General features: G+C 58.6%; 109 protein-coding genes and 8 pseudogenes (2 of these 117 running past the window's edge). 33 read left to right on the forward strand and 84 right to left on the reverse strand.

Annotated elements, in window-relative coordinates; all coding sequences use genetic code 11:
• The 3 genes from JW799_RS25335 to JW799_RS25345 form a co-directional block, all read right to left on the reverse strand.
• On the reverse strand, positions 1-1,656 hold the 5' portion of the coding sequence (locus JW799_RS25335; protein WP_176220840.1) for a copper amine oxidase N-terminal domain-containing protein. 279 nt of this gene lie to the left of the window's left edge; only the first 1,656 of its 1,935 coding nucleotides appear in the window; its start codon is at positions 1,654-1,656; the stop codon falls past the left edge of the window.
• Between the two features lie 282 nt (positions 1,657-1,938).
• Positions 1,939-2,139 carry a hypothetical protein gene (locus JW799_RS25340; protein WP_080838297.1) on the reverse strand — a complete coding sequence of 67 codons (201 nt, stop codon included), beginning with the start codon at positions 2,137-2,139 and terminating at the stop codon, positions 1,939-1,941.
• An 82-nt stretch (positions 2,140-2,221) separates the two neighbouring features.
• Complete coding sequence (locus tag JW799_RS25345; protein ID WP_080838294.1) at positions 2,222-2,710, reverse strand: hypothetical protein; 489 nt, start codon at positions 2,708-2,710, stop codon at positions 2,222-2,224.
• Between the two features lie 210 nt (positions 2,711-2,920).
• On the opposite strand from JW799_RS25345, the gene JW799_RS25350 reads away from it, so the two are divergent.
• From JW799_RS25350 to JW799_RS25375, 6 genes are all read left to right on the forward strand, one after another.
• The gene (locus tag JW799_RS25350; protein WP_338026370.1) at positions 2,921-3,091 is read left to right on the forward strand and encodes a spore germination protein; all 171 of its coding nucleotides are present in this window, start codon (positions 2,921-2,923) and stop codon (positions 3,089-3,091) included.
• On the forward strand, positions 3,088-3,306 hold the full coding sequence (locus JW799_RS25355) for a spore germination protein GerPB (protein WP_240353404.1): 219 nt from the start codon (positions 3,088-3,090) through the stop codon (positions 3,304-3,306). Before JW799_RS25350 ends, JW799_RS25355 begins: the two co-directional genes overlap by 4 nt.
• A 62-nt stretch (positions 3,307-3,368) precedes the next feature.
• Positions 3,369-4,004, forward strand: coding sequence for a spore germination protein GerPC (gerPC, locus tag JW799_RS25360; RefSeq protein ID WP_080838287.1), 636 nt, complete (start codon positions 3,369-3,371; stop codon positions 4,002-4,004).
• Positions 4,001-4,207, forward strand: a complete 207-nt coding sequence (locus JW799_RS25365; RefSeq protein ID WP_275901487.1) for a spore gernimation protein GerPD — start codon at positions 4,001-4,003, stop codon at positions 4,205-4,207. The genes gerPC and JW799_RS25365 overlap by 4 nt, the downstream gene beginning before the upstream one ends.
• The gene (locus JW799_RS25370; protein WP_205432265.1) at positions 4,204-4,587 is read left to right on the forward strand and encodes a spore germination protein GerPE; all 384 of its coding nucleotides are present in this window, start codon (positions 4,204-4,206) and stop codon (positions 4,585-4,587) included. Before JW799_RS25365 ends, JW799_RS25370 begins: the two co-directional genes overlap by 4 nt.
• Before the next feature lie 113 nt (positions 4,588-4,700).
• Positions 4,701-4,817 carry a sporulation protein YjcZ gene (locus tag JW799_RS25375; RefSeq protein ID WP_080838281.1) on the forward strand — a complete coding sequence of 39 codons (117 nt, stop codon included), beginning with the start codon at positions 4,701-4,703 and terminating at the stop codon, positions 4,815-4,817.
• Positions 4,818-4,897: 80 nt separating this feature from the next.
• Here the strand turns inward: JW799_RS25375 and JW799_RS25380 are convergent, their stop codons facing one another.
• The 3 genes from JW799_RS25380 to JW799_RS25390 form a co-directional block, all read right to left on the reverse strand.
• Positions 4,898-6,589 (reverse strand): PucR family transcriptional regulator, encoded by a 1,692-nt coding sequence (locus JW799_RS25380; protein WP_205432267.1) that lies wholly within the window; start codon positions 6,587-6,589, stop codon positions 4,898-4,900.
• A gap of 264 nt (positions 6,590-6,853) precedes the next feature.
• Positions 6,854-7,441: a zinc ribbon domain-containing protein gene (locus tag JW799_RS25385; RefSeq protein ID WP_080838275.1), complete on the reverse strand. Its 588-nt coding sequence runs from the start codon at positions 7,439-7,441 to the stop codon at positions 6,854-6,856.
• A gap of 73 nt (positions 7,442-7,514) precedes the next feature.
• Positions 7,515-8,360, reverse strand: a complete 846-nt coding sequence (locus JW799_RS25390) for an AraC family transcriptional regulator (RefSeq protein WP_205432269.1) — start codon at positions 8,358-8,360, stop codon at positions 7,515-7,517.
• 139 nt (positions 8,361-8,499) lie between these two features.
• Between JW799_RS25390 and melA the strand changes: the two genes are divergently transcribed.
• A complete protein-coding gene (gene melA, locus JW799_RS25395; RefSeq protein ID WP_205432271.1) occupies positions 8,500-9,798 on the forward strand; it encodes an alpha-glucosidase/alpha-galactosidase in 1,299 nt (432 codons plus the stop codon).
• 99 nt (positions 9,799-9,897) lie between these two features.
• Here the strand turns inward: melA and JW799_RS25400 are convergent, their stop codons facing one another.
• The gene (locus tag JW799_RS25400) at positions 9,898-10,659 is read right to left on the reverse strand and encodes a DUF1361 domain-containing protein (protein WP_205432272.1); all 762 of its coding nucleotides are present in this window, start codon (positions 10,657-10,659) and stop codon (positions 9,898-9,900) included.
• Positions 10,660-10,925: 266 nt separating this feature from the next.
• Here JW799_RS25400 and JW799_RS25405 point away from each other — a divergent pair, with 266 nt between their 5' ends.
• Positions 10,926-11,849, forward strand: coding sequence for a sugar phosphate isomerase/epimerase family protein (locus JW799_RS25405; RefSeq protein ID WP_205432273.1), 924 nt, complete (start codon positions 10,926-10,928; stop codon positions 11,847-11,849).
• Positions 11,850-11,974: 125 nt separating this feature from the next.
• Here JW799_RS25405 and JW799_RS25410 read toward each other — a convergent pair whose 3' ends face one another.
• The 8 genes from JW799_RS25410 to JW799_RS25445 form a co-directional block, all read right to left on the reverse strand.
• Positions 11,975-13,132: a glycosyltransferase family 4 protein gene (locus tag JW799_RS25410; protein ID WP_205432274.1), complete on the reverse strand. Its 1,158-nt coding sequence runs from the start codon at positions 13,130-13,132 to the stop codon at positions 11,975-11,977.
• Between the two features lie 18 nt (positions 13,133-13,150).
• Positions 13,151-14,299 (reverse strand): NAD-dependent epimerase/dehydratase family protein, encoded by a 1,149-nt coding sequence (locus JW799_RS25415; RefSeq protein WP_205432275.1) that lies wholly within the window; start codon positions 14,297-14,299, stop codon positions 13,151-13,153.
• Positions 14,300-14,422: 123 nt separating this feature from the next.
• Positions 14,423-14,908 carry an NUDIX domain-containing protein gene (locus JW799_RS25420; protein WP_080838258.1) on the reverse strand — a complete coding sequence of 162 codons (486 nt, stop codon included), beginning with the start codon at positions 14,906-14,908 and terminating at the stop codon, positions 14,423-14,425.
• A 43-nt stretch (positions 14,909-14,951) separates the two neighbouring features.
• Entirely contained in the window at positions 14,952-15,593 is a 642-nt protein-coding gene (locus tag JW799_RS25425) for a hypothetical protein (protein ID WP_205432276.1), read from the reverse strand.
• Positions 15,594-15,786: 193 nt separating this feature from the next.
• On the reverse strand, positions 15,787-16,140 hold the full coding sequence (locus JW799_RS25430) for a hypothetical protein (protein WP_080838253.1): 354 nt from the start codon (positions 16,138-16,140) through the stop codon (positions 15,787-15,789).
• A 47-nt stretch (positions 16,141-16,187) separates the two neighbouring features.
• A complete protein-coding gene (locus JW799_RS25435; RefSeq protein WP_205432277.1) occupies positions 16,188-16,811 on the reverse strand; it encodes a hypothetical protein in 624 nt (207 codons plus the stop codon).
• A 262-nt stretch (positions 16,812-17,073) separates the two neighbouring features.
• Positions 17,074-17,727, reverse strand: coding sequence for an HAD family hydrolase (locus JW799_RS25440; protein ID WP_205432278.1), 654 nt, complete (start codon positions 17,725-17,727; stop codon positions 17,074-17,076).
• A 160-nt stretch (positions 17,728-17,887) separates the two neighbouring features.
• On the reverse strand, positions 17,888-18,733 hold the full coding sequence (locus JW799_RS25445; protein WP_080838243.1) for an MBL fold metallo-hydrolase: 846 nt from the start codon (positions 18,731-18,733) through the stop codon (positions 17,888-17,890).
• Positions 18,734-18,944: 211 nt separating this feature from the next.
• On the opposite strand from JW799_RS25445, the gene JW799_RS25450 reads away from it, so the two are divergent.
• The gene (locus tag JW799_RS25450; RefSeq protein WP_080838241.1) at positions 18,945-19,334 is read left to right on the forward strand and encodes a WGxxGxxG family protein; all 390 of its coding nucleotides are present in this window, start codon (positions 18,945-18,947) and stop codon (positions 19,332-19,334) included.
• An 81-nt stretch (positions 19,335-19,415) separates the two neighbouring features.
• Positions 19,416-20,540: a hypothetical protein gene (locus tag JW799_RS25455; protein WP_205432280.1), complete on the forward strand. Its 1,125-nt coding sequence runs from the start codon at positions 19,416-19,418 to the stop codon at positions 20,538-20,540.
• Here JW799_RS25455 and JW799_RS25460 read toward each other — a convergent pair.
• From JW799_RS25460 to JW799_RS25550, 19 genes and pseudogenes are all read right to left on the reverse strand, one after another.
• Positions 20,537-21,472 (reverse strand): annotated as a pseudogene (locus tag JW799_RS25460) (VanW family protein). The gene JW799_RS25455 and the pseudogene JW799_RS25460 sit on opposite strands and share 4 nt — an antisense overlap.
• A 28-nt stretch (positions 21,473-21,500) precedes the next feature.
• Entirely contained in the window at positions 21,501-22,265 is a 765-nt protein-coding gene (locus JW799_RS25465) for a histidine kinase (RefSeq protein ID WP_205432282.1), read from the reverse strand.
• A gap of 125 nt (positions 22,266-22,390) precedes the next feature.
• Entirely contained in the window at positions 22,391-22,951 is a 561-nt protein-coding gene (locus tag JW799_RS25470; protein ID WP_080838216.1) for a nitroreductase family protein, read from the reverse strand.
• Positions 22,948-23,457, reverse strand: coding sequence for a MarR family transcriptional regulator (locus JW799_RS25475; protein WP_205432284.1), 510 nt, complete (start codon positions 23,455-23,457; stop codon positions 22,948-22,950). Before JW799_RS25475 ends, JW799_RS25470 begins: the two co-directional genes overlap by 4 nt.
• Positions 23,458-23,623: 166 nt before the next feature.
• Entirely contained in the window at positions 23,624-23,899 is a 276-nt protein-coding gene (locus JW799_RS25480; RefSeq protein WP_205432287.1) for a hypothetical protein, read from the reverse strand.
• 18 nt (positions 23,900-23,917) lie between these two features.
• Positions 23,918-24,381 (reverse strand): annotated as a pseudogene (locus tag JW799_RS25485) (GNAT family N-acetyltransferase).
• Between the two features lie 130 nt (positions 24,382-24,511).
• On the reverse strand, positions 24,512-26,479 hold the full coding sequence (locus JW799_RS25490; protein ID WP_080838209.1) for a glycoside hydrolase family 15 protein: 1,968 nt from the start codon (positions 26,477-26,479) through the stop codon (positions 24,512-24,514).
• 16 nt (positions 26,480-26,495) lie between these two features.
• Entirely contained in the window at positions 26,496-27,926 is a 1,431-nt protein-coding gene (glgA, locus tag JW799_RS25495) for a glycogen synthase GlgA (RefSeq protein WP_205432289.1), read from the reverse strand.
• Positions 27,927-27,941: 15 nt separating this feature from the next.
• The gene (gene glgD, locus JW799_RS25500) at positions 27,942-29,054 is read right to left on the reverse strand and encodes a glucose-1-phosphate adenylyltransferase subunit GlgD (RefSeq protein WP_176220837.1); all 1,113 of its coding nucleotides are present in this window, start codon (positions 29,052-29,054) and stop codon (positions 27,942-27,944) included.
• Positions 29,051-30,217 (reverse strand): glucose-1-phosphate adenylyltransferase, encoded by a 1,167-nt coding sequence (locus tag JW799_RS25505; RefSeq protein WP_205432291.1) that lies wholly within the window; start codon positions 30,215-30,217, stop codon positions 29,051-29,053. The genes glgD and JW799_RS25505 overlap by 4 nt, the downstream gene beginning before the upstream one ends.
• Before the next feature lie 51 nt (positions 30,218-30,268).
• The gene (glgB, locus tag JW799_RS25510) at positions 30,269-32,173 is read right to left on the reverse strand and encodes a 1,4-alpha-glucan branching protein GlgB (protein WP_205433097.1); all 1,905 of its coding nucleotides are present in this window, start codon (positions 32,171-32,173) and stop codon (positions 30,269-30,271) included.
• A gap of 224 nt (positions 32,174-32,397) precedes the next feature.
• Positions 32,398-33,669, reverse strand: coding sequence for a methyl-accepting chemotaxis protein (locus tag JW799_RS25515; protein WP_205432293.1), 1,272 nt, complete (start codon positions 33,667-33,669; stop codon positions 32,398-32,400).
• 241 nt (positions 33,670-33,910) lie between these two features.
• A complete protein-coding gene (locus JW799_RS25520) occupies positions 33,911-34,453 on the reverse strand; it encodes a hypothetical protein (RefSeq protein WP_338026327.1) in 543 nt (180 codons plus the stop codon).
• 191 nt (positions 34,454-34,644) lie between these two features.
• Positions 34,645-35,922, reverse strand: a complete 1,278-nt coding sequence (locus JW799_RS25525) for a helix-turn-helix transcriptional regulator (protein WP_205432295.1) — start codon at positions 35,920-35,922, stop codon at positions 34,645-34,647.
• A gap of 269 nt (positions 35,923-36,191) precedes the next feature.
• Entirely contained in the window at positions 36,192-37,493 is a 1,302-nt protein-coding gene (locus tag JW799_RS25530; RefSeq protein ID WP_080832311.1) for an IS1380 family transposase, read from the reverse strand.
• A gap of 72 nt (positions 37,494-37,565) precedes the next feature.
• Positions 37,566-38,360 carry a cache domain-containing protein gene (locus JW799_RS25535; protein WP_205432297.1) on the reverse strand — a complete coding sequence of 265 codons (795 nt, stop codon included), beginning with the start codon at positions 38,358-38,360 and terminating at the stop codon, positions 37,566-37,568.
• Between the two features lie 396 nt (positions 38,361-38,756).
• A complete protein-coding gene (gene tnpA, locus JW799_RS25540) occupies positions 38,757-39,227 on the reverse strand; it encodes an IS200/IS605 family transposase (RefSeq protein WP_080840357.1) in 471 nt (156 codons plus the stop codon).
• Between the two features lie 179 nt (positions 39,228-39,406).
• Positions 39,407-40,681: a BNR-4 repeat-containing protein gene (locus JW799_RS25545; protein ID WP_080838194.1), complete on the reverse strand. Its 1,275-nt coding sequence runs from the start codon at positions 40,679-40,681 to the stop codon at positions 39,407-39,409.
• Between the two features lie 387 nt (positions 40,682-41,068).
• Positions 41,069-41,588: pseudogene (locus JW799_RS25550) on the reverse strand (IS256 family transposase); the annotation flags it as partial.
• Positions 41,589-41,592: 4 nt separating this feature from the next.
• Here JW799_RS25550 and JW799_RS29015 point away from each other — a divergent pair.
• Positions 41,593-41,694 (forward strand): annotated as a pseudogene (locus tag JW799_RS29015) (nitroreductase family protein); the annotation flags it as partial.
• Positions 41,695-41,845: 151 nt separating this feature from the next.
• Here JW799_RS29015 and JW799_RS25555 read toward each other — a convergent pair.
• The 8 genes from JW799_RS25555 to JW799_RS25590 all read right to left on the reverse strand — a co-directional run bounded on the left by JW799_RS25555 (position 41,846) and on the right by JW799_RS25590 (position 53,740).
• Positions 41,846-42,274 (reverse strand): SRPBCC family protein, encoded by a 429-nt coding sequence (locus tag JW799_RS25555; protein ID WP_080838191.1) that lies wholly within the window; start codon positions 42,272-42,274, stop codon positions 41,846-41,848.
• A gap of 69 nt (positions 42,275-42,343) precedes the next feature.
• Positions 42,344-43,300: a sigma-70 family RNA polymerase sigma factor gene (locus JW799_RS25560; RefSeq protein ID WP_205432299.1), complete on the reverse strand. Its 957-nt coding sequence runs from the start codon at positions 43,298-43,300 to the stop codon at positions 42,344-42,346.
• A gap of 124 nt (positions 43,301-43,424) precedes the next feature.
• Positions 43,425-43,778, reverse strand: coding sequence for a VOC family protein (locus JW799_RS25565; protein ID WP_080840915.1), 354 nt, complete (start codon positions 43,776-43,778; stop codon positions 43,425-43,427).
• A 236-nt stretch (positions 43,779-44,014) separates the two neighbouring features.
• Positions 44,015-45,508, reverse strand: a complete 1,494-nt coding sequence (gene araA, locus JW799_RS25570) for an L-arabinose isomerase (protein WP_080838186.1) — start codon at positions 45,506-45,508, stop codon at positions 44,015-44,017.
• Positions 45,509-45,775: 267 nt separating this feature from the next.
• Complete coding sequence (locus JW799_RS25575; protein WP_080838183.1) at positions 45,776-46,009, reverse strand: DUF3892 domain-containing protein; 234 nt, start codon at positions 46,007-46,009, stop codon at positions 45,776-45,778.
• Between the two features lie 71 nt (positions 46,010-46,080).
• Entirely contained in the window at positions 46,081-49,251 is a 3,171-nt protein-coding gene (gene lacZ, locus JW799_RS25580) for a beta-galactosidase, LacZ type (protein ID WP_205432300.1), read from the reverse strand.
• 35 nt (positions 49,252-49,286) lie between these two features.
• Positions 49,287-51,695 (reverse strand): glycoside hydrolase family 95 protein, encoded by a 2,409-nt coding sequence (locus tag JW799_RS25585; RefSeq protein ID WP_205432301.1) that lies wholly within the window; start codon positions 51,693-51,695, stop codon positions 49,287-49,289.
• Between the two features lie 17 nt (positions 51,696-51,712).
• A complete protein-coding gene (locus JW799_RS25590) occupies positions 51,713-53,740 on the reverse strand; it encodes a beta-galactosidase (RefSeq protein WP_205432302.1) in 2,028 nt (675 codons plus the stop codon).
• Between the two features lie 119 nt (positions 53,741-53,859).
• On the opposite strand from JW799_RS25590, the gene JW799_RS25595 reads away from it, so the two are divergent.
• Positions 53,860-54,678, forward strand: coding sequence for a helix-turn-helix domain-containing protein (locus JW799_RS25595; protein ID WP_205432303.1), 819 nt, complete (start codon positions 53,860-53,862; stop codon positions 54,676-54,678).
• Between the two features lie 59 nt (positions 54,679-54,737).
• Here JW799_RS25595 and JW799_RS25600 read toward each other — a convergent pair whose 3' ends face one another.
• The 6 genes from JW799_RS25600 to JW799_RS29830 are packed head-to-tail and all read right to left on the reverse strand — an operon-like array spanning position 54,738 to position 59,160.
• Positions 54,738-55,244 (reverse strand): MFS transporter, encoded by a 507-nt coding sequence (locus JW799_RS25600; RefSeq protein WP_205432306.1) that lies wholly within the window; start codon positions 55,242-55,244, stop codon positions 54,738-54,740.
• Positions 55,245-55,249: 5 nt separating this feature from the next.
• On the reverse strand, positions 55,250-56,020 hold the full coding sequence (locus JW799_RS25605; RefSeq protein ID WP_205432307.1) for an MFS transporter: 771 nt from the start codon (positions 56,018-56,020) through the stop codon (positions 55,250-55,252).
• Entirely contained in the window at positions 56,017-57,084 is a 1,068-nt protein-coding gene (locus JW799_RS25610) for a FecCD family ABC transporter permease (protein ID WP_205432308.1), read from the reverse strand. The genes JW799_RS25605 and JW799_RS25610 overlap by 4 nt, the downstream gene beginning before the upstream one ends.
• Complete coding sequence (locus JW799_RS25615; RefSeq protein ID WP_205432310.1) at positions 57,077-58,111, reverse strand: FecCD family ABC transporter permease; 1,035 nt, start codon at positions 58,109-58,111, stop codon at positions 57,077-57,079. Before JW799_RS25615 ends, JW799_RS25610 begins: the two co-directional genes overlap by 8 nt.
• Positions 58,112-58,123: 12 nt before the next feature.
• On the reverse strand, positions 58,124-58,504 hold the full coding sequence (locus JW799_RS29825) for an ABC transporter substrate-binding protein (protein ID WP_205432312.1): 381 nt from the start codon (positions 58,502-58,504) through the stop codon (positions 58,124-58,126).
• Between the two features lie 2 nt (positions 58,505-58,506).
• Positions 58,507-59,160: an ABC transporter substrate-binding protein gene (locus JW799_RS29830; RefSeq protein WP_205432314.1), complete on the reverse strand. Its 654-nt coding sequence runs from the start codon at positions 59,158-59,160 to the stop codon at positions 58,507-58,509.
• Between the two features lie 253 nt (positions 59,161-59,413).
• Between JW799_RS29830 and JW799_RS25630 the strand changes: the two genes are divergently transcribed.
• Positions 59,414-60,706: an ISNCY family transposase gene (locus JW799_RS25630; RefSeq protein ID WP_205428370.1), complete on the forward strand. Its 1,293-nt coding sequence runs from the start codon at positions 59,414-59,416 to the stop codon at positions 60,704-60,706.
• 178 nt (positions 60,707-60,884) lie between these two features.
• Here the strand turns inward: JW799_RS25630 and JW799_RS25635 are convergent, their stop codons facing one another.
• The 5 genes from JW799_RS25635 to JW799_RS25655 are packed head-to-tail and all read right to left on the reverse strand — an operon-like array spanning position 60,885 to position 65,358.
• Entirely contained in the window at positions 60,885-61,868 is a 984-nt protein-coding gene (locus JW799_RS25635) for a sugar kinase (RefSeq protein WP_080838164.1), read from the reverse strand.
• Between the two features lie 2 nt (positions 61,869-61,870).
• Positions 61,871-62,509: a bifunctional 4-hydroxy-2-oxoglutarate aldolase/2-dehydro-3-deoxy-phosphogluconate aldolase gene (locus tag JW799_RS25640; protein ID WP_080838162.1), complete on the reverse strand. Its 639-nt coding sequence runs from the start codon at positions 62,507-62,509 to the stop codon at positions 61,871-61,873.
• 28 nt (positions 62,510-62,537) lie between these two features.
• On the reverse strand, positions 62,538-63,551 hold the full coding sequence (locus JW799_RS25645) for a zinc-binding alcohol dehydrogenase family protein (RefSeq protein ID WP_080838159.1): 1,014 nt from the start codon (positions 63,549-63,551) through the stop codon (positions 62,538-62,540).
• Between the two features lie 14 nt (positions 63,552-63,565).
• A complete protein-coding gene (locus tag JW799_RS25650; RefSeq protein ID WP_080838156.1) occupies positions 63,566-64,510 on the reverse strand; it encodes an aldo/keto reductase in 945 nt (314 codons plus the stop codon).
• A 5-nt stretch (positions 64,511-64,515) separates the two neighbouring features.
• Positions 64,516-65,358, reverse strand: a complete 843-nt coding sequence (locus tag JW799_RS25655) for an amidohydrolase family protein (protein ID WP_205432323.1) — start codon at positions 65,356-65,358, stop codon at positions 64,516-64,518.
• A 193-nt stretch (positions 65,359-65,551) separates the two neighbouring features.
• Between JW799_RS25655 and JW799_RS25660 the strand changes: the two genes are divergently transcribed.
• On the forward strand, positions 65,552-66,418 hold the full coding sequence (locus tag JW799_RS25660; protein ID WP_205432325.1) for an AraC family transcriptional regulator: 867 nt from the start codon (positions 65,552-65,554) through the stop codon (positions 66,416-66,418).
• 441 nt (positions 66,419-66,859) lie between these two features.
• Here JW799_RS25660 and JW799_RS25665 read toward each other — a convergent pair whose 3' ends face one another.
• Both JW799_RS25665 and JW799_RS25670 read right to left on the reverse strand, forming a co-directional pair.
• Positions 66,860-67,558, reverse strand: coding sequence for a hypothetical protein (locus tag JW799_RS25665; protein ID WP_205432327.1), 699 nt, complete (start codon positions 67,556-67,558; stop codon positions 66,860-66,862).
• Between the two features lie 180 nt (positions 67,559-67,738).
• Positions 67,739-68,341, reverse strand: a pseudogene (locus tag JW799_RS25670) (ABC transporter ATP-binding protein); the annotation flags it as partial.
• Between the two features lie 111 nt (positions 68,342-68,452).
• On the opposite strand from JW799_RS25670, the gene JW799_RS25675 reads away from it, so the two are divergent.
• On the forward strand, positions 68,453-69,799 hold the full coding sequence (locus JW799_RS25675; protein WP_080836672.1) for an ISLre2-like element ISTco1 family transposase: 1,347 nt from the start codon (positions 68,453-68,455) through the stop codon (positions 69,797-69,799).
• Positions 69,800-69,929: 130 nt separating this feature from the next.
• Here JW799_RS25675 and JW799_RS25680 read toward each other — a convergent pair.
• The 6 genes and pseudogenes from JW799_RS25680 to JW799_RS25705 all read right to left on the reverse strand — a co-directional run.
• Positions 69,930-71,180 (reverse strand): annotated as a pseudogene (locus JW799_RS25680) (ABC transporter permease); the annotation flags it as partial.
• Between the two features lie 29 nt (positions 71,181-71,209).
• Entirely contained in the window at positions 71,210-72,937 is a 1,728-nt protein-coding gene (locus JW799_RS25685; RefSeq protein WP_205432329.1) for an ABC transporter ATP-binding protein, read from the reverse strand.
• A 105-nt stretch (positions 72,938-73,042) separates the two neighbouring features.
• Complete coding sequence (locus tag JW799_RS25690; RefSeq protein WP_176220836.1) at positions 73,043-73,600, reverse strand: TetR/AcrR family transcriptional regulator; 558 nt, start codon at positions 73,598-73,600, stop codon at positions 73,043-73,045.
• A 193-nt stretch (positions 73,601-73,793) separates the two neighbouring features.
• The gene (gene clpP, locus JW799_RS25695) at positions 73,794-74,378 is read right to left on the reverse strand and encodes an ATP-dependent Clp endopeptidase proteolytic subunit ClpP (RefSeq protein ID WP_205432331.1); all 585 of its coding nucleotides are present in this window, start codon (positions 74,376-74,378) and stop codon (positions 73,794-73,796) included.
• A gap of 77 nt (positions 74,379-74,455) precedes the next feature.
• A complete protein-coding gene (locus JW799_RS25700) occupies positions 74,456-74,755 on the reverse strand; it encodes a hypothetical protein (RefSeq protein ID WP_080838132.1) in 300 nt (99 codons plus the stop codon).
• Positions 74,748-75,359 carry an ArsR/SmtB family transcription factor gene (locus JW799_RS25705; RefSeq protein WP_080838130.1) on the reverse strand — a complete coding sequence of 204 codons (612 nt, stop codon included), beginning with the start codon at positions 75,357-75,359 and terminating at the stop codon, positions 74,748-74,750. Before JW799_RS25705 ends, JW799_RS25700 begins: the two co-directional genes overlap by 8 nt.
• A gap of 159 nt (positions 75,360-75,518) precedes the next feature.
• Here JW799_RS25705 and JW799_RS25710 point away from each other — a divergent pair, with 159 nt between their 5' ends.
• Together JW799_RS25710 and JW799_RS25715 are read left to right on the forward strand one after the other, a co-directional pair.
• Positions 75,519-76,505, forward strand: coding sequence for a lipoate--protein ligase (locus tag JW799_RS25710; RefSeq protein ID WP_080838127.1), 987 nt, complete (start codon positions 75,519-75,521; stop codon positions 76,503-76,505).
• A gap of 32 nt (positions 76,506-76,537) precedes the next feature.
• Positions 76,538-77,365 carry an aldo/keto reductase gene (locus JW799_RS25715; protein WP_080838124.1) on the forward strand — a complete coding sequence of 276 codons (828 nt, stop codon included), beginning with the start codon at positions 76,538-76,540 and terminating at the stop codon, positions 77,363-77,365.
• 768 nt (positions 77,366-78,133) lie between these two features.
• Here JW799_RS25715 and JW799_RS25720 read toward each other — a convergent pair.
• The gene (locus JW799_RS25720; RefSeq protein ID WP_205432333.1) at positions 78,134-79,201 is read right to left on the reverse strand and encodes an RluA family pseudouridine synthase; all 1,068 of its coding nucleotides are present in this window, start codon (positions 79,199-79,201) and stop codon (positions 78,134-78,136) included.
• 235 nt (positions 79,202-79,436) lie between these two features.
• On the opposite strand from JW799_RS25720, the gene JW799_RS25725 reads away from it, so the two are divergent.
• The 8 genes and pseudogenes from JW799_RS25725 (at position 79,437) to JW799_RS25755 (ending at position 84,285) form a co-directional block, all read left to right on the forward strand.
• Entirely contained in the window at positions 79,437-79,883 is a 447-nt protein-coding gene (locus JW799_RS25725; protein ID WP_176220834.1) for a MarR family winged helix-turn-helix transcriptional regulator, read from the forward strand.
• A gap of 13 nt (positions 79,884-79,896) precedes the next feature.
• Positions 79,897-80,547 (forward strand): MFS transporter, encoded by a 651-nt coding sequence (locus JW799_RS25730; RefSeq protein ID WP_205432335.1) that lies wholly within the window; start codon positions 79,897-79,899, stop codon positions 80,545-80,547.
• Positions 80,511-80,675: pseudogene (locus tag JW799_RS29835) on the forward strand (MFS transporter); the annotation flags it as partial. The gene JW799_RS25730 and the pseudogene JW799_RS29835, both read left to right, overlap by 37 nt.
• A complete protein-coding gene (locus JW799_RS25735) occupies positions 80,661-81,098 on the forward strand; it encodes an MFS transporter (protein WP_338026371.1) in 438 nt (145 codons plus the stop codon). The pseudogene JW799_RS29835 and the gene JW799_RS25735, both read left to right, overlap by 15 nt.
• A 106-nt stretch (positions 81,099-81,204) precedes the next feature.
• On the forward strand, positions 81,205-81,666 hold the full coding sequence (locus tag JW799_RS25740) for a DnaJ family domain-containing protein (protein ID WP_240353405.1): 462 nt from the start codon (positions 81,205-81,207) through the stop codon (positions 81,664-81,666).
• 95 nt (positions 81,667-81,761) lie between these two features.
• Positions 81,762-82,103: a LytTR family transcriptional regulator DNA-binding domain-containing protein gene (locus tag JW799_RS25745; RefSeq protein WP_205432337.1), complete on the forward strand. Its 342-nt coding sequence runs from the start codon at positions 81,762-81,764 to the stop codon at positions 82,101-82,103.
• 126 nt (positions 82,104-82,229) lie between these two features.
• Positions 82,230-83,210, forward strand: coding sequence for an aldo/keto reductase (locus JW799_RS25750; RefSeq protein WP_205432339.1), 981 nt, complete (start codon positions 82,230-82,232; stop codon positions 83,208-83,210).
• Positions 83,211-83,373: 163 nt separating this feature from the next.
• Positions 83,374-84,285: a helix-turn-helix domain-containing protein gene (locus JW799_RS25755; protein ID WP_205432341.1), complete on the forward strand. Its 912-nt coding sequence runs from the start codon at positions 83,374-83,376 to the stop codon at positions 84,283-84,285.
• A gap of 69 nt (positions 84,286-84,354) precedes the next feature.
• Here the strand turns inward: JW799_RS25755 and JW799_RS25760 are convergent.
• The 4 genes and pseudogenes from JW799_RS25760 to JW799_RS25775 form a co-directional block, all read right to left on the reverse strand.
• A pseudogene (locus JW799_RS25760) lies at positions 84,355-85,286 on the reverse strand (AEC family transporter).
• 9 nt (positions 85,287-85,295) lie between these two features.
• Complete coding sequence (gene cls / locus JW799_RS25765) at positions 85,296-86,747, reverse strand: cardiolipin synthase (protein ID WP_205432344.1); 1,452 nt, start codon at positions 86,745-86,747, stop codon at positions 85,296-85,298.
• Between the two features lie 44 nt (positions 86,748-86,791).
• Positions 86,792-87,277 (reverse strand): nitroreductase family protein, encoded by a 486-nt coding sequence (locus JW799_RS25770; RefSeq protein ID WP_205432347.1) that lies wholly within the window; start codon positions 87,275-87,277, stop codon positions 86,792-86,794.
• A gap of 49 nt (positions 87,278-87,326) precedes the next feature.
• On the reverse strand, positions 87,327-87,584 hold the full coding sequence (locus JW799_RS25775; protein WP_205432349.1) for a PDDEXK family nuclease: 258 nt from the start codon (positions 87,582-87,584) through the stop codon (positions 87,327-87,329).
• Between the two features lie 294 nt (positions 87,585-87,878).
• On the opposite strand from JW799_RS25775, the gene uraA reads away from it, so the two are divergent.
• From uraA to JW799_RS25795, 4 genes are all read left to right on the forward strand, one after another.
• Positions 87,879-89,174 carry a uracil permease gene (gene uraA, locus JW799_RS25780; RefSeq protein WP_205432351.1) on the forward strand — a complete coding sequence of 432 codons (1,296 nt, stop codon included), beginning with the start codon at positions 87,879-87,881 and terminating at the stop codon, positions 89,172-89,174.
• Positions 89,175-89,208: 34 nt separating this feature from the next.
• On the forward strand, positions 89,209-89,871 hold the full coding sequence (locus JW799_RS25785; RefSeq protein ID WP_205432353.1) for a TetR/AcrR family transcriptional regulator: 663 nt from the start codon (positions 89,209-89,211) through the stop codon (positions 89,869-89,871).
• 107 nt (positions 89,872-89,978) lie between these two features.
• Entirely contained in the window at positions 89,979-91,031 is a 1,053-nt protein-coding gene (locus tag JW799_RS25790; protein ID WP_205432356.1) for a glycoside hydrolase family 3 protein, read from the forward strand.
• The gene (locus JW799_RS25795; RefSeq protein WP_205432358.1) at positions 91,028-92,179 is read left to right on the forward strand and encodes a glycoside hydrolase family 3 C-terminal domain-containing protein; all 1,152 of its coding nucleotides are present in this window, start codon (positions 91,028-91,030) and stop codon (positions 92,177-92,179) included. The genes JW799_RS25790 and JW799_RS25795 overlap by 4 nt, the downstream gene beginning before the upstream one ends.
• Before the next feature lie 144 nt (positions 92,180-92,323).
• Here JW799_RS25795 and ltrA read toward each other — a convergent pair whose 3' ends face one another.
• The 3 genes from ltrA to fabI all read right to left on the reverse strand — a co-directional run bounded on the left by ltrA (position 92,324) and on the right by fabI (position 95,950).
• On the reverse strand, positions 92,324-93,715 hold the full coding sequence (gene ltrA, locus JW799_RS25800) for a group II intron reverse transcriptase/maturase (RefSeq protein ID WP_205432360.1): 1,392 nt from the start codon (positions 93,713-93,715) through the stop codon (positions 92,324-92,326).
• Between the two features lie 516 nt (positions 93,716-94,231).
• Positions 94,232-94,978 (reverse strand): GTP pyrophosphokinase, encoded by a 747-nt coding sequence (locus tag JW799_RS25805; RefSeq protein WP_080838077.1) that lies wholly within the window; start codon positions 94,976-94,978, stop codon positions 94,232-94,234.
• 195 nt (positions 94,979-95,173) lie between these two features.
• On the reverse strand, positions 95,174-95,950 hold the full coding sequence (gene fabI, locus JW799_RS25810) for an enoyl-ACP reductase FabI (protein ID WP_080838073.1): 777 nt from the start codon (positions 95,948-95,950) through the stop codon (positions 95,174-95,176).
• A gap of 202 nt (positions 95,951-96,152) precedes the next feature.
• On the opposite strand from fabI, the gene JW799_RS25815 reads away from it, so the two are divergent.
• The 3 genes from JW799_RS25815 to JW799_RS25825 all read left to right on the forward strand — a co-directional run bounded on the left by JW799_RS25815 (position 96,153) and on the right by JW799_RS25825 (position 98,767).
• A complete protein-coding gene (locus JW799_RS25815) occupies positions 96,153-96,713 on the forward strand; it encodes a pyridoxamine 5'-phosphate oxidase family protein (RefSeq protein ID WP_080838070.1) in 561 nt (186 codons plus the stop codon).
• Between the two features lie 158 nt (positions 96,714-96,871).
• Positions 96,872-97,723: an AraC family transcriptional regulator gene (locus tag JW799_RS25820; RefSeq protein ID WP_205432362.1), complete on the forward strand. Its 852-nt coding sequence runs from the start codon at positions 96,872-96,874 to the stop codon at positions 97,721-97,723.
• 39 nt (positions 97,724-97,762) lie between these two features.
• The gene (locus JW799_RS25825; RefSeq protein ID WP_080838061.1) at positions 97,763-98,767 is read left to right on the forward strand and encodes an LLM class flavin-dependent oxidoreductase; all 1,005 of its coding nucleotides are present in this window, start codon (positions 97,763-97,765) and stop codon (positions 98,765-98,767) included.
• Positions 98,768-100,054: 1,287 nt separating this feature from the next.
• On the opposite strand, the gene JW799_RS25830 is transcribed toward JW799_RS25825, so the two are convergent.
• Positions 100,055-100,798, reverse strand: coding sequence for a hypothetical protein (locus tag JW799_RS25830; RefSeq protein WP_205433144.1), 744 nt, complete (start codon positions 100,796-100,798; stop codon positions 100,055-100,057).
• Positions 100,758-102,026, reverse strand: coding sequence for a M48 family metallopeptidase (locus JW799_RS25835; RefSeq protein ID WP_205432364.1), 1,269 nt, complete (start codon positions 102,024-102,026; stop codon positions 100,758-100,760). The genes JW799_RS25830 and JW799_RS25835 overlap by 41 nt, the downstream gene beginning before the upstream one ends.
• Positions 102,027-102,088: 62 nt before the next feature.
• On the opposite strand from JW799_RS25835, the gene JW799_RS25840 reads away from it, so the two are divergent.
• Positions 102,089-103,093, forward strand: coding sequence for a CobW family GTP-binding protein (locus JW799_RS25840; RefSeq protein ID WP_205432365.1), 1,005 nt, complete (start codon positions 102,089-102,091; stop codon positions 103,091-103,093).
• Between the two features lie 147 nt (positions 103,094-103,240).
• On the opposite strand, the gene JW799_RS25845 is transcribed toward JW799_RS25840, so the two are convergent.
• The 13 genes from JW799_RS25845 to tenA form a co-directional block, all read right to left on the reverse strand.
• Positions 103,241-104,005 (reverse strand): ABC transporter permease, encoded by a 765-nt coding sequence (locus JW799_RS25845; RefSeq protein ID WP_205432367.1) that lies wholly within the window; start codon positions 104,003-104,005, stop codon positions 103,241-103,243.
• On the reverse strand, positions 104,002-104,757 hold the full coding sequence (locus JW799_RS25850) for an ABC transporter ATP-binding protein (protein ID WP_338026328.1): 756 nt from the start codon (positions 104,755-104,757) through the stop codon (positions 104,002-104,004). Before JW799_RS25850 ends, JW799_RS25845 begins: the two co-directional genes overlap by 4 nt.
• 48 nt (positions 104,758-104,805) lie before the next feature.
• On the reverse strand, positions 104,806-105,696 hold the full coding sequence (gene phaZ, locus JW799_RS25855) for an intracellular short-chain-length polyhydroxyalkanoate depolymerase (RefSeq protein ID WP_080838042.1): 891 nt from the start codon (positions 105,694-105,696) through the stop codon (positions 104,806-104,808).
• A gap of 149 nt (positions 105,697-105,845) precedes the next feature.
• Positions 105,846-106,730, reverse strand: coding sequence for a bifunctional hydroxymethylpyrimidine kinase/phosphomethylpyrimidine kinase (gene thiD, locus JW799_RS25860; protein ID WP_205432369.1), 885 nt, complete (start codon positions 106,728-106,730; stop codon positions 105,846-105,848).
• On the reverse strand, positions 106,697-107,893 hold the full coding sequence (thiO, locus tag JW799_RS25865; RefSeq protein ID WP_205432371.1) for a glycine oxidase ThiO: 1,197 nt from the start codon (positions 107,891-107,893) through the stop codon (positions 106,697-106,699). The genes thiD and thiO overlap by 34 nt, the downstream gene beginning before the upstream one ends.
• 22 nt (positions 107,894-107,915) lie before the next feature.
• Positions 107,916-108,695 carry a thiazole synthase gene (locus JW799_RS25870; RefSeq protein ID WP_080838037.1) on the reverse strand — a complete coding sequence of 260 codons (780 nt, stop codon included), beginning with the start codon at positions 108,693-108,695 and terminating at the stop codon, positions 107,916-107,918.
• A 5-nt stretch (positions 108,696-108,700) separates the two neighbouring features.
• On the reverse strand, positions 108,701-108,898 hold the full coding sequence (gene thiS / locus JW799_RS25875) for a sulfur carrier protein ThiS (protein ID WP_080838034.1): 198 nt from the start codon (positions 108,896-108,898) through the stop codon (positions 108,701-108,703).
• Positions 108,882-109,526, reverse strand: coding sequence for a thiamine phosphate synthase (gene thiE, locus JW799_RS25880; RefSeq protein ID WP_080838030.1), 645 nt, complete (start codon positions 109,524-109,526; stop codon positions 108,882-108,884). Before thiE ends, thiS begins: the two co-directional genes overlap by 17 nt.
• Before the next feature lie 13 nt (positions 109,527-109,539).
• Positions 109,540-110,556: a ThiF family adenylyltransferase gene (locus tag JW799_RS25885; protein ID WP_080838027.1), complete on the reverse strand. Its 1,017-nt coding sequence runs from the start codon at positions 110,554-110,556 to the stop codon at positions 109,540-109,542.
• A gap of 20 nt (positions 110,557-110,576) precedes the next feature.
• Positions 110,577-111,599: an ABC transporter substrate-binding protein gene (locus JW799_RS25890; RefSeq protein ID WP_139787265.1), complete on the reverse strand. Its 1,023-nt coding sequence runs from the start codon at positions 111,597-111,599 to the stop codon at positions 110,577-110,579.
• A 35-nt stretch (positions 111,600-111,634) separates the two neighbouring features.
• Positions 111,635-112,408: an ABC transporter permease gene (locus JW799_RS25895; RefSeq protein WP_240353406.1), complete on the reverse strand. Its 774-nt coding sequence runs from the start codon at positions 112,406-112,408 to the stop codon at positions 111,635-111,637.
• Entirely contained in the window at positions 112,408-113,322 is a 915-nt protein-coding gene (locus tag JW799_RS25900) for an ABC transporter ATP-binding protein (RefSeq protein ID WP_205432373.1), read from the reverse strand. The genes JW799_RS25895 and JW799_RS25900 overlap by 1 nt, the downstream gene beginning before the upstream one ends.
• Positions 113,319-113,861, reverse strand: partial view of a thiaminase II gene (gene tenA, locus JW799_RS25905; protein WP_080838018.1) — the 3' portion only. Its footprint extends 141 nt past the window's final position; 543 of the gene's 684 nt are visible here — the last part of the coding sequence; its start codon lies off the right edge, out of view; it ends in the stop codon at positions 113,319-113,321. Before tenA ends, JW799_RS25900 begins: the two co-directional genes overlap by 4 nt.

Here is a 113,861-nt window from a genome sequence, read left to right on the forward strand (position 1 = left end):
GTAGACGCCGTTCAGCATGTCGCGGCCGATGAGCGACGGGTCGTGATTGTTGTCTCCGAACAAAATGCGCTGCGGCTCGGTGCCGAGCACCGTCGAAATTTGGAAGTCGCGGTCCGCGCCGAAAAACGTCCCGCGAATATGCTTCGTATCGCGATTGAGGACGGGAAGCGTCGGCAGCGCCTCAAGCGGCTCGCGGTTTTCCTTGATGGCGACCAGCGTAAATTTCACCGAAGCCGAGGTGCTGAGATCCGCGTACGCGGAATAGGTTTGGCCGGGTTTGAGAACGGAGCTTCCGATCTCCGGGATCATCACTCTCGTTTCGCCCGGAGCGAGCGTCGTCGTCGAGGACTCCCCGATTTTCGCGGAATCCAAATACCGGATCGCCGCCTGCTTGCCCGTCCACGAGCCGTAAATGTCCGGCCCCGCCTTGCCGAACGCTCCCGTGTTGACGAGCACCGGGTAGTCGTTTTCATTGGTCGCGATCAAATAAATTTTCATGCGGTCCGCGGATTTGTTCATATGGTACAGGAACAGCCGGAAATCCCCGTTCATCGTGTCGCGGTACAGGACGCCTTCCCGGTCCATCTCCTCCGGGCTGTTGGAAGCGATCAGCGTACGGTCGGAAACGTTGTACGTGTACGGAACGGCGGCAAAGCTCAGCACGGATTGCCCGTCGATCGGATACTTGTCGCCGGCCGGCGTAAACCGTTGGTAGAACTGCTCCTCGGTATACATGACTTCATCGGTGACCGTAATGGTCTTCACATCCTGGGACATCAGCCCGTGCCGGTCCGTTACCCAAAGCGAGATCGTCTTTTCGCCGGGGGTGAAAAAGGCCGCTTTGTTGTTGTCCCAGGCGGTTTCCGCGATCGCGTTCTCATCGTCGGTGGACAAATCGGTATACTTGATCGGTTCGCCGATTTTGTAGACGGTTTTGTCCGTCGTGAAGGAGGCGACCGGGGGCTGGTTTTCCGGGAGGACGGTAATCGTCACCGAATACGGTTCGCTCCAGTTGCCTTCGTAGTCTTGGACGGATCTCGTTACGGTATAAATGCCCGGCTCGGCGAAGACCGGCTGATTGCCTTCCCAATGCTCTCCCGCGATATTTTCCGGGTTGTCGGATTCGCTCGTATAGTTGACCGTCGTCTGGTTCGCGTAAATGACGTCCGGGGTCACCTTGAAATTGGCGGTCGGCGCCGTGCTCCAGGCAAGCGTCAATTGACCTTGGGACGCCGAAAGCGTCGAGCCCGTCGCGTTCGCCCAGGCGCGGACCGGAATCATCGTCGAGCCGTTGCTTGCGTAGGGCTTGCCGGCGGCGCTTTTCGCTTCGCCGTTGATTTTGTAAGTGGTCGAGCCCGCTTTGAACCGGATTTCCGTGTCGTTCAGCTTCGCGACGGATTCCTTGGTGACGCTGTCGTAACTGACTTTGTACCCGTAGCGCGCCGCCATCATGCTGAACGCGGCGTACGTGACGCCGGCCTTGATGACGGTCGGTTGGGCGGCCGTGTATGTAGTTCCGTTGAACGATACGTCCGTTGTGTCCGTGTAAAGAATTAGCGTATTTCCTCCGGCAGCGGCGCCTTCGGCCCCGGCAAGCGGAACGGCCGACAGGGCCAGCGATGCCGAAACAAGCAGGGAAAGCATTTTCTTCTTCATAATCCGCAATAACTCCTTTGGTTCGATTCGATGGCGATAACGAATAGGCATTAAAAAAGAAACGTTGTTGATGTAGACGAACGAACCCGCAAAAAGTTGCGATGCCGGCCGGAAAGAAAAATCCGCCAGCAGACTCTGGCAATCTTCTTCTATCGAATGTCTTTCAGCCTTCCGCCCTTCCCCGCGCGCACATGAAAGAAGCCCTCCGGCTTGGCAATAGCCGGAAAGCTCCGGACAGCGCCGCCCGTCCATAGGCATTCGGACCCGGGCGGGAAATCCCCGTCAGGCGAACCAGCGGTCCACGACGAGGACCATGACGACAAACGACAACGCCGAGCCCGCAAGGTAAAGTCCGCCCCGACGGTTGCGTTTTTGAAAAAAGCTGACCACGCCCAGACTCAGCAACGAGCCGACAAGCAGGATAAACAAAACTCCCGTTACGAAAAGCCCGAACGAAACATAGGATACGTCCGTTATTTCCACTATTCCGATCCTCCCTGGCACGTCTTCGGTCCGTCCCGGCCCATGCTCCCGTCGCGGACGCCTTAAGCTCGATTATAACGGTTCATTCGCGGATGAACAATTCCACTTCGTCGCGTTGCGGCGGGCGCCGCCGGAACCGCACCTGCAGCTTTCCCTCATTCCAGTCGGCCTTTCCGGATCGCGGCAGAACGAGCGCGGGCAATTTTACCGCATGTTTCCGGCCGTTCGGCAGTCCGGTCAATTTGACCCGGTCCGGGGCGGCGAACAAACGAACGTCTTTGAGGGCGGCATTCGCGGGCAGCCAAATTCGAACCGTCACAAATTTGTCGTTTTTCGACACATCAGTCCGCAGCGTTTCTTTTTTTTCCATTCCGGTTCCCGCGTTCGTGCCCGTTCCCGCGTCCGCGCCCGTTCGCGCTTTCCGCAACACCGATTGGATATAGTCGTTCAGCCACGAGCCGTCATTGGCTTTGTCCCATTGTTCGGCCAGCTTCCAGGGCAAATCTTTTCCGAGCCACTTTTGGATTTCCTTAAAATCCGGGAGCGGGCCGCTATCAAAAAAGGAACTCATCGTCTTCCCTCCAAACGCGGAGCCTCCAGTCATCCTATGCCCGGCTCGACGTCTCCGTTCCAGACTGCTTGTCCATGAACCCATGGGCATTCGCCTTCATACAATGCAGCATGATCCCTGCAAAGGAGTCGTTGCGCCCATGCCATCCATCGTCGGAGCCGTTAAAATTTTGAGCGTCGGCTCGGGAGCGATCGTGCAGTTCGGGATAACCTGCAAAACAGCCCGTCCAGCAATTCCAAGTCGTACGCGGGGGCCGGATCGTTCGTCACCGGCGACCTGTCGCGGACGAACAACGCCATCAGCGCAACCAATACGAATGACGAGGACATTCAGGACTCCAGCGAAAATAAGGTCGGCGGAAACAGCGGTGTCGCAACATGATCCAGTGGAATGTTCATCAGCAAATCACGATTCAGCAGCTGCGCGTGGATGCCGTCACGAACTCCTCGGTTTTGCAAATCGGCAGCGCGGGCAGCATTCAATCGCTTTCGCAGCTGTACAATATGGGCGGATATACCGGCCCTGCCGCTCCGTTGGGCGAAGCGGGCGAGGGGGCGCAGGAGATTTCGTTCGTCCCGCTTCCGAATCCAAGCTAGCGACAGCGAGCTTTTGACAGCGTCGGGTCAGGAGATCAGTGGGGGGCAAAGGAGGAAGGAACATGACGAACTTTTGGTACGGCCCCTCCCCCGCCCAATGGCAAGCGTGCGTTCAGCATATCCGCAATCTGGAGCAGCGGCTGGAGGAGCTTCGCAATCAGCTTCAAGCCATGCAAAACGAAATGCAGGAGCTGAAAAAAACGCCGCCGGTCCATGTGGAGTATCATTTCGATCAATTGAAAGTTTCCCGGCTGGACGGGACGCTGAACATCGGGTTATCGCCCCAGGGCATGCAAGCCCCGGAATCGTTCGACGTATCGGCGCCCGGCATGTGGACGGCGCCCGCAAACGGAGGCGACGCGGAGGACGAACAAATCCGCGCCCTGCAGAGAGAAGCCGCTACTTACATGGACAGCGAGGCGCCGGCGATGCTCGACGAACTATCGGATCGCATGGGAGTTCCGCTTGACGGCGCGCACCGGAAATTGATCGTGAAAGACATCAAGTCGCAACTGAATCCGAGGGTCCATTATTACGCGAAAAACGTTCGGTATCCCGCAAACGGAACCGATGCGGAGAAGCAAGGCTGGAAGGATTCGGTCATGCAAAAAACGAAACGCGATATCGAAGCGGCGATATCCGCCTATTTGAACGGGATGAATGGAAAAAGCGAAAGCAAGGGGGATGAGACGGAATGACGCCAAGCATGGAAATGAACGTGCGAAACGGTCCGGTGACGGTCGGATCGATCCGCGTCGTCGGCATTTCCAGTTCCTCCTCGCTGCTAGTCGGGGATACCGAATCGCTGACGCTGTACTCCTATTTCGACACGCCGCCCGAATCCGTCATCGTCGGCCCTCTCGCGCCGCTGCCCGCGCTCCCCGAAGAGGAAACCGAATGATCGCGTGCCGCACCTCGGTCGTCAAGCGCGTCTTCGTCAACACCGTCTCGCAGGCGGGAATCGTCCAATTCGGAGATACGAAACGGCAGTCGGATCAGCGCAACCGGGTTATTGCCGTTCAGCGGGCCGTGCCGAATTTCGAAGGCGACGAAGTGAAGTTTGCTTCTTACCCGCTTTTTTTCCTGCCGCGGCCCAAGCCCGGCGAACCGCTTGACGTCGCCGTTACGACCGCATCGGATGACGGGGCGATTCGCGTCGGCCGCGTTTCCGTGCTTGGCGTCTCCACGTCCTCCATCTTTCGCGTAGGGTGCGGGGGACCTCATGACGCGTTGGCGCGCGTTTTGCACATCCGGCATTTCAACGACCGGGTCATCCGCTGATTTTCGAAGCAAGGACGTTCCGACCGGTGCAAACGCACAGGTCGCCGTCCGCCTGCCGCATATGCTGACATTGTGATACGCCATCACACACACTAATGCGGGAGGTTATCGCTATGGGTTACCCGGTTGCAGGAGCAGGTTACGGCCAAGGATATGGCGGCATGGGAGCGGCTGCATTCGCCCTCGTTCTGTTTATTTTGCTCGTCATCATCCTTCGCGCCTGCTGGTAAGCGGCTCATCATAATCCGTCCGTTCGACGGCCGAGAGCCTTGCCGAATGCATCCGGCAAGGCTCTCGGCCGTCGTCGTTTTCAACCCGTTCCCGCTCCTCCGGGCGTGATGTGGCACAGTTTGAGCGATAACTGCAGTTGAAGCCGGTCCTCCGGATCGTCCAACGAAATGCCGAGAATGTTCTGAATTTTCTCGAGCCGGTAGACGACCGTGTTGTAGTGCGCGTACAACTTCTCCGACGTCAGCTTAATGTTGCCGTTGCAGCGGAAAAACATCTCCAGCGTTTCCACGAGCCGTCCCCCGCCGCGCTTGTCGGCATGCTGAAGCGGAATCGAAAAGCGCTGCAAAAATTGATCCCGTTCCTCGCTCGAAGGAATCAAATAAAGCAGGGAATAGACGCCAAGCCGGTCGTAAGTCACGATATTCCCGTCCAGTCCGCAAACGTCCGCCGCCTGCCTCGCCCTCCTGGCCTGGGACAAGCTTGCCGACAGCTGTTCCGGACGTTCCGCCGGGCGGCCCGCGAACAATCGAAGGCTTTCTTCCCCGAGAAGCTGCCGCAATTCGTCATGCAGCCGCTGCATCACGCCCGATTCCGTTATATCGGCTCGCGCTTCGAGCCGGCCCGTATCGGGCACCGGCACGATCAGCACCAGGTCGGCGCCGACCGGCGCCGACAAGACGGAATCCGCCGCCTGCAGGCGTTCCGAGCGAATTTTCCGCGCCATTTCCCTAAGCTTCTCCTGGGACTGCTCCCCTTCGCCGAATCCCGCGAGCACGGCGCACAACGGCGTCTCCTCCGGCAGCGAGCAGCCGCACACCTCCGCCCGAAGCTTCCAGTCTTGCTCGGAAACGAGCTTGCCCGACAGCCAATCCTGGAGAAACTGGTCGACGTACTTCCCCTCCACCTCGCGAACCGCCTCCACGTTCGCCAGTTCGAGACCCGTCAGCGACGCGAGCCGGTCGACCGTCACGACGTCAAGCGGCTGAATTTCCCGGTTGCGTTCCAAAAGCACGAGGCATGCCGGCTTGAAGCGGCTGGCCGGCACCGGACTCGCGTATACCCGGCAGACATTCTGCATCAGCGTAAAGCCGCCGCTTGACAGCTTCCCGGCATGACGGCCCGCCAGCATTTGCACGAAGGGCCATACTTCGACCGCATCGGCGCTTCGCAAGCTTTCGGAAAGCCATGGCTTATCCTGATCCCTGACGATTGCAACGGGATTGCCGAGCATATTTTCCATCGCGTCCAAAAAGGCATACAGCCCGTTTCCGTCCAGAAGCAGGCGTGTCATATGGTGAATTCGGCCCTGCAATTCGGTCAACTGAACCGATTCCTGCGCGAGCAGCCGTTCCATGACCGATCGAACCAAATCCGAAAAGGACAAGGCGTACGGCAATTCGACGATCGGCAATCCATGTATGGCCGCTTCCTCGGCGACTTCCTTCGGCAGCTCGCCGGAAGGGCGATCCGGTTTGAACCCGATGGCGGCGCAACCGCGTTGAACGAGGTCCGGGATCATCTGCCGGAAACGGTCCGACTGTTCGCGCAGCATCGCTCCGCCGGCAAGAAGCAGCTCGCCCATGCGAACCCGAGGCGAGACGTCCGCCGTTTCCAGCAAGCTGATCCGGGTAATCGCGGCGGATACGCCCCTTTCCCCGGCGATTAGCTTCGCCTGCTTAAGCAGCGGCAGCATGAGCAATTCTTTGACGGTCAACGAGGCATGTTCCGGTTTGCTGCCGGATGCGGTTTCCTTTCGAGGCATTGCGGCCATCCCTGTCCCTCCTGTGCGTGCATAGACCCAGTTTTAAATAAACCGACACACTAGCTCCCCCCAGCGCTTCGATTTCTCTGTGTCATTAATCGTAACACAAAACGGGATATTCTTTTTTTCTCTATCTTAATGTAATATTTTATAACATATTTGTTGAAATGTCTTCAAAATATTGCGCATAAGCCGGTATAAATTTCGGAATCGCAACAAAAAAAACCGGCCACCCCAAAGGGTGACCGGAAATGACGTTACGATATCTATCGTTTACGCCGGCTCTGCGGCGTTTCCGCAGCTCGGACAGAACCTGGCCTCCGCCGCCAACGGTTCGCCGCACCGGGCGCAACGTTTCTCCGTCTCGACGGAAAGGACTTCCTGCGCCGGCCCGGCATCGGCCGGCTCGATCTCGTCTTCGCGCGCTTCTTCCAAGGGGAGCGCGGCCTGCTCCCGCTCCGGCGACGCGTCGACCACTTCGGCGGCCGCATGAACCGGCTCTTCGAATTTCCGCCCGCACGCCGGGCAAAACTTCGTGTCGAACTCGACTTTCTGTCCGCATTCGCACTCCTTTTCGTTGCGGAGCTCGCGAATGCGGTCTTCGAGCGCGCTTATTTCCCTGCGGATGCCTACGATCGCCTCGCAGATCGGGATGATCGACTGCTCCGCCTTGGACAGATCCTTCTCGAGGTAGGCGCCGAACACCGCCTCGCCGATCGCGGCCTGTTTCTTGTCGATTTCTTTTCGTTTGTTGGCGATTTGCGTATGCAGCTTTGTAATTTCAACCGTTTGCTGAGCCTTTTCCGTCGCGGTGGATACCCCTTTGCTCACGGTTTCGGTAATTTTTTTGAATATGCTCATCGTGAACGCCTCCTAGCTTTTTCTTATTATCTCATACGAAAGCCCGCTCGTCATGGTTCCGCAAGCCGGATTTTCAAGCCTTTCCCTTCCGGTAGTCGGTAGGCGTGACGCCGTACTGCCGCTTGAACGATTTGGAAAAATAAAGCGGATCCGCATAGCCGACGGCGGCCGCGACTTCCTCGACCGTGAGCGGCTCGCGCAGCAGCGCCCGCGAGCGCTCCAGTCGCAGTTTCTGCAAATAGCGGACGGGCGGCATCCCGAACTGTTGGCGGAACAGCTTGGACAAATGGGTCCGGTGGTAGCCCAATTCCTTCGCCATCCGTTCGATCGTGATGGGCTGCCCCAACTGCGCCTGAAGCCAGAGAGCCGCCCGCTCGGCCTCCCGCGCCTGGACGCCCGATTTCCCGACTCCATCGGCAGACGGCCGATTCTCCCCGTTCGCTTCCGCCCACGAGGCAAAGGCCAGCCGCAGCCAGCCTTCCGCCTCGAGATCGGCGGCGGCCCCGCCCCGCCGGAAGGCGCTCTCGGCCGAGGCCAGCGGCGCCAGCGGCGCCTCGTCCTTCTGCCGAATGACCGGGCGGGCCGGGGAGATGCCGGCGCGCCGCAGCCAGCCGGGAAGCGCGGGTCCCCGGAAGGCGATCCAGCGGTACTTCCATGGGGTTTCCGAATCGGAACGGTACGAGTGAATAACGCCGGGAAGGATGAAAAAAGAATCGCCGGGCCCCAGCTCGTATTCGGTCTCTCCGCAACGGAAATAGCCCTTGCCTTCCTCGACGACATGCACAAGCGCATAATCCAGCACCTGGGGACCCAGGCGGTGATCCGGTTTCGTTTGCGACACGCCGGAAAACAGGACGGTCATCTCCCCGTTTTCGCCCGGATTAGGATTGACGGCTATTCGCTCCGAAAAGGGTTTCATCAGCCCATCGCCTCCGCTCACCTGACTACAAAATTCCATATAGACATCGCTTCCATCCATATCCGAAACGAGGCTTATTCCTCTATTCTAGAACGCAGAAGGCCTTCTCACAAGCGAAAAATCCGAAAGGGTGTCGATCATGTCCAAAATCGCTTTTCTCGGTGCGGGGAGCACCGTTTTCGCCAAAAATGTACTGGGAGACTGTTTGCAGACTCCGTCGCTTCAAGGCTTTGAAATCGCGCTATTCGACATCGACGCCGAGCGGCTGTCCGACTCGGAGCAAATGTTGAACAACCTGAAAGCTTCCGTCGGCAGCACCTGCGTCATCAAGGCGTACGGCGACCGGCGCGAGGCGCTGCGCGGAGCCAAATACGTCGTCAACGCGATTCAGGTCGGCGGATACGACCCGTGCACGATTACCGACTTCGAAGTTCCGAAGAAATACGGCCTGCGTCAAACGATCGCCGATACGGTCGGCATCGGCGGCATTTTCCGCAACCTTCGCACGATCCCGGTCATGCTCGATTTCGCGCGGGATATTCAGGACGTCTGCCCGGACGCGTTGTTTTTGAACTATACGAATCCGATGGCCGTGCTGACGAACGCGATGATTACCCTCGGCGGCGTCCGAACGGTCGGCCTGTGCCACAGCGTGCAGGTGTGCGTCCCGCATCTGTTCGAGGCGCTCGGACTTTCGACGGAAGGCGTCAAAACGAAGATCGCCGGCATCAACCATATGGCGTGGCTGCTCGAAGCGACCAAGGACGGCGTAGACTTATATCCGGAGATCAAGCGCAGGGCGGCCGAAAAGCAAAAGGAAAAGCATCACGATATGGTCCGTTTCGAACTGATGCTGCGTTTCGGCTACTACGTCACGGAATCGTCGGAGCACAACGCCGAGTACCATCCTTATTTTATTAAGCGCAATTACCCCGAATTGATCGAACGCTTCAACATTCCGCTTGACGAATATCCGCGCCGCTGCGTCGAGCAGATCGCCAAATGGAAGGACATGCGCGAATCGCTCGTCAACGACCGCAATCTGACGCATGAAAGGTCGCACGAATACGCTTCCTATATTTTCGAAGCGATGGAAACGAACGTCCCGTTCAAAATCGGCGGCAACGTCATGAACACGGGGCTCATTACAAACCTGCCGAAGGAAGCTTGCGTCGAAGTGCCGTGCCTGGTCGACACGAGCGGAATCAACCCGACCTATATCGGCGATCTTCCGCCGCAATTGGCCGCCCTTAACCGGACGAACATCAACACGCAGCTGTTGACGCTGGAAGCCGCCCGTACCGGCAAGAAGGAGCATATTTACCACGCGGCCATGCTGGATCCGCATACGTCGGCCGAGCTGTCGATCGACGATATCTTTTCGCTTTGCGACGATTTGATCGAAGCGCACGGCAACTGGCTTCCCGCCTTCCGTTGAGCCCGCCCGAAAAAAGCGCCGCCCCGTTGCCTCTCGGGCATCGCGGACGGCGCTTCTCTTTTATGGCTTAAGACGACGCTTCGATTCTCGAAACGCGGCTTACGGTTCGTTCCCGCCGGCCGGCTCCGGATCGGGCCTCGCGCTTTTGGGCGTTTGCATCGTCAACGAGCCTAGACCGTACAGCGACAAGTAAACGATCAGAATGAGCATGCCGAACAAGAGGGTGAAAATCGCTCCGCGATGATCGAGGCCTCCCAGCACGCCTTCGATCAGGCGAAACGGGCTAAAAAGAACGTCCCAGCTGTTCAGGCGGACGACCCTGCCGAGATAAACCCCGAATCCGCCCAGAAACGACGTCGCGAATATAAACGCCCAGCCCGCGACGGGACCGCCGTAATGGCGAATGATGTGGTGAAACTGACGCATGGACAAATAACCGAGCAGCAACCCAGCCCAGGAAAATATAAAAAAGATGACGAGATCGTACCAGACGAGCAGCGACTCGTTGATTTTCGACCAAATGTAATTCGGGTCGGCGATCAGATGGATAAGATCTGTCGTCAAATAGGGCGCATTCGGATAAAACAGCAGCCAGACGATCGCCAACAGGAAAAACGCGAAGCCGGGCTTGCCGCTTCTCCTCCGTCTTTCCAGGCTCATGGTCGCCATCGAAACGAACAGCGGAATCCACGCCAAAAACAAGTTCCACAGCAGAAAACGATGTTTGATGAAATCCAGTTCCAATTGATTGGCCCGTACGATCAGCAGCAGCAGGCAAAGAAACGAAGTGCCCGTCAACACGAGCAAAATGGGGGTGCCCAATGCCCCTCCGATCGACGCATGGCGCGTTTGGCGGCTCATCGGCGCGCACCTCCTTTTTCAGCTTCATCCCGGTATCATATCATACTTGATATCCTGGAAAAAAGTTGCGGCAAAACGGAACGCCGTCCGAATTGACCGGGAAAAAGATGATGCGGGGAGACGTTGACTCTCGTTACGCCCTTTCGTTCCGGCGCTTCCGCCGAACGGATCGTGTGCTAGAATGTAACCGAATTCACTAGAATTCATTAGTCGGTATATATTGCTTTTCCAATCGATAGCCAAAAAGCTGAAGGAGCGTGTTCGCCTTGTTCAAGCTGTCCGTATTTACCGTGGCAACTCCCGATCTGGAGCCGGCCGAGCTGTGCGCCGTTGCCCGAGCCGCCGGAATCCAGGGCGTCGAATGGAGATGCAAAGAAACGCCTCCGGAACGAATGGCCGAGCCGCCTTCGTTCTGGGGCAACAACCGCTGTACGATCCCGCCGGACGCTTCGGAGGAGCAGGCGGCGCGCATTCGCGACCTGGCATCGGCCAGCGGCCTGACGAATCTCGCCCTCGTACCGTATTTGACGTGCGGGGATGTCGAGGAGACCGAAGCGAGATTCCGTCTCGCCGCATCTCTCGGGTGCGGCATGGTCCGCATCGGGGTGCCCGCCTATAACGAGCGGGTCCGCTATCCGGAACAACTGGAGGCGGCGTATGCCTACATGGATCAGGTGGACGAGCTGGCCCGCGATTACGGCGTCAAAGCGCTCGTCGAGACGCATCACGGTACGATCGCGGCGAGCGCGTCGGCGGCTTGGCGCCTCGTATCCCGATACTCGCCGGAACGTTTCGGGGTGCTGTACGATCCCGGCAACATGATTCACGAAGGAATGGAAGAATGGCGGCTTGGCGTCGAGGTTCTCGGCCCCTATCTTGCTCATGTGCACGTCAAAAATGCCGCCTGGGCGCAAGTCGCGCTCTCGGAGAGCGGCGAAACTATGCCCTTTGCGGCCGCCGCCTCCGGCGGCGAAGCCGAACCCGATCCGCTCGCGCCGGCAGAATGGAAATGCGACTGGCGGCCGATCGCAAGCGGTATCGTCCCGTGGAAGCGCGTGCTGTCCGCGCTGAAATCCGTCGGCTACGACGGCTGGCTTGGCGTCGAGGATTTTAGCCGAACGTACGGCTCGCGCGAGCTGCTTCAAACCTTCGTTCGGCAAATCCGCGCCTGGGAAGAGGAACGATCGTAAGCGACCCGGGAGCTGCACATTCCGCATACACGGTTCAGAATCTTTGCAAATCGATCTTTGCCAAATAGGCGTCGAGAGCCGAAAGGATCTGATATGCCGTCTGTATTCCCGGTTTAGTCCTTGAGTCAGGGACTGCGCGTGTCAACCGATGGGCTGGGGGCTTTGCGCAAGTCCCCTTGAAGCACTTGCCGATAGTAGCCGAGAAGCTGCTCGGAGGGCTCGTCCCAGCCTACATGGCTCGCAAGTTCGGCAGCGCCGCGCGAAATTCGTTGCCGCAAATCGGCGTCGCCCGCGAGTCGATCGACCGCCTCCTTCATGCCTCTCGGCCGGTCCGCATCAAACAGCACGCCCGTTACTCCGTCTTCGATCTGCTCGCACGTCGGGCCGCTGCGGCCGGCTACGACCGGAAGCCCGGACGCCATCGCTTCCAGGATGACAAGACCGAGCGTTTCGGTCGTGGACGGAAAAACGAAAAGGTCGGCCGAAGCGTAAGCTTGCGCCAGCTCCTCTCCGTGCATGAACCCGGCAAACACCGCATTCGTCCCTTGAAAATAGCGCTCCAAATAAGGACGATGCGGTCCGTCGCCGACAAGGGCAAGGCATGTGCCCGGGGAGCTTGCCAGCACTTCCCGAATCCGTTCGATGCCTTTTTCGGCGGCGAGCCTGCCGACATAGAGCAGGATGGTCGAAGCCGGCTTTCCTCCGGACAGGCGCAGACGCATGCTGTCCTTCCGATGCTGCGGCCCGAACCGCGCCGTGTCGACGCCTCGTTTCCACAGTCGGACGCTGCGGAATTTTTGCGCGATCAGCTCCTCCTGCACGGATTTGGAGGTGCACAAATTGAGGTCGGCGCGGTTGTGAAGCAGGCGAAGCCACGTCCACAAGATCGGCTTCAGAAACGGAAGCCGGTAATAATCGGCGTATTTCGGGATTTGTGTATGGTAAGAGGCGACCAAGGGCAAGCGCAGCTTGCGGCCATAATAAATTCCCGCCACCCCCAACACGGCCGGGTTCACGACATGCAGCAGGTCTGGCTGAATTCGGCGCAGGATGGCGCCGACCCGGCGGCTGGGCATCGCCAGCTCCTTGTCGGGATACAAAAAGAAGGGACGGGCGGGAATGCCTTCGACTTTTATGCCGTCATATTCGCTTATCCCAAGGTCGGGCGCGATGACCGTAATCTGATTCCCCTGATCCCGAAGCCAGCGGACGGTCGCGAGGAGACGGGTCACGATGCCATCCGTCGAGGGGAGGAACGTTTCGGTCACGATGGCGATCTTCATCCGCGCTTCCTCCTTTCGCTATTTCCAGGTTACTTTGGGCAGAACGTTTTCCGTCAGCACGCGGTCCTTATGCTTGATAGCCGTTTGTAAAATGTCGAGCAGCGCTTCGTCCGTCAGCAGATGAGGCTCGAGACCCAAATCCTTCAACTTCGTGTTTTTCGCGAAATAGTAATGTTTCTCTTTCTCGACGCGCGGATTGTCCAAATGGACGATGCGGCTGTTCAAGCCTTCCCGCTCCGCAACCCTCCGTACCTTCTCCGCAAGGTCCAACACGGAAAATTCCTCCGTGAATTGGTTGAACACCCTGAATTCGCCGCTTTCCGCGGGATTTTCAGCCGTAATCTCGATACAGCGGATCGTATCGCGAATGTTCAGAAACCCACGCGTTTGGCCGCCTTCGCCGTAAACGGTCAAATCGTGGCCGATGGCGGCTTGAATAAGGAATCGGTTAAGCGCGGTGCCGAACACCCCATCATAGTCTAGACGATTGACCAGCAGAGGATCCATCTGCGTTTCGTCGGTATGCAGTCCGTAAACGACCCCCTGGTTCAAATCGGTTGCCCTCAGCCCCCAAACCCGGCAGGCGAACATCAAATTGTGGCTGTCGTGAACTTTGGAAAGGTGGTACATGGAACCCGGCTGTTTCGGGTAGGGCAGGACATCTTCCCTGCCGTTATGAACGATCCGAATGTAGCCCTCCTCGATATCGATGTTGGGCGTTCCGTATTCCCCCATCGTTCCGAGCTTGATCAGATGGCAGTTCGGCACGACCTCCTTGATCCCATAGATGACGTTAAGCGTGCCTACCACGTTGTTCACTTGGGTAAATACGGCGTGTTCCCGGTCGATCATCGAATAGGGGGCGGAACGCTGTTCCGCGAAATGCACGAACGCTTCGGGCCGGGTTTGCGCAAGTACCGTTCTTAAAAAGTCATAATGATTCAAATCCCCTATGTACAATTGAATTTCCCGCCCGGTAAGCTCTTTCCAGCGGGCGATCCGGTCCTCGAGCGAGGCGATCGGCGTCAGCGAATTCGAACGAAGCTCCTCGTCCCATTTGCGGCGAACGAGGCTGTCGACGATCGTGACTTCATGTCCCTTTCGGGATAAATAAAGGGCGGTAGGCCAACCGCAAAATCCGTCTCCGCCTGCGACGACGATTCTCATGTACGCAAAAACCTCCCAGGGAATCTGAATAATAGTGAACGTCCATCATTAGCGTAACATTCGATTATTAAATGCAGATGAAATCAGGCGGAACGGCGTTCTGAACGTTTGAGACTTCGGATATCAAGTTTCGATTCGAAGCCGCTCCAACCGATAGTCTTCGACGAACACGGCGTCTCGGTTGTCTCCCGTCAGATAGCTTATTAGTTGAGGCGCAATATTGGGGATAAGCAAAACGGAATCCAGCTCCGTGACGGGAACCCACTTTACCGCGGACTGAAGCGGGTCCGGCAGCGGCGGCAGCTTTGGCTCCGAGCCTTCTTTCAGAGCGCATTCGAAAATGAGATGGAGACCATGTTTTTCATCGCGCCCGTAATCGCCGGACTGCTTATGCGGAGCCATTTCGTACACGAGCGCAAGCCGCCCAACCTCCACTTCCGCGGTCGTTTCTTCCCGTATTTCCCGCGCGACGCCTTCGACGATCGTTTCCCCCGGCTCCAGTCCTCCTCCCGGCAAATTATAATGAACGCCGTTATCGTCGTATTCGACCAGCAAGACGGCATCCTTTTTGACGATCAATCCCGTACAGCGAATTCTGACATGCGGCAATTTAGCACCTCCTAACTTATCCACATCGGTTGAGAACGGGACGTCAAGACGATTTGAACGGAGAATCCGCCAAATATTCGTTCGCTTGGCGAATAGACGCTTTCACAACGGTCAGCGTTTCGGAATTACGGACGACTTCCTCGTATATGGCGTCCTGCTTACGCTCGATACGGTCAAGACGCATATCCATACTGTCCAGTCGCGTGTCCACGCTGTCTAAACGCATATCCATACTGTCCAGTCGCGTGTCCACGCTGTCTAAACGCATATCCATACTGTCCAGTCGCGTGTCCACACTGTCTAGACGCATATCCATGCTATCCAGTCGCGTGTCCACGCTGTCTAAACGCATATCCATGCTATCCAGTCGCGTGTCCACGCTGTCTAAACGCATATCCATACTGTCCAGTCGCGTGTCCACGCTGTCTAAACGCATATCCATCTCATCGAAACGTCGATAAACTTCTCCGCGAAAGGATGTTATGTCCTCTTCCATCGAAATCATGCGACTTTCCATCGAAATCATGCGACTTTCCATCGAAATCATGCGGCTATCCATCGAAATCATGCGGCTATCCATCGAAACGAATTGGCTATTCATCGTTTCCATGCTGCAGTCGAGCGAATCCATCCGGCCGCCCAGCTTTTTCACTTCGTCTAGCACCTGGATCAGCAAGTGTTCCAACCGGATCCCCCTATTCGGAATACAAGGACTTCTTCGCTCCGCGGCTTTTGACAACAAAAGCACCCCAGCAAAGCAACACGCCGCGTGTTTGGCTTTGTAAGGGTGCTTCCCGAACATCTTTTCCTATATTATGATGAACCTTCGTTTTTTTGTCAATGCGGATTTAGGCGGTTCGATTTAGCGTCCCAAAGCGCTATTTTCCGGTTCGCGCGGCCAGGACGCATTGCCGGACGATTTGCTCGTCGGTCATCGAGCTCATTTCCGCGTACCGAATCGTCGTTTCGTTGACCAATTTTTCGGTATCGTTTTGACCGATCAGCACTTTGGCAAGCTTGGATAAAAATTTCCGTTTAGCGTACACGCGTACTGCCAGCGTACGCTGCCTTCCGTCCCAAATGACCCGCACGAGTTTGTCCGTGCCGTCAAATACGGCGTAACGCGTATCGGAAAGTTGGGGCTGATGCTGCTGTTTCGTTTTTTGAAAACCTTGCGGAGCGAGCTCCGAACCGATTTCCTGCAAGATAAGCTCGAACAAGGGCTCTGTCATTACGAAATCACCTTTCGTCTTTATGCGTTACATATGCATTCATCTAATCAGTTAGCCGTACGTTCAAGCACGGCTTTGTTTCCGACCATGTTCGGCGTTAATCCCAATTTTCTCAGTCGTACGTACACTTGATCGTTCACGGAAAATAAGTCCGCGCCATTGTAATACGAGTAAGAGCAATGAAGCGTTTCAGGCCTCGCGTCCGGCAAAGAGAACGTATAAGCGCTTCCCTCCTGACTCAGGTAGCTGTAGAAAACTTTGGCTCGAATATAATATTCGCCATCCAGCAGCGGAAGCGGATACGGGATTTCATTGTTCGGGTAAACTTCAAAATGAGGCGAGTCGACGGAAAAGGCCGGGGATTTATGCAAGATCGCGAGCAGTTGGCTCGTTGTGAAAGGAATATGCAGCGCCTGATTGTGCAACGGTTCGACCAGCTTGATGATTCTGGATAATGCCAGCAGCGTTAGGCCGCAAAATAGTCCCCGAAGATCAAGACCAAATTTTTGCCCGCCAATCCCAATAACAGACCGAAGCCTAGCAAAACGAAGCCCATTACGTTTAAAGCGCTTCTCAACCATCCCGCCCCCAGCTTTTATCGTCTTTTCCGAAGTACTTTTATCCATAGCAATCGGATCGAATAATAGATAACGAAAAACAGGAAAAACCAAAGGGCAAATCTCCCCCAATCGAACGGCCGGTTCCACGCGATCACAACGCGGCCGGAAAGTTGGGTTATCTCTTCATAATCATAAAACAAGCCCGGCTTATAGGATTTTGTCAAAAGATATCCACGTATTGCCAAGCAAACCGCCAATAGGACGACAGCCAAAACCGAGACGATCGCCGATTCGAACATCAGCTTCACTTCTTTTCTCATGACCGCCAACCCCCTCCACTCTCGCACGTTTGCAGGCGAGCGGACCCGGGACGTTATCCGGACGCCAAAAAATCGAGCAACTGGCCGATATGATCGATTTTGCCGTCCGGTTCGACGCCGGATTCCCTCATTTTGGCGATATCGGTCCCATACGCGACAAACCGGATGCCCGCCTCCTGCGCCCCCTTGCCGTCGATCCAGGAGTCGCCGACGGAAATCCACTCCGAAGCCGGTATATCCGGATAACTTTCGAGAACGTAGACAAAACCGTCGGGCGACGGCTTCAGCATGGCCATTCGTTCCCGGCCCGCAACGAGATCGAAAAAAGAGAGAATGCCGTTTTCGGCCAATGCGGCACGCGCCGCTTCCTCCGAGTTGTTCGTGACGACCGTCAAACGATAGCAGCCGACGAGTCCGTTGAGCAGTTCCCTGACGCCCGGCTCCAATTCGGCGCCGGCCATCCCCTTCACCTCGTGCTTCCTGACGATCGCCCAGGTTTCCTCTTCCAGTTCTTTCGTCAACCGGCCCGTCTGACGAGCCTGCCGAATTAGCGTCGAAGACGTCTCCCGCTGGAACGCACAATCCTCGTCCAGAAGCCGGTGGCCGGCCAAAAAAGCGTAAATCTCCCGCTTCATCTCCGGAAAATCGATGGCCGAGCGAAGCAGCGTATTGTCCATATCGAACATAATGCCTTTTATCCGATGCATTGTGTCTCCTTGCGATCCGAGATCCGGTTTTTTTCCATCCTTGTCCTTTATCATAGCATAATCGGGACCTGGAAAAACGGGAGAGTTTCATCTTCAAAGTAAAAAGGCCAGCCGGATATCCGGATGACCCCGATTCAAGCGAATCATTTTCGCAAGTAGCCTAGTGCTTTACATATTTCCCATAGTCGGGTACGGCGACCGAATCGAATTCCTCGGCCAATTTTCGCAGACTCTCTGCCAGTCGCTCGCCTTCCATCGGCATGCCGTGACCGGCAATGGCCGATTGCGGTTGAAGATCCCGCAGCTTGCGCACGGATTGGCGGGCAGCCTCCCAATCGGTCGTCAAATATCTTGGGGGGCCGCTCATGTCCGGCTGCTGTGTAAATACGTTCAAGAGCGAATCCTGGCGAACCGTCACGAACGCGTCTCCCGCGACCAAAGCGCGGTCCCGCTCCCGGAACAGCGAGATATGCCCCGGCGTATGACCGGGAGTATGAATCCATCGCCACTCCGGAAGCACGGGAATCGATCCGTCCATCGGCAGGTTTTCGACCCGGGTTCCCAGATTTACGGGTTCTACGGGAAAAAGAGAGGACAGCTTGGCGACCAGCCCGCCTTCGACGGCCGGATCGGGCGGAGGGTACGATTGCCGTCCCGTCAAAAAAGGCATTTCCAGTTCATGCGCATAAACCGGAACATCCCACTCGTCGAGCAGTTCGACGATCGCGCCGACATGATCGAAATGGCCATGGGTCAAAACGATCCCTTGCGGCTTGGCGTTTTCCCCGAATCGCCGTTGGCAGGCCGCCCGAATTTGGGCCGCCGATTGCGGCATTCCCGCATCCGCCAGCACCCACTCGCCGCCCGGCTTCCCGATGAAAACGACGTTGACGATCTGGACCGTTTCGCAAAACAGATCCGGCCCGACCTCCAGGCCCGTTCCGTTTTTTATAGACGTAAAAGGCAAAAAGCGGTAGTCCTCGCCGTATGACATTTCCTTATCCATTTATGTTTCCCCCTTTTGCAGCCCTTCCCCGTTCGCTCGGGTCCGCAAACGATTTTCGCCCGTTTATCGTCCCCTTTCGCTCCGGTTGTTATCCTTTCCGGATCGACAATAAATTGGAAGGAGTTTCGAAAAGGCTGCGATACATAAGTGAGCGAAAAAGACGAAATCTTAATGCAAGGAACAAATAAAAACAAGTAGGTGGAGACGACAGATGAACAAAAAGGTGGCAAGCGGCCTGATGGTGGCCGGTATTTCCCTGATGCTGACGGTTCCTGCAGTCGCGGAAGGAACGACTCATTCGATGGGCACCAACGGCACGATGACTAGACCGGGAGTCCATGGTACCTACACGGGAACCGGAACCGGCGCGGGAACGGTCGTTCCGAATACCGGCTATACCGGCACGACCGTGCCGGGCAACGGCTATACGACCAGAGGGACGACGAACGGCACGGCGAACGACGGCTTTGCGAACGGCGGAAATTACCGGACGAGAGCTGCCGCAAACCGCGCCGGGAACAACTGGGGATGGCTTGGTTTGCTCGGATTGTTCGGCTTGCTCGGCATGCGCAGCCGCAATCCCGAGCGGGATCGCACGTAAACGTCAATCAATAACGGATGAAAGAACACCTCCCGATCCGTCGATTCGGGGGTGTTCTTGCGAAAAACAAGGAGGATCGTGATGACGAAACGGATTTTTCCGTTGCTTGTGTCGGCTGCGATTTTTTTCGGTTTTCCGCCGGCATCGTCGCTTCATGCGCAAAGTTCCGAAACGCGTGCGGCAAGCGTCGCGTTGAGCGTGCGCACAAGTCCCGAAGCCGCATTCGCGACCCGGCTCGAACTGAGCGATCGCGATTTAGCCGAAGCGCTGAAGCATGCGGCCGCCGCGGAAACGGAATTTGCTCCGCTTTTAACGGACGTTTATGTAGAGACGGAAGTTTCGCTTCCGATGGCGTTGCGTTTGGACATAACCGGAAATTTATGGAGCGATGCCGAAGGAAAGCGGTTCCTCCTTCCGGAGAAATGGTCGGACAAGCTGCGCAACGAAGCCCTGAAGCTTCGGCAACGCCACTACGGCGAGCTTCTTTCATGGGAAGAAGCCAAATCGTTCTTCCCGCTTAAGAGCACTTTTCAAGTTCGGGACGCGGAAACCGGTTTGACGTTTCGGGTTCAACGCCGCGCCGGACGAACGCATGCAGACGTACAGCCTTTGACCAGGGAAGACACGGCCGTCATGAAAAAAATATATCAAAACCGCTGGAGCTGGAAACGGAAAGCCGTCATCGTCTCCGCGAACGGCCGAAATGTCGCAGCTTCGATGAACGGCATGCCGCACGGCGGCGACGGCATTCCCGAAAACGGCTTTTCCGGCCATTTCTGCATCCATTTTTTGCACAGCACGACGCAGCGGTCCGACTCCCCTGACCCCGCCCACCAATTGATGATTCTCAAAGCCGCTGGGCGGTTGCGGCCGTATTTCGAATCGTCCGGGCCCGCCTTGCTTGCCCAAAGCATGATCGAGGCGGCGAACCATCGGGAAGCGGAAATCGTCCGGCTTCTGACCGAGGGAATGCCGAAGGAACGCTCTTCGTCCCTCATTCGGGAATTGAATGCCGTGACCGCCATTCGGACGGAGGACGCCGGGCCGAAGGAGACGGAAGACGGCGCGCTGAACGCCTGTGCCGAATGGAAAGCCGTCGTGTACCGCAATCGCGAAAAATCGGACCTCGTGTTCCGTTTCGCCTATTTCCGGCAGTCGCCGTTATCGCCTTGGCGCCTGCGGGAGATGACCGCGGATCCCGCCTAATGACTCGCAATCTTCCGGTTCCCGGCGGGCTTCTCTTGCTTGATCTCTTCAGGCAACCGCTCGGAAATTCCAGGCACTTCTCGCGGCGAATATTCGATTTCGTCGGAGGAGTATACCGTGACGAAAACCCGGCCCCCTCCCGTAAAGGTACGAATCAGAACCGGCTGATTGTACGGATTGAGGAAAACGAAGTCCGGTCCGCCCCAGCTAACCGTGGCATCCCGACCGGGCGGCACGTAGGGGACGTTCCGGCTATGCGAATAGCGTTTGACAATCGTAAGTCCCGCCCGGTCGATCGCATTAAACAGCGTGGAGGATACTTGACAAATGCCGCCGCCGATCCCTTACGACAATTCGCCCCGCACGATAATCGGCGCGGGCAAATATCCTCTCGAGATCGTGCGAATGCCGACGGCCCGATTGAAGGAAAACGTCTCCCCCGGGAACACGACGGTGTTGTTGATCGCTTTGGAGGCCAGGCCGATGTTGTGGGACCGGTTTTTGTTTCGCGAATTAAAATAGGTGACGTAGTGGCCGATCGGCTTCTCTCGAAGCGGCGCCAGCAGCTCGCTGTCGACCCGCGGATAAACCGCCGTCCGCGGCACTTCGATCGAGGGAGATCCGCTGCCGAAGAGCGAATCGTAAAATTTTTCGGCAAATCGGTTGCGATCCAGCCTGTAACCGACTTTTTCCGGCACAATTTGCCCGCTCTCGCCGATCGTGGCATTTTGCGGCCGTTCGTAGACGCGCTCGTGCAGACGTTCAAGCAGCCGCTCGAATTTTTCCGGGTCGACGATTGGCAGGGCGGGCAATAATTCGTAGTCGGCACGCTTGACGTTTTCCACGATTTGTTCCTTGTACCGGATCGAGAAACTGTCGGGAAGCGGCGCGGAAAGCAGGAGCAGCGCCCAGGATATCGTTAACCATTTCAATTTCGGATAGCACCTTTCGTTAGGATAATCACAACGATACGGTTTCCCAAACGGCTGCCTTCCATTCATTTCCCTTTATTTCGTTTCTCGTTTCCTCCAGGCTTTCTTTGGCCAGTCCTTTCAACTGCGTCAGCATCTCTCGGGTTTCCCCGCCGGACTTCAACCGGTAAACCTCAAGCTGCATAAGCAAGGCGCTCAGCTTGTGTCCGACGGAATCGTGGATTTCCCGTCCGACATAAGCCCGTTCCTCCTGCCTGGCCGCTTCTTCATCCGAAATCAGCCTGCGCTTCAACCGCCGGTATTCGCTTAGCAGCGCTTCGCCGCGCGCGGCCGTCTCCTCCCGCTCGGAAAGCAAAACGCGAAATTGGATCAGAGCGACAGCGGAAATCGCCGTAAATAAAACGAGAAAGAGGAGCGGCAGGCTCGGATAACCGGCCAAAACCGGCAAAAACGCTGCCAGGACGGCAAAAGCGCCCGCGACCGCCGCCCCGGCGGACTTCAGGCTGTATGCCGCATGGCCGACAAGCAGCGCGAACAAGATGAGCGGGTACGGATTCGGAGGACCGTCGGCTGCGGGCCAGAGCGCGACGGCGGCGAGCAAAGCCGCAAGGCTCGTTGCGAACGTCAACAGCGCCGGCCTTTCCCGAATTAACGGCAAAAGAAAGTAAACGGCAAAAAACATGGCGCTCAGCAGCAAGCGCCATGCGATCTCGCGTTCTAGCGGATAAATGTGCAGCATCGCCCCCAGCCACGCCGCGATCAAGAAAATCAGCCAAAGCCAATACGAACGCATTTTTCCTCCCGTGGGCTTGCGGCAAGCTTCTGCCCGCCTCGACGTATGGTTTCGACGCGGCCCGGGCGGGTTCCTGCTTCCTTGCCCCGATTATGAAAACGGGGAGCGTACCGGGTGACGGCCGGTTACCAAATCGTCAGCTTTTTCTCCGCGGGAGTGCGCGGTTTCGGATTCGGCGCCTTGTCGAAGTATCCGATATGCAAAATGCCGACGATTTGTTCTCCTTCCTTGACGCCAAGGCCTTCGCGGAAAACGGGAGAGCGGATGAACTCGAAGGTCGTCCAGGTCATGCCAAGCCTTCGCTCCCACCCGAGCAGCTGCATGTTCTGCATCAGGCAGCAGACGGCCGCGAAATTCTCCTCCCGCTTATGTTCGTTTTTCTCCTCCTTCATCACGACCACCAGGCTGGCGGGAATTTCGGCCATCTTCTTCTTCATCAATTCCTTTAATTTCGCCGGAAGCAGCTTCATCCGCATCATATTGCCGGAAGCGTTCACCGCCAAATCGGCCAGCCTTTCCCGCCCTTCCGGGCTTTCGATCAAAATAAACCGCCAAGGCTCCCGAAGCCCGTGATTCGGCGCCCATACCGCATCGTTCAGCAATTCCAGAATCAGCTCTCGGGATACCGGCAGCCGGTTGAACGAGCGGATGCTCCTTCTCTCCCTTACGGTTTGCGCGACGCTCATCGGTTTTTCGCCCCTTTCGGCAATGGATTGGCGTTCCAATGCGAAATCATCGTCTGGAAAAATTTCAAAATCGTATGCAGTTCCGTTTCCGAAAACGAATTCAAGGACCGCAAAAATTTGCTTTCTTGGATTCCGTGCAACGTCTCGTGCAATTCGAAGACTTCCTTGCCCTTCGGGGTTAGGCTGAAGTAAACCTCTTTCTTGTTGTCGTTAAGCCGGCTGCGTTTGATAAATCCTTCCTCAAGGAGCTTGGCGCTGATTTTCGTGATGCTCGCTTTCGACAAATTCAATTTTTCGGCAACGGACGTGTTGTTGATCGGCTCGTTGTTGCCGATGCAGTCGATGACATGGATGCTGGTCAAATTGTTCGGGAACGCGGTCAGATTCAATTCCCGCGCTTTGTCGGCGAACTCGCGAAATTCGACTTCCATGCGCTGTTCGTTCAGATGCATAAAATGAATAAACTGGCCGTATATCAGTTGCCTGAGCGTTAGATCCGCTTCCATTAGGGGTCACCTGCTTAAAAAAAATATTTTGTTTATTAGTTAACAAAATTTACGAACGAGCTTCAAATCATAAAAATTAAATCAAGCTTAATCAAATATTTTTTTGTTAACTTGTTAATAAACATAGCACGATCTTGCCGGAAAATCAATATTGGCGAGCACAGGTTCATTTCCGTTCAGGCTCGTTCCAGTTTTCCTTGATTTGTTCCGCGTTCTTTTTCAGCCAGTCCTTCTCCGAAGCGACTAAGTACGCGATGCCGACGATCAAGGACGCGATGCTCGCGATAAGGGGACCGTTTCCGATATAGCCTAACATTGCCCGGAACAGCTCGTAGCTCCAGCTTGACGCGTTCGAACCGAATATCGCAGCGCTAATATAGCGAATTCCGTACAGGAAAGCGGCGATACAGATGAAAACGACCCCGGCTGTTCTTCGTTGCATCGTTCTCCTCCTCTTCCTTCACCCCGACAATTCCATCCGCAACCTGATCATATCCCGGCAATGAATGCCGTTCTCGTAAATGTCTTGCGCATAATTCCGCACGAAAAAATCGACATCGACGCCGACGATTCGAAAGCCGCAGCTTTGATAGAGCTTCAGTTGCCAAATGCTTGAATTGCCCGTTCCGATTTCCAGCGCGGTCGCTTGACGGCTTTTTGCTTCCCTTATGGCCGCTTGAACCAGTTGCCTTCCAATTCCTTGGCCTTGCCGAGACCCCTTGACGGCCACGTTGACGATTTCCATCGTCCGGGGTGCGTATGAATCAAGACGAATTCGCCGACAAGTTCGCCGTCCAAATAAGCCCCGTAACAGTACCCTCGGCCGACGTATTCGTTCACGAGCTCCCGGGACGGATCGGCCAGCAGCAGAAGATCGTACGGAATTTCGTTCGGGTCCTCCAATAATTCAATGGTTAAGTTCATGTGTTGCCGCTCCCCCGCTTCGATCGCAGATCATCCCCTATTATAACCCATATCATGGAAAAAGGGACCCCTCCGATCGGCGGCATTGCCCGCCGATCGGAGGGGTCCCTTTTTAAAAATATTCGTTTTCCTACTTCGCCGCCGCGAGCTTCTCCCGCTTCTGCAAGTACTTGCATACGGTGCTCACGTAAGTCGCGTGCGACCAGGTGAGCGGCGCCACCGACAGCGGCGAGCCGTCGTGCGGGTGCAGCTGCTCCGGCAAGTTGCCGCCCGGCAGCGTATGCTTCGTGACCTTCTCGAGCGTCGCTTTCGGCGGTTCCAGATCCGCCAGCGTTTGGGCCGTCGCGATCTGGAAGTTGGCGACCCAAAGCGTGCAGATGATCCACGGGTTGCCAGGCACCTTCTCCACGTCGCCGCTCTGTTGGAAGTAGTAGTCGTTCGTATAGCGGGCGATGCCGCCCACTTCCGTCTGCACGGCGAGGCCTTGCGCGATCGCGCCCATCGTGCGGACGACCCGGTCGTCGTCGGCCGGCAGCACGCCGAATTCGAACAGGCCGAACAGGCTGCTTTCCAGCGTCATGTCCTTCACCCACTGGCCGTCCCGCTGCACGAGCCCCCGCGCGAACCGGCCGGCATCTTCGTCCCACAGGTGGGCGATCATCCCCGCCTTCATGCGCTCGGCCACGCTGCGGTAACGGTCGCTTCGCTCGTAATCGCCGAACAGGTCGGCGAAGTACGACGCCGCCATCAGACCGCCGTAGACGGACGCGGTCGTATACGTCCAAATGCCGTAGCGCTCCTCCCACAAATCATAGCTGGGCAGCGGAAGACCGAGCGTCGGCTCGATAAAATCGCACAGGAACGAGGCGGCCATGCGAACGAGCGTCGGATACAGCGCCTGGGGAAGCTCGATTTCCCCTTGGCGCTCGTAATCTTTCCACAGCGCATAAAGCACCAGCGCCGTCTCGTCCTCCTGAATCGGCAACCGGGGGCTGCCCTGCACGACGTAAGGATGCCAGCTGGAACCGACCGTTCCGTCCGGATTGTATTTGTGGTACAGATAGCCTTCCGGGGAAAGCGCCCGGTTGCAGAAATCGAAAAACGGGGCGATCGTCCCGTGATACCCGGCCAGCGACATCGCATCCGCGATCAGGGCGCCGTCGCGCGGCCACATGTAGCTGTAATGGTCGCGGTTGTACTGCAGAATGTCGGTATCGTTGGCCGCCAGAATCGCGCCCCGCTCGTCGATTTGCGTCCGTACGATCAGGAGGCTGTGCTTATACAGCTGAACGACGGAAGCGGGCAAATCCCCGAAATCCGCGTCGGCTTTGGCAAGCCAGTGATTCCAGTAAATGACGATGCGGCTGAGCAGCTTTTCCGGATGGCTTTCCTGAACGTATTGATCGAGCCGTTTCACCTCTTCCAAATCGCTGCCCACCGACATCCAGTAATAAAAGGTGCTTTCGCCGCCGGCCGCCAGTTCCGCCCGCAAGCTGATCGTGCTGTCGACCGACCCTTGCGCGATCGCATTGCCCATCAATTCGCCGTCCTCGGCGTCCCTCCACGTGCCCTCCGCCGAGTGAAATCGTTTGATGCCGGTCGTAAACTGATAAATGCCGCCGCCTTGCGACCGTCCGTTGAACATGAAATAGGACGATCTTTTGTAATGGAACACCGTCCGGTTCGCCGGGAAAAAAGCCGCCGTATCGCCGACTTCGCTGTCGTCGATCATCAGGTCCTGGTGGAAAAACACCCGGACGTCCTTCGGCTCTTCCGTCAAATTCCGCACGACGACCCGCTTCATGTAGATGCATTCGCGCTGGTGAATGCCGTCGTTGATATGTAGCTCGATCCCGAGTTCCTCGTTCCGGGCGGACACGTTCGTGACGAGGGAATTTTCGATGTAGCCCAGTTCGATCCGCCAGGACGGATCGTCGAGCCAGGAAAATTTGCCGCCGCACCAAATGCCGAACCGGCACGGATGGCCGCCGGTATGATTCAGCTGTCCGACGAACGGGAAATAAATATCCCGGATGAAGCAGCTTTTGTCCAGATTAACTAAAATTTTGCCGTTGCCGATGACAAGATGTCGAGCCATTAGGCATCCCCTTCCTTTATATCGCAAGCTCGCGGTACAGGCGCTCGTACGCTTTGGCGGACGTCTCCCAGCCGTAGTCCTGCTTCGTGCCGTTTTTGACGATTTTTTCCCAGACTGCATGATCCTCGTAAAAGGCAAGCGCCCGGCGGACGGTAAATAGCAAGTCGCGCGACGATGCCGGCCCGAAGCTGAATCCGTTGCCCGTATCGGCAAATTCGTTGTACGATTCCACGGTGTCGCGCAGTCCGCCCGTTTCCCGCACGATCGGCACGGTCAAATACCGGAGCGAAATAAGCTGGCTCAACCCGCACGGCTCGAATCGGGACGGCATGAGAAACATGTCGGCGGCCGCGTAAATCCGGCGGGCGAGCCCTTCGTTGAACCCGTACCAGACGAACAATTTGTCCCGATGCCGCTCCATCGCGCCGCGCAGCATGCTCTCGATCTGCGGATCCCCCGAGCCGAGCACGAACATCTGCACGTTCTCTTCCAGCAGTTCCGGCAGCGTTTCGCCGACCAGGTCGAAGCCTTTCTGGCTGACGAGGCGCGACACGATGCCGATCATCGGAACGTTCTCGTCCTCGGGAAGCCCGAATTCGCGCTGCAGGTCGATTTTGTTTTTGCGTTTTTTGGCGAGGGAATGACGGTACGGAACCGGAACGTTCGGATCGTTCATCGGATCGTAGCTCTCCGTGTCGATGCCGTTGACGATCCCCGTCAAATCGCCCGATCGCTGACGCAGGACGCCCTCCAGCTTTTCTCCGTATTCCTCCGTTTGAATTTCCTTCGCGTACGTCGGGCTGACCGTCGTCAGCTTGTCCGCGAAGCGGAGTCCCGCTTTCATGCAGCTGCCCGCTCCGTAAAATTCCAGGCCGTCCTCGCCGAACAGCTCGTCGCCGGCGGACAGCAAATCTTTGAGCCATTCGCGCGAGAACACGCCCTGATACTGCAGGTTATGAATCGTAAATACGGTCCTTATTTTGCGGATTGCGGGATCGTAGGCGTACCGGGTTCGCAGCAGCATCGGGAGCAGCCCCGTCTGCCAGTCGTGACAGTGCACGATCTCGGGCAGCGCGTCCGTCCGCAAAAGCGTTTCCGCCGCCGCCAGGCAAAAAAACGCGAACCGTTCCGCTTCCTGCTCGCCGTACCCGTACAAATAATGCCTTTTGAAATAATATTCGTTGTCGATCAGCAGGAACCGCACCCCGTCGGCGAACGTCTCCAGCACTCCGCAGTATTGCGAACGCCAACCGACTTGAACGCGGAACGTATCGAGCGTCCGGGCTTCCTTCGTATACTTCTCGGGAATGGCGCCGTACTTGGGCAGCACCACCGTCACGTTCACCCCCAGCTTCGCCAGCGCCTTCGGCAGCGCGCCGACGACGTCGGCGAGTCCCCCGGTTTTGACCATCGGCACCGCCTCCGAAGCCGCAAACCAGACGTTCATCGAACCCCTCCGTTTTTAAATGACGTTTCGCTTCACCGCCAGAAACGGCATGTCGGCCGAACCTTTAAGCTGCTGCTGCTTCCGAATTTCCACCTCTTTGTCCAAAATGCAATTTTCGATCGTGCCGTCCTCGCGGACGACGCCGTTTTGCATGACGATGCTGTTGCGGACGACCGCCCCCTTGCGCACCTTGACTCCCCGAAACAAAATGCTGTTGCGGACCTCGCCTTCGATCTCGCAGCCGTTCGCGACGAGAGACTGTACGACTGTGGACCCGTCCCGGTAGCGGGTCGGGGGTTCGTCCTTTACCTTCGTGAATACGGGCCCCGGTTCGAAGAACAGCTCCCTCCACACCTTCTGGTCGAGCAGCTCCATATTGTGCCGGTAGTAGGCCGGGATGCTGTTCACGACGCCGAGGTAACCTTCGTGCATGTACGCCTCGACCCGCAGCTCCCCGAGCCGGGACAAAACCGCATGGCGTACGAAATGGTCCTTGCCCTGGGCAAGCGACGTCTCGACCAGATCGACGAGAAGCTCCTTGCGAAGCACGTACATTTCCATCGATACGATATCGCTGGCGAGCCGGCCGAAATGATCCTGCATTTCCGCGATTCGGCCGTCCGGGTCGAGCCGCGCCTTGCGCGTCAGTCCGGTCGTCGCGTTCGGCCAGCGCTTGCAGACGACGGTGACGTCGGCGCCGCGTTCCCGATGCTGCTCGAGCACGAGCGAAAAATCGATGTTGCATACCATATGGCTGCGCGTGATGACGACGTAATCGTGCTCGCTGCGCCGGAAATAATCCCGGTGGCGCCAAAAATGGTACAGATCGCCTTTGCCGAAATCGGTCTGGTTTTCCATCGCCGGCGGAAGGACGAACAGCCCTTTTTGCTTGCGGTGCAAATCCCAGTTGCTGCCGGAGCCGAGATGGTCCATCAGCGAGCGGAATTTCGTATGGGCAAATACCGATACGTTGGAAATGCCCGAATTGACCATCGAGGAAAGCACGAAATCGATCAGCCGGTAGCGGCCGCCGAACGGCACGGTCGCCAGGCAGCGGCCTGCGGTCAGCGCCCCCATTTCCTCCGTTTCGTGAATCAGGTTGATGATGCCCATCAGCGGCAGCTTCACAGCGGATTCGCCTCCTCCAGCGGAATTTCCGGCACGATATGGTCATAGCTCGCGACGACGGCGATATGCTCGGAATCGACGCTTCCGACCTGGCAGCCGGAGCCTACGATCGCGTTCTCGCCGACGATGGCGCGAACGATTCGCGCGCCGGGCTCGATGACCGCGCCGGGCATAATGACCGAGTCTTCGATGAAGCTCCCCTTCCCCGCCTTCACTCCGTGAAACAAAACCGAGCGGTTGATCCTGCCTTCCACGACGCAGCCTTCGTTGATCAGCGAATTGGTTACCGACGCTTCGGGAGACAAATACTGCGCTGGCTGGTTGGGGCTTACCGAGTAAATCCGCCAGGAGCGATCGTTCAAATCCAGCGCGGGGGAATCCTCCAGCAAGTCCATATTCGCTTCCCACAAGCTCTCGATCGTGCCGACATCCTTCCAGTATCCGTCGAACCGGTACGAAAACAGCCTCGCCTCTTCCCCCAGCAGCTTGGGGATGATGTCTTTCCCGAAATCGTTGGAAGACATCTTGTCTTCGTCGTCCCGAAGCAGCGCATCGCGGAGAACCGGCCAGGAAAACATGTACACGCCCATGGATGCGAGATTGCTTTTCGGCTGTTTCGGTTTCTCTTCGAATTCAAGCACTTTGCCGTCCTCGTCGACGTTCAGAATGCCAAACCGGCTCGCGTCCGCCCACGGTACGGATATGACGGCGATCGTCGCGTCCGCGCGATTCGCCTTGTGGGCTTCGAGCAGGAGCTCGTAATTCATTTTGTAAATGTGGTCTCCGGAAATGATGAGCACGTATTCGGGATCGTACCGTTCGATAAAGCCGATGTTTTGAAAAATGGCGTTGGCCGTTCCTTTGTACCAGGAACCGCCTTTCTGGCGAACGTACGGCGGCAGCACGTGCATACCCCCGTCCCGCCGGTCGAGTCCCCACGGACTGCCGATGCCGAGGTGTCGATTCAGCACGAGCGGCTGGTATTGGGTGAGCACGCCGACCGTTTCGATGCCCGAATTGACGCAATTGCTGAGGGTAAAATCGATAATCCGGTACTTCCCTCCGAAGTGGACGGCCGGTTTGGCCAAATCCTTCGTCAGCACGCCCAGCCTTCGGCCTTCTCCTCCCGCGAGCAGCATGGCGATACATTCGTTGCGGCGCATATGAACGACTCCTCTCTCTAAACGAAGCTTCCGTGCTTCCGACGGGGTTTGTTACTCGACGGCGATCGGTTCCGGCTCCAGCAGCAAAAACGACAGCGGAGGAACGGGAAGCTCCAGGCTGAACGATTGTCCGTGCATGGGCTTGCGCTCCGCCTTGCTTTGCCGCGGCAGTTTGCGGCCGAAGCCGCCGTAATCGGGGACGTCGCTGTTCAAAATGATTCGGTACACCGTCCCGTAGGGTACGCCTATGCGAAAAGCGGGGTAATTCATGCGGGAAAAATTGCATACGCAGACGAGATGCCGCCTCGCGTCGGCGCCGCGGCGAACGTATGTCAACATCGACTGCGGCGCATTGTCCGGGTCAATCCAGCGGAACCCGTCCGGATGGTGATCCGATTCCCACAAAACGGATTCCGAGCCGTACAGCGCGTTCAAATCGCGAACGAAGCGCCTCAGCCCGTCGTGAAGCGGGTATTTCAGCAGCATCCAGTCCAGTTCCCCGGCGTCCTTCCATTCGTCGAACTGGCCGAACTCGCCGCCCATGAACAGCAGCTTTTTGCCGGGGTGGGTCATCCAATAACCGTAATACAGACGCAAATTCGCGAACTTCTCTTCGTAGGTGCCGGGCATCTTGTTCAGCAAGGAGCGTTTTCCGTGCACGACCTCGTCATGCGACAGAGGGAGCACGAAATTTTCGGAGTAGGCGTACAAAAGCGAAAAGGTCAAAAGCGAGTGAACGGCGGGCCGGCGGTCGGGATCGGTTTGCATGTATTTCAGCGAATCGTTCATCCAGCCCATATTCCATTTGTAATTGAATCCGAGGCCGCCCATGTAGGTAGGAGAAGTAACGCCGGGCCAGGCGGAGGAATCTTCGGCGATCATCAACGCGTTCGGAAAGTACCGGAACACGGTTTCGTTCAATTTGCGCAAAAAGTCGAGCGCGTCCAGATGCTCGGTGCCGCCCCTGCGGTTATAGGCGCGCATTTCCTCGGGCTTGTCGAAGTGAAGATCGATCATGCTGGCCACGGCATCGACCCTGAGGCCGTCGATATGAAACACTTCAAGCCAATACAGCGCATTGGAAATAAGAAAGCTTTGCACTTCGGGCTTGCCGAAATCGAAGGCGAGCGTGCCCCACAGCGGCTTTTCCGCCACCCGCCAGTCTTCCGGCTCGAACTGGGGCGATCCGTCGAAAAGCCGCAAGCCATGATCGTCCTTGCAGAAGTGGCCGGGCACCCAGTCGAGCAGCACGCCGATGCCGCGAAGGTGACAGCGGTCGACAAGCCGCTTCAATCCGTCCGGCGGGCCGTAGCGGCTCGTCGGGGCGAAATAGCCCGTCGCCTGGTAGCCCCAGGATTGATCCAGCGGATGCTCGGCAAGCGGCAGAATTTCGATATGGGTGTACCCCATCTCCAGCACGTAATCGACCAATTCGTCCGCAAGCTCGTCGTAGGTGCGAAACCGTTCGGGGGCGTCCGACCTCCAACTTCCGAGATGAACTTCGTAAATGAGCATCGGCTTGTCGTAGGGCGCCCGCGCGCGGCTTCCTTCCATCCAGGCCCGGTCCCTCCATTCGTACCCGTCAAGCCCGGCGACGACGGAAGCCGTCGAAGGGCGCGTCTCGCAGCGGAAGGCGAACGGGTCGGATTTAAGCCGCAATTGCCCGTCAGCGCCGACGATTTCGAACTTATACAGCATCCCTTCCTTCAGACCGGGGATGAAACCGTTCCACACTCCTGTCGTTCCCGCCGGCTGAAGCCGATGATTCGCCCCGTCCCATCCGTTGAACTCGCCCGCGACCCGGACTTCGCGCGCCCTTGGAGCCCAAACCGTAAAACGTACGCCGGAAGCTCCTTCGTATTCATCCATATGTGCGCCGAATGTCCGGTACGCATGAAATAATTGGCCGCGGTTGAACAAATACAAAATGTCGGAAGAAACCCGGGGAGAAAACATGGTCATGCCGGAGATCACCTCCTTCGTAGGGGAAAGGCATAGGCAAAAAGGAATGCGGAAGTTATTTTTCTGTCAATTTTCCTTACAATTCACACATATGTTACATTTATTATAAAGGAAATATCGCTAGTTTTCATCCGAATTTTCAAAAAAATTTTTCGTTTTTTCCATAAAAAAAGCTCCCGACGGGAGCTTCTCATTTCCGGCGGCAAAACCGGACGGATTTATTTGAAAAAGGCGACCTGCCCTTGCAGATCGGACGATTTGGCGCGCAGCGATTCGGACGACGCCGCGATTTCCTGCATGACCGCCGTCTGCTCCTGCGAAGCCGAGGACACTTCCCGGGCTCCGGAGCGAATGGCGTCCGCCACCTGCGCGACATTGCGCGCCTCTCCGAGCACGCCCTCGACCTGTTCGGTCTGGCTGGCCAGCCGGGCCGCGATCGCGTTGACGATTTCGCTTACCCGTTCCGCTTCCTTGGCGACCGATTCGAGCGAGTCGGCCGAAGCCTGACCGCGTTTGAACCCTTGCTCGGCTACGATCGTCTGCTGCTGAATGTGCATGACCGCGTTTCCGACTTCCGTCTGAATTTGCGCGATCAGCTGGCGGATATCCTTGACCGCGCTGCCGCTCTGCTCGGCCAGCTTTTTGACCGCTTGCGCGACGACGACGAAGCCTTTTCCTTCCTCGCCCGCCCGCGCCGCTTCGATGGACGCGTTCAGCGCGAGCAGGTTGGTTTGCTCGGCGAAATCCCCGACGACGTTCGAAATCGAGCCGATTTTGTCGGCGTGCTCGTCCAGCCTTCTGACGACTTCAAGCGCTTCCCGATTCAATTCCGACAACTGCTGCATGCCGACCACCATCGACTGAAACACCTTTTCGCTCTCCTCGACCGAACGGTTCATGACCAGGGCGCGATCGCGGGCGTCCGAAGCCTGATCGTTGATTTCGGCCGCCGTTTGCGAAAGCTCCTCGACGGAAGAACGCATCGTCTCGGCGGATTGATGCTGGCGCACCGTCCCGTCCGTGATCGTCTCCGCCTGTTGGGAAATCTGCTCGATTTGCATAGCGGCTTCGCCGATCGCCGATTGCAAGTCCGCCACGTGCCGGTCCGTCGATTGCGAATTTTCCCGAATGCCGTTAATAATCGAAACGAGCTGCTTGAGCATGTTATCGAACGCCTGGCTCAGCATCGACAGCTCGTCGCGGGTCCGTCCGACCGCAACGTGCACGCGCAAATTCCCCTCGGCCGCTTCCCGGGCCGCCGCCGTCAGCGACAGCAGAGGCTTCAGCAGCCACTTGGAGAAAAAGAATCCGAACAGCCCGGTCCAGAACACCCCGACGATCAAGGTCAGAAAGACAAACAGCCCTTCGGGAAGAAAATCGAACCATTCCCTGAGCACAAGCAGAAAAAAGGCGCTTGTCATATACGTAATGCCGGATACGGTCGTAATGCCGATGACCATTTTTTTCACGATTCCGAAGCGAACCTTCATGACGTCTTTCCCCCGTTGAATTTTGTAGAATAATCCTAAAGAACTAGTTCCCAATCTGTACCTATATTCTCTTACTGCCCTATTATTCCTGTTGTCGAAATTGTGACATTTTTAACAGGAGCGAGGCAATAAGGAGCGCTTCCTTCTCCATCATACTTCGTCTCCGAATTTTGTCTGTGATGCATATCACACCGGGGCCAGCCGTCTCTCCCCAGGTTTTAGATAATCGACAAATTTCGACCTAAATCAACTTGTCCCCTCCCCTGTGGTCGAGCCTACTTTGCGAGTCGGACTTCTGGCGCAATGCGGGCGAAGCTTCGTTGGATTTTGTCCACGTTGCTCGTTGGATAAAATCCACTGTCGACCGTGGCATTCCCGTTTTTCGCTTCTTCGATTGGATAAATTCCAATATAGGCACGCGTGACGGAGGCATGTAAGCGGCATTGTAAAGCACCGTATTGCGGGTGATCCTCCAGGCCCAGGCCGTATCCGTACTGAACAAATACTTGAAGTTATCCAGTCCGGCCCATTCGCTTCCGAAAATTCCGAGGTCGTACCGGTAATTTTTGAAGGCGATGACGAGACCGACCATCGGCAAATAAGCGAAGATCAGCTTGTACAAAACGCCGGGAAGCGATAACAGCAGCAACTCCCGGTTGCTCTTCAAATGCTTAAGCTCTCTTCCGATGAACGATTTCGCTTTCTTTTCGGAAAGCGGCGGATCCGCTTCCGTTCCGATGCTTCGGCCGCTGTTGCCGCGCCAAGCATAAGATGCCTTTTTCATTTCGAATGCCCTTCCTTTCCCGCCTCGCTCTTTCCGGCTTGCACGACTAACGATAGCGCAACGGGCGCCGCAAGAGGTACTGTACATATGCAGGATTCCTGTATCCGGCGGTTGTACGTATCCCAGAATCCTGCAAGAGGCGCCGTTCGGGGCAAAAAAAGAGGCCGGCCGGCAAACCCGGCGGGCCTTCGTTACGTGTTGCGGTCTATAGCGAATTTCAAGCGGTATTCTTTCGGCGTCACGCCGTACCTGCGCTTGAACAGCCGATAGAAATAGCTTTCGTTGTCGAATCCGACCCTCTCCATGATTTCCGCGACCATCAGATCCTGCTGCTCCAGCAGAAGCCTCGCCTGGGCAAGACGGGTCGCGTTGATCCGGTCGACGACCGACTCCCCTTCCTGGGATTTGTACACTTGACCCAGGTAGACCGAATTCATTTTGAGCATATCGGCGATTTTTTGCACGTTCAGATCCGGGTCCGAGTAATGCTTTTCGATAATTTCCCGAATCGTATCGGAAAGCAGCTTGTTTTTATCTTCCTTTCCGCTTTGCATTTGCTCGAACACTTCGCGGATGACGGCCAGCAGCACCTCGCGCACCTCGTCCAGCGTTTCGGTGCCGATCAGCCTGCGGTTGATCGCGCGAAGATCGACGGATATCGGATGCAGATGATAATGGTTCATCTCCCCGAGCGTGTTGCTGAGCGTCACGCCCATATGAAGCAAGGCGGAAAACATATTTTCGAAGCTGAACGTTCCGATCAGCCGCTTCCAGCGCTCGATCGCCTCCGACGTTCGCTCCCGGTCTCCGCTCTTCAAGCCGTCGACCAGCTGCTTCTCCAGCTCCTGCGGAATGCGGAATTGCTCGTTCCGCTCGTTGTCTTCGACCCTCTCCGGTTCGATAATCGATCCGTGACCCGCGATCATCCGGTAATCCGCCAGACGCAGCGCCTGTCCGTAGTGGGCGGTAATTTCGCGGTAATGACCGAACGGCCGGCTTAAAGCGACAGTGAACGAAATCCGGTAAAAGTTCCGGATCGTCCTCTGCAGTTCGCCGAACCGCTCCGCAAGGCCCGCGAGCCCGTTCTCCTCCCGGCTGCTGACGATAAACGCCAGATGGCCGTTTTTCATGTCCGCGTACACGCAGCCGTTTTCGCGGCGCAGCAGTTCTTCTCCGATATTGGCTATGGCGAAGTGGAACAGCGACTCGGCGCCGGCTCCCGAAGCCGCCGACAGCTCCTCCCTGCGATCGAGCCGGACGACCGCGAGCCGCAGCACCCCCGACGGAACGATGTCGATTCCGTACTGCTCCCTGTTTTGCGAAAATTCGGCTTCGGGCACGGCATCGCTCCCGCCGAGCAGGCTGCGCAAATGATAAACCTTGGCGATGTTCCGCCTGGACGCTTGATCTCGCTCCATGCCCTTTAGCTTGTCGAGCATGTCGACGTAGTTGGCCGCGATAAGCGTCAACTCGTCCTTCGCCTGCGGAACCTCCCGCTGATCCTCGCGAATAAGGTTGAGAAGCTGTCCGACCGGCCGGTATAACCGCAGAGAGAAATAAACCTAAATTACGAAAGCCTATAGAATCAGGCTTTTGAAGACGCAGAACTTGGATTTCACAACCAATTATGGAGGCAGAATATGCAGTTAAAATGGAATGCGAGCAAAAATGCCGTTACTTTCCCCCTCCCCACATGAAGGGGCAACGGGATTTCCAAGACACAAATTGGGATTATCGTTTATTCCAATAAAATACTTTTTCGCTCCATTCGTCGCCATGCCCACTGGTTTTGGAAAGACGTACTCAGTTTCAATGTCATTTGGCGGGCATGCTGGACAAACACACCTGCACAAACAAAAAACGTTCGCCGGAACCGCTGGATGGTGTAGGATCGGTGAATCGGCTCACAACAATGATGCTTGAATCGCTCAAAGAGATTATAGGCGAGCAGCTTTAAGAGCAGGTCGATTTCATTGGCGGCAAACGACTGCGTTGGAATGCGGTGGATGGCAAAGCCATTCTTGCCTTCCTTGATGTAGTTCTCCATGCAGCAGCGCTGGTTGTAGAACCGCCACACATCGATGGCTTCCCATTCCTCCGTTGTGACCATGGCTTCGTATTGCCAAAGCAAATCCAGTTCCAACTGAGACTGATCCCCGTCCCAACGCGGCATTTTGCGGATGACAGCAACACGACGCATCTTCTTCCAACCGATCGCTTGGTAGGCCAGCACGATGCCTTCAATGATCCAGTCCTCGTCCACAAAGCGTGTCCAATGCGCACAGGTTTTGACTTGGTCCTGGAGACGACTTGTCCATTTCAGCTTGCCGACGTAGCCGATCTGACGGGACTCCCAGAACGCGTAGAAGTCTTCTCCGCCAAAGCCTTTGTCAAACCGGGCATAGCGTACGTGGTGGGATTCCAACAACGCCAGCGTTTGCCGGGCAAACGAAAGGACGTCGGTCGAACTGCTCGTGTTGCCGGGACGCAGCGCGGCATTCACTAGCATTCGCGACTGCCCTTCGTACACGAGAAGGGGATGATAGCTCTTTCGGCCGCGCTTCTGACTGTTAAAACCGACTTCCGCTCCCTGCTGGTTGCCGTACACCGTCTCAACAGTCGAATCCAGATCGAGAATCAAGGAGTCGGGTAGCTGCGGTGCAATGATTTCGACATTCAGGTTTCGCAGGGCTGGCGCTAAATGGTCGTGGGCTTTGCCCAGACGAAGCAATTCCTTGTTTAACAATGTGTGATGCGGCACCCGGCCGCCCAGCGCCTGGGCGATCAAGGCATCACCTTGTAGGGATTTGAAATGAAAGAGACGTTCGCAGCCCAAAATCCAGCCGATGATGAGCATCTGCAGAATGCGATGCGTCGGAAAGATGGCATTCGCCGCTTTGGCTAGTCCAAGGCTCCGAAGGGCTTGATTCAAACCGATGTTTTCAAGAAATCCGAGGATCACCTTGCTTCCTGCAAAATTTGTTGCATTTCTCATAGAAAATGCCGTTTTCAATGACGCGATTTTTGTGGTAGACTTCACCTTAAGGGTGCTCCTCTCTTGGTTGGTGATGTTCTAGGCAAACACCATTCTACCAAAGATCTGGGCACTTTTTCATGTTTTTATGAGGTGGTACTTTCGTAATTCAGGATAAAAGGACAGCAAAACGGCGAACAGCACGACGGACACCGTCACCCCGATCTCCGTCCATTTCAACTGCCGGACATGGCCGAGCACCGCATCGTAATCCCGCAGGCTGATGATTTGCCAGTTGTTCATCCCATTGCTTAAGTACGCGACCTTATATTTCTTGCCCTCGAACCGATACATAAAATCGCCGAGCGTGCCGGAGGAATTCTCGATCCGCGGCAGCAGCTCGTCCTTGAGCTGCAACTGCGCGGGCGGCATTCGGCCGTTCGAAATGAGGACGTTGCCTTCCCCGTCGGTCACGAAGAGCACGTCGTCCTCCCGCTCCGCCAGTTTGTTAAGCGCTTCCACATTGTCCACCATCCATCCGGGCTTCACGGTCAGCACGAGAACGCTGCCGTTAACGGAGCCCAGCGAAGGACCGTCGTACAGAAAAAAAGCGAAAACGTCGATGCCTTCGTTCCCGCCGGCCAAATCGAGCGGAATGAGCTGCAGCTTCGGCACGTCCGGGTGAGAGGCCATATAGTCGCTTAACGCGGAATACAGCTGGTTGTTGTCCATTTCGTGATTGAGCGAGGAGAAAAACCGGCTCTGCGCCGGATTATAAAACGCGACGGCATGCAGATAAGGCGATTCCGCGACGGTTCGATCCAGGCGGTCGATTTTCAGCAGGCTTTGGCGATAGTCCGAGCCGGCCTTCAACGCGATGAGTTCGTCGTCGTTGTAAAGCGAAACCGCCAAGTCCTTGACGATCCCGTTCATGTTTTCGATGTTGTAATGGATCTGTGAGCAGCTTGCGGTCGGCTTCGTTCTGCATCTCCACGATTTTGCCGCGGGCGTTGACGTTGAGCAGGTAAGACGTCACCGCGAGCGTTGCGACGATCAACATGAAGCCGAGCAGAATCCGCTGCAAAAATTTGCGCGTGCGGAGCAATCGGAACGCGTTCATGAGGCTTTCTCTCCCGGACTCTCGTGTGCCCTTACTATAATCGTTCTTTCCTTTTACTGTCAATGTCAGGAGCCGAAGTCATAACCACCGGCTTAGCCGGTGGCTTCCATCAGCCCTATAAGGGCATGTTACAAGCAAGCGCCTCTAAGGCGCTCTGAAGATCTGCCAACCGCGTGTTACCTCAGGCTAGCCCCTGGAAAGGGGCCTCTTTATACGCCCTTTTTCACCGACTCACCCGTAAACGGGTCGATCAGTTCCTTCATCGTGAGTTGTTCGTAGTTCTTGTCCTCTGTTCGTTGATTCCGAATGTATTCGGCGATAACCTTTTTGTTTCGTCCCACCGTATCGACGTAGTACCCTCTACACCAAAACTGTCGATTGCCGTAGCGGTACTTCATATTCGCAAATTTATCGAAGATCGTCAGTGAACTTTTTCCCTTTAAGTATTCCATAAACTCGGACACGCTTAGCTTCGGCGGAATACTCACGAGCATGTGGATGTGATCCGGACATGCTTCAGCTTCGAGAATTTCTACCCCTTTTCGCTCACATAACTCCCGGATGATTTTTCCGATTTCCCTTTTTAATTTCCCATAGATCACTTGCCGCCGATACTTCGGGGCAAATACGATATGATATTTACAGTTCCATTTCGTGTGTGCTAGACTGCTCTTGTCCATCCCTTGTCCTCCATTGATGTTTGGTAGCGGTTGGCAGACCGGCTCCCATATTATCATTGAAGGTCAAGGGATGACTACTCATAGCTATAAGCTTTCCTGAACCCCCAGTCGAACTGGGGGTTTTCTTATACAAAGAAAGGGCCGGACGAGAACGTTCGTCCGGCCGCGCAACGTCCGCGTCAATTTCGTCCGTAATAAAGCTTGCGGTTCGCGATATCGACGAGATAAAGAATATCGACGCCGTTCGCGTTCCGCTCGACGGCAAGCCGCTCGATCGGCTTGCCGGGAGCGATCGAAACCGCGCTCCAGCCGGTGCCGCCCGACTGAACCGCCATAAACGCGCGGTCCGTTCCGCTAGTCTTCGCGTAATAAACCCTTGCCTGCGAGCCGGTCCACGTAACGTCCAGCGCCGCTCTCGTTTCGGATTCGTCATAGACGGTTTGCAAATTCCAAGCCCCTCCGGCGCGCGTCGCAAGCTTGACCGAGAACGTGCCGCTGCCTTCCTCCCGGTACCTGTACGCAATGACCGGTTGATTCGAAGAGTCGACGGTCAGCTTGGCGCTCTGCACGCCAGGGCCTCCCGGATCGCTCCCGCTTTGCACGTAAGCTTCGCTTGCCGCCAGCGGTTGAACGATATCCGCCGCGGAAAGCGGTACGGGCACCGATACGGGGGTGCCGTCGGCCTTGGAAAACGTTCCGGTCGCCGGGCTGTACTTGAGATAAGACAGCTCATGGCGAAGGGCGCTTGCCGCAAAATGCGACCATTCGAACAGGAGGTGCAGATCGCCGTTCGAATCGAAAGCCAGATCGTCCGGGTACACGGAGCGGTTCAGCGTCGACGCGACGACCGCGATCTGGCTCCATTCGGACGCCGCATTGTCCCAACGGAAAAGCACGCCGTTGCGTTTGCCGGCCGGGTCCTGAGAGGCCCGGACAAGCAAGTAAAGGTCTCCGTTGGGAGCGGTCTTCACGATCGGATACGTAATCTTCATGTTCGGGTCGGGCATGTCGGCCGAATGGTTTTGCGGCGGACCCCCGACCGTATCCGAACGGAAATAACGCCACTCGTTGTCGTGCATCGAGGCGAACACGTGGAACCGGCCGTTGCCGTCCCTCGCGATCGAAGGCTGGTTATGGCCGTTGTCGTCGACGTATTCGGCGACGGCGGTTCCATTCATCACCGGAATATTCGACCAAGCGCCCGTCCCGTCCCTTCTCGCGATATAAACTTTGTGCGTGCCGGCCGCGCTCCCCGGCGCGTTATAGGCCATATAGGCGTACTCGAGTCCGGTTCCGTACGTCGCGAGCGGCGACCACCAGCCCGCCTGATTGCTGGAGTCCATCGCGTAAGGAACCTCGGTCAGCGCCGCGGCGGCGCTTCCGGTGCCGGCCGGCGTCAGCGAGGCCAGCAGGATTGCCGCCGCCCAAACTCTTAAAGCTCTCTTCCACTTCATGCCCAGTCGCCTCCTGCGAACGAATGACTTTCCATCAGTGCTTGCGTCTGCGAGATTTGCGTCTGCGAGATTTCCGCAGCCAGATTCGATAAAGCGGTTACATAAAAGCGGATTTCAATCGGCGCCGCAATCATCGTACCATGGCGAATCGGGCCCGGGCATGAACGATTTCTTGTTGTTCATAGAACGAAATCGTGCATGTTCGTGCCGGTTGGAGCCGCGATAGAACGATTTCTCGGCCGCTCTCCGCTCGCAAGCGCATTGTTCCGGCTCGGCACCGGAGCGGATTAGATTAAAGGCCATCTTTTCAAATGGCCCTTTCGGGGTCTGTCAATAATTCTGTGTAAACTCCTATATAGGAATCTCCCCCGAGGGGAAATAGGCCCATCAAGGTAAGTGTTGCCCGATCCTGTCGGGAAAGAAGACGGAGAGTTGCAAAAGCATCTGCCCCCAGTTTTGGACACGGCCCGTCCATTTCCGTGTGACGTCCATGGTGACCAGGTAGAGCATTTTAATCAGCGGATACTTGGCACCCCACGTCTCTTCAAAGCGATCCAGCTCGACCAGCGCCATGTCCTCGGTAGCCTTTGTAGATCGGCTTTAGGTCTGCTGTGACCTTTTTCAGATCCTTGTAGGAAACGTACCGAGTAGAGTTGCGGATCTTGTGGATGATACATTTTTGAATCTCTGTCTGGGGATAGCAGGCGGAGATGGCTTGGGAGAAGCCGTTGAAGTTGTCGACACAGGTGATGAGAATATCCTGAACGCCGCGGTTCTTGAGGTCGTTTAGCACGCTCAGCCAGAACTTCGCCGACTCGTTCTCGCCGATCTACATGCCCAGCACATCCTTGTTGCCGTCCAGATCTTTGCCAATGACCATGTATATGACCATGTATGCAGCTTTGTTCGACGAACGGTATGTACCGGTCATGCTCCTCTCCATTGGGAAGGCTAAAGAAGAGGGGCATGAATCTGTGCGCTTGCCTAGTGAGCAAATTACCTTTTGGCGCTAATATGAGTTCGCATTTCCCATAAAACCTAGAGTCGGACCGAGTAACCGGTCCGATCTCCTCATCTATTATGCCAATCTTATGTCAAATCTTCTCAATACGCCTAGGACTTCCTCGACCTCCTTCACTTAGGATTCGGCCACTGCATCATAAATTATTTGGATTCTTCCGTATATCGCTTGAAATTGTTCATAATCGCTTGCCAGCCCGCCTGCTGAAAATCAACGGGGTGACTACTTTCGGCGTCGAAGGTTTCAATGACCTTCGTTGTCTCGCCTTGATCGACGAACGTAATCTCTACCTTACGGCCATCTCCCAGAGTGTAAGATATCGTCTTATGAAGCTCAACTTCATCATAAACTCCGCCAAAATCAAAGCCCATGCTGCCATCCTTCGCTTCCATTCTGGTTACGAACTTTCCGCCGACTCGCAAATCATTTTCCGCATGTGGCGCATGCCAGTCTTCAGAAGCCTGATTCCACTTCATAATGTGCTCCGGCTCGGTCCAAGAGCTCCATACTTTTGCTACAGGGGCTTGAACGACGGCCTCTACCGTTACTTTGATTGGGTTGCTTGTTTCCATTGTGAATGACACCTCTCTAAGGGTATTTTTTTGTCTCTCCCTTATATAGACGAAATCCAATTGCTAAATTCATCGGACTAATTGTTCCGGAAGCCCCAATCGAGAAAATAATTTTGTGTTTATGAAATTTTGAACATGTCGTATGCGACTATCCTTCACTTCAATCACGTGGATTCCCCAAGGCACCAGAACAGATCCATCCTTGCTCGGCATATACTGTGCCAAAGCCGGATAACCGCCATTCACTATGGTCGGCAAAAATTTAGACCCTTCGCAATGCCAGCGCGTAAGCGTAAAGAACTTGAACAAGTCGTCTTGGCCGCTTATCCACATAGGGAATGGAGGCATAGACATACAACCTTCTTCATGGAACAGCGACACAAGCGCGTTAATGTCAAATTGTTCGAAGGCCTCCACATACCGGGAGAGGAGATCCGGATCGGGGTCCGCATCCATCCTGCTGATCTCGTCGGAACGAAGCTGCGTCCGGTCCATCGTCTCTCTGGCACGCTGCAAAGCACTGTTCACCGCCGCCGGCGACATCCTTAAAGTTTCCGCGATTTGTTTGGAGGACCATTCAAAAACATCCTTCAAAATAAGAACCGCCCGTTGACGAGGCGGCAAGGCCTGTAAGAGGGCGATAAAACAGAGCTGAAGGGTATCCCTGCGAACGAGAATATCCTCAGGGTTTCCGCCAAAATCAGGTGAAGGCCAAATCCAGGCCGATTCCGGCAGCGTCTCGCTCGGCGTGACAATGGATACCGCCGGATCGGATAGGTCAACGGGAAGAACCCGGCGCTTGGCCTGCCTCAGCTTGTCCAGACATAAGTTCGACGCGATACGGTAGATCCATGTTTTAATGGATGCTTCCTGCCTGAACACGTCCCAGCTTTGCCAAGCTCGAATGTACGTTTCCTGAACAGCATCGTCCGCATCATCGATGGAACCAAGCATTCGGTAGCAAAACGATGTTAACCCCGGCTTATAGCTCTCAAATAGCTTCATATCAAAAGCTGCTCCGCTCATCTTGACCTCCTCTGACCGATACTCGGAATCGTTCTCCTCCCATCATAATCGAAGCGTCCGGATGCCTCAATCCATCATTCGCAAGAGGGCGGGGAATAATGGTCGGGCGCATAGTTAAAAATGGTCAATGTTTATGTGCCAGAATATTGACAAGCTTACCAAAAGGATCGCGCACATAAAATCTCCGAACACCCCAAGGCTCGTCCACAAGCCCATATTCTACCGAAAATCCCGCATTCCTCATTCGTTCAAACGCAGCGTCGACATCATCAACTTCAATCGATAGATCAGGTGTAGCCGTATCGGAGCCCCCCTGTGAAGCAAAACTAATTTGAATGCTCATCTCCTCATTTGAACCATAGGTTCGAATCCACCCATGATCCATTAACAATTCAAGACCGAGCACGTCATGGTAAAAGCGTTCGGCTTCCGCGATTTCTTTCGTATTTATATTGGCAACGATTCGTTTGACCTTCATTTCAATCCTCTTTTCTTTATGTAGCGTGAGTAGTATTGTCACATCCCACTCTTTACGAACCATCCATATTAGACACTCCAAGTGCGTTGAGTACCTCGCCATCCGAGAAATGTTGCCGGACCGAGCCACCCGCCGATGCCCCGCAGCCTACTCCAGCATCTTAGCGCGGTGATGGCTTTATTTTTGCCAAATAAAAAGCCGGACAGAGACGATCTCCATCCGGCCATGCTACCCGATTATCTCTGATGGTTCCAAACGACGTGGCCCCATTTCAGCTCGTTGCGGAACTGGCGCGTGTTCGTGTTTTTGTCGATGACGACGGCCTCGATTCCGAACAAATCGGCGAGATCCAGCATCTGCTCGGTCGACAGCGTTTGGGAGTACACCGTATGGTGGGCGCCCCCCGCCAAAATCCACGCTTCCACGCCGGTTTCCAGCGATGGCTCGACCTTCCATAGAACGCGGGCTACCGGAAGCTTCGGCATTTCCTTCTCGACCTCGACGCCGACGACCTCGTTGACGATCATCCGGAAACGGCTGCCCAAATCGATGACGGAGACGTTGATCGCGTCGCCGGCCTGACCGTCGAACACGAGGCGGGCCGGGTCGGCTTTGCCGCCGATGCCGAGCGGATGAACCTCGATGCGCGGCCTGGATTTGGCGAGCGTCGGGCAAACTTCGAGCATGTGGGAGCCGAGCACCATTTCATTGCCGGGCTCCAGATGATACGTATAATCCTCCATAAAGGCCGTGCGGACGTTGCCGGACGCGATTTTAAGCAAACGCGTCAGCGCGGCCGTCTTCCAGTCGCCCTCGCCCGCAAACCCGTAGCCCTGCTCCATCAACCGCTGCGCCGCCAGTCCCGGCAACTGCTCCAGCCCGTGCAAATCTTCGAACGTCGTCGTGAACGCCGTGAACCCGCCATCCTCCAAAAATCGCTTAATGGCGATTTCCAGCTTTGCCTGATAGGCGATCGCGTCGCGAACGGGACCGGCCGCGCGTCCTTCGGGCACGATTTCGTAGCGCTCCTCGTACTCGCTCATCAGCTTGCCGACTTCTTCGTCCGTCACAGCATCGACCAAGGCCACGAGATCGCCGACGCCATGCGTATTGACCGACCAGCCGAATTTGATTTCCGCCTCGACCTTGTCGCCTTCGGTAACGGCTACCTGCCGCATGTTGTCCCCGAAGCGAACCACTTTCAGCGTGCGGCTTTCATTGTAGGCGACCGCGATGCGCGTCCATGCGCCGATTCGGGAGCGTACCGTTTGATCCTGCCAAAAGCCGACGACGATTTTGCGGGAAATGCCGAGACGCGCTCCGATGAAGCCGTATTCCCTGTCGCCGTGGGCGGCCTGGTTCGTATTCATAAAATCCATGTCGATCGAATCCCACGGAATATCGCGATTGTACTGCGTATGCAGGTGAAGCAGCGGCTTGCGCAGCTCGGTCAAGCCTCCGATCCACATTTTGGCCGGGGAAAACGTGTGCATCCACGTGATGATGCCCGCGCAGGTTTCATCGGCGTTCGCCGCCATGCAAAGCTTGCGGATTTCCTCCGGCGTCGTGACGACAGGCCTGAATTCGATCGGATAAGGAATTCCGGCGTCCGCGTTCAAACTTTCCGCAATCTCCCTGGAATGCGCATTGACTTCGTCGAGCGTTTCGGGCCCGTAAAGATGCTGGCTTCCGGTCACGAACCAAAATACATACGGTTTCACTTGTACCATCATGCACCCTCCTGGAAAGAGAACGTTTTTAACTTGTACGTACATCCTTTCAACCTCAAGTTTACTCCCAATCTTTCGATTATTCAAGACATGTTTTCGTTTTCATTATGTGAAAAATTGCAGCTGCTTTCATTTCTTTCGTTCGACTTGTACTTACAACAAAAGCCTCGCGGCCGCTGTTTTTCGCCGGCTTAGCGTACGGGGGATGGAAAAAACAAAGGCCCCGCCTCCGCCGCGGGCGGAAACGGGGCCGAACTGAATCCAAACTTAAAACGGCGGCAAGTTGTCCAGGTTGTTGTCTTCGCGCCCGTCCGGATCCGAACGCAGATGCTCGTCGCCGTCGCGTCCTTTGAACACGTTGACGTTGGCGATCAAGCCTTCCTTGGCCATTTGCTGGGCTTGCTTGTAATCGACGACTTGTCCGGAGGACAGCTGAAGCTGAACGATATCTCCGTCGCCGTTTTTGCGGACGGCGACGACTTGCTGAGCGTTTCCTTCCATTTTGCAAACACCTCCCGATGGAGATAGCTTGCGTAAGCGATGGAAGGATTATGCATCCGCAAGCCGTTCGTTCACGGCTGCGGCCGGCCGCTCAGCCGGAAGGCGAACTCGTACGTACGATTGGCGAATAGCGTATATTCCGGCTGCGTGCGGGAGCCCCAGCTGTCGTCGCCGCCGACGCCCATTTGCTTGTACTGCACCCGAACGACGGTCTTCTCCGGCTCCGGCAGCAAATGGAAATGATCGTACGCTTCGAGCTCGATCGGCGCGTACGGGCTCGCGTTCCATTCGAACGTCGGCAAGCCCTCGATTCGCAGTCCGAATCCGGTTTCGTCCGTAACAGAAGCGTGCCGCACGTCCGTCTTGTTGCCGTGTTCCTGCGGCCGAAGGTAGGGAACGACCTGTCCGGACACCGTTCCCGAATACAGACCGAGCTTCGCGCCGGCGCGGCGGTCCCAATAGTTTTCGTGCGGTCCCCGGCCATACCAGCTCAAGCGGTCGAACGCCGTTTCCATCTCCCACATGATGCCGATTTCCGGAATTTCCGGCAGCCCTTCGCCGGGTTCGAGCTTCATCCGGATTTCCAGCGTTCCGGCGCCGTTCATCGCATACGCGATCGTACAGTACGAAACGGGGTTCGTAGGCAGTTCGTAGCGCACGGTTATGGTATAGCTGCCGCCTCCGGCCGGGCCGCCTTCGAATGCAAGCAATCGGCGTTCCGCGCCCGCTTCCCGCCAAACCGCGCTGCGCTCGTGCAGCTTGCTTCCCCTGTCGTTGTCCGTCATCGCGCGCCAAAAATTCGGAGCGAGCTCCGACCGCAGCAATTCTCGCCCGTCCACCCGGTACGAGACCAGATTGCCGCTTGCACGGTCAAACGTCGCCGCGATGCGGCCGTTCGACAGCGTCAGCTTGCCGTCCTTCTCGGCAGCTTGGGGAGGGTTTCCTTCCGCGGCGGCCGAGCTTCCGAACGCAGCTCCGTCGCGAGCCGGCAGAACGAATTGCCCGAACGCAACCTCGTGCCCCGCGTTTGCCCATGACGTGTCCCGGTTCAGGCAGGCGCTTATGGTCAACGCGTATTCGGCCGAAGCGCCGGTCGCCATTTCGCAGGCTGCCGCCAAATCGAGCTCCGCCGTTTCGCCGGGTTTGGCGGCGGCCGAAAACGAGCCGTCCGCGATCTTTTCTCCGTTTGCCGTTACGGTCCAGACGAATTCGAATTCCGCCAGATCGGTGAACAGGTACCCGTTCGCGGCTTCGAACCGGCCGGTCCGCAAATCCGCCGCCCGAAAACGAATCGATTGATAGCAGGCTTGTACTTCAAGCAGCTTGGGCGATACGGACCGGTCCGCGAAAACGAGCCCGTTCCCGCAAAAATTCCCGTCGTGCGGAGATTCCCCGAAATCGCCGCCATAAGCGAAATACGGCCGTCCCTCCGCATCCTTCGTCCGAATCGCCTGATCGACCCAATCCCAAATGAAGCCGCCCTGAAGGATCGGATATTTTTCGAACAGGTCGGTGTACAAATGAAGCCCGCCGCTGGAATTGCCCATCGCATGGCTGTATTCGCATAAAATGAACGGCTTTTTGTCCGGCCGCGGTTCCAGCGCATAGGCTTCGACCGCCTGCGGGCGGGTGTACATCTGGCTTTCGATGTCGGAAGCGGCTTCCGACTTCCGGCAGTGAAACACGCCTTCGTAATGGACGATTCGGGACGAATCCCTTTCGCGAAGAAAGTCGTGCATCCGGATAAAATTGTCCCCGCCCCACGATTCGTTGCCCAGCGACCAAATCACGACGGACGGGTGGTTTTTGTCCCGTTGAAACATCGAATTGCAGCGGTCGAGCACGTTGGCCGTCCATTCGGGCTTGCTCGCCGGGACGGTATCGCCTTCGTCCTCCGCTTTTTGCCCGTAGCGCCAGCTGCCGTGGGTCTCGAGATTCGTTTCGTCGATGACGTAAAGCCCATACTCGTCGCACAATTCGTACCAGCGCGTATCGTTCGGATAGTGGGAAGTCCGCACCGCGTTGATGTTATGCGACTTCATCAGCCGAATATCCGTCAGCATGTCTTCCGGCGAAGGAACACGGCCCGCGTCGCAGGAAAATTCGTGGCGGTTCACGCCTTTGAACAAAACCCGCTGCCCGTTGATCTTCATCAAACCGTCCTTGATTTCAAAGCGTCGGAATCCGATTTTGCAGCTCGCCAGCTGCAGCGTCGCTCCCGAGTCATCCTTCAATTCGAGCACGAGCGTGTACAAATTCGGCTTCTCCGCGCTCCATTGCAGCGGGCTTTTCACCTTTGCGGAGCCGAATGTTGTCGCGGTGCCGTTCCCGTTATCAAAAGCCTTCGTCTCGTCAAGCGAGGCTTCAAGCTTCAGCGGCTCGGCCCACACGGGCTCCCGGCCGGCGTACAGCTGCGCTTCGACGGTCGCCGTTCCGCTCCGGCCGAAATAATTCGCCAGCGCCACGTTCAGCTTCAGCAGCCCGTCCCGATAATCGTCGTCCAAAGCGCCTTCCGCGAAAAAGTCATAGATGTGAACAGGCGGCGCGGTATACAGATAAACGTCGCGGAAAATGCCGCTCAGCCGCCAAAAATCCTGATCCTCCAGCCAGCTCGCGTCGCACCACCGGTACACTTCCACCGCCAGCTTGTTTTCTCCGCGAACAAGGTAAGGCGTCAAGTCGAATTCTGCCGGAGTGAACGTGTCTTCGCTGTATCCGACCAGCTCCCCGTTTACCCAAACGTAAAATGCCGATTCGACGCCCTGAAAGCTGATGAAAACCGGCTGATGGTCCCACGCTTCCGGAACCGTGAACGTCCGCACGTACGAGCCGACCGGATTGTATTTCGTCGGCGCTTGCGGCGGAAGCAGCTCCTCCCGATGAACCCACGGGTACGTAATGTTCGTGTACTGCGGGTAATCGTAGCCATGAAGCTGCCAATGGGACGGCACGGGAATATCCGCCCAGTCCCCGTGATCGAAGTCCCGTTCGTAAAAATTCGCGATGCGGGCGTCCGGATTTTCCGCCCAGGCGAATTTCCACGTGCCGTTCAGGGACAAGCGGCCGGTCGTCTCGTCCCGTCTGCCCGACAGCGCCGCCTCCAGCGAATCGTATGATGCGAACGCGGCATGGGCGGCCAGCCGGTTCAGTTGAAAAATTTCCGGATTCCGGTTCCACTCGGGGTATCCGTTCGCCGGCGGCGAATAGACGAATTTCGACGGTGCGCCTTTAACACTGGGCATTTTATCGTTTCCTCTCCTTGTTCCCTTGGTTGTCGCTACCCGAGCGGACGGACGGCGTACGTCTGGCCGGGGGCCGCTTCGAACATGACCTTCGTGCCGTTCGAAGCTTTCGTTTCAACCGGCCGCCCGTTGACGGATTCGATGACGACCGGCATGGCGGCGTCGATCGTGTACGTGCCGCCGGCCGGCGATACCAGCTTCGCCTCCGAAAGCTTTCCCTGCTCCCACCGGATGGCGATTTCCGCCCCTCCTCTGGCGCGGAGTCCCCGGACGAAGCCTTCCGGCCATGCGTCCGGAAGCGACGGCAGCAAGCGGATGCAGCCGCCGTGGGACTGCAGCAGCATTTCGGCAATGCCCGCCGTAGCGGCGAAGTTGCCGTCGATTTGGAACGGCGGATGCGCGTCGAACAAATTCGGGTAGACGCCGCCGCCCTGGCTGCGCTCGTCGTTCTCGCGAACAAGGGTAAGCAAATTCGACAGCAGCCGGCGGGACCGGTTGCCGTCGCCGAACCGCGCCCAAAGGCCGATTTTCCAGCCGAGGCTCCAGCCCGTTCCGCCGTCGCCGCGGCGTTCGAGCGAGCGTCGGGCCGCGGCGAACAGCTCGGGCTCCGCTTCCCCGGTCAGCTGCCGGCCGGGATAGACGCCGAACAAATGGGAGACGTGACGGTGATGCACGTCCTCGTCCTCGAAGTCGCGCGACCACTCCTGAAGCTGCCCGTGCTTTCCGATCTGCAGCGGGAGCAGGCGCTCCCGGGCGGCAAGCAGCTCGCGGAGGAACGCTTCGTCTTCCCCGAGCGCCTCGGAAGCTTCGATGCAGTTGGTGAACAAGTCCCAAAGCAGCGACAAATCCATCGTTGCCGCGGGACTAAGGCTGGCCAGCTCGCCCGAAGGAGCGACGAATCGGTGCTCCGGCGAAGTCGACGGGGACGTGATCAAATGGCCGTTGCCGTCTTCGATCAGCCAATCGAGACCGAACAGCGCCGCTTCCTTCATGATCGGGTATGCCCGGTCGCGCAGCCACTCCTTGTCGCCACCGAAAGCGTAATGCTCCCAAAGATGCTGGCAAAGCCAGGCTCCCGCCATCGGCCAGAACGCCCACGAAGGGTCGCCGTGCCCGAAAGCGCCGACCGGCGCCGACTGGCACCAGATGTCGGTATTGTGGTGCGCCGCCCAGCCCCGCGCGCCGTAATTGACGCGGGCCGTTTCCGCCCCGTTCGCCGCGAGATTGCCGATCAGGTCGAGCAGCGGTTCGTGGCATTCGGCGAGATTGCACGTTTCGGCCGGCCAATAATTCATCTCGGCGTTGATGTTCAGCGTCCAGTTGCTGCTCCAGGGGGCGCGGGTGTGCTCGTTCCAGATTCCCTGCAGGTTGGCCGGAAGCGTGCCCGGCCGGGAGCTGGCGATCATCAGGTAGCGCCCGTACTGGAATATCAGCTCCGCAAGCCCCGGATCCGCCAGGCCGTCTCCGTACCGCTCGACGCGCTTGTCGGTCGCGAGGCTTTCCGGATCGGCAAGCGCGTCCGTCTCCTTCGGCGCTCCGAGCCGAAGCTCCACCCGGTCGAACAGCGACCGGTAGTCCTCGATATGCGCGCTGCGCAGCGCTTCGTAGGATTTGCCCAGGGCGGCGTCCAGCCAGGCCGATGCTTTCGCGTCCGGGTCGACGCCTTCCCGTCCGGGGGAGCGGTCGAACCCGTTGTAGCTGGTCGCCGCGCTGAAAATCAACGTGGCGCCCGACGCGTTCCGAACGCGCAAGCCGTCCGGATCGGCACTGAAGTCGCCGTCGTCGAGCGCGGCCGCCAAATAACCGGCAAAGCGCATGCCGTCGGTCGCGCCGGGCTCCCCGTATGCGAACGACCGGTCGCTGTGGTAATAGTTCGGGTCCGCGTTTTCCGGCGCCTGGCCGCGCAGGACAAGCCGCGTTCCTTCCGCCCGGACGTACGACCGCAGCGGGCTGTCCAGCTTGGCCGTAAAGTTCAGCGTTCCCGGGTGCTTTGCCGTCAGACGAACTACGAGCACCTGGTCCGGGCAGGAAGCGAACGCCTCCCGGACGTACTCCGCCTCTCCGACCCGGTATTCCGTCCGCGCGATCGCCTCGCCGATATCGAGGCTGCGCTTGTACGGATGCCCCACGTTCCCATGTTCGAAGTGAAGCGTCAAATTGCCGAGCGGCAAATAACTTTGCGCATACGGCCCCAGCATTTCCTTTCGGCACAGCGCGTCCGCTTCCTCGTATTTCTCCTCCGCGAGCAGACGCCGGATTTCCGGCAGCGCTTCGCGGGCGCGCGGGTTGTTGCCGGCCTTCGGGCTTCCCGACCAGAGCGTATCCTCGTTCAGTTGAAGACGCTCGCTTTCCACGCCTCCGAACACCATCGCGCCCAGCCGGCCGTTGCCGATCGGCAGCGCCTCGGTCCAAACCTTTGCCGGCGAAAAGTAGTGCAAGTTCAAGCGAAAACGCCCCTTTCTCAAACCGTCTCGATAATCATGACGCCTCTGCCGGGTACCGCAACGTTGCCTTGCGCGGCCTGGCCGGACAGCAGATCCGTCCCGCTTCGGCCGCCCAGATCGACCGCCGATGCCTCCGGGTTATGGTTCAAGAGGAACAAATACGATTTCTCGCCTTTGACGCGCAGCGTCGCCTCGACGCCGGCGGGCGCCTTCACCAGCGGCTCGATGCCTTTTTCCGCGCACAGGTTGGACAAAAAGTCTTTCATGAACCGCTCGTCCGGGCTCGTCGCCACGTACCAGGCCTGCCCATTGCCGAAGCGGTTGACGGTCAGCGCCGGCATGCCTTTGTAGAAATCGTCGCCGTATTCAGCCAGCACCTCGGCGCCTTCCGAATGGATCAGATCGCACAGCAGGCCGCATTCGTACGTTCCGTTCAGCGCGCCGCGCTCCCCTTTCATGACGACCTGATTGACGGTGCCCGGGAACAGGGCGTCGATTTCTTCCGCCCAGATGCCGAGCACTTTGCGCAGTTCGCCCGGGTAGCCGCCGAGCGTCACCAGATCGTTCTCGTTGACGATGCCGCTGAAGAACGTCGTCACGAACGTTCCGCCCGCCTCGACGAACGCTTCGATTTTCGCGGCATAGCCGGTTTTCACCATGTACAGCACCGGAGCGATGACGATATCGTAGCCGCTCAGGTCGGTTTCGACCCCGATCATGTCGGCCGGGATGCCGAGCTTGTACAGCGCGTCGTAATATTTGTGCGCTTCGTCCACGTACTTCAGGGCGACGGTCGGCCCGCTCGTCAGCTCGGTCGCCCACCGGTTTTCCCAATCGTACACGATCGCGACCTTCGCCGCGACGCGGGAATCGAGCAGCTTGTCTCCGAGCTGCTGCAGTTCGCGGCCCAGCTCCGCGCATTCGCGGAAGACGCGCGTATGCTCGTGGCCCACGTGCTCGATCACCGCTCCGTGGTATTTCTCGCACGCCCCGATCGAGCGGCGGAGCTGGAAGAACATGACCGTATCGGCGCCCCGGGCCACCGCCTGATAGCTCCACAGCCGCATGACGCCCGGGCGCTTGAGCGCGTTGTACGCCTGCCAGTTTTGCTGGCTCGGCGTTTGCTCCATCAGCATGAACGGCTGCCCGTGCTTCAGGCCGCGCATCAAATCGTGCGTCATCGCGGTAAAGCTGGGCGGCGTGTCGAGCGCGGGATAGTTGTCCCAGGACACGACATCCATGTATTTCGCCCACTCGAAATAGTTCAGTTCCGGATAAAAGCCCATCAGGTTCGTCGTTACCGGAACGTCGGGCGTGTATTTTTTGATCTCTTCGTATTCGATTCGATAGCATTCGAGCAGCGCGTCCGATTGGAAACGGCGATAGTCGAGCGAAATGCCCTGGAAATTGGTCCGGTTGCCGTTCCATTCCTCGCTGAGCGCGTTGGGGGCGACGATTTCGTCCCAATCGTAAAACGTATGGCCCCAGAACCGCGTATTCCACGCCTTGTTCAGCTTGTCGAGCGTGCCGTACCGCTTTTGCAGCCAGACGCGGAATTGGGCTTCGCACAGATCGCAATAGCAGTAGCCGCCGTACTCGTTCGACACGTGCCAGATCAGCAGCGCGGGATGATCCTTGTACCGGCGGGCCAGCTCGCCGGCGATCAGGCGCGAGTAGTGACGGTAAACCGGACTGCTCGGACACGAGTTGTGGCGGCCGCCGAATTTGCGTTTCCGGCCGTTATAGTCGACGCGCAGCACCTCGGGATATTTTTTGGCCATCCATGCCGGATGCGCGCCGGTACTCGTCGCCAGGCATACGCCCACTCCGTTGGCGTGCAGCCGCTCGATCGTTTCGTCCAGCCATTCGAAATGGTAAACGTCCTCGCTCGGCTGATTCAAGGCCCACGAAAAAACGTTGATCGTCGCGACGTCGATGCCCGCCAGTTTGAACATGCGATCGTCCTCGGCCCATGTATCCGCTTCCCACTGTTCCGGATTATAGTCTCCCCCGTACCAGATTTTCGGCAATTTATCGTTGATCATCGTCGGCACTCCTTTTGGCATATAAAGATATCCCTATTTTAAGGCATGGCCGAGTACGGTAAAATATAATCATCTGTTAAGGCGATATAAGAAAATTACAACATCGTGAGGTGCCGCGCATGCGCAGATTCGCGTTCACTCCCGGCGGGGAACAAACGCTGCCGTTATTCGTGGAAACGATCGGAATCGTCATCGAGAGGAAAATGGTGCGGACCGAGGGGTATCCGTTTTTTCATTGGCTGCAGACGACTCGCGGCGAGGGATCGTTCACCGTCAACGGGTCAACGTTCGCCTTGCCCGTAAACAGCGGAGTGCTGCTGTATGCCGGCACTCCGCATCAATACGAAGCCAGCACGGAATTGTGGGAGACCGCTTATTTGACGTTCGGCGGGCCAAGCGTTGCCGAAATGCTGCATACGCTGAAGCTGCAGGAGGGCGTTCCGGTCCGCTGGGACGCGGACGCGCCGTTGACCGGCCTGCTTCGGGACATGCTCGACCGCCTGGAGACGGAGCCGGACTTGTTCGGCCTGAACGCTTCCGCCGACGCCTACCGTTTCCTCATCGCTTTGCGCCACTACGGCCGTTTCGACAACCGGACCGACATCGCGCACGGCTCCGAACGGCTGCGTCCGCTGCTGGAATGGCTGGAGCTTCACTATGCCGACGCGGAGATCGGGCTCGCGGAAATGTCCGGAGCGCTGGACGTTCCCGTCAGCACGCTGAATTTGTGGTTTCATCATACGTTCGGCCTTTCGCCGTACGCCTATCTCGTTCAGCTCCGGCTGCGCAAGGCGAAGGAGCTGCTGATCGGCGCAAGCGGCGTTACCGTGAAGGAGATCGCCGAGCGCGTCGGGTTCCGGGACGCGAGCCATTTCGTGGCGACGTTTCGCCGCAAGACGGGACTGCCGCCCCGGCAGTTTCGGAGGTTGTACGAATAGCGGAGAAGGCCGTCCACGATCCCCGGCGTCCGTTGCACAGGCGGAGTCATCGGCTCCGGTTACGGTCTAGACGATTGGCTCTTATCGATCGCATAGTGGCGAAGCGGCGTCCCGAGCGCCGCGACGCCCAGAACGATCATCAGCCCGGCCATCGCCGCATACGAATATGGAACGCCTATGCCGGAAGCGGCTAGCCCTCCGAGCAGCGCGCCGAAAGGAGAGCCTCCGTATGCGATCATTCTGCCGCCCGCGTGCACCCTCCCTTGCAGCTCGTCGGGCGTCAGCTGCTGACGCAGCGTAATTCCATTGACGATAATCAACGTGCTGCTCATTTGCCACAGCAGATAGGACACGGAGACGGCAGCCAGATGGCCTCCCAACGCAACCCCGAATAAAGACAATCCGCTTGCCGCGAGTCCCGCGATCGTAATCGCGCCCGGCTTGAAGCGGCTGCGAAGCGCAGGCAGGCTCAAGCTGGCGAACAGCGCTCCGATCGCCCCGCAGGCAAACAAGAGGCTCATCTGCGGAGCGTCGTCCGCAAAGCCGAGAACCTCGGCGCCCAGCACCACGATCAGCCCGGAGGCGGCTCCCCCACGAAGCTGTTGCCGAATCCGACCAGCGTCAGACTGCGAATCAAGGGCTGGGACCAAATGTAGGACAAGCCGATCGCGATATCCTCCCGAAGCCGGCGCAAGGGGGGCGCCGGACGTTCGGCTCCTGCCGCGGGCTTGGCTCCCGCCGGCTGCCGGACGCTCTGAAACGGACCTTTGATCGAATGAACCAAACCCGCAGCCGTCAAATAACAACAGGCCGTTGCCGCGATCGCCCATTCGGCTCCGAAGGACGAGATGAGAATGCCGGCCGCGACCGGGCTTGCGATCCGGATGACAGCGTCCGCGGCAATCAGCGCGCTGTTGGCGGCGACCAGCCGCTCGCGGCCGACCAGCTGCAGCAGGGCGCCGTGGCTGGCCGAATCGAAACCGACGAATGCCGTCGAGGCCGCCAAAGCGACGGCGAGCAGGTGAAGCGCCGATACTTCGCCCAAAACCGCGGCGGCAAGCGGAACGCTTGCGAGCGCGGCGGCGCTGAACAAATCGCATCCGATCATGATTCGCTTCCGGTTGCCTCTGTCCGCCAGCGCTCCCGCCAACAGTCCGAAAAGCAAATAGGGCAGGCTCGTCATGACCGAGGCAAGCGAGGTGTAAATCGGAGATAACGTTTTTTCGTAAATGGCGTAAGGCATCGCCACGACCGAAATGCCCGAGCCGAAATAGCTCAGAATGCTAAGCAGATAATACTTTCGGAAACCGCGGATGTTCCATAACCCGACGACCTGGCTCACGATTTATCCGCTCCCCGCATTTTAACCGCCGTTTTGCGAAGCAAATACAGAAAGAAAGGCGCCCCTATCAACGTCGTGACGGCTCCGGCCGGCAGGCTCGTCACGTGATGTTCCAGGCCCGGAAGCGTAAGCTTCAACGACACGCTCTGGCTTGCCCAGTCGGCGGCAACCAGCAGCAAGGCGGAAAACAAGCCGCTCACCGGAAAATGAAAGAGAGGATTGCGGCCGACGAGCAGCGCCGCGATATGCGGTCCGATCAGTCCGATAAATCCGATGGCGCCGACGACGGAAACCGAAGCGGCAGTGAGGGAAGCCGCGATAAGCAGCAACAGCAGCCGAGTGCGGTTGACGCGAAGCCCGAGACCCGTCGCGATCGAATCCCCCAGCTGCAGCAGCGCCGACCTGCGGGCAAGCGACATGGCCAGCAGAACGAGCGCCAAGCCCCACGGCCAAATGAGATTCCAGTGCGGCCATGAGCGTCCGTTTAAAGACCCGAAATTCCATAACAAAATGGTCGCAAGCCCCTCTTGATTGCGAAGCAGCAGAAGAGAAGTAACCGATTGAAGCACAGACGTCGCAACGGCTCCGGTCAGCGCAAGCCGCGCGGCGTCGTTGCCACCCCGGCGGCTCAAGAAATAGATCGCTCCCGATGCCAGCGTCCCGCCGAACAGGGCGGCGAACGGAAGCGGAACATTCGCCGCAGGCGCATACAGCGTCCAAAGCACGGCGAACAGCACCGCCCCGGAGGTGGCGCCGATCAAGCCCGGCTCGGCCAAAGGGTTTCGCAAAATCGTCTGTAAAATCGCCCCCGCCATTCCGAGCATAAAACCGGCGGCTATCGCGACGAGCAGGCGGGGCAGGCGCAAATTCCAGACAATGTGCCGCTGCCCCGGGTCGTCGGACAGATCGGCCAGCGCCTTGACCACCTCTTCTATGGAAAAAGCCGTGCGCCCGAAAGCGATATGCAGCACCGAAATTCCCACGAGAAGAAGCAGCAGCGTTATCGTCGTCCATCGGACCCTGCCCGGGACGGAACCGGCGACCGCCTTAAGTCCCTTAACCATACGTCCCGCTCCTTCCCCGTCTCAGCAATAACAGCAAAAAAACGGTCCCGCCGACGAGCGTGGTCCATATGCCGACCGGAATTTCCAGCGGAGACAGCAGCAGGCGGGCGATCTGATCGGCAACAGTGAGCATCGCCGCGCCGCATAAAGCGGAAACGGGCAGCACGAAGCGCGCGTCTAGCGAACGAAGCGCCAGTCGCGTCAGATGCGGGGCCAGCAAGGAAACGTAGCCGATCGGCCCGCATTGCGCAACGGTAATGGCGACAAGCGCCGCGCAAACGGCCAGAATGAGAAGCCGGGTCCGTTCGACCTTCATGCCTAGTCCCGAAGCCGTCTCGTCGCCGAGCTGAAGAAGATTGACGGCTCGCGCGAACAGCATCGCCACGGGAAGCGCGACGAAGAACCAGGGCAGCATGCGGTCGACATGCTCCCATGTCCGGTGAGCCAGCGACCCGAGCAAGTACGAGTAGAGCAGATTGACGTCGTTGCTCGTCCCCATGGCGATCAGAACGATAAGCAACCCGTTCAAAATCGCCGTTACCGACATTCCGACGAGCAGCATCCCGACCGCTCCCTTGCTTCCTTTTGCCGAGAGCGCGACGACGGCGCCCCCGGCGAGGCCGCCAGCCAAAGCGACCAGCGGGTGCAAGTGAAAAGAAACGGGCAGATGCAGCACCGTCATCGCCGCCGTCGCCAACGAGGCTCCCGCCGAAATGCCCAGCAGCTCGGGCCCCGCGAGCCGATTGTTCATCGCGCCCTGCATCAGCGTCCCCGCCGCCGCGAGCATCGCCCCCACCAGCAAGCCGAGCAGAAATCGGGGAAGACGGATTTCCCATACAACCGTACGCTCAAGCTCGCTGCCGCCGTTTGCAAGCAAAACGCCGGCGAGTCCTTTCCAGGTCAGGTCTGGCGTTCCCTGCTTTACCCCGATCAAAAATACCGCGCCCAGCAAACCGAGCATAACGAAAACCGGAAGAAGAAATCTTCTTCCGGCACCGGCAGCCGCGGGCAATGGAGAATTCCGCATGAAAAGGTCCTCCTAGTAGAGGTCCGGATACAGAATCGCCAGGGATTCGTCGAGCATGACGCCCAATGAACGCGTTCCTCTTCCGTCTCCCCAAATCGGGGAACGCACCTCGTGCACCTGCCCGTTTTGAACCGCCTTCAGTTTGCTCCAGATCGGGGATGCCGCAAGCTGCTCCGACACCGGCTTCGTCCCCGGACTATAGGAATAGCTTTCGACGAAAATAACGTCCGGATTTTCCTCCAGCAGCCTTTCCAGCGAATACGGAACGCTCCCTTCGCCGTAAGGATCGTCGGCCGGGTTCTCGACCTTCCAGGGATAGTCCGAATCCTTCATGACGGTCCCGCCCAGCCCGCTTTCCGTTACGATCGAGAAATTGACGTCGGAACCGTACAAAATCAGCGCCTTCTTGTCCTTGGGGCCTTCGCTTTCGCGTCGGCCAGCTTGTCGAGAAACCGCTGTTTGGCCGTTTCGGCTTCCGCCGTTTTGCCCGTCACTCGACCGATGGTTTCCAGAAACGCAATGGAATCGTTATAATGCCGAGGGCTCGACAGGAAAAGGGGAGCCACGTCCTTCAGCCCTTCCCTTAACGGCTCGTGGACGCCTTTCAGACCGATGACCAAATCGGGTTCCATCGTTACCAGATCCTCAAGGCTGGGCTCGAAGAAACTGCCCCCGATCGAAGGGAACGTTTCCCCCTTGCTTCCGAAAAATTCGGGCGAAGCCGCGATCACGCGCACTCCGCTTTCCCCGATCGCGACCGGTTCCATTCCCAATTCGGCCAGAACGTCCACGCAAAGCGATACGACGCAAGCGACTTTCTCGACGGGCCGGTCGAAAACGAGCGTTTCCCCCGTGCCATCCTCCACGGTGACCGGTTCGAATTCCGAAGCCGGAGATTCCGCCGCGGACGATTCCGGCGAAGCCGCAGCAGACGATTCCGATGGCGCCGCCGCCTCTCCCTCCTTGATCCCGCTTCCGGCGCAAGCCGTCAAAAGCAACGGCAGCAGCAGCAGTGCCGGCAACAGCCATTTTTTTACGTTAATCCTCATGTTATGTAGCCCCTTTATTTAATGTAATTATTACGATTTGACGACAATCAAAAAAACGGCCTTGCATCCCCCGCAGGTCGGATTATTTGTCTGGCGTCGATCGGACAAAATCCGACATGGCAGACCAAGGGGAATTGTAATGTTTACGATTAGAAATGTCAATCCTATTTTTCGGAGATTGTTGTTCGTCTGTGATAATGTCACCCTGTAACTGTTCTGAGATAATGTCACTATGGGACAGGAGACATTAACATTGACCAGAGCAGAACTGAAAAAGGTACTTGTCGTGGAGAAGATTTTAGACGGACACATGACTAATGTGGAAGGAGCAGCGACACTCGGACTAACAGTGCGACAAATGATTCGGCTGAAGAAAAAGTATGTGGAAGAGGGAGGAGCGCAGGCACTGGTGCACCGCAATCGCGGAAAAAAGCCGAAGCACGCCTTGTCCGAGGAAGTTAAACAGCAGGTCGTTGAGTTGTACAACACAAAATACTATGGTAGCAACAACTGCCATTTTGCGGAGCTTTTGGAGGAACATGAAGCATTGAAATTGAGTCCTTCCAGTGTAAGACGTATTTTGCTTTCTGAAGGAATCAAACAAGCCAAGCAGCGCAGACGTAGCAAAGCTCATCAACCACGTCAGCGCAAGCCGCAAGCCGGAATGCTGTGGCAGATCGACGCGACGCCATTTGCTTGGCTGGAGGACCGGGGTCCTGCCTTTGCCCTCCATGCAGCCATCGACGATGCCACAGGCACGGTTGTCGGCGCCATATTCCGGCTCAACGAATGCCGCGAAGGATACTCGCTCGTCATGCAGCAAGGCATTCAGAAATACGGCGTACCGCTCGGCCTGTACAGCGACCGACACACCATCTTTCGCTCTCCTAATGAAAAGCTGACCGTAGAGCAGGAACTGGCTGGTGAAACGAAGCCGCTCTCTCACTTTGGCAAGGCGATGGCCGAACTTCACATTGAGCATATCAAGGCCATTACGCCGCAGGCTAAGGGCCGTGTAGAAAGGCTTTGGCAGACGTTCCAAGATCGCCTGGTCATCGAACTCAGGCTGCTCGGCGCAAAGACGATTGAGGAGGCCAATGCGGCGTTGCCCATGCTGTTGGAGAAGCACAATCGCAAATTTGCTGTTCAGCCCAAAAAAGTAGAATCGGCGTATATGAAGCTGGATCCATCCGTCAATTTGAATCATGTGTTCACGATTCGCGAGTACCGAAAGTTAGGACACGGAAACACACTCTCTTATTACGGGAAAGTGTATACCTTCGCCAAGCCCTGTGATTTCCGTTTCGAAGCCAGAACAACGGTAGAGGTGCGTAAAACGCTCTCTGGAGAAGTGCTCGTTTGGCACAATGGCCAGGCGATTCCGCTGAAAGAGACGGAAAAGCCGGTACGCAAACCGATGTCCAAAACAAAAAAGGCGGAGCCTGCGCAGTCACGCAAACCCGCCGCCAACCACCCTTGGAGGTTGGCATGGAACTGTAGACAACAACAGGATAACACAAAAACGACAGCCGTCCAAGTCACTTGAACGGGCGGCTGCCCAAATTAGCAAAGTGACATTTTTACAGACGAGTTATGGTGACATTTTTACAGCATATTGACATCCTATTTTTCGGAGATCCGGCCGCCTGATCGAAAAAAAGGCGCGCGGCTTCCGCATGATCGCTTCGTACCGCGCGCCCTATCTTCTACCAAACCCATTCCGGTCAGCGGGTCGTTTCTCTCCCGCCCGACAGAAAACGTTCGACCTCGCTCAGCTTCGGAAGCCCTTCCCAATCGCCGCGATACTGCGTCGCCAAAGCGCCCATCAGATTGGCCCGGGCAAGGGCGGCCTTCAGGTTCCGCTCGTCGTCGCTGGAATCGAGGTTCAGCCACGACGACAAAAAGCCCGCCGCGAAAGCGTCGCCCGCGCCGACCGTATCGATCACGCGGCTGACCGCATGCGGCGCGACCCGCGCGGCGGCGAGCGGCGTAAAGCCGATCGACCCGCGTTCGCCCAGCTTGAGCACGACCACCTTCGCGCCCAGCCCGATAAAGTGCGCGCCGTACGCCTCCTCGGTCATTTCGCCCGCCAAAAACTCGGCCTCCTCGAGGCCGGGAAGAAAGATGTCGCAGAGCGGGATGAGCGACAGCAGCGCGGCGCGCGCCTCTTCCTCGCTCCACAGCTTGCGCCGCAAATTGGGATCGAACGAAATCGTCAGCCCCATCTTGCGGGCTTCGATCATCGCGGCGCGCACCGCGTTCGCCGTTTCCGGCCCAAGCGCCGGCGTAATGCCCGTGACGTGCAGGTGGCGCGCGTTTTCGAACCAGCGGGACTCCACATGGTCCGGCGTCAGGCGGCTGACCGCGGACCCTTTGCGGTAATAATATACGTTCGGATCGCCGTAGCCTTTGAATTCCTTGAAGTAGACGGACGTCGGATACGCCGGATCGCGCTCGGCCAGCGACACGTCGACGCCTTCTCCCGCGAGCGTCGAGACGATAAGATCGCCGAACGGGTCGGCCCCGAGCCGGCTGATCCAGCGCACGTTAAGTCCCAGGCGCGACAGCCCGATGGCGACGTTCGATTCCGCGCCGGCGATCGAGCGCGTGAACAAGGGAGCGTAAGCGAGCGGGCCTTCGCTCATCGGCTGAAGCAGCACCATGCTTTCGCCGATCGTGACAACGTCCGCCGGTTGAAGTCCCTTCATCGTCACTTCGCTCCCTTGACCTCGGCGACGAACGATTGCGCCAGCTTCGTCAGTTCCTCGAACTTGCCTTCCGCGACGAGCTGCTTGTTAACCAGGTTGCCGCCCAGTCCGACCCCGACGGCGCCCGTTTCCAGCACGCTGCGAATATTTTGCAGGTTGACGCCGCCGGTCGCGATCATCGGGATGTGGTCCAGCGGCGCGCGGATTTCCTTCAAGTAATTGACGCCGAGCGAGCCGAGCGGAAACACTTTGACGGCGGATGCGCCCGCCTTGTAAGCGCGCACGATTTCCGACGGGGTCATCGTTCCCGGCCAAACATCGACGCCCTGCTCCACGCCGTAATAAACGACTTCCTCGTCCAGGTTCGGGGAAATGATATACTCCGCGCCGGCCGCGACCGCTTCCTTCGCCTGTCCGATATCGAGCACCGTGCCCGCGCCGATCCGCATGCGCCCCTCATATTGCTCGCGGAACCGCGAGATCATGCCGATCGCCCCTTCGGTGTTCAGCGTAACCTCGAGAAAGACGATGCCGCCGTCGGCCAGCGCCTTCGCCGTCGCGTCGCCGTCCTTTGCGGAAATGCCGCGAATGATGGCGACGATCTTTTCCTCCGATAAAGCCTGCAACAATTTGGATGACATAAGAGCTCCTTTCGGCCAAGCCTTAAGGTTACAGCTCGACCATCGCTTTAATGACTTTGGATTCGGGCTTCAGCCAATGTTCGAATTGCCCGATCATGTCCGCAAACGGCGCCCGGTGCGTGATGTAGCGCTCCGCGCTCGCGCCTCCGGATTTAACCGCTTCCACGACAGCGTCGAAATCTTCGGACGTCGCGTTTCGGCTGCCCATCAGCGTCAATTCCCGCTTGTGGAACTCCGGATCGGAAAACGCAATATCGGCTTTGACCAGTCCTACGAATACCAGTTTACCACCATGCGCCGCCCATTGAAAAGAATTCGTCATCGACCGGGCGTTTCCGGTCGCGTCAAACACGACCGTCGGCATATCGCCGCCCGTCCATTCCCGCAGCTTGTCGCCGGGCGCGTCGAGCGCGTTGACGAGATGATCGGCCTTCGCCCAGTCGCCGGCGAACGCCAGCCGCTCCTCGTTTACGTCCATCGCGATCACGTTGGCTCCGCGAGACTTGGCGAACGCCATGACGCCGAGCCCGATCGGCCCGCCGCCGACGACGAGCGCCGTTTCGCCCGCTTCGAGCGCGGACCTGCGCACGGCGTGCGCTCCGATTGCCAGCGGCTCCAGCACGGCGGCCTGATCGAGCGTTAGCCCGTTCGCGCGGATCAGATGCGTGACCGGAAGCGCCACGCGCTCCCGCATGCCCCCGTCGATATGCACCCCGAGCACCTTCATGTCGACGCAGCAATTCGGCCGCCCTCGCCGGCAGGCAATGCAGGCGCCGCAGTGCATGTACGGGATGACGCTCACCTGATCGCCGGGCACAAGCCCTTTGTCGTTTTTCCCGATTTCCTCCACGATCCCCGCCAGCTCATGGCCGAGAATGCGCGGATAGGAAAAAAACGGCTGATTGCCTTTGTAAGCATGCATATCCGTGCCGCAAATGCCGACCCGGCGGATGCGGACGATCGCTTCGCCCTCGCCTCGCACAGGTTCCGGCAAGTCGATCCGTTCCAGACGATCCGGCCGTTCGCAAACGATGCCTTTCATGTTCATCCCCCCGCTCACGTCCTGATGTTCCGATTGTATTCGGGCCTTCCGCTCGGCCACGTCTGATCCGCGACCGGCTTCAACATATCCAGCACTTCCCCCAGCAGCTCCTCGTCCGGCGGCTCGTCCGTCCATCTGGCGTTGTTGCGGATGTTCGCCGGATTCGCCGTGCTGACGAGCGTCGTCGGAACGCGTTCGTTCGCCGTCGAAAACTGCACCGCAAGCTTCGCGATGTCCGCGCCCTTCTCCGCGCAAAACTCCGCCGCGCGCCGGCAAACCGCCTTCAGCTCGGGCGAGGCCGGGTGCCATTCCGGCGTCCCCCGCGCGCTCAGCAGCCCCATGGACAGCGGCGAGGCGTTGACGAGTCCGATTCCGCGCTCCTCCAGCAGCGGAAGCAGGCCCAGCAGCGTCGTGTCGTTCATCGAGTAATGGCAGTAAGAGAGAACGACATCCATTTCGGCCTGCGGAACGATCGTCTCGAACAGCTCGATCGGCAAGCCGCTAATGCCGTAATAACGGATTTTTCCCTGTTCCTTGAGCTTCGCGAGCGCCGGCAGCGCCTCCTGCAGAATGACAGCCTGCGGAACGAACTCGATATCGTGCAAAAACATCAGATCCACGTAGTCCGTATTCAGCCGCCGAAGGCTCTCCTCCAGGCTGCTCGCGATGCGCTCCCCGGAAAAATCGAACGCATCGGCGCCGTAGCGCCCCGCCTTCGTCGAGAGCAGAAACCGGTCGCGCGGGAGCTCCTTTATCGCTTTTCCAAGCACCGTTTCGGCTTTCGTCAGGCCGTAGTATGGCGAAACGTCGATATAATTGATCCCTTCCTCGAGCGCGGCGAACACCGTCCTGATCGCTTCGGCTTCGCTCGTCTCGCGAAACACGGAGCCGAGCGACGAAGCGCCGAAAGACAGCGCGGATACATCCAGTCCGGTGCGGCCCAACTTGCGGTATTTCATTCGGTTCAGCCTCCCGTATCCAGTTTGTAAAATGCCGCGGCGTTGCCGCCGAACAGCTTCGCCCGCTGGCGCTCGCCCCATTCCCCGGGCAGCGCGCGGACGAGCACTTCCATGACCTCGTCGTATTCGGCCGCCAGCAGACACACCGGCCAATCGCTCCCGAACATGACCCGGTTCTCGCCGAAGCAATCAATGGCATGGCGAATATAAGGCACGAATTGCTCCGGCTTCCAGGCGCGGTGCTCCGCCTCCGTCACCATCCCCGACAGCTTGCAGTACAAGTTCGGAAAAGAGGCCAGCCTGCGCATTTGCCCCGCCCAGGGCTCCATCGCCCCCGCCGCGATGTTCGGCTTGGCGATATGATCGACGACGCCGCGAAGCCCCGGCACCTTCTCGATGAGCCGAATGACCGGTTCCAGCTGCCCGGAGACAAGCAGCAGATCGACCGGCACGTCCCGCTTTTCGAAAGTCTTCAGCCGCTCGACGAACGCCGGCTCCAGAATGCGGCCCGCGTCCGGCATGTCCTGGATCATGATCCGGAAGCCGACGAATTTGGGATGACGGGCGAACCGATCGTAATGCACGAAGCATCGATCATCCGCCAGATCGAGCCAGCCGACGACGCCGAGGATGGAGTCGCTTCCGTCCGCCAGCGACAATAGATAATCCGTCTCCGCTAGCGTCGGCGCGGCTTGAACGAGAATCGTCCCGTCCAGCCCGTGCTTCCGCAGCGAAGGAAGCAAATTACCGGGCAGAAAATCCCGGTACAGCAGGGGGATGTCCGGCGTAATCCAGCCATAGTCGCCCCGATCGATTTTCCAATAGTGCTGATGCGCGTCGATTCGCAACGTTTCCTTCCCCTTCCCGGGCGCAAGCCGCCCTCGATTCGTTGGCCTATCCAATCGCTTGACGTGTTGATGTAAACGCTATACCTTTACTTTACCAGCAATTTTAAACAAAAAAAGAACCGATTCTTGCAAAAATGTACTGTTTTTTGATACCGTCTAGCTATACGATCCTGATCAGAAAGGACGACCGCCGATGAAGCCGTTGCGCAAGCGTTTCGACGCCTCGCCGGCATTCCCTTTTTCCTTCGTCTACCGGGATACGAAAACCGAACAAAGCGAGCTTCCGGATCATTTGCACGATTGGTACGAGCTCGTATACGTGCATAGCGGAAAGGGCTCTTTTTTTATCGACCGGGAAATTTACGATATGGGGGCGGGGGATTTGTTCGCCATTCCGGGCAACACCATTCATCGGGCTTTTCCGGACCGCGCGGACCCCGTCACGTCGACCGCCGTTTTCTTCGGCGCGGCCGCCCTGCAGCAGCCTTCGCTCGGAGAATCGTTCTCTTATTTGCGGTGCTTCGAATTATGCCGGAAAAACAAAAGCTTCAAGCTGGTTTTGCCGCAGCGTTTTCTGCAGACGGTCGAGCCGGCGCTTGCGAGCATCCATGACGAGCTGAACGCCAGGGAACCCGGGTACCGCCATGCCGTCATGCTTCATCTGCAGTCGCTTTTGCTCGGCATCGACCGCGCCGTCGGCCGGGATCCGGGCGCGCCCGAGCCGCTGCCGACGGTCGGTCCCGCCTGGCTGAAGGACGCGCTGCTGCACATCGACCGGCGCTTCGCCGAGCCGATCGGCCTGGCCGAGCTGGCCGAGCGCGCCGCCGTCAGCCCGGCCCATTTCAGCCGCTTGTTCAAGCGCCTCGTCGGCATGAACGTCACCGAATTTATCGCGACCAAACGGATCATCCGCGCGATGGACTTGCTGGCCGACGGCGAGCTGGGCATATCCGTCGTCGCCGAAAGCTGCGGCTTCGAAAGCATGCCGCATTTTCACCGGACGTTCAAACGGATCGCCGGCATGACGCCGGCGGCCTACCGCAAAAATCGCTCCGGGTAACCGAATTGCGTCCGATACCCGCGCCCGCCCGCGGCATAGAGGGGCCGAAACGATCGCTGGCGAACGTATAGTGGATTTTATCCAATAAAAATCGGCTTTTTCCGTGGGCCGTGCTGCTTACGTTGGATTTCTTCCAACCGAATGCAGCCTTTTTTGCGTAAATGTTTCGAAGATCCCTTCCTCTGTGGATAAAATCCACTCTAGCAAGCCTTTTTCCCGGTTTCCGCTTCGCCGGATGGACGAAATCCAGCGAAGGCGGGGGAGCCTTACCTAGTCAGGAGCCGGTTTCCAGACCAATAGGCAAGCCCGCCGGCAAAAGACTCGGTTTGCCGGCGGGCTTGCCTTTTTAACTGTCAAGTTGTTAGCCTATGCGTTCGCCGCTGCCGAAGCATCGGCCGCGCCGGCGGAATCCTCGCCGGAAGCCGGCGGGGCATCCGTCCCCTACGGCTGTCCCGGACCGCCGCCGCCTCCCATGCCGCCGCCGAAGGCTCCGAGCCGGATCGAGGAAGCCTCCTGCGTCCCCTCGGCGAGCCAAATCGTCAGCACGTCGCCTTCTTTCAGGTCGGCCAGCGCCGCGTCCGTCGTCGTCATCTCGTTGTTTTCGAACGACGTTTGCCGAATGACGGTCGCATCGGTAACGGTGATGTCGACGGTTTCCTCCGTGAACATCTCGTCCATGCTCACCCCGCCCGGCGGCCTGCCGCTCCCGCCGTCTCCCGGCTGCGCGCTGCCATCGCCGCCCGGCGACGGCGCAGCCCCATTCGACGTCTCCGCGTCCCCGCTCGGGGGCCGCGCCGCGCCGTCCTGCCCTTCGCTGCCGCCGCTACGCATTCCGCCGCGGCCGCCTCCCGTTTGCGACGGATCGATTTGCGACTTGTATACGGTGATCGTATTGCCGCTGACGCTTTTGATTTTGCCGATCAGATCCGCCGCATTCCCGTTCTCGTCGGTCATCCCGAAGCCGCCCCCGGGTCCCCCCTGCCGGGCTTGTCCGCCACCGTCCGCCGTCTGCGCTTGTTCCGTCTGGGCGGCGGCGCCCGCCGCCGCGGATTCGCCGGCCGCGCCGGACTCGTCCGACCCGCAGCCCGCGAGCATGGCCATCGCCAGAAGCCCGCCCAGAAGCAAATGCCATTTTTTCATCCGGATCATCCCTCCCGCTTTTCGCTATTCGAAAGTTACCACGGGAAAATGAACGGAGCGTGAACGGAATCTGAGGAACGGATTAATTTTCGGCTGCATTCAACGGGAAATCGCGCTTAACGTAGCAAAAAGTCCCCGAAGCCGGCCAAGCCGGACGTTCGGGGACTTGCAAATGCCCGGTCAGACCGCGCTTGCTCGCACTCTTCCGGCAAACTGGCTGTTGTAAAGCTCCGCGTAAAATCCGCCTTGCGCCAGCAGCTCTTCGTGCGTTCCCTGCTCGATGACGGTTCCCTTGTTCATGACGAGGATCAAGTCCGCGTCGCGAATCGTGGACAGCCGGTGGGCGATGACGAAGCTCGTTCGGCCGTTCATCAAATGGTTCATCGCCTTCTGAATGAGAACTTCCGTCCGCGTGTCGACGCTGCTCGTCGCTTCGTCGAGAATCAGAATCGACGGATCGGCCAAAATCGCCCGCGCGATCGTCAGCAGTTGCTTCTGTCCTTGCGAAATGTTGGAGGCTTCCTCGTTCAGCACCGTGTCATAGCCGTCCGGCAGCGTCCGGATGAAATGGTCCGCATGCGCGGCCGCGGCCGCCTCGACCACCTCGGCTTCGGTGGCGTTCTTCCGCCCGTACGCGATATTGTCGCGAATCGTTCCGTTAAACAGCCACGTGTCCTGCAGCACCATGCCGAACATGCCGCGCAAATCCGCCCGGGACAAGCGGGTAATGTCCGTCCCGTCGACCGTGATCGATCCGCCGTTCAGCTCGTAGAAGCGCATGATAGTGTAAAATCTCTGTGGGTGTAGGAATTGGAAAAAGCGGATATAGAAAAAGAGCTTCTCCCTTGGTAAAGTGATGTTTGCGCACAACACACCAAGAAGGAGGAAGCTCCTGTGAGCCACTTTACCACAACAATGCCGACGATGAAAGAGATTGAGCAATGGATTTTCCGGAAAATGCAGGAGGAATTCGCTCGTGCGATGAAGCAGGTACTGGAGGCGCTGGATCAGCAGATCCTGGAGCAACGGGACCGAGAGCGTTATCGAGTAAAGGACGAGCGTGAAACAAGCGTCAACACAGTGTTCGGGAATGTGCGCTTTAAGCGGAGATTGTACTGTGACCGTAGAAGCGGCAAACACGTGTATCTGCTGGATCAGCTGTTGCAATTCGAAGGGCGCGGGAAAGTCAGTCCGCATTTGGAAGAGACAGCAATCGCATTCGCAAGCCAAGGACCGTCGTACCGGGACAGCGCAAAGAGGCTGGAGCAGCTTTTGGGCTACAATGTGCTGAGCCACCAAGCGATCAGGGAAAAACTGATGGAGCGTGCGCAACAGCCGATGCCAGCGGTGAAACGGCGCGCTGCCCGCGTGCTGTTCGTGGAAGTGGATGGGCTGTACACGAAGCTGCAGCGGAGCAAAAAGCGCGGGATGGAGAACGCAATTGCAGTCGTACACGAAGGCTGGGAGAAGAACGGCAAGCGGGTACAGCTGAAGAACAAACAGCATTACCTGCATACGAGCGGCGGCGACTTCTGGGAAGGGTTCGGGGACTTTCTGGTGGAGCGTTACGAAATCGACGAGAACACGTGGCTTGTGGTGAACGGAGACGGCGCGGCGTGGATCGGGGAATGTACATCCTACTTTCACCAATGTCTGTACATGCTGGACCGCTTTCATGTGGCGCGTGATTTGAAACGCTTTGTTGGTCATTTGCCGCAGGTGTGGGAGACCGTGAGACGGTCTTTGGCCAAACAGGATGCAGCCGCGCTTATGGCGGTCCTGGAAGGCGTGTCGGAGCAAGAGATAGCGGAAGAGAACCGGAAGGATTGGAAGCCGTATAAAAGATTTCTAAAGCGGCATGAGAAGCATTTGGACGACTACCGAAAAACACTCCAGGCGAAGGGGATCGACACAAGCGGTATGCGCCCGATGGGAAGCGCGGAATCGCAGATGCGTATATTCGCCAAGCGGACGAAGCGTGGCGGGTACAGTTGGAGTGAGCGAGGCGTCAGGGCGATGCTGAGGACGATGATGAGGATTCAAGAAGCGGGCACGGTGGTAAGAACGGTTGAAGGACAAGCGAGTAAGCAGGCAACGCCGCAGCAGTCGATAAACATGCGGCAATTGCTCAAGAACGTGACGCAACCGGTCAAGGGTTGTATCGCTGGAATGATTCGCATGCTGCAAGGACCGAAGCAAAGCAGCACAACGGGTATGGCACTCAAAGCACTTCGCGGATAACGGCAAAAAATTCTGACAAATCACTTGTGTTTGATGAAAGAACGAAGCAAAGCGCTTACAAGGAAGAGGTTCCTTCGGGGTTCGCGTTCCAGGCATCTTAAATGACTGCCCACGCTAGCTTGACACTGACGAAGCGCATGAGCAGGTTGACCAGCGTCGTTTTGCCCGCGCCGGTCGGTCCGACGATCGCCACCGTCTGCCCGCTTTTGACGTCGATGTTCATATTTTCAATAAGCGGCTTATCCTCGCTGTAGCCGAAGCGGACGTCACGGAACGCCACGTTCCCTTTCGGCGCCGCGAGCCGGGCCGGAGCCGCCGCTTCCGCCGTCTCCTCCGGCTCGTCGAGCAGCTCGAACACCCGCTCCGCCGAAGCGATCGTCGATTGGATAATGTTCGCGATATTGGCCGTTTGCGTAATCGGCATCGTGAACTGTCTGGCATATTGGATGAAAGCTTGAATATCCCCGACGCTGATCGATCGTTGGATGACGAGGACGCCCCCGACGACGCAGATGAACACGTAGCCGATGTTGCCGATCAACGTCATGAGCGGCATGATGATTCCCGAAACGAATTGGGCTCTCCAGCTCGCTTCGTCCAGCTTGTCGTTCACTTCCTCGAAGCGGGCGATCGATTGGCGTTCGCGTCCGTATGCCTTGACGACCGCATGCCCGGTGTACATTTCTTCCACATGCCCGTTCAGCTCGCCCAAATGCGCCTGCTGGGCTTTGAAATACGTTTGCGACCGTTTCGCGATCATGCCGATGACAATGAAGCTCAACGGGAGCGTCAGGACAAGAATCAGCGTAAGAAGCGGACTGATCGTCAGCATCATGACGATGACGCCGACCAGCGTCACGATCGACGTGATCAGCTGCGTCAGGCTTTGCTGCAGCGTGTTGCTGATGTTGTCCACGTCGTTGACGACGCGGCTCAAAATATCGCCGTTCGTCCGCGAATCGTAAAATTTCAGCGGCAGCTTCTCCAGCTTTTCGTTCACGTCGTTGCGCAGCTTGTAAACCGTTTTTTGCGCCACTCCCGCCATCAAGTATTGCTGGAAAAAACCGAAAAGGGAGCTTACGACATACAAGCCCGCCAACGTCATGATGATGACCCAAATGCCTTGAAAGTCGATGCCGGATCCCGACATGAACCCTTCGAACAGCTTGTCGGTCGCCTGGCCCATAATTTTCGGACTTAAAATGGAAAAGACTGTGCTGATGATCGCCGTTACGAGTACGGCCAGCAGTTTGAAGCGGTGGGGCCGCAAATAGCCGACAAGACGCCTGAACGTCGCTTTGAAATTTTTCGGCTTCTGGACCGGAATCCCCGCCATGCCCGGCCCGCCGGGGCCGCCCGGGCCCGGCGGTCTCGGAGGCATTCCGGCTTGCGTCCGGTTCGGTTCCTTGCTCACGCGATCTCCTCCTCCGAAAGCTGCGACGATACGATTTCCCGGTAAACGTCGCTGCTTGCCATCAGTTCGCCGTGCGTGCCGATTCCGGCGATTTTCCCCTCATCCAGCACGATAATCCGGTCGGCGTCCATGACCGTGCTCACCCGCTGGGCGACGATGATGACCGTCGCGTCGGCCGTTTCGCCGCGCAGCGCCGCCCGCAGCTTGGCGTCCGTTTTGTAGTCGAGCGCCGAAAAGCTGTCGTCGAACAAGTAGACGTTCGGCTTGCGCACGAGCGCCCGGGCGATCGACAGCCGCTGCTTCTGCCCGCCGGACACGTTCGTGCCGCCCTGGGCGAGCGTCGAATCGAACCCTTCCGGCATCCCCGAGACGAAATCGAGCGCCTGCGCCACTTCGGCGGCCTTTCGAATTTCCTCGTCCGTCGCATCCTCTTTGCCGTAGCGAATATTGTCCGCGATCGTCCCGGTAAACAGAACCGCCTTCTGCGGAACGAGCGCGATCCGCTGCCGGAGCTGTTCCTGCGTCCAGTCGCGGACATCGATCCCGTCGACCCGGACGGAGCCGCTGTCGACGTCGTAGAACCGGGGGATGAGATGAATGAGCGTCGATTTCCCGGAGCCGGTGCCGCCGATAATGGCCGTCACCTCGCCCCGCTTCGCCGTAAACGTAAGGCCCTCGACGGCCGGCTGCTCGGCTCCCGGGTAGCTGAACGCGACGTTGTCGAACTCCACCGTTCCCCGTTCCGTCGGCGCGTTGGCCTTCTCCGACCGATTCGTGACGGTCGGCTCCATGTTCAGCACCTCGTCGATGCGAACGGCCGATGCCGAAGCCCGCGGCACCATGACGAACATCATGGAGAACATGAGCAGCGAGAACATGATTTGCATCGCGTATTGGATAAAAGCCATCAAGTCGCCGACGCCCATATCCCCGCTGCCGACGCGCAGGCCCCCGAACCAGACGATCGAAATCGACGAAAAATTCATGATCAGCATCATCAGCGGCATCATGACGGCCATGATCTGATTGACTTTGATCGCCGTATCCGTCAAGTCGCGATTCGCTTCCTTGAACCGTTCTTTCTCGTGTCCGGTCCGGTTGAAGGCGCGAATGACCCGGATGCCCGTCAACCCTTCGCGGAGCACGAGATTAAGCCGGTCGAGCTTCGTCTGAATCGCCTTGAAATAAGGCATGCCTTTGCGCGCGATCAGAAAAATCGCGAGCGCGAGCACCGGCAGCGCCACGAGCAGCACAAGCGTCAGCTTCGCGTCCTTCGACAGCGCCATGATGATTCCGCCGATGCACATCATCGGGGCCATCACCATCAGACGCAGCATCATCATCAGCACCTGCTGAACCTGGTTGATGTCGTTGGTCGTGCGGGTGATCAGCGAAGCCGTGCCGATTCTGTCGAACTCCTCCAGCGAGAAGTTTTCGACGTGCTTGAACACCTTGGCCCGGACGATCTTGCCGTAGCCCGACGAAATTTTCGCCGAAAAATAGCTCGCCATGATCGAAACGAACGTTCCGACAATCGTTACGGCCAGCATGAAGCCGCCCATCCGCCAAATGTAAGGCGTATTCTCCCCGACGACGCCGTTGTTGACGATGTCGGACATCAGGGTGGGCAAGTACAGCTCGCCCAACGACTGAAGCAATACGAGCGCCATGACGAGCGCGACGCCCCAACGGTAGGGCTTTAAAAACCGGAAAAGCTTTACCATCGATCGACCATCTCCAATGTCTTTTCCTTTTGACCGTTCATAGCGCAAACTATAGAACGCTATTGTGAACTGAATATGAACCGTGATTCGGGCGCGAGCGAAAGCTTACTTCAAAGCCCCGTGCAAAATAAGATCCGTCAACTGCTTCGACGTGACGACCGGAAGTCCGCTGTTCGAGCCTCCGGTGCGGCCGATCGACAGCACGATGGCGAGCACCGCGCTTGCCATTTCGGCGACCGGAAGGCGCAAGCGCGGTTCGTCCGGCTCCAAAATTTTGCACACGGAGGCGTGAATGACTTTATACCGTTCAAACCATCTTCGCTGCAGTTCTTCGGCTCGCGGCCCGGGAACCTTCGGACCGGACGGAGAAGCCAGACGGATCGCGTTCAGGATCGCCCCCGTTCTTTCCGAATGGTCCCGCATCGTTTCGATAAGCTTCGTCAAGCGCTCCTCCAAGCCGGCTTCCAGGTCGATTGCCTCCAATTCAATCGCGATATGCTCCGGTTTGGTCGCTTCTTCCAGGCTTGCCTCCAACACCTCTTGCTTGTCGGCGAAGGCCCGGAAGATAGTCGGCTCGCTGATCCCGGCGGCCCGGGCGATCTGCAGCGTCGTGACGCTCGGCCCTACCTCTTTCAGCAGCCGAAGCGTCGTTTGAACGATCATCGCTCTCCGGTCCTGGAGATTCATGCCTTTGGCCCGTTTGCGCGACGGTGGAGTATTGTTCGTATCCATGCGATCATTATAAATAGTGAGGACTCACTACGTCAATGGCATTTTTATATGGAAAAACAAATAGACTGCCCGAACATCGCGCTCCGTTCGGACAGTCTTTGATTCGCTACGCCGGCGCCCGCCGTCAGTTCAATACGCGATCGATCAGCCCGTAGCCCATCGCTTCTTCGGCGGTCATGTAATAATCGCGGTCCGTATCCTTCTCGATTTTTTCGAGCGGTTGGCCCGTTCTCCCGGAAAGGATCCTGTTCAGGCGGTCGCGCGTTTTGAGAATGTTCTCCGCGTGAATGGCGATGTCGGACGCCTGGCCGCGCACGCCGCCGCCGCTCACCCACGGCTGGTGAATCATCACTTCGGCGTTCGGCAGCGCGATGCGCTTGCCGTCCGCGCCCGCCGCCAGCAGCACGGCGCCGAACGATGCCGCCATCCCGACGCAGATCGTCGATACGGCCGGCTTGATATATTGCATCGTATCGTAGATGGCGAGGCCGGCCGTCGTGGATCCGCCGGGGCAATTGATGTACATATGGATGTCTTTGTCCGGATCCTCCGCCGCGAGAAACAGCAGTTGGGCGATGATCGCATTGGCCGTTTGGTCGTCGATCGCCGAGCCGAGAAACACAATGCGGTCCTTCAATAGCCGGGAGTAAATGTCATAGGACCGTTCTCCGCGGCTCGTTTGCTCGACGACGACTGGAATGTAACTCATGATCGGGCACCTCCTGAAATGAATTGGTCATTTGGGAAAAACCTTGGAACGGAACGGTCGCCAAACGGGCGGCCGGCTTAAGCCGCGCAGCGCAGTTCCGCGTTCGGGTGCGCGGGAAGCGGCTGCGCCCCCCCAAAGCCCGACGAGGCGATACGGATGACGACCGCTCCCTCCGGCAGGCCGGCGGAATCGGTCAGCGGCACGAGGCGAACGGTCGCCTCCCCGCTTGCCGGCGGTTCGCGCAGCGGGAGCGGAGCGCCGGCGTTTCCTTCGCCCCGCTTGCCGCCGCGGCCGTCCCGGCGCGTCTCCCATACGACGATCGGCCTTTCGCTTTTTTGTTTCGTTTCCTTTTCCTTGGCCGGACTGTTTTCACTCATCGCGTTCTCCTCCTTGTTTGACTTCCGGATAAACGGCCAATACGGCGCGAAAGGCTTCGCCCCCCGCATCCGGCGAAGCCGCCCGGTACCGCTCCGCCACTTCCCGCACCGCTTGCGCGTAATCGCGCAAAAACGCGGCCCTCGTCTTCTCGTCCGGAAGCGCCACTTCCGTCTCCAGCACCGCGCTCGGCACCTGCTCCCGCGAATCCGACGCCTCCATCAGCGCCATCGCGTCCCTGCGGATTCGCTCCGCCGCGTTGACGAGCTGCCTCAGCGCTCCCTGATCCTTCATCCGCCGCGTCAAATGCTCCGGCCAGCCGAACGTGTCGGGAATGACGTACGTGCGCGCGACGGCTTGGTACATGACCTCGATCAAATTGCGCACCTGCCTCGATCCGCTTCGGCGCACGAGCCCGACCTTTTCCAGCCCTTTCAGATGGTAGTTTACCTTTTGCGCCGATTCGCCGAGCTTGCGGCCGATTTCCGAAGCGGAGCCCGGCTCCTCGAGCAACCGCAACATTTCGGCCCGCAGCGGGTTGAGCAGCGCCAGCGCCTGCTCGGGCGTCTCCAACCGGTACACGTCCATGATCTCCTGGCTCTTCATTCGATTCACCTAAAAATTTATTTTTACGTAAACCAATTTTATTACGTGAAACTCTTCATGTCAAGCAATCCGGATGCCGAAAACGGCCCGATTTGTTCTCCGCCTCCCGCTGGCGTAAAATAGAAGTCGTGATCATCTTCGCGTAAGGAGGATACCGTCTTGCTGTTCATCGACAACGGCAACAGCCATGACCCCGCGTTTAACCTCGCTCTTGAGGAATATACGCTGCGGAAGCTGCCGGCCGAGCATGATTATTTGCTTTTCTATATTAACGAGCCGTCCATCATTATCGGCAAAAACCAGAACACGGCCGAAGAAGTGAACGCGGAATACGTCGAAAAGAACGGCATCCATGTCGTCCGCCGGCTCTCCGGAGGAGGGGCGGTCTACCACGATCTCGGCAATTTGAACTTCAGCTTCATCACCCGGGACGACGGGGATTCGTTCCACAACTTCCGCAAGTTCACCGCCCCGGTCGTCGCCGCCCTTCAGAAGCTCGGCGTCGAAGCCGAATTGTCCGGCCGCAACGACCTGCAGGTCGGCGAACGCAAAATTTCCGGAAACGCCCAGTTTTCCACCCGCGGCCGCATGTTCAGCCACGGCACGCTTTTGTTCGATTCCCGCATGGAAAACGTGGCCTCGGCCTTGAAGCCGAATCCGCTCAAATTCGAATCGAAAGCGACCAAGTCGGTGCGCAGCCGGGTCGCCAACATCGCCGAATTTTTGCCGGAGCCGATGACGATCGACCGGTTTAAGGAATTCCTGTTGACGTCCATTTTCGAAGGCCGGGAAGTTCGGCGCTACATATTGACCGAGGAAGACTGGGCCGGCGTCAAGGCGCTGGCCGACGAGCGTTACCGCAACTGGGATTGGAATTACGGCCTGTCCCCGGCATCCAACGTCCGCCAAATGAAACGGCTGGCCGCCGGCACGTTCGACGTCAGGTTGAACGTCGAGAAAGGCCTTATCGCCGAAGCATCCATCTACGGCGACTTTTTCGGGCGGGGAGAAGTGTCCGACGTGACGAGCAAGCTGATCGGCGTTCGCTACGAACGAGAGGCGATCGAAAAGGCGCTTGAAGGCGTGGACCTTGCCTTCTATTTCGGTCCTGTCGACCGGGAAGAATGGCTGGGCCTGCTTATATAAATAAGGCAAACCCCGATTGGAGGAACGAACAAATGAGTGGAAGCATTCAAGACACGATCGTACTGAACAATGGCGTGCGCATGCCCCGCCTGGGGCTCGGCGTATGGAAAGTAACCGAGCCGGGGGACGCGCGGCGCGCGATTCATGCCGCCGTGGAAACCGGCTACCGCAGCATCGACACGGCCCGCATTTACAATAACGAAAGCGACGTCGGCGAGGCGATCCGCACCTGCGGCATCTCCCGGGACGAGCTGTTTATTACCACCAAAATATGGAACGAGGATCAAGGCTACGACACGACGCTGGCCGCGTTCGAGCAAAGCCGCAAACGCCTCGGCATCGACACGGTCGATCTGCTGCTGATCCACTGGCCGGGCAAAGACAAATTCGTCGACACGTGGCGCGCGTTCGAGAAGCTGTACCGCGACGGCTATGTCCGCGCGATCGGCGTCAGCAATTTCCACGTTCATCACCTGGAGACGCTGCGCCAAGCGAGCGAGACGGTGCCCGCCGTCAACCAGGTGGAGTTCCATCCCCTTCTGACGCAAAAGGAATTGCTCGCCTACGCGAAGCAGAACGGCATCCAGCTCGAAGCCTGGAGTCCGCTCATGCAGGGCAATCTGGACCAGCCCGTCCTCGCGGAAATCGCGGCCAAATATGGCAAGACGCCGGCGCAAGTCGTGCTTCGCTGGGACTTGCAGCACGACGTCGTCACGATCCCGAAATCGATCACCCCGTCGAGGATCGCCGAGAACGCCGACATTTTCGATTTCGAGCTGAGCGCGGAGGACATGGAACGGATCGACGGCTTGAACCGGAACCGCCGCTTCGGCTCGAATCCGGACGAGTTTTTGTTCTAAAGCGAGTCAGGCGGTTTCTTGGCGGGGACCGGCGGTTTCTTGGCGGGGACCGGCGGTTTCTTGGCCGGGATCGGCGGATTGCCTGACGATATCAACCTTTAAAGTTTGGGTCTGTATAGGTAGGCGCGATAGCGAAGCTACAGTGGATTTTGTCCAATCTACACCGGCTTTTGCGCGAAAAGGGTCTGGCCTCGCTGGATTTTATCCAATCTGGCGAGGCCATTTCGTTCTTTTCGCCCGAAATGGCTGTTTTTCGTTGGATAAAATCCACTCTAGACCAAATAAGCATCGATTCTCGTTTCGTTGATGGGATGAAATCCAATATAAGCAGCCCATGCTGCCCAACGTTTACCCAACTGCGTGCGGCTGTGCGAGCATCACGGGTCAAAATGAGTAGTCACGACTCATCTGAACCGCTGCCAGTCGTGCGGAGGAGCTGAGATGGGTCATTTTTACTCAACTGCGCGCGGCTGTGCGAGCATCACGGGTCTAAATGAGTAGTCACGACTCATCTGAACCGCTGCCAGTCGTGCGGAGGAGCTGAGATGGGTCATTTTTACTCAACTGCGCGCGGCTGTGCGAGCATCACGGGTCTAAATGAGTAGTCACGACTCATCTGAACCGCTGCCAGTCGTGCGGAGGAGCTGAGATAAGTCATTTTTACTCAACTGCGTGCGGCTGGATACGGTTGGCGGGCCGAGATGAGCCGCCGCGACTCAACCGGGCGAGAGTATAGTAGAAAAAAGGCCCTTTTGCGGGGCCGTTAATTTAGTTCTCCTCCGACAACGGAAGCGAAAGCCCCGCCTTGACCATTGTGCTTCGCATCCGCTCGGGAAGCGGGGCGCGAAATTCCCTGCCGTCCGGCAGAACGATCCGCCAGGCGTGCAGAAGCTGGTGGTTCACCCCCGCAAACGGCCGCCCCCCGTATTTGACGTCGCCCAGCAGCGAGTGCCCGATGCTTTGCAGGTGGGCCCGAATCTGATGGGTGCGTCCGCTCACCAGCTCGATTTCCAGCAGCGTGCAGCCTTTGCCGTGCTGCAGCGCGCGATAATGCGTCGTGGCGCTCTTTTCCTGGGGGCCTTGCCGCGGTCCTTGCTGCGGGCCTTGCCTCGATCCTTGCTGCGGGCGTTGCTCCGCGCTTCCGCCCCCTGCCGCGCTTCCGATCGCGCCGTTGCCGCCGCCGTCCCCTTCCGGGCTTCCGCCGGCATCTCCGACGACGCGCGTCCGATTGCCCTTCTCGTCGCGGACGAGACTGCCGGTTAACGTTCCTTCGCCTTGCAGCCGGCCTTCGGCGATCGTCAAATAATATTTTTGCAGCTCGTGCTTCTGAATCCATTGGTTCAGCCGGTGCAGCATGCCCGCCGTTTTGCCGACGAGGACGAGACCGCTCGTGTTCCGGTCCAGACGGTTGGCCGTCGCCGGCATGAACAGCGCGCTGTCCAGCCCTCCCTTCCGGTACAAATACGCGTGCACGCGGTTGATGAGCGAATCCTTCTGGTCCGGACGGTCCGGGTGCGTAAGCACGCCCGCAGGCTTCGCAACGACCAGCAGCTCGTCGTCCTCGAAGACGACGTCGATGTTGGCGTTGACGCCGACGTATTTCGGCTTCGGCTGCCCGACGGAAGCTTCCTTGAATGACGCGTCTTCCATATAAAGCGTCAATTCGTCTCCAGCCGCGAGCTCGTAGTTTTGTTTTTTGCGTTTTCCGTTGATTTTGACCTTGCCCTGGTCGATCATTTTATAAATTTGACCCAACGGAATATTCGGCATGAGCTGCCGCAAGTAGCGGTGCAGCCGCTTGCCGCTTTCCGACGGGGATACCGTGCGCGTAATCATCGCCTCGTCAACACTCCCTGAACGTTGTCCCGCCATCGCGGCGGATCCTTTCAAGCGTAACAATCGGCGGCCGCAAGTTCAACCCCCTCGTCCAGACAACCGCAACAATTCATAGCGGCCGGCCCGGAAGCTCATCCTAACCGGGCAAAAAATCGCAATCCGTTCATTGACACCATATAATTGCACCATATATAATTGCTATAGCAACTAAATGACTGGGCAGGTGAAATCACGCATGACGCTTGACGACTCCATCGGTTTTATCATCAACCAGACCGGACGCCGGCTGACTCAACTGCTCTCTTTGCGGTTCGCTCCCTATGACGTGACGACCGAGCAATGGTCGGTGCTGGCCCGCCTCAACGAGCAGGAAGCGATCACCCAGAAAGAGCTTGCGTTCCGGGTCGGGAAGGACCAGACGAACGTCACTCGCATTCTGGATCAGTTGGAGCGCAAGAAGCTCGTCGTCCGGACGGCCAATCCCGAGGATCGCCGCTCCTTCCTGCCGCAAATTACGGACGAAGGGAAACGGCTGTACGAAGAACTGTGCCCGATCGAGCGGGAAACGGTCCGAATCGCGACCGCCGGACTTTCGCCCGGCGAATTGAACGAACTGAATCGCCTTCTCGGGCAGATCGAAACGAACACGAATAACCGGCTGCGTCAAATGAACGAAAGCTAGAAGAGGCGAAAAAATGAAGCAAAAATTATGGACGAAAGACTTTCTCAGCATCTGCTTTAGCAGCTTTTTTATTTTCATTACGTTTTATTCTCTTTCCGCAACCCTCCCGACGTTCGTTACCGACGAACTGGGCGGGGATCAGCAGCAGGCGGGCTGGGCGATGACCGCTTTCGTCATCGCCGCGGTTATCATGCGGCCGTTTGCCGGACGCTGGCTTGACGGTTCGAAGCGCCGTACGGTGCTCCTGCTGTCCATCGCGCTGTTCATGGCGTCGATGTTCGCCTATTCGGCCGTCGCCGGCTTCGGCCTCCTGCTGCTGCTCCGCTTTGTCCACGGCCTCAGCTTCGGCGTCGCCACCACGGGCAACGGAGCCGTCGCGATCGAGCTCGTGCCCAAAGAACGAAAAGGGGAAGGGATGGGCTATTACACGCTGGCGATGAATTTGGCGATGGTGCTCGGTCCGTTTCTCGGCTTGCTGATCGTCGAGCACAGCGGGTACAATCTTTTGTTCGTCGTCTTTTCCGTCCTGGCCGCGCTCGGGATGGTTCTCGGCTTCGTCGCCAACATTCCGAAGCCCCGGCCCGCGCCCGCGGGGCCGCTCCCGCCTTTTCCAAATGGCATTGGAGAAGCTTCGTCGAGCCGAAAGCCATTCCGATCGCGATAACGTCCATGCTGATGGCGTTTGCCTATGCCGGCATTCTGACGTTCGTGCCGGTATATGCCAAAGAGATCGGCATGAGCTCCGTCGCCAGCTATTACTTTGTCGTCTACGCGGTGATGATCGTCCTCTCCCGTCCTTTTACCGGCAAATTGTTCGATAAAATCAGCACGCATTATCTTGTCTATCCGACGATTTTGCTGTATGCGGTCGGTCTTGTCGTCCTGTCGGCGGCGAATAATCCGTTTGTTTTTCTGCTGTCCGCCGCTTTAATCGGACTCGGCTTCGGCACGATGGCGCCGATCCTGCAAACAATCGCCGTTCAAGCGTCCCCGGCCCACCGGACGGCGATGGCCACCGGCACCTATTTTATTTTCTTCGACGGCGGCGTCGGCATCGGGTCCGTCGTTTTGGGAAGCATCGCCGCTTCGGCCGGCAACAGGAGAATGTATCTGGCGTCCGCGGCGGTCGTAGCTTGCGGCGCTCTCGTCTATTATTTCCTGACTCACCGCAAAGCCCGCCTTGCCGACCGGACGAACCGTCCGGCGAAAGGGTGAACCGCGGCGGATCGCATACGGCAAGCGGGGTTCCGGCTTTTATCGTGCGGGAGCCCCGCTTGCTATATTTCCGCTCCCGATCATGATACAATCGGTACGATCGGGAATGCTTCAATGCAGGGAGGCGACGGATCGTGGACTGGTTTCAATCGATCGCGAACGAACGCATTATCGAAGCCCAAAGAAAGGGCGAATTCGACGATTTGCCGGGCAAGGGAAAGCCCCTCCCCCGGACGAGCTCGCTTCGGTGCCGGAAGAGCTCCGCATGGGGTTCCGGCTGCTCAAAAACGCGGGCGCGCTTCCGCCGGAAATGGAGCTGCGCAAGGAGATGGTTACGCTCGAAGACCTGCTCCGGTGCTGCCGCGACGATAACGAGCGCGCCGAGCTGCGCGGCCGGCTTGCCGAAAAGCGGTTCCGCTACCGGATGATGATGGAGCAGCGCGGCTGGAGCGGAATCGGAGCGTTCGGCGAGTACGAGGACCGCATCGAGCGGAAGCTTGCGGGCGAAGCCGAACCGGCCGAGGCGCGAAATTTCGAGCCGAAATCGGAAAAGCAGCCAAAAAAATAGGCGGATTTCCCCCCGAAAAGGGGGTTAACTTTTGGTCTAAATGTGTTATAATGAAAGCGCTACCAAGCACACTTTCTGAAGGGGGTCTTGGAAAGATGGACGTAGCTATGAGCAGGTACGAGGTCATCGAGCCCAAAAGGGACACGCTCTACTTCCGGGTCGGTTCGCACGGTCTCATCAGCTTTCACGGACGCAATTACAATATAAAGAAGCGAATGTCCTCGGAACAGCGCAACGAATTGATGCGGGATGCCGATTTTCTCCGCGTCGGTTCCGACTGTTACGTGAATTTGAATAAAATTTCGACGATCGCGGACGATTACTTGTATTTCGGCGACCAAGGCGCCGGCTGCAAACGCTTGCCCGTTTCCAAACGCAAGCAGCAGATCATCCGCCAGCTGCTCCGCGAACGTTCCTCCCGGCCGCTCCCCCTTTAACGGGTTCCGCATCCCCTTCCGTCTCCGCTTCGGCGGCGCGGAAGGGGATTTTCGTTTTCCTTCGTTTGCACGCCCGCCCGTATCGGAGTATATTCAAGTTAACGACAGGAAGAGAGGTATACGCCTATGTTGTATCGCCATTTGGGACAAAGCGGCCTGAAGGTTTCCGCGCTCGGGCTGGGCACGAACGCGTTCGGCAAGCGCGCCGATCGGAGCGCCTCCGTGCGGATCGTCCGCGAATCGCTCGATCGCGGCATGAATTTTATCGACACGGCCAACATTTACGCGGGAACCGCATCCGAAAGCATCATCGGCGAAGCGCTGGAAGGCCGGAGATCCGAAGCCGTGCTTGCCACGAAGGCGGGCCTTGTGTTCGGGCCCGGCCCGAACGACCGCGGCTCCTCCCGCTTTCATCTGATGCGGCAGCTCGAGGAAAGCCTGAAGCGGCTCCGGACCGATTATGTCGACCTTTATCAGATCCATACGTTCGATCCGGCCACTCCGCTCGAGGAAACTTTGCGGACGCTCGACGACATGGTCCGTTCCGGCAAAGTCCGCTATATCGGCGCCTCCAACTATGCGGCCTGGGAATTGATGAAGGCGGTCGGCATCAGCGACCGGCTCGGACTGAACCGCTTCGTTTCGGTACAGACCAGCTATTCGCTCGCCGACCGCACGCCCGAACGCGAGCTGGTGCCGCTCTCTCTCGATCAGGGCATCGGCATCATCCCTTACTTTCCGCTCGCGGGCGGCATACTCACCGGCAAATACGAGGGCGACAATCCGAAGCCGGCCGGTTCGCGGGCCGATACGGATCCGAGCTTCGGCCGCTTTTTCAAAGACGACGGCAGATTGGAACTCGGCCAAAAGGTCGCCCGGCTCGCCGAAGAAGCGGGCGTTACGCCCGGCGCGCTCTCGATCGCCTGGCTGATGCGCCGGCCGGCCGTCTCCACCGTCATCGTCGGGGCGACGCGAACCGAACAGCTGCTGGAAAACTTGCAAAGCGTTTCCCTGGAGCTGCCGGACGACGTTGCGGGCAAGCTGGACGAAATGAGCGATCCGTACCGCAACGGCGAACCGTTCGCCGTCTATCGCCTGCCGAATTAACGGGAGGCATCGGGATAACCGGAGCTGCGCGTGGCTGGCGGCTCCGGTTTTTCGTTTTCGGTCCCGGGAACGGCCCCTGCTTCGCAAGAAAAATCAAACGGAACCGTCCGTTCGGGTGCTAAGCTTGGTTCAAGCGAAAGGCAGGTGAAAAAAAGAAAAACCGATGATCTACAACGATCACGCGGAGGCGATCGGACGCGCGCTCCGATACGTGGAAGCGAATTTGCAGGAAGACCTCCGCCTGGACGAACTGGCAAGCCGATCCGCTTTTTCGCCTTATCACTTTCATCGGCTTTTTCAGCAGCACGTCGGCATGACGCCGGCCGAATACGTGCGCAAACGAAGGCTCGCAAGCGCGGCGGGCGAGCTTTTGACGACGGGCCGGCGCATTTTGGAAATCGCGCTCGATTATCGGTTCGATTCCCAGGAGACGTTCACGCGCGCATTCAAGAAACAGTACCGAATGACCCCGGGCAGGTACCGGACCTACGTCATGGCCATTATGGAACAAACAAACCGGAAAGGGGAAACCCGAATGAACGAAACGACCGCAACCGATTTTGCACAGGAACCGAAAGGGTGGATCATGAGCGGAAGCCACCCTGCGAGCTATGAAATGGGCATCGACCGCAAATCCGCGCACCAGGGACAAGCGTCGGGGTATTTGCAATCCCGCGGCGAATCGGCCGACGGCTTCGGCACGATGATGCAAATGTTCAAGGCGGATGCGTATCGCGCCAAGCGGCTCCGGCTGTCCGGCTTCCTCATGACCGAAAACGTCGCCGGGTGGTGCGGCCTGTGGATGCGGATCGACGGCAAGGATCAGGAGATGCTGGGCTTCGACAACATGGGCAATCGCCCCATCAAAGGAACGACGGCCTGGACCCATTGCTCCGTCGTGCTCGACGTGCCGCGCGACAGCGTGGCGATCGCCTTCGGCATCCTTTTGTGCGGGCCGGGAAAAGCGTGGGCGGATACGCTCCGCTTCGACGTCGTCGACGAGTCGGTGCCGACGACGGGCGCGTCCGAAGAGGAAGAGCTGCCGGACGAGCCGGTCAATTTGAATTTCGAATAACCGCCGCCGGAAAGGCAAAGGCTCGCCCCGCGGACAGACGGTTCTGTCGGCAAGGCGAGCCTTGTTCGTTCAAGTGCCGGTATAAACGAGTCCGATGACGATCGTGACGGTCACGATGCTGAATAACGTGGAAAAAAAGACGGCCTGCGAAGAAAACTCCTTCTCGTTGTCGAACTCGACCGCAAGCAGAACGCTGCTTAGCGAGGTCGGGACGGCTGACGACACGATGAGCGCGGATGCGGTCAGCGCGTCCAGCCCGAGCGGCAGCGTAATCAGCCAGGCCAACGCCGGGCCGGCCGCCAGCCGGAGCAGCGCGGACAAGCCGACATCGAGCGCAAGCGTTCGTTGAAACGACCACTTCATGCTGCCCAGTTGGACGCCGAGCGTAAGCAGCGCCGTGCCGATGAACGCGTCGGCCAAATAGCCGACCGAGGTGTCGACAAAGCCGGGCAGCGGCACCTGGAAGCCGCGCAGCGCGAGCGCGACCGGAATGACGTAAATGACCGGCATGCCGATAATGATTTTGACGATTTTCCGCCAGTCCGCCTTGTGCGCGTTGACGTTGTAGATGCCGTACGTATTCGGCACAAGCGACTGCACGACCATGACCAAAATCTGAATCGCCAGCGTATGCGGATTGCCCGCGAACGCGAGCTGGTTGATCGGAATGCCGTAATTCGCGCTGTTGTAGAACAGGACGCTGTTGCGCATCGCGCTCCTCATGCCGCCTTTGTGCCCTCGAAGCCGCACGACGATCTCGACGAGCGCGTACTGGGCGGCGAAAAACAGGAAACAAAACAGCATGACGGTTCCGAACAGACGCGTCGAGATTTCCGTCGTATACAGCAGTTGAAACATGACCCCGGGGAAAATACGTAAAAATTCAGCTTCGACAACGTCCGGATATCGAGCGAGAACAAGCGCTGCATGACCGCTCCGATCAAAATCATGATCGACAGCGGCAAAACGTTGTTCCACAGAATCGTGAAAAAAAGAGTCATCGTCTCTCCTTACAAAATTGGCGATAGCAGCCGCGTCACCGATTCGCGAATTTTATGCAGGCGCGGCCTGTTCAAGTGTTCCTCCTCCGTCAGTTCGCGGCAAAACGCCATATCCTCCTCGAACGTCCGCTTCAGCTGTTCCGCCACGCCCCGATCGAATATAAACGCGTTCGATTCGAAGTTAAGCTTAAAGCTGCGGATATCGAAATTGGCCGTCCCCACCGTCGCCGCCTTGCCGTCGATGACGAGCGCTTTGGCATGCAAAAAACCTTTGCCGTACAGCAGGCAGTGCACCCCGAGCGAAAGCAAATCGCCGAGGTAGGACCGGCTTGCCCAGTACACCATTTTGTGATCGGGCTCGGCCGGAATCATGATCTTCACGTCCACGCCGGACAGGGCGGCGAGACGGATGGCGTTCAGCAGGCTTTCGTCGGGAATGAAATACGGCGTTTGAATCCAGACGGACTCCTTGGCGAGATGGATCATCCGGATATAGCCGTTTTTGATTTGTTCCATCTCCTGGTCCGGACCGCTCGACACGATCTGCATGCCGACTTCCCCGTCTCCGGTGAAATTAGGAAAATAAGGATCTCCCTCGAACATCCGTCCCGAAGCCAGGTTCCAGTCGAGCAAAAATTGCGATTGCATCTGTTTGACGGCGGAGCCCTGCAAGCGCAAGTGCGTGTCGCGCCAAAAGCCGTATCTCGCCACCAGGCCCAAATATTCGTCGCCGACGTTGATTCCGCCGATATATCCGACCTTCCCGTCGATAATCGCCATTTTGCGGTGATTGCGGTAATTGACCCGGAAGTTCAAATATGGGATGCGAGACGGGAAAAAAGCCGCAACCTCTCCGCCCGCCCTTTCCAGCGGCTCGAAAAAACGGGAGTGCAGCCGGTGACTGCCGACCGGATCGTACAAGAAGCGAACGGCCACGCCTTCGGCCGCCTTGCGGGCCAGGCAATCGAGCAGCTTGCGCCCGATTCCGTCGTCGTGCACGATGTAGTACATCAAATGGATGTGATGCTTCGCGGTTTCCAGCTCGCCCAGCAGCGCCTCGAATTTGGACGTGCCTTCGGTAAAAATCCGGACGTCGTTGTCCTGCGTGTAGAGCGACATCGCGCTGGAAAGGTTCATATAAATGAGATCGTCGTACTCGGCCGCCGTTTCATCGTTGTATACCAGCTTGTGCTGCCGGAACTGCTTCCGCTGGCGTTCGATAATGCCGCGGAAGCGCTCCTCGGTTTCTTTTTTGATTTTGTACATTTTCAGCCGGCTCAAATTTTGGCCGAACAGCAGGTATAGCGGAAACCCGACGACGGGCAAAAAAAGCAAAACCATCAGCCATGCCCAAGTAACCCCGACATTGCGCCGCTCGAAAAAAATGACGCCGATCGCAAGAATGAGGTTGGCAAGCAAAACGATATAGGAAATGTTTTGCGTAATGGAAGAAAGCGACATAGATGAAACCTCTGCGGGTTATTTTTGCTTGCCCTGCTCCGTCGTTAAGCCAAATCCTCGATTTTGCCCGCGATCGGCGTCCTTTCCTTGGCCGGCGGCGTCTCGGAGGGATAGCCGATGCCGAACATGCCGATGACGTCGTCCCCTTCCGCCACGCCGAGAATGCCCCGGCCGCGCGGCGATGCGCCGATCGACGACCAGAACACGCCGGCTCCGGCGTCGTGCGCGGCGAGCAGGAAGTTTTGCACGAAGCAGGCCGTCGCCATGACGTGCTCGTCGCGGTCCATCGGCGTCGGCGCCCCTTTGGAGATGACGGCGATCACGATCGGCGCGTCGTTGAAGTTCGTCTTGTGATTGATTTCCGCGCGGGTCTTGGGCCCGACGAATTTGATTTCCCACGGTTCGGTCATCCGATGGTTCGGCGCGTAGCTTGCCGCCTCCAGCCAGCTAACGACCAGCTCCCGATCCAGCGGTTCGGGCTTGAAGCTTTTGATATTTCTTCGCGTCTTGATGGCTTCCAGTGTTTGCATGACGGCGAAACTCTCCTCTTTTCGTAATTGAAGGCGGGCAATCGGCTGCTCAGGCGTCGGGCAGCGGCTCGGGGAACACGGCCCCAAGGTCGATCGACAGGCACGGAATCGCGGCGGAAACGAGCGTATCGCTTTCGGTCAGCGTTCCCGTAAAGCGATAGGTCCGATCCTCCGGCACGAACCGGTCGACCGTCCGGTACGTCGGGTCGGCGAGCCAGTATTCCTGATGCGGGTACTTGGGCGAAGATAGAAAATCATAGCGGACGCCGCCGATAATTTCAAAGCGTTCGTCCCGGAAATCTGCCATGACGCCACCTCGACCGCTTCATAATGCTTCCATTATAGCATATCGGAACGAGTGGGAGCCTCGCCCGTCGCAATTTGTCGGGAGGCGGTCTTACGGTTCGTTCCCGAAACCAAGTTTGGCCCCGAGCAACCCGACGGATAGGACTTGGACAAACAGGCCGGACCGTTAGGAAGCCGCCGAAAAGGGAATCAATGAGAATAAGTTTCGCATAAAACGCTTGCCCGCGAGCCTTCCCGTATGTAAAATCTACAAGGATAATGCAACTTCATGGCGAAAAACTGGAGGCTTCAACGAATGAAACGTACGATCGGGGTTCATGAAAGACCGCCTGCGGGCCAGAGCCTGATGCTCAGCTTGCAGCACTTGTTCGCGATGTTCGGTTCGACGGTGCTCGTCCCGACCTATCTTGGCGTCGATCCGGCCGTTTGCCTGCTGATGAACGGGATCGGCACGCTTTTGTATTTGTGGGTTTGCCAGGGGAAAATTCCGGCCTACCTCGGCTCAAGCTTCGCCTTTCTCGCGCCGGCCGGAGCGGTTATCGGCTCGCATGCCTCGCTCGAAGCGGGCTATGCGGCGGCGCTGGGCGGCTTTATCGCAGCCGGCGTCGTGTTTACGCTGATCGCCCTGATCGTGCAGGTAGCCGGCACCGGCTGGATCAACGTCGTGTTCCCGCCCGCCGCGATGGGCGCCATCATCGTCGTCATCGGCCTCGAGCTCATTCCGACCGCGGCGGGCATGGCCGGCTGGATCGCGAACGGAAGCGCCGACTGGAAGCCCGATTCCGATTCGATCATCCTGTCCGTCGCGACGCTGCTCGTCACGGTGCTCGGCTCCGTGCTGTTCCGCGGCTTTTTCCGCATCATTCCGATTTTGATCGGCATTGTCGCCGGTTACGTGCTCGCTTACCTGATGGGCGAAACGAAGATGGACGCCGTCGCGGCCGCTTCCTGGTTCGACACGCCGACCTTCACGATGCCGACTCTCGAATGGACCGCGATTTTGACGATCGTTCCGGCGGCTCTCGTCGTCGTGGCCGAGCATATCGGGCATTTGATCGTGACGGGCAACATCGTCGACAAGGATTTGTCCAAGGACCCGGGTCTCCACCGCTCCATGCTGGGCAACGGCATTTCGACGATGATATCCGGCTTTGTCGGCTCCACGCCGAACACGACGTACGGGGAAAACATCGGCGTGCTGGCGATCACCCGCGTCTACTCCACGTTCGTCATCGGGGGCGCTGCGATCATCGCGATCGCGCTGTCGTTCCTCGGCAAATTTTCCGCGCTCATCGCCAACATTCCGGTGCCGGTCATGGGCGGCGTTTCCTTGCTGCTGTTCGGCGTCATCGCCGCGTCCGGCTTCCGGATGCTCGTCGAGTCCAAGGTGGACTACAGCAAGCCGACGAACCTGTTTTTGACGACCGTCGTCCTTGTCACGGGGCTGAGCGGCGTCAAAATCACGGCCGGCGATTTCTCCCTTTCCGGCATGGCGCTGGCCACCGTCGTCGCCATCCTGCTCAGCCTGCTGTTCAAAGTGTTCGAAATCGCCCGGCTGTCCAACGACGAGGAAGCTTCCGGCGGCCATTGACGCGCGCAGCATAACCATTTCGAGGTGAATCCGCATGTTCGTCGGAATTTCCGCCAGGCAGACGCAGGCAAGCGAGAGCGCGATCAAGCAGAAGCGCCGAACGAAAATCAAGCAGGTCGCCGAGAGGCTGTTCATCCGGCAAGGGATCCACGAAACGTCGATGCAGCAGATTGCCGATGAGCTGGGCATGGGCCGAAGGACGATTTACCATTACTACAATACGAAAGAGGAAATCGCCATCGACATCCAGCAGGATTTTCTCGGGCGGCTTCAGGCGGTGGACGGGCTGGACGACGTCTTGCAAACGCCCAAGGCCGGATTCGGGAAAACGGAAGCGATGCTGGAGCTCGTGCTCGACCACTATTTGCGGCACATTTCGGAAATCGAATACTTGAACGAATTCGACCGCGTCTTCAAAAACGCCGAAAGCTACGAGTTCACGACGCCCGAGCTCGAGCAATACGGAGTGTACCGTTTACTGCATGCGGCGCTGAATGCCGGCATCGCGGACGGAAGCATCCGGCCGATGACGGAGCGGGAGGTGAGCGGCACGATTTTGACGATTAACCACGCCCTGTTCGCTCTCATTACCCGAATCGTCGGCAGACGGGAAATTTTCAAGCAAACGTACGATTACGATTTGAAGGATATCCGCATGCTCGTCAACCTGATCGCATACGGATTAAAAAACGGATAGCATTTTGGCGCAACGTGTGCAATTTATAATTGACACATGTTGTGCCATTTTTGTATATTGAAATCGGATACAGGTTTGATTTCATGATGAGATGCGGAGGTTGAACGATGGACATCGAAGCTTTGATCGGCAACATGACGGCGGAGGAAAAAATCCGCCTGCTCGCCGGCGCCTCTTTCTGGAGCACGAACGCGATCGAAAGGCTCGGCATTCCTTCTATCGTGCTGACGGACGGCCCGCACGGCTTGCGCCTCAGCGCTTCCGACGAGACCGGGGACATTTTATCGAACACGAAGCCGGCGACGGCGTTTCCGATCGAGGCGGCCATGGCGGCGACATGGAACGAAGAGCTGATCGGGGAAGCGGGACGGACGATGGCCGAGGAGTGTCAGCACTACGGCGTCGGCATTTTGCTCGGGCCGGGCGTCAACGGCAAGCGCTCTCCGCTCGGCGGACGCAATTTCGAATATTATTCGGAAGATCCCTATTTGAGCGGCCGCATGGGTGCCGCCTTCGTCAAAGGCGTGCAGTCCGGCGGCGTCGGGACGTCCGTCAAGCACTTTGTCGCGAACGAGCAGGAAACGAACCGGATGGTCGTCAGCACCGAAGCGGACGAACGCACGCTGCGGGAACTGTACCTGCTGCCGTTCGAGATGATCGTCAAGGAAGCGAAGCCGTGGACGATCATGTGCTCTTACAACAAATTGAACGGCACGCAAATGGCGAATAACGACGAATATTTGAACGGAATCCTGAAAAACGAGTGGGGCTTCGAAGGTCTCGTCATGTCCGACTGGGGCGCCGTCGGCGACAAAGTCGCTTCGGTCCGGTACGGCCTCGACCTCGAGATGCCGGGTCCCGGGGCGCGGGACGCCGAAGTGCTGGAGGCGTATCGGAACGGCCTCGTTACGGACGAGCAGCTTGACGATCACGTGCGCCGCGTGCTGGGCGTCATTCGCCAAGCGATCGAAGCGAGGCGCGACGTGCCGGCGCTCGAGACGGAGAAGCATCACGAGCTCGCCCGCGAGGTTGCCGAGGAAGCGATCGTCCTGCTCAAAAACGACGGCGGCCTGCTGCCGCTCCGAAAGCGGGCGAACGTCGCCGTGCTCGGGCGGTTCGCCGAAATGCCCAGGTTTCAAGGGGCGGCAGCTCCCATATGAATCCGGCCAAGCTCGATATCCCGCTTGACGCGTTGTCCGCCTTCGCGAATACGGTCTACGGCGCGGGCTACAGGGACGAATCGATCGACGAGGAGCTGATCGAGGAAGCGAAGGAGCTGGCGAAGGGCAAGGACGCCGTCATCGTGTTCGTCGGCACCACGGAAAAAATCGAAAGCGAAGGCTACGACCGCGCGGATCTGAATTTGCCGGCCAGCCACTTGCGCCTGATCGAAGCGGCAGCCGGCGTCAACCCGAACGTCGTCGTCGTCAACCATAGCGGCTCCGCGATCGACGTCGGCCCGTTCGAAAGCCTGGCGAGGGCGATCGTGCACGCATGGCTCCCTGGCCAGGCGGGAGGCTCCGCGATCGCGAACGTGCTGTTCGGCGAAACGAACCCGTCCGGCAAGCTGACCGAAACGTTTCCGCTCGCGCTGGAGCACAATCCGTCGTACCTGAGTTTCCCGGGCAATATTCGCAAGGTTCATTATAACGAGGGCATCTTTGTCGGTTACCGTTATTACGATGCGAAGAAGCTGGACGTCCGGTATCCGTTCGGCTACGGCCTCAGCTACTCGCGCTTCGACTATTCGCGCCTCGAGCTTTCCGCGGCCGATCTGAGGAACGGCGAGCTTCTGCGGGTCAAGTTCGACGTGACGAACCGGGGAGACCGTGCCGGCAAAGAAATCGCCCAGGTGTACGTAAGGGACGTTTTGTCTTCCGTCGCCAAACCCGAGAAAGAGCTGAAAGGCTTCGCCAAAGTGGAGCTGGCGCCGGGAGAGACGAAAACGGTGGAAATCGAGCTGGACGAACGCGCTTTTGCCCACTATTGCGAGCATCTCGGCCGCTTCGCCGTCGAATCCGGCGATTTCGCGATTCTCGTCGGCGCGTCCTCCCGCGACATCCGGTTGTCCGCGCAGGTCGCGTTCCGGTCGGAAGACGATATTCGCGAGCCGCTGACGGCCGATCACAGCCTGAAGGAATGGCTGGAGGACGAACGCTATTCCGCCCGGATCAAGCAAGCGTTCGCGGGCATGAACTTGAACGACGACAGCCCGATTTTCCCGATTTTGCTCGGCATGCCCCTCCAAAAACTGGAGATCATGATGCCGAATCTGAAGGCGTTCGTCTCCGAGCTTTCGGAGAGATAAGGCCTGATCGCCTGCAGCCTGCGTTCCCGGGTGCGTTCCCGGGACGACGGCACTCCTCTTTCGAAATCGAGTAGGAGGAGGCGCCTAGCCTCCGTCCTCTCACACCACCGTACATGCGGGTCCGCATACGGCGGTTCCAAAAGGTTAACAAAGTGCTAAATAACGAGTAAGCAAACTTTTCAGCCCTTTCGCTTCCCAGTAGGAAGTCGGGAGGGCATTATTTGTGTTTCGAGACATTTCCCAAGCACCGCGTCTGGAGTTAGCCATGACAAAACACGCCCATTCTGGGACGCCGAGTGCTCGAAGCTCACGGATTCGAGTACGTACACGTTTCCATTGCTTCCATAAGCACATACGCAGTCTGCGGCGAGTCCACTGGTCGAGTTTCTCGCAGTGTCCCTTTGCCGATGCTAGTCGGAAATAGCCAATCCAGCCGATGAGATAGCGGTTTAATTGCATAATCCGCTTTTCCATAGACATCGACCGCGAACGGTTCGTCAGCTCTCGTACCTTCTCTTTAAACCGCGAAATGGTCTGTGGGGCTAACCGAATCGTCGCCTTTTTATCCCACAGGAAACTGAATCCGAGGAACTTACGGTTCCAAGGACGATCTACTGCGCTTTTCTCTCGATTCACTTTCAGTTTTAGCTTTCCTTCTACGAAGCGCGTTACCGACTCCATGACGCGTTCGCCTGCACGTTTACTGGCAACGAAAATATTGCAGTCGTCCGCATAGCGGACAAATCGCAATCCTCGTTTTGTTAGCTCTTTGTCCAAGTCGTCCAGTAGAATGTTCGCTAAAAGCGGGCTCAGAGGTCCCCCTTGCGGCGTTCCCTCTCCCGTCTTTTCGAACACCCCATTCGCCATAACCCCAGCATTAAGATAGGCGCGAATGAGCTTTAGGACACGCTTGTCCGTCACTTTCCTTGCTACTCTTGCCATGAGCATGTCGTGGTTGACTCGGTCAAAGAACTTCGCTAAGTCCATGTCTACCACCCATCGAAAACCTTCCTGGATGTAGTGCTGAGCTTGCTTTACCGCGTCATGCGCTCGCTTTCCGGGGCGAAAGCCGTAGCTACGCCTCGAGAAGTCCGCATCGAAGATCGGATTCATCACTTGTAGAAGGGCTTGTTGAAGAAAGCGGTCCATCACGGTCGGGATGCCAAGCAGCCTCACGCCGCCTCCGGGCTTGGGGATTTCCACTCGTTTGACCGGCATGGGTCTGTAGGTTCCCGCGAGGAGTTCGGTTTTCACCGTTTCCCAGTGTGTTTTCAGGTAAGCTTGTAGATTCGCTACCGTTACACTGTCCACACCGGGCGCCCCTCCGTTCTGCACCACTCGCTTGTAGGCGAGCCTAAGGTTATCTCCTTTGAGCATTCGTTCTAACAAGTCGTTATTCGCTTCGCGAGAGGAAGGGGCGACTTGTGCCGTCGTAGAACTCGGCGCTTCGGCATACCCTGACGGCTTCACCGCTTCTCTTTGCCGCAAGCTCTCTTGCGAGATATTCTGCTGTCTTTGCTCCTCGTGCGAACGCATCGGTTTCCTCTCTCCTTTCGGTTCAGCCCTTCCGGTTTCCGGCGTCCCGTACTCCCGTACTATGGCCTCTGCTGACTCCTGCGGATTCAGCACAGCCTTCCGACTGTGGTTACGAAGTAACTTCGCATTTTCCGCAGGTCTCCCCAGATAAGAACGTCATCTTTCTGCCCGCAACCACCCAAGTTTACAGGGAAAGCCCTTGGCGACTTTGGATTTCGTCATGTGTAGGTGACTCATCCGACTAACCCTGCCTCAAATTGAGTTCGTGTACCTTGGCTCGTGCATTTGCCTCCAGCTTCCTTCAGATTCCGCCTCGCGGCTGACACCCTTGCTCTTGGCTAACGGTAGGCGTTCGCCAGCCCCCGTTCGGGACTTTCACCCTAGAGATGACGCCCATGCTGGGCGTACTACGGCAAAGCCGCCGGACCCCCAAGGTCCCGGCGGCTTTTTTTCGCGTCAATTCCCTCCGATCCGGCATGCGGTACGTTTTTCCCCAATTCGCCTAAGCTCGCCGGCTCAGTCGTTCCGGCCGTCGCCAAGCATCTCCATCAGCGCCGCGGGCAGCTTCATTTGCCGATTGCCCAGCATCAGCTTGCCCAGTTCGGCCAGGTCGTCGTCGGCCTGCACTTCCTTGATGAGCTCGATTTCCTTATGCAGCCGTTCCATCTTCCGATCCAGCGCGGTCGCGGAATCCGCCGCCTCCTTCAGCTCCCGAAGCAGACGAGCGGGCACCTCCTGATTGTACTTGTAAAAAATTTTATGCTCCAGGCTCGCCCAGAAGTCCATGGCGATCGTCCGGATTTGCACTTCGACGCATACGTTTTCCCGGCGGTCGGACATGAACACCGGCACTTCGACGAGCATGTGAAGGCTTTGATAGCCGTTCGGCTTCGGTTCCTTGATGTAATCCTTGATTTGGATAATGGTCAAATCGCTTTGATTTTGCAGCATATCGCCGATCCGATAAATATCGGAAATAAAAGAGCAGGTAATGCGGATGCCCGCGATATCCTTGATCCGCTCCCGGATGCTCGCGAAGGACAAGTCGCAGCCTTTGCGGGCGACCTTTTTGATCAGGCTTTCCGGGGATTTCAGCCGGGATTTCATATGTTCGATCGGATTGTAATCGTGAAGCATCTGAAATTCTTCCTGCAAAATTTCGAGCTTCGTTTCCATTTCGCTCAGCGCGAATTTATACATCATTAAAAAACGGGTAATCTCGGTTTTAAACTGCTTGAACTGTTCGACCTGAATCGCGCTCATAAAGCCGCTCCTTTCATTTGCCCCATCTGTCGGCCTCCTTCTATTGTCTCTTCCCGGCCGGCAAATTTCAAGTTTGGGCGCGGGCCGGGGCGCCGCGGCCGAAGCCGGGCGTCGCCCCGGCCGCGCGCGGAAAGGGGATGACCGTCTCGGGCATCCCCTTTTCAGCGTTCGTTCAATGCGCATCGGCTGCGCTTGCTACATTCCCATAATATGGTATCCCGAATCGACATGAAGCACTTCGCCGGTAATGCCGCGGGACAGGTCGCTCAGCAGGAACATCGTCGCGTCGCCGACTTCGTCCTGGTCGACGTTTTTGCGCAGGGGCGCCTTTTCCTCGATCGTCGACATAATATCATTGAAGCCCGATACGGCTTTGGCGGCCAGCGTCCGGATCGGTCCGGCGGAAACCGCGTTCACGCGAATGCCGTCCTTGCCGAGGTCTTCGGCCAAGTAGCGGACACTCGCCTCGAGCGCAGCCTTGGCCACGCCCATGACGTTGTAGTTTTTGACGACGCGCTCGGCGCCGATGTAAGTTTGCGTGACGATGCCGCCGCCTTCCGTCATGATCTTCCGCGCTTCGCGGGCCACCGCCACGAGCGAGTAGGAGCTGGCGTTTTGCGCGAGCAGATAGCCTTCCCTCGTCGTGTTGACGTATTCCCCTTTCAGCTCGTCCTTGTCGGAGAACGCGAGGGAGTGCACGACGCCGTGAACCGTCCCGACCTTCTCGCCGATTTCCGCGAACGCGCCCGCGACGCTTTCGTCGTCCAGCACGTCGCAGCGCACCTTCAGCAGCGGCTCGATGCTTTGCTCGGCCAGCAGCTCCGTCAATTTATCCAGCGAACGATCCTGCCGGTATGTAAAAACCAGTTTAGCTCCTTGTTTATGCAGAGATTTGGCGATTCCCCAGCCGATGCTCCGTTTGTTGGCGACGCCCATGACTACGATCACTTTGTTTTCCAGTAAATTTGACAAGAAAGTCCCTCCTAATCGAACTCGTCCGAGACAACGGAAACGGCAGCCTGTACGGCGCTGTTTCTCGCAAGTTCTATATTAAAGCAAACGATCGCAAAGTTCCACCGCCCCGACCGAAGGACCAAAGCCGCTTGCTATCCGATTTGTGGTAAAATGAGGAGCAAATGCCGCGAACAGCGTGCGAGCGGGAGGTCGTTCGAAAATGGGAAAGCAATTTCCGTCCATGCTGCCCGAGCATATCGCCTTTATCCGAAAACAGCATCTCTTTTTCGTCGGATCGGCCCCTTTATCCCCTGACGGCCATGTCAATCTCTCGCCCAAAGGGTACGATACGTTTCGGGTTATATCCGATAGCCAGGCAGCGTATCTCGACGTAACCGGAAGCGGGAACGAGACGAGCGCGCACCTTCGGGAAAACGGACGCGTCACGATCATGTTTTGCGCGTTCGAAGGGCCTCCGAACATTTTGCGGCTGTACGGCACCGGGACCGTCGTGCTGCCCGGCTCCGAGCGGTGGGATACGCTGTACGGGCATTTTAGTCCGGTTCCCGGAGCGCGGCAAATCATCGCGATCGACGTGCATAAGGTGCAAACCTCGTGCGGCTTCGCCGTTCCATTTATGACTTACGAAAAAGAACGGGACACGCTTGAGAGGTGGGCGGAGCAAAAAGGCGAGGAAGGCCTGACGGCTTACCGCCGGGAGAAAAACGCGAAAAGCATCGACGGCCTGCCGACGCCGCTCGGCCTGTTGCCGCGCGAGTAACGAAAGCTCGGGAGCAACGAAGCCGCGGCACCTTAAGCGGATTTCGAAACTTTCGGAGCAATCGACCCGAACCGAATTTCCCTTGCAGATTCGTGCATGAACTGCACGGATAGCGCGTGTCGGTCGAGCTATATTGAACTTGGAGGGGATCAACGCGAATGGATTGGGTCGACCGAATGAACGAGGCGATTCGCTATATCGAAGATCATATTACGGAAAAAATCGATTACGAACGGGCGGCGAAAGCCGCATGCTGCTCCGTTTACCATTTTCAACGCATGTTTTCGTTCATGACGGACGTTCCCTTGTCGGAGTACGTTAGACGGCGGCGGCTCACATTGGCTGCCTTCGAGCTTCAGAACAGCAACGTTAAAGTCGTCGATGTCGCGCTCAAGTTCGGCTACGACTCGCCCGAAGCTTTCGCCCGAGCGTTCCAGGCCCTGCACGGCACGACGCCGAGCGCGGCCCGAACCGCCGGAACGAAGCTCAAAGCCTATCCGCCGATCTCCTTCCAAATCTCGATCAAAGGGGTTTCGGAAATGAACTATCGAATCGAAGAAATGAAAGGCTTTTCCGTCGTGGGGGTGCAGGAAAAGGTTCCAACGAACGGCGCTTTCGACGTCGTACCCGCTCTCTGGGCCGGCGCCGCCCGCGAGGGACTGTTCGGGCGTCTGTGGGACCTGCGGGCGACCGTTCTCCCGCTGAGGGGAATTCTCGGCGTTTGCGCGGACGGCGACCACGGCAACAGCGAGGAATTCCATTACATCCTGTCGATCGTGTCGGAATCCGCTCCTCCGGAGGGGATGGTCAAGCGGGACTTCCCGGCGGCAACCTGGGCCGTCTTCGAAGCGGAAGGCGGGCCCGAAGGCATTGCGGGGTTATGGAAGCGGCTGTACGCCGAATGGGTGCCGACCTCCGGCTACGATCTTGCTTATTTGCCCGCCGTCGAATGCTATTTGCCCCCGGAAGAAAACAAAAACGAATTGTGGGTCGCCGTCGTCAAAAAGTAACGGCGGAGGGAGCCGGCAAGCAGCGAGGAGAACGAAAAAATGAAGCTTGGAATCTTGGATCAGGCCCCGCTTTCGAAAGGCATGGAGCCGCGGCAGGCGCTCGAGCGGGCGTTGAAGCTCGCTCAGGCCGGGGAGCGGTTCGGCTATTCGCGCTTCTGGATGGCCGAGCACCATCACCTGGGGGGCCTCGCATGCTCCGCGCCGGAAATCATGCTCGCCTACATCGGCGCGCAAACGAAGGCGATCCGCCTCGGAGCCGGCGCGATTTTGCTGCCGTATTACCGGCCCTACAAGGTCGCGGAAACGTTCAACATGCTGGCCGCCCTGTTTCCGGGCCGCGTCGACCTCGGCGTGGCCCGGTCGCCGGGCGGCGCGGCGGAAGCGTCGACGGCGCTGTCGGACCGCTACCTGGAACAGGTATGGAAGCTCCCGGAGGCGTTCGAGGAGCTGCTTCATTTCCTCTTTCGCGATTTTCCGGAAGACCATCCGCATGCCGCCCTGGATGCCGACCCGCTGCCGCCGGCGCCTCCCGAGCCCTGGGTTCTCGGCACCAGCGAGAAAAGCGCCCTGCTGGCCGCCCGTATGGGCGTCGCGTACGCCTATGGGCATTTTATGAACGAAGAAAATGCATTCCGCGCGCTCGACGCTTATCGAAGCCAGTTCCGGCCCGTCCGACAGCTGAAGGAGCCTTACGCGCTGCTGGCCGTTTCGGCCGTGTGCGCCGACACGGAGGCGAAGGCTCGCGAAGTGGCGGCAAGCCCGTACATATGGCGGCTTCGATCGGCGGACGGCACGGCCGGAGAAGGCTTGCCTTCGACGGAAGAAGCGAGGCGGGAAGCCGAGGCCCGGAATATCGACCTGGACGCCCGGGTCGGCAAAACGATGATCGTCGGCTCCCCCGACGACGTGCGGCAGCGGCTCGAAAGCCTGCACGCCGCCTACCGGCCCGACGAGCTGATGATTTTGTCCTACGCGTACGAATTCGAGGACAGGCTCCGCTCGTACGAGCTGATCGCCCGGGAAATGAGGGCGGGAGCGGATTGACGTCCGCCCTCCCGCCCGACGGTCCGGCTCGCTTGCGCGCCGCCGCCGCCGATTGCCTGCCTTGTAGCGCACCGGGTGCACTACATGCGCCTCGCCACCGCCGATTGCCCGCCATGTAGCGCACCGGGTGCACTACTTGCGCCTCGCCACCGTCGATTGCCCGCCATGTAGCGCACCGGGTGCACTACTTGCGCCTCGCCACCGTCGATTGCCCGCCATGTAGCGCACCGGGTGCACTACTTGCGCCTCGCCACCGCCGATTGCCCGCCATGTAGTGCACTGGATGCACTACTTGCGCCTCGCCACCCCCATTTTTCCACCATGTAGTGCACTGGATGCACTACATGCGCCTCGCCACCGCCGATTGCCCGCCATGTAGCGCACCGGGTGCACTACTTGCGCCTCGCCACCGTCGATTGCCCGCCATGTAGCGCACCGGGTGCACTACTTGCGCCTCGCCACCGTCGATTGCCCGCCATGTAGCGCACCGGGTGCACTACTTGCGCCTCGCCACCGCCGATTGCCCGCCATGTAGCGCACCGGGTGCACTACTTGCGCCTCGCCACCGCCGATTGCCCGCCATGTAGCGCACCGGGTGCACTACTTGCGCCTCGCCACCGCCGATTGCCCGTCATGTAGCGCACCGGGTGCACTACTTGCGCCTCGCCACCGCCGATTGCCCGTCATGTAGCGCACCGGGTGCACTACTTGCGCCTCGCCACCGCCGATTGCCCGTCATGTAGCGCACCGGGTGCACTACTTGCGCCTCGCCACCCCCATTTTTCCACCATGTAGTGCACTGGATGCACTACATGCGCCTCGCCACCGCCGATTGCCCGTCATGTAGCGCACTGGATGCACTACATGCGCCTCGCCACCGCCGATTGCCCGCCATGTAGCGCACCGGGCGCACTACTTGCGCCTCGCCACCGCCGATTGCCCGCCATGTAGCGCACCGGGTGCACTACTTGCGCCTCGCCACCGCCGATTGCCCGTCATGTAGCGCACCGGGTGCACTACTTGCGCCTCGCCACCGCCGATTGCCCGTCATGTAGCGCACCGGGTGCACTACTTGCGCCTCGCCACCGCCGATTCCCTCCAAACGCCGCTAACCGTACAAGTAGGCCGTCTAGTACCCTACTTGCTATTCAAACTCACCGCTATTTCGCCGTGCAGTCCAGTCCAGTCCAATCCCCTTCTTTGGCTCCATAGCCTCAATCAAACCAACATGCAGTCCAACCAATCCCCTTCTTGCCCATCCGAACAAACCCTAGCCCGTCCCGGCGGCTACAAAACCGTCTCCAGCCAAGACCAGGCCGTCTCCAGCGTCAGCTCCAGATTGGACCGGCCGCTCGGGCCGACGAACGGCGGCCGTTCGCGAAAATAGTCCGCGTGGCCGCCGACGATCGGCAGCGCCCTGCTGTGCGCCGGCGCAAACTTGTCCGCCGTCCACGACGGCAGGCGTCGCGGCCTTGCGGTCCAGCCGCCGAACGAGCCCAGCCGGCTGACGCGGTCGGCCGGACGGAACGAGCCTCCGGACGGCGCTTCGGCCCCCGCGGCGTACATATAGAGCACGTACGGCAGCATCGCCTCCGGAATGCGGCAGCGAGGCGAGCCGATCATGACGACCGGGCTCGGCTCCCCGCCTTCCAGCGCTTGCAGCCGCTGCGCGGCCTGCAAGCCGGCAAGCCCTCCGGCGCTGTGGCCGACCAGCAGCGTCCGCGTCCCTTGTTCCCGACCTTCGCCAAGCAGAAGGTCCAGCACGCGCCGCCCGCCGATCGAGCGCTCGGGGCGCCTGGCGCCTGCGCCGATGTCGCGGCGGATTTCCCACAGCTGCGGCACGACGCCGCGGCTCCAATCCCCGTACGGAAACAGCAGCCGCGAGCGAACGGATCGCCCCGACGCTTCGAGCCGTCCGTGCAGCGCGACCCGGAAGCCTTCCATAAAAAGCGGCGCCGTCCGCAGGCCCGCCAGCAAATAAAGCCGGACCTCACGCATCGGCCGCGGAAGCGAAGCGTTCGGCTTCGACAATCCTTTCCAGATCGCTCGGATGGCTGGACCGGAACCATTTCACGAGCAGCGGCGGGTCGATGTCGCTCAGCGACGCGATGGCCATTTTATGATGCATCGTGACCGCCCCTTCCGAACTTCCGATCAACTCGTAGGCGTAACGGTCGGCCGCCGCTTCCGCCTGCCTCGACACCAGATTGGTCACGGGCAGCGAAACGAACGACAGCGACGAAAGAAGCAGCAAAACGAGCGGAAGCGCGGCGATGTCGCCCGGCTTCCGGATGCCGAGCGCGTTCCCCCACCTGCGGACGATCCATTCGTACAGGCGGCTGCCGAGCCACAACAGGACCAGCGACGACCCGACGGCTCCGACGGCGCTCCATTCCAGATGATGCATGATGTAATGCCCGATCTCGTGCGCGACGATGATCAGGATTTCGTCCTCGTCCAGCTTCGTCAGCATCGTATCCCAGAGGACGATCCGCAGCGAAGAACCGATCCCGTTCACGTAGGCGTTGATCGCGTTCGTTTTCTCGGACATGTTCGCTTCGTACACGCGGTCGGTCGGAACGCCCGCATGCTCCGCCAGCTCCAGAATCCGGCCCTCCAGATGCGCATCGGACAAACGCGAAAATTGATTGTACAGCGGATCGATGACAACCGGCTGCACGTACATCATGAACAGCGTAAACGGGATCGAAAGCAGCCAGAGCCGCAGCCACCAGCGGCCGCCCCGCGAAATGAACCCGAACGCCACCGCGGTAACCGCCAGCATCGTGACATAGCCGACCCCGAATTCGACCAGCTTGTCCCGGATCCAGTCCGGCACCGGCTGGGTCGAGATGCCGTACGATTTCGAGACGGCGAAGCTGAATATCCGCAGCGGCAAATAGAGCAAAAACGCGGCCGCGTCCACGAGCAGCACGAACAGCGGGAACCGGATCCACCCCGGCAGCCGGGTGCGGTCGAGCTTATCCTTCCAGCCGCGAACGGCTCCGCCCATAAGCAGAACGAAATAAATCAGCCACTCCCAAGGGCCGCTCATAAAAAAAATCCAGTTTCGCGCGGCGTTCAGTTCCGCGCTTTCGCGCAGCTGATCGGCGGTAAAAAACGTGCCGGGATCCGCCGCCGTTCCCCGATACGCCTCGGGCACCTCGTTCGGCGACGTATGCCAGACGTAAACGGCCATCGCCAGCGCGTAAACGGCAACCGCAATGACGCCAGCCCGGATAAGTGCTTTTGTACGCATGACCCTCTCCCTCCAATAATACACATATTATATCCAAATTCAGGGCGGTGAGGAAAACGGGTATGGCAACGTACGCCATCATCTTAAGCGGTTTTCTCGGGAGCGGCAAGACGACGCTGCTCGTTCGTCTGCTTCGGGAAGCGAAGGCGCGCGGCTTGAAGCCGGGCATTCTGATCAATGAATTGGGGAAAAACGACGTGGACGGACTCGCCGCCGGCGACCATACCGACGGCACGATCGAAAAGCTGCTGGACGGCTGCGTCTGCTGCGATAAAAAAAGCGAGCTCGAAGGCGCGCTGCTGACGCTTCTGGCTGCCCGCCCGGACGTTCTGTTCATCGAGCTGTCGGGGGTCGCCGATCCGCAGGAAATCGCGGACGCGCTGGCGAGCCCGCGCCTGCGCGAGCGCGTCGCAATCCGGCGTACGGTGACGATGCTGGACGCCGAGCATACGCTCGATTACAACAATCTGTTCCTGTCGGACCGCCGGCTCGTCCGGACGCTTCGCCGCCAGATCGAAGGCGCGGACCTTCTCGTCGTCAACAAGACGGATCTGGCCTCGCCGCGAAAGTTGGAGAAGTTCGAGCCCTTCGTACGCCGGCTGAACGGCAAGGCCGAGCTTGTCCATGCCGTGCGCGGCGAAATCGCGCTCGCCCCGCTGCTGGACGGCATCGCCCCGACCGGCGAAGCGAATCGGCCGCGCAGCCTCCCGGTGCTGAGCGGCTATCCCGAACGGCAGCCGGCTCGCGCGCACGATCATCGCCCGGAACATTCCGGCTCTTACGGGCGGCTCCGCGCCTCCACGCTGACGATAACCGGGGAACGCCTGTTCGACCGGGAACGGGTGGAGTCGTTTCTTCGCCGCTGGGAGGACCGACTCGTCCGCGCTAAAGGTTACATTCCCGCCGCAGACGACGGTTCCATGCAATTTTTGCAATACGCCGGCAAACGATTCGAGTGGGAGCGTTCGAGCTACCCCGGCACGCCTTATCTGGTCGTCATCGGGGTGGATATGGACGAGAAGCGGCTGGCCGCCGAGTGGAACGAACTGGGGGCGGCGGCAACCTGACCCCGTCGTCCCCCCGGACAGCCTGCCCGGGCCGTTCTGCTTGCCTCAGGCAGACCGCCTGATCTTCCGCTTGCCTCGGGCGGTCGGCTTTGCGTTCCGCTTTCCGGCGCCCGATCCATGCGGGCACGCCGCTCGTCCGCCGTCTTGTCACCCCTTGTTCCCGCCCGGCAGCCGAACATTCAACTCATCGGTAAACCATAAGCGATAGATCAGCCCGCTCAGCAGCATGCTCATGACCGCGGCCGAACACGAAAAAGCGAACACGATCAAAATCTGGTACCGTACCGCCTCGACCGGATCGGCGCCCGCGACGATCATCCCCGTCATCATGCCCGGCAACTGCACCAGGCCGACCGTTTTCATGCCGTCGATCGTCGGGATCATACTGAATTTGACCGCTTGTTTCAAACGAATCCGGATCGCCTGCCGGGCCGTCGCCCCCAGGGAAAGCAGCGTCTCGATTTCCGCCCGGTGCGACTCGACCTCCCGGTTCAGGTGGTTGACGAACAGCCCCGCCACGATCATCGCGTTGCCGATGGCCATGCCGCTTAACGGAATTACGTACTGAGCCGTCGCGTCGACGATGCCGAGCCCGAGCAATACCGCCATGAGCAAGCCTTCGGTCATCGCGATCGCGAGGGCGATGCGCCAGAAGACGCCGCGCACGCCCTTGCCTCTTTTGGCCGCGTTATGCGAAGCGATGACGATCATGAGCGCGATGATGAGAACGAGCAGCAGCGGATGCTCCGCTTGAAAAACGAATTGAAGAATATAGCCTACCGCCAGCAGTTGAACGGCGGCCCTTACGGTGCCAACCGCGATATCCCGCTCCAGGCCGAGCTTTTTCCATGCCGAGACGAGCATCGTCACGATGACGAACAACAGCGTAAAGCTTAGCGCGGTTATCGTCATCGTCCTTCCCCCGTTTTCCCCGAGCTCGCGAACATGCGTCCTTCCGCCGTCCGGGGCTCGCGGAAAAACGATTCCGTCGGCGCGTCCTCCAGCAGCGTGCCGCCCGCCATAAACCAGGTTCTCCGGCTTACCGTTCTCGCCTGCTCCAAATCGTGCGTTACCCAAACAAGCGCGGTCCCTTCCCGGCGATTCCAATCCTGAAGCGCCCGCTCTACGTTCTCTCTGCCGCTTCGGTCCAGCGAAGCCGTAATTTCATCCAGCAGCAGCGCCTTCGGCCGCAGCAGCAGCGAACGGATCAGCGAAACGCGCTGCTTCTCCCCGCCGGACAGATCCGAGGCTTGCTTGCGGACGTCCAGCTCGACAAGCCCCATCCGGTCCAGAAGCCGTCCGGCAAGCCCGCGATCGTACGGCGTGCCGTGCAGCATGCTGACGGTCCGCAAATTGTCCTCGACGGTCCCCGGAAGCATGACGGCATGCTGGGCCACGTAACCGACGTCTTTTCGCCATATACGGGGATCGACGGCGCGGGCGGACGTCCCGTTCAGCAGCAGCTCTCCCGCGTCCATGACGTCGAGCCTGGCGAGAATGCGCAGCAGCGTGCTTTTTCCCTGGCCGGACGCGCCGAGCAGCGCAATGCGATCCGCCGGTTCGACGGCCGCCGACACCCGGTCGAACAGAAGCCTTTTCTCGTCGCCTTCGCCGGGTCCCGCGAAACTTTTTCGCAAATTCCGAAACTCCAACAGGTTATGCACCGCAGTTCCTCCAGCCTGGCGAAACCGATAACCGGACTTGAGGCACGGTTACGGCTCGTCGTTTTTCAGAAAAGGTTGGACCGAATCCAGCAATTCGTCCATATTCTCGATCAGCGGCGAATGTCCCGCGTTCAAGTGCCGGACCTCCGCCCGTTTGCCGTATTTCTTCAAATCGTCGACAATCTCCCGCGTCATTTGCTCGGTCGTCATGAGATCGTTTTTTCCCCACAGCACAAGGATCGGACATTCGATATTCCGGATTTCCCCGGTGCCTTCCGCAACTCCGTTTCCCTCGTCCCCGATGTTGAACCGGTTGGCCGCGTAGGCGACGTCGATCATGTTGCGCTGGTTGAAAATCTCTTCGACATACCGGTCGAACCGGCTTTCTTCCGGCTGTTTATCCCGATAGAGCAGTTGGGACAGCGCCGTTTTGAAAAACGGTTTATTCCTTTTGCGGGCCGCTTTGACAAGAAGCTGCATCCCTTTGTCGCTTGCGATTTCTTTTCTCGTTTTCAGGCGCTTTCGGCTTTTGTCGGATTTAAGCGCAGGATAGCCGCGCGTCGACATGGACGCGAGCAAAATCAATTTCCGGACCCGGTCCGGATAACGGGCCGCAAACTGCATGGCGACTCCTCCCCCGTTCGACCACCCCATCAGATGAAACGTCCGGATGTCCAATCGGTCGACGAACAGCTTCACATCCTCCGCGAAGTCTTCTATGCTTTCGATCGGTTTATGGTAGGAGGAGCCGCCATAGCCGCGCAAATCGACGGCGTAAATTTTATAGGCCGCATCCAGCCGTTCCATCAACACGTCCCAATTCAGGGAAGAAGCCATATTTCCGTGCAGGAGAAGCAGAGGCGTCTCCCCGCCCTCTCTCTCCCGATAGGCCATCGTTTCTCCGTTGGGCAAAGCCAGTTCCTTCAATACGATCTGCATAAGTTCTCTCCTTCTTGTTCGCGGGTTGTCTTTCGGCTGCGTCCAAAGCCCCGGCGGTTCTTTTCCATTAAAACATATAACGCCGGGCAAAGAAAAAACCTCCTTTCCGAAATTCGGACAGGAGGCCTTCGTTTCCTTCAACGCGTTATTTACAAAATGACTTCGTCCGACGGCGTCGCGATCTCGTTAGCGCGGTCCGGCGCGTCCCGGCGGGCGGATTCCTTCTCCAGCTGCCTCCGATACGCCCAATGGTTCGTCGGGCCGTGTCCCCGTCCGATTTCGATGCCGTCTTCGATGGCCGCCTGGATGAACGCTTTCGCTTGCCGCGACGCCTCCTCGACGCCCAGCCCGGAGGCGAGCCCCGCCGCCAGCGCGGCCGAGAAGGTGCAGCCGGTGCCGTGCGTGTTCGCGGTGGCGATCCGGTTCCCGGCCAATTCGGTAAAATCGCGCCCGTCGAACAGCAAGTCGACCGCCATCTCCCCTTCGTCATGCCCGCCTTTTATGATGACATACCGCGCTCCGAATCCCGACAAACGCTTGGCCGCTTCCCTTTTGTCCGTTTGGCTTCGGATGTTCAGGCCGACCAGCTTTTCCGCCTCGGGAATGTTCGGGGTCACGACCATCGTCAGCGGCAGCAGCCTTTCCGTCAAGGCGCGGACCGCATCCTCCCGCAGCAGCTCCGCTCCGCCTTTGGCGATCATGACCGGGTCGACGACGACCCGCTTCCAGCCGAACCCCCGAATCGTCTCCGCCACGACGCGAATGATTTCGCTGCTGAACAGCATGCCCGTCTTGACCGCGTCGACGCCGATATCGGTGCCGACCGCCTCGATCTGCTTGACGATCGCCTCTACGGTCAGCGGATAGACCGCCTGCACGCCGGTCGTGTTTTGCGCCGTTATCGACGTCAGGGCCGACATGCCGTACACGCCCAGCTCCTGAAACGTTTTGAGGTCCGCCTGGATACCTGCCCCGCCGCCGCTGTCCGAGCCGGCGATCGTCAGCGCCCGTCCGATCCGAGCTTTGCTAGCCATAAGTCCGTCTCCTCTCGCATGGAATTAACGCCGGCATAACGTTGAAACCGATTCGGCAAAAAGGCGCGGCAAAACGTTTCCGGCGATTTGCCGTCCGCATAATCCGCGGCGAGTTTGGCCGTCGCCGGGCTCAGCAAGATGCCGTTGCGGTAATGGCCCGCCGCGAACAGGACGCGCCCCGATGCGTCCAGCGGCCCGATCAGCGGCATCCCGTCCTGCGTCGAAGGGCGAAGGCCGGCCCACCGATGAAAGGGCGTCATCCGTTCCAAAAACGGAAACAGCTGCTTGTTCCATTTGGCCAGCCGTTCGATGCCCCTCTCCGTCACCGACGCGTCGAACCCCGCGACATCTTCGGAAGCCCCGCATACGAGCGTGTCGTTTTCCTTGGCCACCAAATAGCCCTGATTGCCGAACACCATGTGCTCGACCAGCTTGGCCCCCGTCGGCGCGGGCTTGGCTTCGTACGCGCAGATTTGCCCGCGAATCGGGTAAATCGGGATGGGGATGCCGAACGTTTCCGCCAGCCGGCCGGCCCAGGCCCCGGAGCAAACGAGCAGCCGGTCGCCGCCGAACGTTCGGCCGTCCGCGCTCTTCAGGGCGATTTCTCCCTCCCATTGCGCCACGCTTACTTCGCCGAGCCGTTCATGGATGTCGACGCCCGCGTTTCGGCAAGCCCGCTCCAACGCGCGCACGTAATCCGGCGCATACAGGTGGCTTTCCTCCGGCGTGTGCAGAGCGGCAATCGCCTTTCGCGACAGCAGCGGCTCCAGCAGCATTAGCGATTTCCCTTCCACGATCGTTCCGGAGGAGCCGTGCTCCCGCTGCCAGCGCAGCCTGCTCTGCAGCCCGAGCAGATCGGCCTCGTGGAAAGCGACATAAAGGCTGCCGGAATTCGTATATTCGAACGTCAGGCCGGAAAGCCGCCTGACCTCCGATTGCCATTCCGGGTACAAGCGCAGGCTTTCCAGGCACAACCGAAAAAACGGATCGGGGCTTTCCGGGTTTTCGCTGTACGGGGCCAGCATGCCGGCCGCCGCGCCGGAAGCCTGGCCGCCGCATCGGTTCATCTCCAGCACCGTCGCCCGGTGACCGCGGCGGCTAAGCTCCAGCGCGCACGATAAGCCGATGACGCCTCCGCCGAGAATGACCACGCGTTCGCTCATCCGTTTTTCGCCCCTTTCTCTTTCACTTCAGCGTCCATTCGCCGAGTCCGCTGCTGGCCGACGCGTATTTTTTCTTCTCGATCCGCCCCGACAAGTAGGACAGCCGTCCGGCCTCGATGGCCAGCTTCATCGCCAGCGCCATGCCGGCCGGGTCCTTCGCTTTCGCGACCGGCGTATTCATGAGCACCCCGGAAACGCCGAGCTCCATCGCCTGCGCGACGTCGCTCGCCGAGCCGAGTCCGGCGTCGACGATAATCGGCACCTTCGCTTCCTCGACGATCAGTCCGAGATGATACGGATTGAGAAGGCCGAGTCCCGTCCCGATCGGAGCCGCGCCCGGCATGACCGCCGCCGCCCCCGCTTCTTCGAGGCGCTTGCACAGGACGGGATCGTCGGACGTATAGGGAAGAACGGTAAACCCCTCTTTGACGAGAAGCTCCGTCGCCTTCAACGTTTCGATCGGATCGGGAAGCAGCGTGCGCTCGTTCGCGCTGATCTCGACCTTGATCCAGTCGCTCAACCCCGACGCGCGGGCAAGCCTCGCGATCCGAACCGCTTCCTCCGCGGTTCTCGCCCCCGACGTGTTGGGCAAATACGTAAAGCCCTCCTCCTGCACGTGCTGCAAAATCGAATCGTCCTCCGGCGATTCCAGATTGATGCGCCGAATGGCAAAGGTCAGCACCTCGGCCCCGGACGCCCGGATCGCTTCCCGCTGCACGTGCGGATTCGGGAACAGCCCGGTCCCGATAAAAAAGCGGGAAGACAGGCGGCGTCCCCCGATCTTGAGAGCGTCGTCTTTCACTCGGTTCAGCCTCCTCCTACGAAATGAACGATTTCGATGACCATCTTCTCGCGAACCGGCTCGTCGGCCCACTGCCCTTCGGTCAGCACCCTGCCGTCCGCCTCGACGACGACGGGCTTGCCCGCCAATCCGTAAAATTCGATAACGTCCAAAATCGTTCGCGCCTCAAGCCGCCGGTTTTGCCCGTTAACGACCAGTTCCATGCGCCTTCCTCCCCTGCTCGATTTTGCGGATGAACGCCCGGCACGTGCCCGTCACGTCCGGGCTGCCGACGATTTCGCTGACCGCGCAAATCCGCGTCGCCCCGGCCCGCAAAACCTCGTCCACGTTGTGCAGCTTGATGCCTCCGATCGCCACGAACGGAATGCGGATTCGCCGCGCGACTTCGCTCACGTAGCTCACCGTGACGGGGGCGACGACATCGGCTTTCGTCTTCGTCGGGAACACCGGGCCGACGCCGATATAATCCGCTCCGTCCCGCTCCGCCCGCAGCGCTTCCTCGATCGCATGGGTGGAAATGCCGATGATTTTATTGCCCATTCTTTTTCTCGCTTCGCCAAGCGGAAGATCGCCCTGGCCGAGATGAACCCCGTCGGCGTCCGCTTCCAGCGCCACGTCGAGATGGTCGTTCACAATAAACGTGACGCCGTGCCTGCGGGTCAGCTCCCGCAGCGCTTTCGCCTTGCGGAGCAGCTCCTCCTTGCCGCTTGTCTTGTCGCGCAGCTGAAGGATATCGACGCCGCCCGCTATCGCTTCCTCCATCACGTCGAGCAGCTCCCGGCCCGGATGGAACTCTTCCCCGGTAATCGCGTACAAGCGAAAGTCCTTCATCTTCGTTCGCCTCCTACATTCCGATATAGCGGGCATACAGCGTCCGCGCGCGCGCGAAATCGTCGGTTCCTTGCACGAGCACGCGCCCGTCGGGAAACAGCACCAGCCGCTCGCCTTCCGGAAGCTCCGCCCGCAGCAAATACGGGTTTGCCTTTACTTTGACCGCCGCGGGCTCCAGCCGCTTGCGCCACGTTTCCAGATCGAGCGGTCCCGCCCCCGCGATCTGGACCGATTCCCGCCCGCACAGAGAAAGCATCGCGTCCTGCGCCTCCGGGTCGAGAGCGGGATATTCCTTGCGTCCGCAGCAGGGGCAGTTCGGCGCCGGCTGCCCGAGCTTCATCTCGAAATGATGATTGTCCCACAAGTCGAACGTCACGAGGCTGCGTCTGACTTGCTCGCGCGCGCCGACGAGAACCTTCATCGCTTCCGCCGCCTGGTACGAAGCGACCATGTCGACGACCGGCGCGATGACGCCGACCGTATCGCAAGTCTGCCCGCCCGAATCCGCCGACTGGATAAAGCATCTCAGACACGGGGTCGCCCCGGGCACGAGCATCGCGCTCATTCCGCGGGAGCTGACCGCCCCGCCGTAGGCAAACGGGATGCCCAGCTTGAAGCAGGCGTCGTTGAGCAAAAAGCGGGTTTGAAAATTGTCCGTTCCGTCCAGCACGAGGTCGATGCCCGCCAGCAGCTCGCCGATGTTGCGGGCGGTTGCGTCGGCGACGACGGGCTCCAGGCGAACGTCCGAATTGATGCGGCGAAGCTTCGCCTCGGCGGCGATCGCTTTCGGATAGCCGTTTGCCGCGTCGTCCTCGTCGAACAGCATTTGCCGCTGCAAATTGCTGATTTCGACGTAGTCCCGGTCGACGAACCGCACCAGGCCGACGCCGGCCCGAACCATGTGATTGGCAAGCACGGTGCCCAGCGCGCCCATGCCGACGATGCACACCGCGCTGTTTTTCAGCCTTTCCTGTCCTGCCTCGCCGATCGGGGCAAATCTCGTTTGCCTGGAATAGCGTTCGTCCGCCATATTCGATCCCTTCCTTTTATTTATTCAAGCCGCACGAAAGCCTCTTCGGCTTCGATCGGCTTGCTCAGATGGCCTTGCTGCGAAAGCCAATCGATCACGGCCTGCCACGCTTCCGCGGACTGGCTGCCGAACGGCTCTTGACCAGCATCCATCAACGGAAGCAAAATGTCCAGACTTTCGCGCTCGATTTCGGGATCGAGGGGGAAATCGGCGCTTTCCTCCGCGAGCAGCGCTTCGAGCGCCTCGTCGGGATGGCCGGCGACATACGCCTGTCCTTTCGCGGCGGCCTCCAGGAATCTTTTGATCGCGTCCTTGTTTTTCTTCGCGCCTTCCTCGCTCGCGGTCAGCACCAGCTCGTAATAGTCGGGCACGCCGTAATCGGCCGGATCGAAGGCGAGCAGCTTGACGCCTTCTTTTTCGAGGAGCAGCTTCTCGTGATTGATGTAGCCGCCGACGATCGCGTCCACCCTTCCCGTCGTCATCGCCGGAATCAGGTCCCATCCGATGTCGACGAAGGTCAGCCCGGAAGGGTCGCCGCCGTCGGAAGCCACCATCGTTTCGACGAGCGATTCGTCCAGCGGTATCGAAGGATAGCCGATTTTTTTGCCGGCCAGATCCTTCGGGCTGTTCGCCCCCGCCGATTCCAGCACGAACAGCCGGTTCAGCGGATGCCGGACGATCGACGCGACCGAGACGACCGGAATGTCCTCCGATCGGGAAATCGCGACCTGCATCTGGTAGCTGATCGCCAGGTCCGCTTTGCCCGCGGCCACCAGCTTCAGCGCGTCGTTCGTGTCCGCCGGCGTCTGCAGCTTGACGTCAAGTCCGGCTTCCTCGAAATACCCCTGCTCCTTGGCGGCGAATAAAAACGAGTGGACCGCATTCGGATACCAATCGAGCAGGACCGTCAATTCGGCGGGTTTGGCCTCCCCGGACGGCGAGTCGGGAGCGGCCTGCCGCGGCGCGCCGCCGCATCCGTTCAGGACGAGAAGCGCCGCCGCGAGCGCGGCGAACAGCCGAAGCTTTTTCATCGATACGTTCATGTTACAAAGTCCCCTTTTTTATGATTCGATTCGCTTCATGTTTGCGATTTTCCGGCGTTTCCCGGGCTTCTGCCGGCCAGAATCGCCCGCTCCGCCGCCTGTGCGGCCAAAAACAGCAGCACGCCCATGAGCGACAGCAGCAGCACGCCGGAAAACACGGCTTCCCCCCGAAGCATGTTGGAGGCCCGTTTCGTGTACATGCCGAGCCCCGCCTCGCCGCCGAGCCATTCGCCGAGCGTCGCGCCGCCGACGCTGATCGTCGCCGCCATTTTCAGGCCCGTGAGAAACCCCGGCAGCGCGGACGGAAGCTTCCATTTCATAAACAAGTCGCGCTTGCCCGCTCCCATCGTCCGCATCAGCTCGCCGATTTCCGGGTCGGCCGAGCGGAACCCGTCCGCCGTATTGACCGCGATCGGGAAAAAGGTGAACAAAATGACGACCGCCACCTTGCTCCAGACGTCGTAGCCGAACCACATGACCATAATCGGCGACAGGGCGATGATCGGGACGGTTTGGGACGCGACGATGAGCGGGTAAAGCGTTTTTTTCGCCACTTTCGAGCTTTCGATCCATACCGCCGAAATCGTGCCGAACAGGATCGACCATCCGAGGCCGAGCAGCGCTTCTCCGAGCGTGACCGCGAAATGGGCGCCGAGCAGCCGGCGATTTTCCCATGCGGACGCGAGGACGTCCGACAGCCGCGGGATGATGTAATGGGGGACGCCGAACAACGGCGGCCCGATTTCCCACAAGGCGGCGAGCAGCAGCGCGAACAGCGCGACCGGCGCTGCCGAAGCGAGCTTGCGCATTATCGCTCGCCCCCCTTCCTGCCGCCCGTTCCAACCGCGGCGCCCGCGCCCGTGCCGAGCAGCGACAGCACCCGGCGCTTCAGTCCGATGAACGCCTCGTCCATGACGGCGTCGTACGAGCGGGGGCGGGGCAATCCGACCTCGACCTGCGCCAGCGCGGTAATCGGAGCCTTCGCCGCAACCAGCACCCGGTCGGACAATAGCAGCGCTTCGTCCACGTCATGCGTAATGAACAGCACCGTTTTCCGGTCGCGTTCCCAAACCTGAAGCAGCCATTCCTGCATGGCGACCCGTGTCATCGCGTCGAGCGCGCTGAACGGCTCGTCCAGCAAAAGCGGCTCCCCGCCGCCGAGCATCGCGCGCAAAAACGACACTCGCTGGCGCATTCCGCCGGACAGCTCGTGCACCCGCCTGCTTTCGGTCCCCTCCAGCCCGAACGCCGGCAGCAGCTCGAGCGCTCTCCGCCTGGCTTCCCGCTTGGGCGCGCCCTGCAGCTCCAGGCCGAGCGCGGCGTTGTCCAGCACCGACCGCCACGGCATTAAGCCATCTCGCTGCGGCATATAGCCGACCCGGCCGAGCCGTCCAAGCGAGGCGTTCCTTGAAGCTGCGGCGTTCCCGAAAGCGGCGCTTCCGGCTCGAACGTTCCCGGATCGGGCGCTCCCGGTTCTGCCGCTATCGGCTTCGGGACGTTCGATTCCGCCTCTGCCTGCACTCGCGCCGCCCAGGACGATCGCGCCCGCATGCGGCTCCAGCAAACCCGCGATCAGCCGAAACAGCGTCGTTTTGCCCATTCCGCTCGGCATGACGAAGGAGACGAACTCGCCCTCCCGCACCTCGAAATCCAGCCCCTCGAACAGAGGCGGCGCCCCGGCAAAGCCGTAGGTCAGCCCGCGCACGGTCAAGGCGGCGCTCATACCGGCCACACCTCCTGCCGATACGCCATGTCCCAAAACAAATACTCGAACTTCGACGTCACGACGAACCGCTCCGTCAGCACCTCTAGTTCCCGCTCCGGCAGCCCTTCGGCGAGCCGGTCGATCAGGCCGATGCACCAATCGGCCAGTTCGCCGAATTCCGCGGAGCCGTACATAAGTATCCATTCGCGATAAAGCGGATGGTCCAGCGCGCCGGGCGCCGCGGCGAACGCGCGGCCGATCTCGCGGTAGCTCCACATGCAGGGCAGCAGCGCGGCCGTCAGCTCCGCCAGCGACCCCTGGGCCGCCGCGTCCAGCATGTACTTCGTATAGGCGATCGTCGTCGGCGTCGGCACCGTCGCCTCCAGCTCTTCCCTGGAAATGCCGAACCGCTCGGCGTATCGGCGGTGGAGCTCCATTTCCACGTTCAGGGTCGAATGGAACAGCTCCGCGAATTTCGCCATCGTCCCGACGTCCCGCGCTTTGGCGCCTCCGAGGGCGAACATTTTGGCATAATCGATCAAATAGACGTAATCCTG

Source organism: Cohnella algarum (assembly GCF_016937515.1).
In the GTDB taxonomy this organism is placed as follows: Bacteria; Bacillota; Bacilli; order Paenibacillales; family Paenibacillaceae; genus Cohnella; species Cohnella algarum.

Coding starts and splice junctions, on each gene's coding strand:
- JW799_RS25475 (WP_205432284.1), bottom strand. CDS start 23,457: ATGGAAGCGGATCTAACGCTCAGGCAACTGATATACGGCCAGTTTATT.
- JW799_RS25845 (WP_205432367.1), bottom strand. CDS start 104,005: ATGACGATAACCGCGCTAAGCTTTACGCTGTTGTTCGTCATCGTGACG.
- JW799_RS25790 (WP_205432356.1), top strand. CDS start 89,979: ATGGACATCGAAGCTTTGATCGGCAACATGACGGCGGAGGAAAAAATC.
- JW799_RS25380 (WP_205432267.1), bottom strand. CDS start 6,589: ATGGCCGCAATGCCTCGAAAGGAAACCGCATCCGGCAGCAAACCGGAA.
- JW799_RS25645 (WP_080838159.1), bottom strand. CDS start 63,551: ATGAAAGGCATCGTTTGCGAACGGCCGGATCGTCTGGAACGGATCGAC.
- thiE (WP_080838030.1), bottom strand. CDS start 109,526: ATGAAGGACTTTCGCTTGTACGCGATTACCGGGGAAGAGTTCCATCCG.
- JW799_RS25370 (WP_205432265.1), top strand. CDS start 4,204: ATGATCGCGTGCCGCACCTCGGTCGTCAAGCGCGTCTTCGTCAACACC.
- JW799_RS25840 (WP_205432365.1), top strand. CDS start 102,089: ATGGCAACGTACGCCATCATCTTAAGCGGTTTTCTCGGGAGCGGCAAG.
- JW799_RS25835 (WP_205432364.1), bottom strand. CDS start 102,026: ATGCGTACAAAAGCACTTATCCGGGCTGGCGTCATTGCGGTTGCCGTT.
- thiS (WP_080838034.1), bottom strand. CDS start 108,898: ATGGAACTGGTCGTTAACGGGCAAAACCGGCGGCTTGAGGCGCGAACG.
- JW799_RS29830 (WP_205432314.1), bottom strand. CDS start 59,160: ATGAGGATTAACGTAAAAAAATGGCTGTTGCCGGCACTGCTGCTGCTG.
- JW799_RS25555 (WP_080838191.1), bottom strand. CDS start 42,274: ATGGAAACAAGCAACCCAATCAAAGTAACGGTAGAGGCCGTCGTTCAA.
- JW799_RS25650 (WP_080838156.1), bottom strand. CDS start 64,510: ATGAAATACCGCAAGTTGGGCCGCACCGGACTGGATGTATCCGCGCTG.
- JW799_RS25640 (WP_080838162.1), bottom strand. CDS start 62,509: ATGTCATCCAAATTGTTGCAGGCTTTATCGGAGGAAAAGATCGTCGCC.
- JW799_RS25565 (WP_080840915.1), bottom strand. CDS start 43,778: ATGAAGGTCAAACGAATCGTTGCCAATATAAATACGAAAGAAATCGCG.
- JW799_RS25455 (WP_205432280.1), top strand. CDS start 19,416: ATGACGAAACGGATTTTTCCGTTGCTTGTGTCGGCTGCGATTTTTTTC.
- JW799_RS25505 (WP_205432291.1), bottom strand. CDS start 30,217: ATGCGCCGCAACGAATGTATCGCCATGCTGCTCGCGGGAGGAGAAGGC.
- JW799_RS25735 (WP_338026371.1), top strand. CDS start 80,661: ATGATCGTCCTCTCCCGTCCTTTTACCGGCAAATTGTTCGATAAAATC.
- thiO (WP_205432371.1), bottom strand. CDS start 107,893: ATGAGCGAACGCGTGGTCATTCTCGGCGGAGGCGTCATCGGCTTATCG.
- JW799_RS25590 (WP_205432302.1), bottom strand. CDS start 53,740: ATGATCAACGATAAATTGCCGAAAATCTGGTACGGGGGAGACTATAAT.
- cls (WP_205432344.1), bottom strand. CDS start 86,747: ATGTCGCTTTCTTCCATTACGCAAAACATTTCCTATATCGTTTTGCTT.
- glgA (WP_205432289.1), bottom strand. CDS start 27,926: ATGAACGTCTGGTTTGCGGCTTCGGAGGCGGTGCCGATGGTCAAAACC.
- JW799_RS25365 (WP_275901487.1), top strand. CDS start 4,001: ATGACGCCAAGCATGGAAATGAACGTGCGAAACGGTCCGGTGACGGTC.
- thiD (WP_205432369.1), bottom strand. CDS start 106,730: ATGGCTAGCAAAGCTCGGATCGGACGGGCGCTGACGATCGCCGGCTCG.
- JW799_RS25595 (WP_205432303.1), top strand. CDS start 53,860: ATGCGCAGATTCGCGTTCACTCCCGGCGGGGAACAAACGCTGCCGTTA.
- JW799_RS25415 (WP_205432275.1), bottom strand. CDS start 14,299: ATGAGAATCGTCGTCGCAGGCGGAGACGGATTTTGCGGTTGGCCTACC.
- JW799_RS25900 (WP_205432373.1), bottom strand. CDS start 113,322: ATGAGCGCCGCCTTGACCGTGCGCGGGCTGACCTACGGCTTTGCCGGG.
- JW799_RS25685 (WP_205432329.1), bottom strand. CDS start 72,937: ATGGTAAAGCTTTTCCGGTTTTTAAAGCCCTACCGTTGGGGCGTCGCG.
- JW799_RS25515 (WP_205432293.1), bottom strand. CDS start 33,669: ATGAAGGTTCGCTTCGGAATCGTGAAAAAAATGGTCATCGGCATTACG.
- JW799_RS25825 (WP_080838061.1), top strand. CDS start 97,763: ATGAAGCTTGGAATCTTGGATCAGGCCCCGCTTTCGAAAGGCATGGAG.
- JW799_RS25770 (WP_205432347.1), bottom strand. CDS start 87,277: ATGCAAACACTGGAAGCCATCAAGACGCGAAGAAATATCAAAAGCTTC.
- JW799_RS25715 (WP_080838124.1), top strand. CDS start 76,538: ATGAGTGGAAGCATTCAAGACACGATCGTACTGAACAATGGCGTGCGC.
- glgB (WP_205433097.1), bottom strand. CDS start 32,173: ATGTTTTCTCCCCGGGTTTCTTCCGACATTTTGTATTTGTTCAACCGC.
- JW799_RS25660 (WP_205432325.1), top strand. CDS start 65,552: ATGAAGCCGTTGCGCAAGCGTTTCGACGCCTCGCCGGCATTCCCTTTT.
- JW799_RS25480 (WP_205432287.1), bottom strand. CDS start 23,899: ATGCAACGAAGAACAGCCGGGGTCGTTTTCATCTGTATCGCCGCTTTC.
- JW799_RS25445 (WP_080838243.1), bottom strand. CDS start 18,733: ATGGATAAGGAAATGTCATACGGCGAGGACTACCGCTTTTTGCCTTTT.
- JW799_RS25665 (WP_205432327.1), bottom strand. CDS start 67,558: ATGAAAAAATGGCATTTGCTTCTGGGCGGGCTTCTGGCGATGGCCATG.
- JW799_RS25755 (WP_205432341.1), top strand. CDS start 83,374: ATGATCTACAACGATCACGCGGAGGCGATCGGACGCGCGCTCCGATAC.
- JW799_RS25895 (WP_240353406.1), bottom strand. CDS start 112,408: ATGCGCAAGCTCGCTTCGGCAGCGCCGGTCGCGCTGTTCGCGCTGCTG.
- clpP (WP_205432331.1), bottom strand. CDS start 74,378: ATGAGTTACATTCCAGTCGTCGTCGAGCAAACGAGCCGCGGAGAACGG.
- tnpA (WP_080840357.1), bottom strand. CDS start 39,227: ATGGACAAGAGCAGTCTAGCACACACGAAATGGAACTGTAAATATCAT.
- JW799_RS25700 (WP_080838132.1), bottom strand. CDS start 74,755: ATGAGTGAAAACAGTCCGGCCAAGGAAAAGGAAACGAAACAAAAAAGC.
- lacZ (WP_205432300.1), bottom strand. CDS start 49,251: ATGCCCAGTGTTAAAGGCGCACCGTCGAAATTCGTCTATTCGCCGCCG.
- JW799_RS25820 (WP_205432362.1), top strand. CDS start 96,872: ATGGATTGGGTCGACCGAATGAACGAGGCGATTCGCTATATCGAAGAT.
- gerPC (WP_080838287.1), top strand. CDS start 3,369: ATGACGAACTTTTGGTACGGCCCCTCCCCCGCCCAATGGCAAGCGTGC.
- JW799_RS25740 (WP_240353405.1), top strand. CDS start 81,205: ATGCTTCAATGCAGGGAGGCGACGGATCGTGGACTGGTTTCAATCGAT.
- JW799_RS25610 (WP_205432308.1), bottom strand. CDS start 57,084: ATGGTTAAGGGACTTAAGGCGGTCGCCGGTTCCGTCCCGGGCAGGGTC.
- JW799_RS25720 (WP_205432333.1), bottom strand. CDS start 79,201: ATGATTACGCGCACGGTATCCCCGTCGGAAAGCGGCAAGCGGCTGCAC.
- JW799_RS25390 (WP_205432269.1), bottom strand. CDS start 8,360: ATGAAACCCTTTTCGGAGCGAATAGCCGTCAATCCTAATCCGGGCGAA.
- JW799_RS25750 (WP_205432339.1), top strand. CDS start 82,230: ATGTTGTATCGCCATTTGGGACAAAGCGGCCTGAAGGTTTCCGCGCTC.
- JW799_RS25890 (WP_139787265.1), bottom strand. CDS start 111,599: ATGAACGTATCGATGAAAAAGCTTCGGCTGTTCGCCGCGCTCGCGGCG.
- JW799_RS25385 (WP_080838275.1), bottom strand. CDS start 7,441: ATGAGCATATTCAAAAAAATTACCGAAACCGTGAGCAAAGGGGTATCC.
- JW799_RS25725 (WP_176220834.1), top strand. CDS start 79,437: ATGACGCTTGACGACTCCATCGGTTTTATCATCAACCAGACCGGACGC.
- JW799_RS25410 (WP_205432274.1), bottom strand. CDS start 13,132: ATGAAGATCGCCATCGTGACCGAAACGTTCCTCCCCTCGACGGATGGC.
- JW799_RS25535 (WP_205432297.1), bottom strand. CDS start 38,360: ATGAACGGGATCGTCAAGGACTTGGCGGTTTCGCTTTACAACGACGAC.
- JW799_RS25355 (WP_240353404.1), top strand. CDS start 3,088: ATGATCCAGTGGAATGTTCATCAGCAAATCACGATTCAGCAGCTGCGC.
- JW799_RS25345 (WP_080838294.1), bottom strand. CDS start 2,710: ATGAGTTCCTTTTTTGATAGCGGCCCGCTCCCGGATTTTAAGGAAATC.
- JW799_RS25465 (WP_205432282.1), bottom strand. CDS start 22,265: ATGCGTTCGTATTGGCTTTGGCTGATTTTCTTGATCGCGGCGTGGCTG.
- JW799_RS25795 (WP_205432358.1), top strand. CDS start 91,028: ATGAATCCGGCCAAGCTCGATATCCCGCTTGACGCGTTGTCCGCCTTC.
- JW799_RS25450 (WP_080838241.1), top strand. CDS start 18,945: ATGAACAAAAAGGTGGCAAGCGGCCTGATGGTGGCCGGTATTTCCCTG.
- JW799_RS25815 (WP_080838070.1), top strand. CDS start 96,153: ATGGGAAAGCAATTTCCGTCCATGCTGCCCGAGCATATCGCCTTTATC.
- JW799_RS25470 (WP_080838216.1), bottom strand. CDS start 22,951: ATGAGCGTCGCGCAAACCGTAAGGGAGAGAAGGAGCATCCGCTCGTTC.
- uraA (WP_205432351.1), top strand. CDS start 87,879: ATGAAACGTACGATCGGGGTTCATGAAAGACCGCCTGCGGGCCAGAGC.
- JW799_RS25775 (WP_205432349.1), bottom strand. CDS start 87,584: ATGGCAGATTTCCGGGACGAACGCTTTGAAATTATCGGCGGCGTCCGC.
- JW799_RS25705 (WP_080838130.1), bottom strand. CDS start 75,359: ATGAAGAGCCAGGAGATCATGGACGTGTACCGGTTGGAGACGCCCGAG.
- JW799_RS25575 (WP_080838183.1), bottom strand. CDS start 46,009: ATGGAAGGAAACGCTCAGCAAGTCGTCGCCGTCCGCAAAAACGGCGAC.
- ltrA (WP_205432360.1), bottom strand. CDS start 93,715: ATGCGTTCGCACGAGGAGCAAAGACAGCAGAATATCTCGCAAGAGAGC.
- phaZ (WP_080838042.1), bottom strand. CDS start 105,696: ATGCAGATCGTATTGAAGGAACTGGCTTTGCCCAACGGAGAAACGATG.
- JW799_RS25635 (WP_080838164.1), bottom strand. CDS start 61,868: ATGAAGGGACTTCAACCGGCGGACGTTGTCACGATCGGCGAAAGCATG.
- JW799_RS25615 (WP_205432310.1), bottom strand. CDS start 58,111: ATGCGGAATTCTCCATTGCCCGCGGCTGCCGGTGCCGGAAGAAGATTT.
- JW799_RS25690 (WP_176220836.1), bottom strand. CDS start 73,600: ATGATCGTTCAAACGACGCTTCGGCTGCTGAAAGAGGTAGGGCCGAGC.
- JW799_RS25805 (WP_080838077.1), bottom strand. CDS start 94,978: ATGAGCGCGATTCAGGTCGAACAGTTCAAGCAGTTTAAAACCGAGATT.
- JW799_RS25520 (WP_338026327.1), bottom strand. CDS start 34,453: ATGAAAAAGGCATCTTATGCTTGGCGCGGCAACAGCGGCCGAAGCATC.
- JW799_RS25400 (WP_205432272.1), bottom strand. CDS start 10,659: ATGAGCCGCCAAACGCGCCATGCGTCGATCGGAGGGGCATTGGGCACC.
- JW799_RS25375 (WP_080838281.1), top strand. CDS start 4,701: ATGGGTTACCCGGTTGCAGGAGCAGGTTACGGCCAAGGATATGGCGGC.
- JW799_RS25785 (WP_205432353.1), top strand. CDS start 89,209: ATGTTCGTCGGAATTTCCGCCAGGCAGACGCAGGCAAGCGAGAGCGCG.
- JW799_RS25885 (WP_080838027.1), bottom strand. CDS start 110,556: ATGGCGGACGAACGCTATTCCAGGCAAACGAGATTTGCCCCGATCGGC.
- JW799_RS25430 (WP_080838253.1), bottom strand. CDS start 16,140: ATGACAGAGCCCTTGTTCGAGCTTATCTTGCAGGAAATCGGTTCGGAG.
- JW799_RS25490 (WP_080838209.1), bottom strand. CDS start 26,479: ATGGCTCGACATCTTGTCATCGGCAACGGCAAAATTTTAGTTAATCTG.
- JW799_RS25545 (WP_080838194.1), bottom strand. CDS start 40,681: ATGAAGTGGAAGAGAGCTTTAAGAGTTTGGGCGGCGGCAATCCTGCTG.
- JW799_RS25745 (WP_205432337.1), top strand. CDS start 81,762: ATGGACGTAGCTATGAGCAGGTACGAGGTCATCGAGCCCAAAAGGGAC.
- JW799_RS25730 (WP_205432335.1), top strand. CDS start 79,897: ATGAAGCAAAAATTATGGACGAAAGACTTTCTCAGCATCTGCTTTAGC.
- melA (WP_205432271.1), top strand. CDS start 8,500: ATGTCCAAAATCGCTTTTCTCGGTGCGGGGAGCACCGTTTTCGCCAAA.
- JW799_RS25440 (WP_205432278.1), bottom strand. CDS start 17,727: ATGCATCGGATAAAAGGCATTATGTTCGATATGGACAATACGCTGCTT.
- araA (WP_080838186.1), bottom strand. CDS start 45,508: ATGGTACAAGTGAAACCGTATGTATTTTGGTTCGTGACCGGAAGCCAG.
- JW799_RS25560 (WP_205432299.1), bottom strand. CDS start 43,300: ATGAGCGGAGCAGCTTTTGATATGAAGCTATTTGAGAGCTATAAGCCG.